Annotated in this window: 108 protein-coding genes and 2 tRNA genes (1 of these 110 running past the window's edge); 55 read left to right on the top strand and 55 right to left on the bottom strand. The window is 41.4% G+C overall.

Annotated features, from left to right (window positions below; genetic code table 11):
- Window positions 1-100 precede the first annotated feature (100 nt).
- Window positions 101-898: a hypothetical protein gene (locus M2273_RS25255; RefSeq protein WP_429400553.1), complete on the top strand. Its 798-nt coding sequence runs from the start codon at window positions 101-103 to the stop codon at window positions 896-898.
- Between the two features lie 256 nt (window positions 899-1,154).
- Entirely contained in the window at window positions 1,155-2,525 is a 1,371-nt protein-coding gene (gene rmuC / locus M2273_RS25260) for a DNA recombination protein RmuC (protein WP_429400554.1), read from the top strand.
- Window positions 2,526-2,595: 70 nt separating this feature from the next.
- On the opposite strand, the gene M2273_RS25265 is transcribed toward rmuC, so the two are convergent.
- The 4 genes from M2273_RS25265 to nadA form a co-directional block, all read right to left on the bottom strand.
- A complete protein-coding gene (locus M2273_RS25265; protein ID WP_429400555.1) occupies window positions 2,596-2,892 on the bottom strand; it encodes a GIY-YIG nuclease family protein in 297 nt (98 codons plus the stop codon).
- A 204-nt stretch (window positions 2,893-3,096) separates the two neighbouring features.
- Window positions 3,097-3,528, bottom strand: coding sequence for a hypothetical protein (locus tag M2273_RS25270; RefSeq protein WP_429400556.1), 432 nt, complete (start codon window positions 3,526-3,528; stop codon window positions 3,097-3,099).
- On the bottom strand, window positions 3,528-4,574 hold the full coding sequence (gene thiL / locus M2273_RS25275) for a thiamine-phosphate kinase (protein WP_429400557.1): 1,047 nt from the start codon (window positions 4,572-4,574) through the stop codon (window positions 3,528-3,530). The genes M2273_RS25270 and thiL overlap by 1 nt, the downstream gene beginning before the upstream one ends.
- Window positions 4,575-4,909: 335 nt before the next feature.
- Complete coding sequence (nadA, locus tag M2273_RS25280) at window positions 4,910-5,902, bottom strand: quinolinate synthase NadA (protein ID WP_429400558.1); 993 nt, start codon at window positions 5,900-5,902, stop codon at window positions 4,910-4,912.
- Window positions 5,903-6,309: 407 nt separating this feature from the next.
- On the opposite strand from nadA, the gene nadB reads away from it, so the two are divergent.
- The gene (gene nadB / locus M2273_RS25285) at window positions 6,310-7,902 is read left to right on the top strand and encodes an L-aspartate oxidase (RefSeq protein WP_429400559.1); all 1,593 of its coding nucleotides are present in this window, start codon (window positions 6,310-6,312) and stop codon (window positions 7,900-7,902) included.
- Window positions 7,903-8,103: 201 nt separating this feature from the next.
- Here the strand turns inward: nadB and M2273_RS25290 are convergent.
- Window positions 8,104-8,176: transfer RNA gene (locus M2273_RS25290), tRNA-Gly, on the bottom strand.
- Between the two features lie 76 nt (window positions 8,177-8,252).
- On the opposite strand from M2273_RS25290, the gene M2273_RS25295 reads away from it, so the two are divergent.
- Window positions 8,253-8,765, top strand: coding sequence for a gamma carbonic anhydrase family protein (locus tag M2273_RS25295; RefSeq protein WP_429400560.1), 513 nt, complete (start codon window positions 8,253-8,255; stop codon window positions 8,763-8,765).
- On the opposite strand, the gene M2273_RS25300 is transcribed toward M2273_RS25295, so the two are convergent.
- From M2273_RS25300 to M2273_RS25320, 5 genes are all read right to left on the bottom strand, one after another.
- Entirely contained in the window at window positions 8,755-10,407 is a 1,653-nt protein-coding gene (locus M2273_RS25300; protein ID WP_429400561.1) for an Ig-like domain-containing protein, read from the bottom strand. The genes M2273_RS25295 and M2273_RS25300 overlap by 11 nt on opposite strands.
- Before the next feature lie 115 nt (window positions 10,408-10,522).
- Window positions 10,523-12,385 (bottom strand): tRNA uridine-5-carboxymethylaminomethyl(34) synthesis enzyme MnmG, encoded by a 1,863-nt coding sequence (mnmG, locus tag M2273_RS25305; RefSeq protein ID WP_429400562.1) that lies wholly within the window; start codon window positions 12,383-12,385, stop codon window positions 10,523-10,525.
- 233 nt (window positions 12,386-12,618) lie between these two features.
- Entirely contained in the window at window positions 12,619-12,864 is a 246-nt protein-coding gene (locus M2273_RS25310) for a CBU_0592 family membrane protein (RefSeq protein WP_429400563.1), read from the bottom strand.
- Between the two features lies 1 nt (window position 12,865).
- Window positions 12,866-14,731 carry an ABC-F family ATP-binding cassette domain-containing protein gene (locus M2273_RS25315; protein WP_429400564.1) on the bottom strand — a complete coding sequence of 622 codons (1,866 nt, stop codon included), beginning with the start codon at window positions 14,729-14,731 and terminating at the stop codon, window positions 12,866-12,868.
- A complete protein-coding gene (locus M2273_RS25320; RefSeq protein ID WP_429400565.1) occupies window positions 14,728-15,384 on the bottom strand; it encodes an oxidoreductase in 657 nt (218 codons plus the stop codon). Before M2273_RS25320 ends, M2273_RS25315 begins: the two co-directional genes overlap by 4 nt.
- 84 nt (window positions 15,385-15,468) lie before the next feature.
- Between M2273_RS25320 and M2273_RS25325 the strand changes: the two genes are divergently transcribed.
- From M2273_RS25325 to M2273_RS25340, 4 genes are all read left to right on the top strand, one after another.
- Window positions 15,469-16,179 carry a pirin family protein gene (locus M2273_RS25325; RefSeq protein ID WP_429400566.1) on the top strand — a complete coding sequence of 237 codons (711 nt, stop codon included), beginning with the start codon at window positions 15,469-15,471 and terminating at the stop codon, window positions 16,177-16,179.
- A 92-nt stretch (window positions 16,180-16,271) separates the two neighbouring features.
- A complete protein-coding gene (locus M2273_RS25330) occupies window positions 16,272-17,048 on the top strand; it encodes an MlaE family ABC transporter permease (RefSeq protein WP_429400567.1) in 777 nt (258 codons plus the stop codon).
- A 1-nt stretch (window position 17,049) separates the two neighbouring features.
- The gene (locus M2273_RS25335) at window positions 17,050-17,841 is read left to right on the top strand and encodes an ABC transporter ATP-binding protein (RefSeq protein ID WP_429400568.1); all 792 of its coding nucleotides are present in this window, start codon (window positions 17,050-17,052) and stop codon (window positions 17,839-17,841) included.
- Window positions 17,838-18,686: an MlaD family protein gene (locus tag M2273_RS25340; RefSeq protein ID WP_429400569.1), complete on the top strand. Its 849-nt coding sequence runs from the start codon at window positions 17,838-17,840 to the stop codon at window positions 18,684-18,686. Before M2273_RS25335 ends, M2273_RS25340 begins: the two co-directional genes overlap by 4 nt.
- Before the next feature lie 241 nt (window positions 18,687-18,927).
- Here M2273_RS25340 and M2273_RS25345 read toward each other — a convergent pair whose 3' ends face one another.
- The 4 genes from M2273_RS25345 to M2273_RS25360 are packed head-to-tail and all read right to left on the bottom strand — an operon-like array spanning window position 18,928 to window position 23,669.
- Window positions 18,928-19,443: a glutathione peroxidase gene (locus M2273_RS25345; RefSeq protein WP_429400570.1), complete on the bottom strand. Its 516-nt coding sequence runs from the start codon at window positions 19,441-19,443 to the stop codon at window positions 18,928-18,930.
- 47 nt (window positions 19,444-19,490) lie between these two features.
- Window positions 19,491-19,916, bottom strand: coding sequence for an rRNA maturation RNase YbeY (gene ybeY / locus M2273_RS25350; RefSeq protein ID WP_429400571.1), 426 nt, complete (start codon window positions 19,914-19,916; stop codon window positions 19,491-19,493).
- Window positions 19,916-20,350, bottom strand: coding sequence for an ATP-binding protein (locus M2273_RS25355; protein WP_429400572.1), 435 nt, complete (start codon window positions 20,348-20,350; stop codon window positions 19,916-19,918). Before M2273_RS25355 ends, ybeY begins: the two co-directional genes overlap by 1 nt.
- Window positions 20,340-23,669 carry a DUF4175 family protein gene (locus M2273_RS25360; protein ID WP_429400573.1) on the bottom strand — a complete coding sequence of 1,110 codons (3,330 nt, stop codon included), beginning with the start codon at window positions 23,667-23,669 and terminating at the stop codon, window positions 20,340-20,342. The genes M2273_RS25355 and M2273_RS25360 overlap by 11 nt, the downstream gene beginning before the upstream one ends.
- A 991-nt stretch (window positions 23,670-24,660) precedes the next feature.
- Between M2273_RS25360 and M2273_RS25365 the strand changes: the two genes are divergently transcribed.
- The 9 genes from M2273_RS25365 (at window position 24,661) to M2273_RS25405 (ending at window position 31,754) form a co-directional block, all read left to right on the top strand.
- Window positions 24,661-25,467, top strand: coding sequence for an ankyrin repeat domain-containing protein (locus M2273_RS25365; protein ID WP_429400574.1), 807 nt, complete (start codon window positions 24,661-24,663; stop codon window positions 25,465-25,467).
- Window positions 25,468-25,588: 121 nt separating this feature from the next.
- Entirely contained in the window at window positions 25,589-26,056 is a 468-nt protein-coding gene (locus tag M2273_RS25370) for a hypothetical protein (protein WP_429400575.1), read from the top strand.
- 412 nt (window positions 26,057-26,468) lie between these two features.
- Window positions 26,469-26,542, top strand: a tRNA-Pro gene (locus M2273_RS25375).
- A gap of 222 nt (window positions 26,543-26,764) precedes the next feature.
- A complete protein-coding gene (locus M2273_RS25380; RefSeq protein ID WP_429400576.1) occupies window positions 26,765-27,313 on the top strand; it encodes a TetR/AcrR family transcriptional regulator in 549 nt (182 codons plus the stop codon).
- 155 nt (window positions 27,314-27,468) lie between these two features.
- Window positions 27,469-28,326 (top strand): alpha/beta fold hydrolase, encoded by an 858-nt coding sequence (locus M2273_RS25385; protein ID WP_429400577.1) that lies wholly within the window; start codon window positions 27,469-27,471, stop codon window positions 28,324-28,326.
- A gap of 73 nt (window positions 28,327-28,399) precedes the next feature.
- A complete protein-coding gene (locus tag M2273_RS25390; RefSeq protein ID WP_429400578.1) occupies window positions 28,400-29,269 on the top strand; it encodes an alpha/beta fold hydrolase in 870 nt (289 codons plus the stop codon).
- Window positions 29,270-29,310: 41 nt separating this feature from the next.
- On the top strand, window positions 29,311-30,081 hold the full coding sequence (locus tag M2273_RS25395; protein ID WP_429400579.1) for an SDR family oxidoreductase: 771 nt from the start codon (window positions 29,311-29,313) through the stop codon (window positions 30,079-30,081).
- Between the two features lie 302 nt (window positions 30,082-30,383).
- Window positions 30,384-31,256, top strand: coding sequence for a helix-turn-helix domain-containing protein (locus M2273_RS25400; protein ID WP_429400580.1), 873 nt, complete (start codon window positions 30,384-30,386; stop codon window positions 31,254-31,256).
- 81 nt (window positions 31,257-31,337) lie between these two features.
- The gene (locus M2273_RS25405) at window positions 31,338-31,754 is read left to right on the top strand and encodes a DUF1348 family protein (RefSeq protein ID WP_429400581.1); all 417 of its coding nucleotides are present in this window, start codon (window positions 31,338-31,340) and stop codon (window positions 31,752-31,754) included.
- 147 nt (window positions 31,755-31,901) lie between these two features.
- On the opposite strand, the gene M2273_RS25410 is transcribed toward M2273_RS25405, so the two are convergent.
- Window positions 31,902-32,081, bottom strand: a complete 180-nt coding sequence (locus M2273_RS25410; RefSeq protein WP_429400582.1) for a hypothetical protein — start codon at window positions 32,079-32,081, stop codon at window positions 31,902-31,904.
- A gap of 20 nt (window positions 32,082-32,101) precedes the next feature.
- Between M2273_RS25410 and M2273_RS25415 the strand changes: the two genes are divergently transcribed.
- From M2273_RS25415 to M2273_RS25425, 3 genes are all read left to right on the top strand, one after another.
- Window positions 32,102-33,073, top strand: a complete 972-nt coding sequence (locus M2273_RS25415) for an aldo/keto reductase (RefSeq protein ID WP_429400583.1) — start codon at window positions 32,102-32,104, stop codon at window positions 33,071-33,073.
- Between the two features lie 101 nt (window positions 33,074-33,174).
- On the top strand, window positions 33,175-33,927 hold the full coding sequence (locus M2273_RS25420) for a helix-turn-helix domain-containing protein (RefSeq protein WP_429400584.1): 753 nt from the start codon (window positions 33,175-33,177) through the stop codon (window positions 33,925-33,927).
- 129 nt (window positions 33,928-34,056) lie between these two features.
- Window positions 34,057-35,457, top strand: coding sequence for a hypothetical protein (locus M2273_RS25425; protein ID WP_429400585.1), 1,401 nt, complete (start codon window positions 34,057-34,059; stop codon window positions 35,455-35,457).
- Window positions 35,458-35,480: 23 nt separating this feature from the next.
- Here the strand turns inward: M2273_RS25425 and M2273_RS25430 are convergent, their stop codons facing one another.
- A complete protein-coding gene (locus tag M2273_RS25430) occupies window positions 35,481-35,798 on the bottom strand; it encodes an ArsR/SmtB family transcription factor (RefSeq protein WP_429400586.1) in 318 nt (105 codons plus the stop codon).
- Window positions 35,799-36,012: 214 nt separating this feature from the next.
- Here M2273_RS25430 and M2273_RS25435 point away from each other — a divergent pair, with 214 nt between their 5' ends.
- The 3 genes from M2273_RS25435 (at window position 36,013) to M2273_RS25445 (ending at window position 41,046) form a co-directional block, all read left to right on the top strand.
- Window positions 36,013-38,784 (top strand): TonB-dependent receptor domain-containing protein, encoded by a 2,772-nt coding sequence (locus M2273_RS25435; protein ID WP_429400587.1) that lies wholly within the window; start codon window positions 36,013-36,015, stop codon window positions 38,782-38,784.
- Window positions 38,785-38,852: 68 nt separating this feature from the next.
- Entirely contained in the window at window positions 38,853-40,286 is a 1,434-nt protein-coding gene (locus tag M2273_RS25440) for a hypothetical protein (protein WP_429400588.1), read from the top strand.
- A gap of 82 nt (window positions 40,287-40,368) precedes the next feature.
- Window positions 40,369-41,046 (top strand): helix-turn-helix domain-containing protein, encoded by a 678-nt coding sequence (locus tag M2273_RS25445; protein ID WP_429400589.1) that lies wholly within the window; start codon window positions 40,369-40,371, stop codon window positions 41,044-41,046.
- A gap of 23 nt (window positions 41,047-41,069) precedes the next feature.
- Here M2273_RS25445 and M2273_RS25450 read toward each other — a convergent pair whose 3' ends face one another.
- The 5 genes from M2273_RS25450 to M2273_RS25470 form a co-directional block, all read right to left on the bottom strand.
- Window positions 41,070-42,053 carry an NAD-dependent epimerase/dehydratase family protein gene (locus M2273_RS25450; RefSeq protein ID WP_429400590.1) on the bottom strand — a complete coding sequence of 328 codons (984 nt, stop codon included), beginning with the start codon at window positions 42,051-42,053 and terminating at the stop codon, window positions 41,070-41,072.
- Between the two features lie 245 nt (window positions 42,054-42,298).
- A complete protein-coding gene (locus M2273_RS25455; protein WP_429400591.1) occupies window positions 42,299-42,529 on the bottom strand; it encodes a hypothetical protein in 231 nt (76 codons plus the stop codon).
- A gap of 74 nt (window positions 42,530-42,603) precedes the next feature.
- Window positions 42,604-43,014, bottom strand: a complete 411-nt coding sequence (locus M2273_RS25460; protein ID WP_429400592.1) for a response regulator — start codon at window positions 43,012-43,014, stop codon at window positions 42,604-42,606.
- A gap of 164 nt (window positions 43,015-43,178) precedes the next feature.
- Entirely contained in the window at window positions 43,179-43,808 is a 630-nt protein-coding gene (locus tag M2273_RS25465; protein ID WP_429400593.1) for an NAD(P)H-dependent oxidoreductase, read from the bottom strand.
- Between the two features lie 106 nt (window positions 43,809-43,914).
- Entirely contained in the window at window positions 43,915-46,149 is a 2,235-nt protein-coding gene (locus M2273_RS25470; RefSeq protein ID WP_429400594.1) for a transglycosylase domain-containing protein, read from the bottom strand.
- Between the two features lie 116 nt (window positions 46,150-46,265).
- Between M2273_RS25470 and M2273_RS25475 the strand changes: the two genes are divergently transcribed.
- The 3 genes from M2273_RS25475 to M2273_RS25485 all read left to right on the top strand — a co-directional run bounded on the left by M2273_RS25475 (window position 46,266) and on the right by M2273_RS25485 (window position 48,537).
- Entirely contained in the window at window positions 46,266-47,351 is a 1,086-nt protein-coding gene (locus M2273_RS25475) for an Mrp/NBP35 family ATP-binding protein (protein WP_429400595.1), read from the top strand.
- Between the two features lie 153 nt (window positions 47,352-47,504).
- Window positions 47,505-47,783, top strand: a complete 279-nt coding sequence (locus tag M2273_RS25480) for a NifU family protein (RefSeq protein ID WP_429400596.1) — start codon at window positions 47,505-47,507, stop codon at window positions 47,781-47,783.
- Window positions 47,784-47,898: 115 nt separating this feature from the next.
- A complete protein-coding gene (locus tag M2273_RS25485) occupies window positions 47,899-48,537 on the top strand; it encodes a hypothetical protein (protein ID WP_429400597.1) in 639 nt (212 codons plus the stop codon).
- 154 nt (window positions 48,538-48,691) lie between these two features.
- On the opposite strand, the gene def is transcribed toward M2273_RS25485, so the two are convergent.
- Together def and M2273_RS25495 are read right to left on the bottom strand one after the other, a co-directional pair.
- Window positions 48,692-49,264, bottom strand: a complete 573-nt coding sequence (gene def / locus M2273_RS25490) for a peptide deformylase (RefSeq protein WP_429400598.1) — start codon at window positions 49,262-49,264, stop codon at window positions 48,692-48,694.
- A gap of 20 nt (window positions 49,265-49,284) precedes the next feature.
- Window positions 49,285-50,511: a M16 family metallopeptidase gene (locus tag M2273_RS25495; protein WP_429400792.1), complete on the bottom strand. Its 1,227-nt coding sequence runs from the start codon at window positions 50,509-50,511 to the stop codon at window positions 49,285-49,287.
- A gap of 158 nt (window positions 50,512-50,669) precedes the next feature.
- On the opposite strand from M2273_RS25495, the gene hpt reads away from it, so the two are divergent.
- Window positions 50,670-51,209: a hypoxanthine phosphoribosyltransferase gene (gene hpt / locus M2273_RS25500; RefSeq protein WP_429400599.1), complete on the top strand. Its 540-nt coding sequence runs from the start codon at window positions 50,670-50,672 to the stop codon at window positions 51,207-51,209.
- A gap of 156 nt (window positions 51,210-51,365) precedes the next feature.
- Here the strand turns inward: hpt and mfd are convergent, their stop codons facing one another.
- Window positions 51,366-54,722, bottom strand: a complete 3,357-nt coding sequence (gene mfd, locus M2273_RS25505; RefSeq protein ID WP_429400600.1) for a transcription-repair coupling factor — start codon at window positions 54,720-54,722, stop codon at window positions 51,366-51,368.
- Window positions 54,723-54,877: 155 nt separating this feature from the next.
- On the opposite strand from mfd, the gene M2273_RS25510 reads away from it, so the two are divergent.
- From M2273_RS25510 to M2273_RS25520, 3 genes are all read left to right on the top strand, one after another.
- The gene (locus M2273_RS25510) at window positions 54,878-55,285 is read left to right on the top strand and encodes a DUF4199 domain-containing protein (RefSeq protein ID WP_429400601.1); all 408 of its coding nucleotides are present in this window, start codon (window positions 54,878-54,880) and stop codon (window positions 55,283-55,285) included.
- Entirely contained in the window at window positions 55,278-55,607 is a 330-nt protein-coding gene (locus M2273_RS25515; RefSeq protein WP_429400602.1) for a DUF2752 domain-containing protein, read from the top strand. The genes M2273_RS25510 and M2273_RS25515 overlap by 8 nt, the downstream gene beginning before the upstream one ends.
- A gap of 444 nt (window positions 55,608-56,051) precedes the next feature.
- On the top strand, window positions 56,052-56,414 hold the full coding sequence (locus tag M2273_RS25520; RefSeq protein WP_429400603.1) for a TM2 domain-containing protein: 363 nt from the start codon (window positions 56,052-56,054) through the stop codon (window positions 56,412-56,414).
- A gap of 197 nt (window positions 56,415-56,611) precedes the next feature.
- On the opposite strand, the gene M2273_RS25525 is transcribed toward M2273_RS25520, so the two are convergent.
- Together M2273_RS25525 and serS are read right to left on the bottom strand one after the other, a co-directional pair.
- Window positions 56,612-58,267 carry a M28 family metallopeptidase gene (locus tag M2273_RS25525; protein WP_429400604.1) on the bottom strand — a complete coding sequence of 552 codons (1,656 nt, stop codon included), beginning with the start codon at window positions 58,265-58,267 and terminating at the stop codon, window positions 56,612-56,614.
- A gap of 376 nt (window positions 58,268-58,643) precedes the next feature.
- Window positions 58,644-59,915, bottom strand: a complete 1,272-nt coding sequence (gene serS / locus M2273_RS25530) for a serine--tRNA ligase (RefSeq protein ID WP_429400605.1) — start codon at window positions 59,913-59,915, stop codon at window positions 58,644-58,646.
- Window positions 59,916-60,065: 150 nt separating this feature from the next.
- Between serS and rsmI the strand changes: the two genes are divergently transcribed.
- Window positions 60,066-60,794, top strand: a complete 729-nt coding sequence (gene rsmI, locus M2273_RS25535; RefSeq protein ID WP_429400606.1) for a 16S rRNA (cytidine(1402)-2'-O)-methyltransferase — start codon at window positions 60,066-60,068, stop codon at window positions 60,792-60,794.
- Between the two features lie 268 nt (window positions 60,795-61,062).
- Window positions 61,063-62,685 (top strand): apolipoprotein N-acyltransferase, encoded by a 1,623-nt coding sequence (gene lnt, locus M2273_RS25540; RefSeq protein ID WP_429400607.1) that lies wholly within the window; start codon window positions 61,063-61,065, stop codon window positions 62,683-62,685.
- 279 nt (window positions 62,686-62,964) lie between these two features.
- On the opposite strand, the gene M2273_RS25545 is transcribed toward lnt, so the two are convergent.
- The 6 genes from M2273_RS25545 to M2273_RS25570 form a co-directional block, all read right to left on the bottom strand.
- Window positions 62,965-63,819 carry a BadF/BadG/BcrA/BcrD ATPase family protein gene (locus tag M2273_RS25545; protein ID WP_429400608.1) on the bottom strand — a complete coding sequence of 285 codons (855 nt, stop codon included), beginning with the start codon at window positions 63,817-63,819 and terminating at the stop codon, window positions 62,965-62,967.
- Window positions 63,816-64,196: a response regulator gene (locus tag M2273_RS25550; RefSeq protein WP_429400609.1), complete on the bottom strand. Its 381-nt coding sequence runs from the start codon at window positions 64,194-64,196 to the stop codon at window positions 63,816-63,818. The genes M2273_RS25545 and M2273_RS25550 overlap by 4 nt, the downstream gene beginning before the upstream one ends.
- Before the next feature lie 65 nt (window positions 64,197-64,261).
- Window positions 64,262-65,581 carry a TolC family protein gene (locus M2273_RS25555; RefSeq protein ID WP_429400610.1) on the bottom strand — a complete coding sequence of 440 codons (1,320 nt, stop codon included), beginning with the start codon at window positions 65,579-65,581 and terminating at the stop codon, window positions 64,262-64,264.
- A 5-nt stretch (window positions 65,582-65,586) separates the two neighbouring features.
- Window positions 65,587-68,715 carry an efflux RND transporter permease subunit gene (locus M2273_RS25560; RefSeq protein ID WP_429400611.1) on the bottom strand — a complete coding sequence of 1,043 codons (3,129 nt, stop codon included), beginning with the start codon at window positions 68,713-68,715 and terminating at the stop codon, window positions 65,587-65,589.
- A 5-nt stretch (window positions 68,716-68,720) separates the two neighbouring features.
- A complete protein-coding gene (locus M2273_RS25565) occupies window positions 68,721-69,803 on the bottom strand; it encodes an efflux RND transporter periplasmic adaptor subunit (protein ID WP_429400612.1) in 1,083 nt (360 codons plus the stop codon).
- Window positions 69,804-69,842: 39 nt separating this feature from the next.
- Window positions 69,843-70,277, bottom strand: a complete 435-nt coding sequence (locus M2273_RS25570) for a MarR family winged helix-turn-helix transcriptional regulator (protein WP_429400613.1) — start codon at window positions 70,275-70,277, stop codon at window positions 69,843-69,845.
- A gap of 168 nt (window positions 70,278-70,445) precedes the next feature.
- On the opposite strand from M2273_RS25570, the gene M2273_RS25575 reads away from it, so the two are divergent.
- Complete coding sequence (locus tag M2273_RS25575) at window positions 70,446-72,200, top strand: M61 family metallopeptidase (RefSeq protein WP_429400614.1); 1,755 nt, start codon at window positions 70,446-70,448, stop codon at window positions 72,198-72,200.
- A 79-nt stretch (window positions 72,201-72,279) separates the two neighbouring features.
- Here the strand turns inward: M2273_RS25575 and M2273_RS25580 are convergent, their stop codons facing one another.
- Window positions 72,280-73,326: a hypothetical protein gene (locus M2273_RS25580; protein ID WP_429400615.1), complete on the bottom strand. Its 1,047-nt coding sequence runs from the start codon at window positions 73,324-73,326 to the stop codon at window positions 72,280-72,282.
- A gap of 167 nt (window positions 73,327-73,493) precedes the next feature.
- Between M2273_RS25580 and M2273_RS25585 the strand changes: the two genes are divergently transcribed.
- Together M2273_RS25585 and M2273_RS25590 are read left to right on the top strand one after the other, a co-directional pair.
- The gene (locus M2273_RS25585) at window positions 73,494-74,819 is read left to right on the top strand and encodes an APC family permease (RefSeq protein ID WP_429400616.1); all 1,326 of its coding nucleotides are present in this window, start codon (window positions 73,494-73,496) and stop codon (window positions 74,817-74,819) included.
- 96 nt (window positions 74,820-74,915) lie between these two features.
- On the top strand, window positions 74,916-75,473 hold the full coding sequence (locus M2273_RS25590) for a hypothetical protein (RefSeq protein ID WP_429400617.1): 558 nt from the start codon (window positions 74,916-74,918) through the stop codon (window positions 75,471-75,473).
- Window positions 75,474-75,674: 201 nt separating this feature from the next.
- On the opposite strand, the gene M2273_RS25595 is transcribed toward M2273_RS25590, so the two are convergent.
- Complete coding sequence (locus tag M2273_RS25595) at window positions 75,675-76,088, bottom strand: hypothetical protein (protein WP_429400618.1); 414 nt, start codon at window positions 76,086-76,088, stop codon at window positions 75,675-75,677.
- 306 nt (window positions 76,089-76,394) lie between these two features.
- On the opposite strand from M2273_RS25595, the gene M2273_RS25600 reads away from it, so the two are divergent.
- Window positions 76,395-76,604 carry a hypothetical protein gene (locus M2273_RS25600; protein ID WP_429400619.1) on the top strand — a complete coding sequence of 70 codons (210 nt, stop codon included), beginning with the start codon at window positions 76,395-76,397 and terminating at the stop codon, window positions 76,602-76,604.
- 282 nt (window positions 76,605-76,886) lie between these two features.
- On the opposite strand, the gene gltX is transcribed toward M2273_RS25600, so the two are convergent.
- The gene (gltX, locus tag M2273_RS25605) at window positions 76,887-78,410 is read right to left on the bottom strand and encodes a glutamate--tRNA ligase (RefSeq protein WP_429400620.1); all 1,524 of its coding nucleotides are present in this window, start codon (window positions 78,408-78,410) and stop codon (window positions 76,887-76,889) included.
- A 221-nt stretch (window positions 78,411-78,631) separates the two neighbouring features.
- On the opposite strand from gltX, the gene M2273_RS25610 reads away from it, so the two are divergent.
- A complete protein-coding gene (locus M2273_RS25610) occupies window positions 78,632-79,846 on the top strand; it encodes a sensor histidine kinase (protein ID WP_429400621.1) in 1,215 nt (404 codons plus the stop codon).
- Window positions 79,824-80,339, top strand: coding sequence for a DinB family protein (locus tag M2273_RS25615; RefSeq protein WP_429400622.1), 516 nt, complete (start codon window positions 79,824-79,826; stop codon window positions 80,337-80,339). The genes M2273_RS25610 and M2273_RS25615 overlap by 23 nt, the downstream gene beginning before the upstream one ends.
- Window positions 80,340-80,395: 56 nt before the next feature.
- Here M2273_RS25615 and M2273_RS25620 read toward each other — a convergent pair whose 3' ends face one another.
- Window positions 80,396-80,770: a DUF6249 domain-containing protein gene (locus M2273_RS25620; protein WP_429400623.1), complete on the bottom strand. Its 375-nt coding sequence runs from the start codon at window positions 80,768-80,770 to the stop codon at window positions 80,396-80,398.
- A 242-nt stretch (window positions 80,771-81,012) separates the two neighbouring features.
- Entirely contained in the window at window positions 81,013-81,702 is a 690-nt protein-coding gene (locus tag M2273_RS25625) for an SIMPL domain-containing protein (protein WP_429400624.1), read from the bottom strand.
- Between the two features lie 339 nt (window positions 81,703-82,041).
- Between M2273_RS25625 and M2273_RS25630 the strand changes: the two genes are divergently transcribed.
- From M2273_RS25630 to M2273_RS25650, 5 genes are all read left to right on the top strand, one after another.
- Complete coding sequence (locus M2273_RS25630) at window positions 82,042-82,812, top strand: Ku protein (RefSeq protein WP_429400625.1); 771 nt, start codon at window positions 82,042-82,044, stop codon at window positions 82,810-82,812.
- Between the two features lie 309 nt (window positions 82,813-83,121).
- Complete coding sequence (locus tag M2273_RS25635; RefSeq protein ID WP_429400626.1) at window positions 83,122-83,667, top strand: ferritin-like domain-containing protein; 546 nt, start codon at window positions 83,122-83,124, stop codon at window positions 83,665-83,667.
- 211 nt (window positions 83,668-83,878) lie between these two features.
- Window positions 83,879-84,034, top strand: coding sequence for a lmo0937 family membrane protein (locus M2273_RS25640; RefSeq protein ID WP_429400627.1), 156 nt, complete (start codon window positions 83,879-83,881; stop codon window positions 84,032-84,034).
- Between the two features lie 246 nt (window positions 84,035-84,280).
- Window positions 84,281-84,862 carry an RNA polymerase sigma factor gene (locus M2273_RS25645; protein ID WP_429400628.1) on the top strand — a complete coding sequence of 194 codons (582 nt, stop codon included), beginning with the start codon at window positions 84,281-84,283 and terminating at the stop codon, window positions 84,860-84,862.
- Window positions 84,859-85,365, top strand: a complete 507-nt coding sequence (locus M2273_RS25650) for an anti-sigma factor family protein (RefSeq protein ID WP_429400629.1) — start codon at window positions 84,859-84,861, stop codon at window positions 85,363-85,365. The genes M2273_RS25645 and M2273_RS25650 overlap by 4 nt, the downstream gene beginning before the upstream one ends.
- Before the next feature lie 403 nt (window positions 85,366-85,768).
- Here M2273_RS25650 and dapF read toward each other — a convergent pair whose 3' ends face one another.
- Complete coding sequence (gene dapF, locus M2273_RS25655) at window positions 85,769-86,566, bottom strand: diaminopimelate epimerase (RefSeq protein WP_429400630.1); 798 nt, start codon at window positions 86,564-86,566, stop codon at window positions 85,769-85,771.
- Window positions 86,567-86,766: 200 nt separating this feature from the next.
- Between dapF and M2273_RS25660 the strand changes: the two genes are divergently transcribed.
- A complete protein-coding gene (locus M2273_RS25660) occupies window positions 86,767-88,305 on the top strand; it encodes a Do family serine endopeptidase (RefSeq protein ID WP_429400631.1) in 1,539 nt (512 codons plus the stop codon).
- Window positions 88,306-88,462: 157 nt separating this feature from the next.
- Here M2273_RS25660 and M2273_RS25665 read toward each other — a convergent pair whose 3' ends face one another.
- Genes M2273_RS25665 through M2273_RS25680 form a run of 4 tightly spaced genes read right to left on the bottom strand, consistent with a single transcriptional unit; the run spans window position 88,463 to window position 92,500 of the window.
- Window positions 88,463-90,163: a carboxypeptidase-like regulatory domain-containing protein gene (locus M2273_RS25665; protein WP_429400632.1), complete on the bottom strand. Its 1,701-nt coding sequence runs from the start codon at window positions 90,161-90,163 to the stop codon at window positions 88,463-88,465.
- Between the two features lie 17 nt (window positions 90,164-90,180).
- Window positions 90,181-91,161: a FecR family protein gene (locus M2273_RS25670; protein ID WP_429400633.1), complete on the bottom strand. Its 981-nt coding sequence runs from the start codon at window positions 91,159-91,161 to the stop codon at window positions 90,181-90,183.
- 4 nt (window positions 91,162-91,165) lie between these two features.
- The gene (locus M2273_RS25675; protein WP_429400634.1) at window positions 91,166-91,789 is read right to left on the bottom strand and encodes an RNA polymerase sigma-70 factor; all 624 of its coding nucleotides are present in this window, start codon (window positions 91,787-91,789) and stop codon (window positions 91,166-91,168) included.
- Window positions 91,790-91,819: 30 nt separating this feature from the next.
- Window positions 91,820-92,500 carry a DUF6134 family protein gene (locus M2273_RS25680; protein ID WP_429400635.1) on the bottom strand — a complete coding sequence of 227 codons (681 nt, stop codon included), beginning with the start codon at window positions 92,498-92,500 and terminating at the stop codon, window positions 91,820-91,822.
- A 547-nt stretch (window positions 92,501-93,047) separates the two neighbouring features.
- Here M2273_RS25680 and ypfJ point away from each other — a divergent pair.
- The 5 genes from ypfJ (at window position 93,048) to M2273_RS25705 (ending at window position 98,918) form a co-directional block, all read left to right on the top strand.
- A complete protein-coding gene (ypfJ, locus tag M2273_RS25685) occupies window positions 93,048-93,899 on the top strand; it encodes a KPN_02809 family neutral zinc metallopeptidase (RefSeq protein WP_429400636.1) in 852 nt (283 codons plus the stop codon).
- A gap of 131 nt (window positions 93,900-94,030) precedes the next feature.
- A complete protein-coding gene (locus M2273_RS25690; RefSeq protein ID WP_429400637.1) occupies window positions 94,031-94,429 on the top strand; it encodes a (deoxy)nucleoside triphosphate pyrophosphohydrolase in 399 nt (132 codons plus the stop codon).
- A complete protein-coding gene (locus M2273_RS25695) occupies window positions 94,416-97,562 on the top strand; it encodes a DUF3427 domain-containing protein (RefSeq protein WP_429400638.1) in 3,147 nt (1,048 codons plus the stop codon). The genes M2273_RS25690 and M2273_RS25695 overlap by 14 nt, the downstream gene beginning before the upstream one ends.
- A 51-nt stretch (window positions 97,563-97,613) precedes the next feature.
- Window positions 97,614-97,898 (top strand): hypothetical protein, encoded by a 285-nt coding sequence (locus M2273_RS25700; RefSeq protein ID WP_429400639.1) that lies wholly within the window; start codon window positions 97,614-97,616, stop codon window positions 97,896-97,898.
- A gap of 186 nt (window positions 97,899-98,084) precedes the next feature.
- Window positions 98,085-98,918 (top strand): N-acetylmuramoyl-L-alanine amidase, encoded by an 834-nt coding sequence (locus tag M2273_RS25705; RefSeq protein ID WP_429400640.1) that lies wholly within the window; start codon window positions 98,085-98,087, stop codon window positions 98,916-98,918.
- Between the two features lie 46 nt (window positions 98,919-98,964).
- Here M2273_RS25705 and M2273_RS25710 read toward each other — a convergent pair whose 3' ends face one another.
- The 5 genes from M2273_RS25710 to M2273_RS25730 form a co-directional block, all read right to left on the bottom strand.
- On the bottom strand, window positions 98,965-99,234 hold the full coding sequence (locus M2273_RS25710; protein ID WP_429400641.1) for a hypothetical protein: 270 nt from the start codon (window positions 99,232-99,234) through the stop codon (window positions 98,965-98,967).
- Between the two features lie 143 nt (window positions 99,235-99,377).
- A complete protein-coding gene (locus tag M2273_RS25715) occupies window positions 99,378-101,045 on the bottom strand; it encodes a glutamine--tRNA ligase/YqeY domain fusion protein (protein WP_429400642.1) in 1,668 nt (555 codons plus the stop codon).
- A 202-nt stretch (window positions 101,046-101,247) separates the two neighbouring features.
- On the bottom strand, window positions 101,248-101,532 hold the full coding sequence (locus tag M2273_RS25720) for a hypothetical protein (RefSeq protein WP_429400643.1): 285 nt from the start codon (window positions 101,530-101,532) through the stop codon (window positions 101,248-101,250).
- Between the two features lie 4 nt (window positions 101,533-101,536).
- Complete coding sequence (locus M2273_RS25725; protein ID WP_429400644.1) at window positions 101,537-102,328, bottom strand: SDR family NAD(P)-dependent oxidoreductase; 792 nt, start codon at window positions 102,326-102,328, stop codon at window positions 101,537-101,539.
- A 37-nt stretch (window positions 102,329-102,365) separates the two neighbouring features.
- Entirely contained in the window at window positions 102,366-103,352 is a 987-nt protein-coding gene (locus M2273_RS25730; RefSeq protein ID WP_429400645.1) for an NAD-dependent epimerase/dehydratase family protein, read from the bottom strand.
- A 171-nt stretch (window positions 103,353-103,523) separates the two neighbouring features.
- Here M2273_RS25730 and M2273_RS25735 point away from each other — a divergent pair, with 171 nt between their 5' ends.
- From M2273_RS25735 to M2273_RS25755, 5 genes are all read left to right on the top strand, one after another.
- Entirely contained in the window at window positions 103,524-103,880 is a 357-nt protein-coding gene (locus tag M2273_RS25735; RefSeq protein ID WP_429400646.1) for a TM2 domain-containing protein, read from the top strand.
- Window positions 103,881-103,924: 44 nt separating this feature from the next.
- On the top strand, window positions 103,925-105,022 hold the full coding sequence (locus tag M2273_RS25740) for a Nif3-like dinuclear metal center hexameric protein (protein ID WP_429400647.1): 1,098 nt from the start codon (window positions 103,925-103,927) through the stop codon (window positions 105,020-105,022).
- Window positions 105,022-105,765 (top strand): zinc ribbon domain-containing protein, encoded by a 744-nt coding sequence (locus M2273_RS25745; RefSeq protein ID WP_429400648.1) that lies wholly within the window; start codon window positions 105,022-105,024, stop codon window positions 105,763-105,765. Before M2273_RS25740 ends, M2273_RS25745 begins: the two co-directional genes overlap by 1 nt.
- Before the next feature lie 145 nt (window positions 105,766-105,910).
- Complete coding sequence (locus M2273_RS25750) at window positions 105,911-106,357, top strand: DUF1572 family protein (RefSeq protein ID WP_429400649.1); 447 nt, start codon at window positions 105,911-105,913, stop codon at window positions 106,355-106,357.
- Window positions 106,358-106,445: 88 nt separating this feature from the next.
- A complete protein-coding gene (locus M2273_RS25755; RefSeq protein WP_429400793.1) occupies window positions 106,446-106,757 on the top strand; it encodes a DUF2809 domain-containing protein in 312 nt (103 codons plus the stop codon).
- Between the two features lie 204 nt (window positions 106,758-106,961).
- Here the strand turns inward: M2273_RS25755 and M2273_RS25760 are convergent, their stop codons facing one another.
- The 5 genes from M2273_RS25760 to M2273_RS25780 form a co-directional block, all read right to left on the bottom strand.
- Window positions 106,962-108,032 (bottom strand): PA0069 family radical SAM protein, encoded by a 1,071-nt coding sequence (locus tag M2273_RS25760; protein WP_429400650.1) that lies wholly within the window; start codon window positions 108,030-108,032, stop codon window positions 106,962-106,964.
- 29 nt (window positions 108,033-108,061) lie between these two features.
- Window positions 108,062-108,706 carry a response regulator transcription factor gene (locus tag M2273_RS25765; protein ID WP_429400651.1) on the bottom strand — a complete coding sequence of 215 codons (645 nt, stop codon included), beginning with the start codon at window positions 108,704-108,706 and terminating at the stop codon, window positions 108,062-108,064.
- Window positions 108,672-109,502, bottom strand: coding sequence for a sensor histidine kinase (locus M2273_RS25770; protein ID WP_429400652.1), 831 nt, complete (start codon window positions 109,500-109,502; stop codon window positions 108,672-108,674). The genes M2273_RS25765 and M2273_RS25770 overlap by 35 nt, the downstream gene beginning before the upstream one ends.
- A gap of 63 nt (window positions 109,503-109,565) precedes the next feature.
- Window positions 109,566-110,222 carry a hypothetical protein gene (locus M2273_RS25775; protein ID WP_429400653.1) on the bottom strand — a complete coding sequence of 219 codons (657 nt, stop codon included), beginning with the start codon at window positions 110,220-110,222 and terminating at the stop codon, window positions 109,566-109,568.
- 130 nt (window positions 110,223-110,352) lie between these two features.
- Window positions 110,353-110,715 carry a hypothetical protein gene (locus tag M2273_RS25780; protein WP_429400654.1) on the bottom strand — a complete coding sequence of 121 codons (363 nt, stop codon included), beginning with the start codon at window positions 110,713-110,715 and terminating at the stop codon, window positions 110,353-110,355.
- A 227-nt stretch (window positions 110,716-110,942) separates the two neighbouring features.
- On the opposite strand from M2273_RS25780, the gene M2273_RS25785 reads away from it, so the two are divergent.
- On the top strand, window positions 110,943-112,028 hold the full coding sequence (locus M2273_RS25785) for a metallophosphoesterase (protein WP_429400655.1): 1,086 nt from the start codon (window positions 110,943-110,945) through the stop codon (window positions 112,026-112,028).
- Window positions 112,029-112,086: 58 nt separating this feature from the next.
- On the opposite strand, the gene M2273_RS25790 is transcribed toward M2273_RS25785, so the two are convergent.
- The 3 genes from M2273_RS25790 to rsfS all read right to left on the bottom strand — a co-directional run.
- Window positions 112,087-112,740, bottom strand: a complete 654-nt coding sequence (locus M2273_RS25790; protein ID WP_429400656.1) for a LutC/YkgG family protein — start codon at window positions 112,738-112,740, stop codon at window positions 112,087-112,089.
- 57 nt (window positions 112,741-112,797) lie between these two features.
- Window positions 112,798-114,897 (bottom strand): ATP-dependent zinc metalloprotease FtsH, encoded by a 2,100-nt coding sequence (gene ftsH, locus M2273_RS25795; protein ID WP_429400657.1) that lies wholly within the window; start codon window positions 114,895-114,897, stop codon window positions 112,798-112,800.
- Between the two features lie 93 nt (window positions 114,898-114,990).
- Window positions 114,991-115,343, bottom strand: partial view of a ribosome silencing factor gene (gene rsfS, locus M2273_RS25800; protein WP_429400658.1) — the 3' portion only. The gene runs 22 nt beyond the window's last position; the window shows 353 of its 375 coding nt (coding positions 23-375); its start codon lies beyond the right edge, outside the window; it ends in the stop codon at window positions 114,991-114,993.

The raw sequence follows: 115,343 nt of genomic DNA on the forward strand, positions 1-115,343 counted from the left end.
AGTGATGATGGAGCTTTGACTGCTCTTTTACACCTTACATCACTGGTCCCTTTTGCAGCGGAATGGTGGTCCCTATTCGGCGGAATATTCACATAAGGATTTGGAACTATGGATCAGGGATAAATTTAAGGACCTTGATAATATAGAATTCCAGGAAGATGTAGCAATTCTGTTAAACGATCCGAATATTGGTTTTACCGAAGCCGATCGTAAATCCCGGATCAGAAAAGCGAGGAATATTTGTATAATATATGGCATCGGTCTAATAATTCCCGCAACAGGGATTTTCTTTTTCTTTGATATGAAGATATTGGATATAATAATGCTTATTTATCCGCTTTTAGCAATTCCAATTATGCTTACAAGCAATGGGTTGATCCGGTTTTATATAAAAAAGAACAGCCCTTTTTTTACTACGTATATAACTGTTTACATTTCTTCTATAGCCTTGTTCATAAGGTCGGCGGATAGTAACCACGTCATTCGTTTTTCTCCGCTCTTGCTACCTTGTTTGACTATTGGTTTAGTATATTGTCTTTTTCTAAACCTTGCTGCACGCGGTAAGGTCGCCACTACCACGCAGCCGACCAAAATGGCATTCTTTGTATTGATTCTGGCCGGATTGATCTTCGCTGCCGGCAGCAGCAGGACACTTAATTGCACCTTTGATAATTCGGCAGAACAACAATTTCAGGCAACCATATTAAATAGAAATATCACGCATAATAAAGGCACCACTCATTATCATCTTACAATAAGCACCTGGGGGCCGCAAACAAATGTGGAGAATATAACCGTTTCAGAAAGCACTTATAATAAGCATACTGAAGGTTCGGCTATAACCGTTTATCTAAAAAAGGGATTATTAAATACTCCCTGGTATTTTGTTTCCCAGTAACTGTTGATTCCGTAATATGCCCATTTGAAAATATGCCCTTACGAGATGGAATAGCATAATGAGATTGCCACGCTGCGCTCGGAATAACATGTTGATTATTTTAAATCATCTTGTGATGTAACAGAGTGGCGTGAGAAAACGCTTTAAATCAAGGGAATCTTATCATCCTACGAATCACGGTTCAGACAAAAGTATGTACCGCAATCCTTTGAAATACTAAAAATATTATCATATTTTTGCTAATATTTTTATCAAAATGAATAATGATATTTTATTGATCGTATCGCTGGTGATCCTGATCGTATCTGTTTTTTTATTTTTAAAAAAGCCAATGGCGGTTGAACTGATATCGGCAGAAGAGTTGAAAAAGCTCCGTATCGAGCATGACCTGCTTAAAATATCCCTGGCTAAGGCCGAGGAAAAAGCTGATATTATTGCAAACGAAAAGGAAAACATCATTCAGCTTTTAAAGGACGAAAAAACGCGCCTGCTTGATGAATTATTATACGAGCGTACCCAGCTGGCCCAGGCTAATCAGTCGTTGGAAAGTTCGCGGGCTTACTATAAATCGCAGCAGGAAAAGGTACAGGAGCAAAAGATAGAGATAGAGCAGATCCGTGTACAATTTCAGCGGGAGTTCGAAAACGTGGCCGAAAAACTGCTCAAAGAAAAATCAAAGGAGTTTATTGATATAAACCGTAATAACCTGGACATGATCCTTAATCCGCTGAAAGAAAACCTGAAGGCATTTGAGGATAAGGTTGAGAAGGTTTACAACATGGAGGCAGCCGAGCGCAACACCCTGAAAGGCGTGATCACCCAGCTGATGGACCTTAATAAACAGATCAGTGACGAGGCCCAAAATTTAACCAAAGCCCTTAAAGGCGACAATAAAAAACAAGGCAACTGGGGCGAAGTGATCCTGGAGCGGGTGCTGGAACGATCAGGACTGGTGCGCGACCAGGAGTACCGCATACAAGCCGCCATGCAAACCACCGATGGCACCCGTTACCAGCCTGACGTGATCATTGACCTGCCCGATGAAAAACACCTCGTGATCGACTCCAAAGTATCCCTTATTGCGTATGAACGCCTGGTGAATGCCGATACAGAAGAAGACCGCAAGCTTTTTGCCAAGGCCCATATCGAATCGATTCGTAACCATATTGGTGGTTTGTCATCCAAAAAATATCATGATCTGTACAAGATCAATTCGCCCGATTTTGTATTGCTTTTTGTGCCGATAGAATCATCGTTCAGTATTGCTGTTCAGCTGGATGGCGAACTGTTTAATTATGCCTGGGACAAAAAAGTGGTAATTGTAAGTCCCTCCACGTTGCTGGCCACACTGCGCACCATTGCCAGCATGTGGAAACAGGAACGCCAAAACCGTAATGTATTGGAAATTGCCCGCCTCAGCGGCGATATGTATGATAAGTTTGTGGGTTTCCTGGGCGATATGGACAGCATCGGTAAGAATATAACTTATACCCAAAATGCCTATAACAGTGCAATCAATAAACTATCTGATGGTCGTGGAAATTTAACTACCACTGCCGAAAAAATTAAGAAGTTAGGTGCTAAAGCTGATAAGCAGATAGATCAGAAATTTATTGGGGATGAGTAAGGGTAAAAACTATCAGCCTTTACGTCATGCCGAATTTATTTCGGCATCCCACAGGACAGGCTATATAAAATCATAATTCCAACTCGCTTTTTAAATCTTTCATTTCAGCGTTTACGGACTTAATTAAGTTAATTTTCCAATCCTGATGCCATCTTTTCAATTGCTTTTCGCGATCTATCGCATCAGTTATCCTTTCAAAATATTCGTAGTATACAATATCATGGAGCTTATATTTTTTAACAAATGCCGACCCTTCTCCATTTATATGCTGCCAAACCCTTGTACGCAAATCGCTGGTTACACCAATGTAGAAGGTTGTACGGTAGGTGTTTGACATGATATAAACATGGCCTTGCTTATAAAGCATATTGGTTAAAGTTATTTAGCCAATATAAATAATGTTGAATACTTTGCATGTGGGATGCCGAAATAAATTCGGCATGACAGATGGGATTCGTGTCCTAAATAAATAAAGGTCATCCTGAACTTGTTTCAGGATTCCACAGAACGGGTTCTCAACTTAGCATGTGGGATGCCGAAATAAATTCGGCATGACAAAAGCGCGTTGGTGTTATTCCATTATCTCTGCCCTCTTTACACTAAACCAGGCATTAGCCGGTTTGGAAAAAAGGAATATCATGGCAATTATCTCCACAACTATTTCGGCAGCATATAATACCATGACCAGGCTGGTAAGTTTTTCCTTTTCACTGTTATTTATCAGCCGAATAATATTGGCTGTGAATAAAAGTAAATTGAATAATATCAGGACAAGCATTACTATCCTTGCCCATTTTTTTCCCTGATTAGTTGAGGATATAAAAAAGCTGATAAATAAAAAAGTAACTAAAAAAGGGACAATACCAATACCATCGAGCCAATCGGTGGTCATGGATAAAATAAAGGCTATGTATAGTAAAATAACCCCGTTAACTACCTGTTTAGGCTTATCGTTATTGTTATCCTGATTTGAGTTTAGCTTTTTGAAAAGAATATTCAGCATTACTGTTCATTTTTAAAAGCATTCCAGCCCTGTGCCTTTAAAGGGTGCGAGTTCCCTGTTTTTGTGATGAGGTTACAGCCTGCTGAGGGCTCAGTTATATGACCTATAATGGTGATATCCATTTTAAACTTGATCTTGTCGTAGTCGGCTTGTTTAACAGTAAAAAGGAGTTCATAGTCCTCGCCTCCACTCAGCGCGCAAACGGTTGGATCAAGGTTAAATTCGCGGGCCGTTTCATAGGTCATTGGATCAAGCGGAATTTTTTCTTCGTATAAATTGCAGCCTTTATCACTTTGCTTGCAAATATGCAATATCTCAGATGCCAAACCGTCTGATACATCGATCATCGCAGTAGGTTTTACATCAATACTTTTTAGCAGTTCCACAATATCACGGCGCGATTCGGGCTTTAACTGGCGCTCAACTATATAATCTTTACCTTCCAGATCGGGTTGTATTTGTGGATTTTCCAGATAGATCAGCTTTTCGCGCTCGAGCAATTGCAAACCAACATAAGCACCACCCAGATCGCCGGATACACAGATCAGGTCACCTTCGCCGGCGCCATTACGGTATACTACATCGGCTTCATCAGCATACCCGATAGAAGTTACACTGATCACCAGGCCTTGTTTTGATGAAGTAGTATCACCACCAACCAGGTCTACATTATATTTTTCGCAGGCAATATAAATGCCTTCGTATAGTTCTTCAATGGCTTCCAAAGGGAACTTACTCGACATACCTATCGATACAGTAACCTGTGATGCGGTACCGTTCATGGCATAAATATCGCTCAGATTTACCTGTATAGCTTTATAGCCCAGGTGTTTTAAAGGGGTATAGGCCAAATCAAAATGGATCCCTTCCAGCAACATATCGGTGCTCACCAAAACTTTTTTACCTGTAAAATCAAGTACAGCAGCATCATCGCCAACACCTTTTACGGTACTTTCTTGTGTTAGCTTTATATTTTTTGTCAGATGGTTTATTAAGCCAAATTCGCCTAAGTCCTCTAAATTTGTCCTATCCTGATTTTCAAACATTTTCCTTTATAAAAAATTAATTCGCAAAAATACGAAACCTAAAGTCAATTTCGGGCCGTCGCAAAAACCCGCTTGATGTCTACCGCCGAAGGCGGGAAATTTTTAGGGATTTTAGACTTCTACCGAGCTTAGTTAAAAATATTTATCGCGCTACCCAAAATGCATCATATCCGCCTTTGGCGAAAAAAATTTTTGAGATTTTAGGGTCTACTATATATAGCGAGTCATGCCGAACTTGTTTCGGCATCCCATAAGCAAGGTTTAAAACATGTTGGCAGCCTTTTCTGTGAGATGCCGAAACAAGTTTGGCATGACTTTATCCGTTTATTATTTTTTTACAATCCCAACCTTGCTGATATCTCCAGCATGCGTTCAATTGGTTTTACAGCACGTTCAATAATATGCTGTGGCACTGTTATTTCTGGCGATCCATTTTTTAAACACAGGTATAATTTTTCCAGTGTGTTACGTTTCATGTGCGGACAATCATTACAGGCACAATTATTATTTGGCGGTGCCGGGATAAACACTTTGTCAGGGTTTTCCTTTTGCATCTGGTGTAATATACCAGCCTCCGTGGCTACAATAAATTCCTTATCCGGATGGCTGCCTGCATATTTCAGGATCCCCGTTGTTGAGCCAATATAATCGGCCATTTGCAGTATCACTTCCTCACATTCAGGGTGGGCAAGCAGCTTAGCTCCGGGATGTCTTTCCTTCAGTTTGGTGATCTTTTCCCTTGAGAAAATTTCATGAACCATACAGGCTCCGTTCCATAATACCAGGTCGCGTCCTGTTTTTTTAGCTACATAAGCACCCAGGTTTTTATCCGGCCCAAATATGATCTTTTGATCTTTTGGCAAGCTCTCAACAATGGCTACGGCGTTACTTGATGTACAAACAATATCGCTTAAAGCTTTCAGTTCGGCCGTGCAGTTTACATAGGTGATCACCAGGTGATCGGGATAGTTTTCCTTAAATTTTTTAAACAAATGAGGCGGACAACTATCTGCTAATGAGCAACCTGCCTTTAAGTCGGGTAATAAAACTTTTTTGTTGGGTGATAGTATCTTGGCAGTTTCGGCCATGAAGTGTACCCCGGCGAAAACGATAATATCGGCGTCAGTTTTAGCGGCTTGTTGCGATAGCCCAAGGCTGTCGCCAATATAATCTGCAATATCCTGAATATCGGGTTCCTGGTAGTAGTGGGCCAAAATAACTGCATTTTTTTCCTTTTTAAGTTTTTCAATTTCATCAAAAAGATCCAGTGTGGGGTCGATGTATTCGTCCACAAATCCTTTCACATTTATTTCTTCGAAGGTATCCATTTCAACAATTCAATTAATAACAACTATTTTTTATATAAATAAAACTATTGTTTATTGGTGTGTTAGTTATGTGCAAAAATCGGTATAATTTTTTTGGGATAAATTAGTTTTCACTTTTTATCAACAGTTATCAACATGTTTTGATAGTATATACTATTGATTTTGTGATTCGTATGACAATCAAATTTATTTTAAGAAAGTTTTATGTTAATATTTTTCGGGTTGGTAAAATGTTAGCTATATGACTTTATCATCTCAAAAGTCGCTTAAAAATTATTCATATTAGCAGGAAAAATGGGAGTTATCAACGCTTTCACTATTTGTTAGCTATTTGTTTACATAAAATTAACACCTTTTATACCTGTTATTAACACAAGTAGTACTTTTACACAATATACACATATAATATGACCAAAACTGTTGATTTTCTGGTGGTGGGATCGGGCATAGCCGGATTGAGTTTTGCACTTAAAGCTGCAAAGCATGGTAAGGTTCTGATAGTTACAAAATCAAACGAAGACGAATCAAACACTAAGTACGCCCAGGGTGGTGTGGCGGTGGTTGTGGATAAAAAAGAAGATTCTTTTGAAAAACATATAGAAGACACGTTAATATCGGGGGATGGTCTTTGTGACCGTGAAGTTGTGGAAGCCGTTGTTAAAGAAGGCCCGGAACGGATTAATGAAATTATTGACTACGGAACCAATTTTGATAAGACCAATGAAGGTTTTTATGACCTCGCCAAAGAGGGTGGGCATTCCGAATTCAGGGTGTTGCATTATAAAGATGTAACCGGTTTAGAAATTGAACGTTCATTGTTAGAAGAGATTCATAAAAACCCGAACATTGAAATATTAACACATTATTTCGCGGTTGATCTGATCACACAACATCATTTGGGCCAGCTGGTAGGTAAATCAAGTACAGATATTACCTGTTATGGTATTTATGCTTTCAACACAGAAAGTAATGTGGTGGAGAAAATACTTTCAAAAGTTACGGTAATGGCATCGGGTGGTGCAGGGCACATATACTCCATTACTACTAATCCTACTATTGCTACCGGTGATGGTATTGCTATGGTTTACCGGGCAAAAGGTAAGGTAAGAAATATGGAATTTATACAGTTCCATCCAACCGCATTATATAACCCCGGTGAGTATCCTTCTTTTTTAATATCTGAAGCTGTGCGTGGTTTTGGTGGTATATTAAAACGTACCAGCGGCGAAGAATTTATGCAGGAATATGATCCCCGTAAATCATTAGCGCCCCGTGATATTACTGCCCGAGCTATTGATGCTGAGATAAAAAAATCGGGAGAGGATTTTGTTTACCTTGACATCAGGCACCGGAGTAAAAAGGATATTTTAAATCACTTTCCTAATATATACGCTAAATGCCTGGAGATAGGTATTGACATGACTAAGGATATGATACCTGTTGCACCAGCCTGTCATTATATGTGTGGTGGCGTTATGGTTGATCATGTAGGTCAGTCATCTATATTAAGGTTATATGCCTGCGGCGAATGTTCTTCAACTGGCTTACATGGAGCTAACAGGTTGGCTTCCAACTCTTTATTAGAAGCTTTAGTTTTTGCACATCGTATATATGAAGATGCTATAAGCAAGTTTGAAAGTTTTGTGATCCCTGAAAATATTCCGGATTGGGATGAGAAGGGCGTACAACTGTCAAATGAGGATATCCTGGTGACCCACAACGTGCGCGAAATGCAGAAACTGATGAATGACTATGTGGGTATTGTACGTTCAGATTTCAGGCTGGAAAGGGCCATGCGAAGGTTAGGTTTATTATATGAGGAAACAGAATCTTTTTATAAAAAAACAAAGCTATCCGTAAAACTTTGCGAACTGCGTAATTTGATACAAGTATCGTTTATTGTAGTAAAATCGGCCATGTTACGTAAGGAAAGCAGGGGATTACATTATACTACCGATTACCCGGTACATGCAGAAAAAGTTGAGGATACGGTATTTTAAAATGAAAAAATACATGCGTCATTGCGAGGCACGAAGCAATCTCTATGCTATACAGAGCAAATTAAAAAGTTAAATATTTTATAGTCGACCTGCCTATGTAGAGATTATTAATGTTGTGTTTGTTTTTAATTGTATTAATGAGCTCCCTGCGGTCGGTTGTCTTCGTACCTCGCAATGACGCGTGTGGAAAGATATAAAATGAGCGGAAAACGGGATTCGAACCCGCGGCCTTCAGTTTGGGAAACTGATGCTCTACCAGCTGAGCTATTTCCGCTTATTTGCATTCAAACATAATTAAAAATTCAGGTAAATCAATATATCACTCATTCAATAACTCAATAATTAAATATATGCCTGTTATACTGCCTGTTAAAGATAAAAGCCCGGTTTGGGGTGACGATTGTTTTATTGCACCCAATGCTACCATTGTAGGCGATGTAGTGATGGGGAAAAATTGTTCAGTATGGTTTAACGCGGTGATCCGTGGTGATGTACATTATATCAGGATAGGCGATAATACCAATATACAGGATGGAGCCGTGATACATGCCACTTATTTAAAAGCAGCGACCAATATTGGTAGTAATGTATCTATTGGCCATAATGCCCTGGTGCACGGCTGTACGCTGCATGATCATACACTAATAGGCATGGGTTCTATTGTGATGGATCATGCTGTAGTGAATGAGTTTGTTATTATAGCCGCCGGAGCAGTGGTATTAGAGAATACCATTTGCGAATCGGGTTATCTGTACGCAGGTATCCCCGCAAAAAAAATAAAACCATTAACCGACGAACAAAAAGCTATGCTTAAACAGCTGCCCAATAACTATATCATGTACTCGGGCTGGTTTAAGGAGTAATAGGCTCCTTGGGTACCGTTATAGCTTCTTCGGCCTCCCAGTTTGGCCTTAAAGCTATTACCTTATCACTTACCCATATATTTTCGGGTTGTCGTTTTTGGCGTACATTACCGCTATCCCACCGGCCATTCCGGTTTTCGTCGTATATAACCCTTATTAAATATTTACCCGTTAAATAATTATTATATACTACAGAGGTGGTATTTCTTATGGGATTACTTTGTAATACAACTTTTTGTTCGTTCAACAATTCAACAACATAAGCCTTTGAAGTATCGGGAGGAACAGTAACTTTTACAGTAAGACTGCTATAATTTTCAGTTTTGTCAACCTGAAATCTTTTTGATGGTAATCTTTTATTTTTATCACCATATATGGAAGTAAACGCACTTTCATTTAAAATGAGCTCATACTTACTGCCTTGCCGCCATCTGTATTTTAGTGCAAGCTTTTTAAAATTACCCGTATCTTTCTGTATGGTATAATCACTAACGGCTACAGCTATAGAGTCTTCATTTAAAGTTACACGTGAATTATCAAAATTTTCGATGGGTAAGCTCGCTGTTAATATCAAATCATTACCAGGTTTAAGTAAGTTGTTTCCATTTATATTGTATTGAAAGTTAAGCGTACGCTGAAAACTTTCTTTTTTTGCTTTTAAAAGAGAAGTTGTATCAACCGGCTTATTATTATCAAAAACAACAACCCTTACCGAGTCAAAATTCATGTTGTGTAAATAAACAGACGCTGTATCTTTTGTTTTACTAAACTCCACCTGTTTTTGCTTGTTAAGGTCTGCGGGGTAAATAATCTTCATGGAAGGATTATTCAGGGCTTTGTTGAAAATGAAAAGCATCTTACCATCTGTGTCAAATCTTTTCTCAGAAAACCTGAATTTTTCGGGAAGCTGTTTAAATAAATTTAGCTGAATATTTGTGGTATCTGATTTAAGGTGGATGGGGTTCTTCAGAAAAGCAATAAGCTCCTGGTCATTATCAAATATTTTATTGGGTGATGCTTCTTTCAATGCATATATGCGGTAGTCGTTCTCATGTAAATTGTTCAGACTAAAATTTCCGGACGAATCTGTAGTGGCATAAACGCTTGGTTTCTTTTTACCAAAAAGAGTATCCTGTTTTAACGGAAAAAGCATAACGGTTACATCCTTTTCTTTTTCCTGCGTTAGGGTATTGGTAACACTGCCGGTTATACTTAATGAATCGATGTGCGGGCCCGTCGAAAAAACGTAGGTGAAATTTTTGAGCACATTACTTTCGTTCACGTCTTGTATAGACTTGCCAAAGTTTATAACGTAGGTAGTATTTTTTTGAAGGGTGTCTTTAAATTTTATTTTAAGATCTCTTTTGTTCGAATTATATTCCGGCGCTTTTTCCATCGCCGGGCTCATGCTTATTTCCTGGTACTGGTTTGTCAGTTTTATAAACTCGTCAAATTGCAGGTCAATTTCTTTAGCAGCAAAATTACGGGTCTTGTTAGCCGGGACTGCCTTCACCAACTTGGGCGGGGTAAGGTCGCGGGGCCCTCCCTGGGGTGGTTGTTGAGCTGCGCAGCCAAAAAGCACTAAAATCGGAATTAAATGGAGTAAAAAATTGTAATAATTGACCTGTTTTTTATTTAACATGGTTTTTAGGCGATATAAGCGATTTTTATATTTTTATGAACGGTAATATTAAAAATTCAAAATAATTGATTTAAAACGATGTTTTGTAACGTATTTATTATCAATAAGTTATATATCATCTGGAGACATGTACCATTAAAACTGAAATGTCAGACGGCGAAACTCCTGAAATGCGGGATGCCTGACCTAAAGTGCGTGGTTTTATCTTCATCAATTTTTCGCGTGCTTCTTTTGAAAGTGATACCAGTGTATGATAATCGAATTCCGGGTTTATTTCGCGGTCTTCCATTTTCTTCATCCGGTCAACAATTTCCAATTCTTTTATAAAGTAACTCTCATATTTGATTTTTATTTCAGCCTGCTCAATAGTTTCTTTATCATAGGCCGATAATATTTCGGCCAGTGGTTCATCTGCTTTTTTCAGATCGTTAAAACCAATCTGCGGGCGGCTTAATAAATTAAAGAGTTTAGCATTTTGTGATAGAGGACTTGTACCCAGTTCATCAAGTAAGGCATTAACATTTGATGGATCGATAGATTTGCTTTTAGTGTAAGCAACAATATCATCCGAATTTTTAACCTTCTGTTTTACTTTTTCCAACCGTTCGTCATTGATCAAACCGAGCTCATGACCCATTGGGCTTAGCCTGATGTCAGCATTGTCCTGGCGTAATAACAGGCGGTGTTCGGCTCTGGAGGTGAACATGCGGTATGGCTCTTCGGTACCTTTTGTTACCAGGTCATCAATCAATACACCAATGTATGACTCTGATCTTTTCAGGATTAACTCATGTTTATCATTTATTTTTTGATGCGCATTTATCCCTGCAATGAAGCCTTGTGATGCTGCTTCCTCATAACCGGTAGTACCATTGATCTGTCCGGCGAAGTATAGGTTGCTGATCAATTTTGTTTCTAAAGTTAAACCAAGCTGGGTAGGTGGGAAGTAATCATACTCTATAGCATAACCCGGGCGGAACATTTTGGCGGTTTCAAACCCGGGAATTTTGGTAAGTGCTTTGTATTGTACATCCTCGGGAAGGGAGGTGGAGAAACCATTTACATAGATCTCTACGGTATTCAATCCTTCCGGTTCAACAAATATCTGGTGACGTTCGCGCTCGGCAAAACGGTTTATTTTATCCTCGATAGATGGGCAATAACGTGGACCTAATCCTTTGATACGCCCGGTAAACATAGGCGATTTTTCAAAGCCTTCTTTTAAAGTTTCATGTACATCGGTGTTGGTATAAGTGATCCAGCAGCAGCGTTGCTCTTTCATCAATTCTACATCTGTAAAAGAAAATCTACCACGTTCTTCATCACCCCATTGCTCTTCCATGAGGCTGTAATTTAGGCTGCGACCATCCACGCGGGGAGGGGTACCGGTCTTCATTCTGCCAGAGTCAAAACCTAAAGTGATTAGCTGTTCGGTTAGTCCGGTTGCTGCTTTTTCACCAGATCGGCCACCACCAAACTTCTTCTCGCCTATATGTATTACGCCATTTAAAAAAGTACCATTTGTAAGTACTACAGCGTCGGCTTCAATCTCTACACCTATAGATGTACGTACACCTGCAATGGTATTATTCTTTACTAATAAGGATGTAACGGTGTCCTGCCAGAAGTCTACATTAGGGGTTCTTTCCAGTGCCAAACGCCATTCTTCTGCAAAACGCATACGGTCGCTTTGCGCCCTTGGGCTCCACATAGCAGGTCCTTTTGAGCGATTAAGCATCCTAAATTGCAGCGAAGTTTTGTCGGTAATAATACCTGAGTATCCTCCCAATGCGTCTATCTCGCGCACTATTTGTCCTTTGGCAACACCGCCCATAGCAGGGTTACAACTCATCTGTGCAATAACCCCCATGTTCATGGTGATCAGCAATACAGACGACCCAAGGTTGGCAGCGGCAGCAGCAGCTTCACAGCCGGCATGTCCTGCACCTACAACTATTACATTATATTTCCTAAACATTTTCACCTCCATGTTCCACGTGGAACGCTATTATCTTTCTATCTAATGCGCTTAGTTAAACGCATAAATACTATTCTAATTGTACCTATGTTCCACGTGGAACATAGGAGTTTTAGCTTAAATAAAGCCATTTTAAGTGTGTAATCTTTATTCGATTTATATTCATGTTCCACGTGGAACATGAATTGTTTTCTCTTAAAATATATACAGCAGAACGTACAAAATTATTCAATCTATACTGATGTTCCACGTGGAACCCTGAATAATGATATAAATGCTACAATCCCCCATATAGCTTCTAATACCACAAAAGGGTAGAAACTGATCAAGTAGGAAGAGTAGCAGCAAGTAGCCGCACCGATAAAGTTCATAAGCTTGTAGGCCTTACTTTCAGCAGATAATTTGTTAAATAAATTTAGCAAAAAAGCTATCAAAAGAATAATTACACCTACAGAAGCAATGATATCTGATGCCTTCATATTAGGATTCTTTTAGCTCAGTTAACTCCATCCAACGGGCGCTTTTAGCATCCAGCTTTTTGTTCAAATCATCTATCTGGTTTATTATTTCATTCAACTTTGCAGGCTCAATTCCTACCACATTTAGCTGATCTGTTTTAGCTTTTATCTGATTTTCTATCTCTATGATCTCGGCTTCCGTTGTTTCCAGCTCTTTAGCTTCTTTAAAGCTAAGTTTGCTCTTTTTAACAGCAGGAGCAGCAGTTTGCACAATAGGAGTGCCCTTTTTGTTTTGCTGTTTTGCTTCTTCAAGCTCCAGACGGTATGAAGAGTAATTCCCATTATAGATCCGCACATTTCCGCCATCTTCCATAATAAAAAGTTGATCGGTTAACTTGTCCAGTAAATACCTATCGTGCGATACCATCATCAATACACCACCATAATTGGTTAAAAATTCCTCCAATACATTCAGGGTATCAATATCCAGGTCATTCGTGGGCTCATCCAGTATCAGAAAGTTAGGATTCTTCATCAGGATACTCATCAATTGTAACCGTTTCTTTTCGCCACCGCTCAATTTAGATATAAAACCATATTGTTTAGCAGGTGGAAATAAGAACAGTGTAAGCAGGGCAGAGGCCGAGATCAGTTTGCCATCGGCCATAGTGATAAACTCCGCTACGTTTTTTACAATATCAATTACACGTTCATCTTCCTTAAAAGTAATACCCGACTGGTGAAAATAGCCAATCACGGTAGTTTCACCTTTATCAATAACGCCTTTATCTGGTTGTAGGCCTCCGGTGATCAGGTTAAGCAGGGTTGATTTACCACTTCCGTTTTTACCGGCTAAGCCAATGCGGTCGCCTTTTTTAAATACATAGCTAAAGTTATTGATGAATGTGCGGTCATTGAAACCCTTATAAAGATGGTTCATCTCCATGATCTTATTTCCCTGGCGCGCAGTTTTTACGCTCAGTTCTACTTTTTCACGAATACCACCGCTTTTGGTCTTTTCTTCCAGGTCATAAAACGCGTCAATGCGTGCTTTTGACTTGGTACCCCGGGCTTGTGGCTGGCGGCGCATCCATTCCAGCTCTTTGCGCAGCAGGTTGCTGTTTTTTTGAAACGACGCCTCGTCGGCTGCATCACGCTCGGCTTTCTTCTCCAGATAATAACCATAGCTACCATTATAGGGTACTATCTTACCGCGGTCAATCTCCAATATCTCATTACAAACGTTATCCAGGAAATACCTGTCGTGCGTAACCATCAGTATGGTCTTGTTGCCGTCGGTCAGTAATTTTTCCAGCCACTCAATGGTATCAATGTCAAGGTGGTTGGTAGGCTCATCTAAAATATAAATATCAGGGTCTTCAATAAGCAGCTTAGCCAGGGCCAAACGTTTCTTTTGCCCACCCGATAGGGTATTGATCTTTTGGTTCAGGTGGTGGATGTCTAACCGGCCTAAGATGGTTTTGATCTTATACTCGTATTCCCATGCATCTACATCGCTCATCTCCTCCATCACTTTTTCAATGGCTTTGGCATTGTCGGGCTCGTTCTCTAAAAGTTCCTCATACTTACGTATCAGTTGCTGCTGTACATCATCGGCATGAAAAATATAATCGCTGATGGTTACGGCATTTTTAAAGTGGGGATCCTGTTCCAGGTAACCCATGTTGAGGTCGCGACTTTGAACCACCTTGCCTTCAGTAGGTTTTAGGTGGCCGGCTAATAATTTTAATAAGGTAGATTTACCCGCTCCATTAACGCCAACCAATGCAACCCTGCGGCCACGGTTGATGCCGATGGTAATGTTTTTAAAAAGCCAGTTGTCATGAAATTGATGGCCAAGATTCTCGGCAGAAATGTAAGTGCTCACGATAGTTGTTTTATTTTATCAGACTCATATATAAATAAGGCTGTATCATTTTTTATTGATTGTGTATACATGGCAGCAGCCACCGTTGCCGCCGGTATGCTCCTGTATTTTTTTAACCCTCCAAAAAGCAAAGGATCTATTATTTTAAATAACACGATGATTAATTTTTCGGTTATCCGTTTTTCCTGCCTGTCGCCTGTTAACAACGACGGACGATAAATATGCAGCGCCGGAAAGCCCACTTGCTGCAGATCGGCCTCTGTTTCGCCCTTCGTTTTAGTATAAAAAGCAGACGAAGTGGTGTTAGCACCTATCGACGAAACAAGATGATACTGTTTAACACCGTTTTTATGCGCTAATTGCCCCAGGCGCAAGGGATAATCATGGTCAATTTGACGGTAAACAGCCAAATCGGGCGTTTTACTTTTGGTTGTCCCCAGGCAACAAAAAATAGCATGACCGGTTAACTGGTCTGCATACGTTTCCTGCCGGGTAAAATCCACAACCAACTGAGTCAATTTAGGATGCTTTGTTGATAATTCTTTTCTAACCAGAATTAAAACTTCATCATAAAAAGGTTGTTGGAGTAAAATTTCCAGTAATTTACTGCCAATTAGTCCGCTTGAACCTGCAATAATAGCTTTATTTGCCATTGTGCGCTTCTTTTTTGCAAAAGTACGCATAAATAAATTGTGGAATAAAAATTGTATGTTTAAACATATAAATAGGAGAACATCATGAAATCAATATTTTATCCCGAAAACGAACGTGGAAAAAATGATATCGGCTGGTTAAAAGCAAACTTTTCATTCAGCTTTGCATCATATTATGACCCTAATAAGGTAAATTTTGGTGTATTAAGGGTATTAAACGATGATACTATAGCGGGAGGCAAGGGTTTTGGTACTCACCCGCATGATAATATGGAGATCATTACCATACCGCTTGAGGGTGGTTTGGAACATAAAGACAGCATGGGCAATACCGGGGTGATCAATGCCGGCGAAGTGCAGGTCATGTCGGCCGGTACAGGTGTTTACCACTCAGAGTATAATGCTTCGGCTACTAAAGACGCTAAAACACTGCAAATATGGCTTTTCCCTAAAGAAAGGAACATACAGCCACGGTATGATCAAAAGAGCTTTAAAGACGTTTTAAAGCTGAACCAGCTTACTACTTTGATATCGCCTGTAAAAAGCAATGATACTTTATGGCTTAATCAGGACGCCACCTTTAGCATGGGCGATTTTGAAGCTGGACAGCAGGTAAACTACGATATAAAGACCTCTGGAAATGGTGCTTATGTATTTGTTATTGAAGGCTCTGTTAAAATAAACAGTACGGTTTTAAACAAAAGAGATGCTATGGGTGTTTATGATACAAGTTCATTTATAATTGAACCCGAAGTACTTTCCCGTTTCCTGATCATTGATATACCAATGTCATAAACCTGCAAACCGAAACCTAAAGGTTAATTTTTCTTGAACTGCAAAATAAACAGGTAAAACAAAGTTTTACCTGACAATTAGTTGTGTAACTTATGGCAGAACAAGCAATTACCGGATGGAGGAGGTGGATGGAAGGCATTGGGGAACAATGCATTTTCTTTACCAGGTTTTTCAGAAATATATTTGCCGGCGGTTTTGAATGGTCGGAATTTGTGCGGCAATGTTATGAAATAGGCTATCGTTCCATGATGCTGGTGGGTATAACCTCCTTCATCATGGGACTGGTTTTAATTGTACAGCTCAGGCCATCCCTGGTAGATCTTGGCGCCGCCAGTATGCTGCCCAAAACACTTGCTGTATCCTTTATCCGCGAAATAGGACCTGTTATTACTGCCATTATATGCGCCGGCAAAATATCCTCGGGCATAGGGGCCGAACTGGGCAGTATGAAGGTTACCGAGCAGATAGATGCCATGGAGGTATCAGGAGCCAACCCGCTGCAATATCTTGTTGTTACGCGTATTTTGGCAACCAGTATCATGGTACCCCTTTTGGCCATTATTGGCGACGTTATAGGGCTGTTTGGTGGCTTCCTGGCCCTAAATATTACAGATAACATCAGCCTTCCTCTTTATTTTAATAAATGTATTGCCTCCCTTGATTATTCAGACTTTTTACCGGCTGTGGTTAAAACCGTGTTCTTTGGCTTCGCGATAGGTTTTGTGGGCTGCTATAAAGGATATCACTCCAATAAAGGGACTGAAAGCGTGGGGATAGCTGCCAATTCGGCTGTGGTAACCGCATCCCTGTGGATATTTGTTATTGATGCCATAGCCGTTCAGATCACCAGTTTGTTATTTTATAAATAAGATGAAGGCAACAGACGAAAATATCGATACTAAAAATCCGGCTTCAACTAAAAAGGATGAGGTGGTGATACATGCCAAAGGGGTAAAGAAGGGCTTTATTGATAAAGATGTGCTGAAGAGTATCACCTTCGACCTGAAAAGGGGGGAGAACATGGTGGTTATGGGCAAATCGGGCTCTGGTAAATCAGTAACTATACAGTGTATAGTAGGGATGCTTAAGCCAGATGGTGGCGCATTGACCGTTTTAGGTGAAAATGTAGCCGAAATGAATGATGACGAGTTGAAACAATTGCGGATGAAAATCGGCTTTTTGTTTCAGAGCGGGGCTTTGTATGATTCCATGACCGTACGGGAGAACCTGGAATTTCCATTAACCAGGGTGCTGATGCTTAAAGATCAGCAGGATATAGATAAACGCGTGGAAGAGGTTCTGGATGGCGTTGGCCTGCTTGATTCCATAGATAAATTACCTTCAGATCTATCTGGCGGGATGCGTAAAAGGGTGGGGCTTGCCCGCACCCTCATCGTAAAGCCCGAGATTATGCTTTATGATGAGCCAACTACTGGCCTTGACCCTATCACATCCAGGGAAATCAGCGAACTGATACTCCACATGCAAAAAAAATACAAAACATCATCTGTGATCATAACCCACGATATGGAATGTGCCCGGATAACGGCCGATCGCATTGTAATAATAGATGATGGAGAATTTATAGCCGAAGGTTCCTATAAAGAGCTGCAAAAATCGGATAACAAAATTGTAAAATCATTTTTTAGCGAAACGATATGAAAACCACATCATCACAAAAAATAAAAATTGGCCTGTTTACCTTTGCGGGCTTAGCAGTATTGGTGCTGGGTATATTTTTTATAGGCAATAAAAAAGGGTTGTTTAACTCCACTTTTAACCTGTACGGCACGTTTAATAATGTAAGCGGTTTACAGGTAGGCAATAACGTGCGCTTTGCCGGTATTAACGTAGGTGTAGTACAATCCATCAACATCGTGACAGACAGTTCGGTAAGGGTTGACCTGACGCTGAACAACAATGTGCGGAAATTCATCAAAACCGATGCAAAACTAAGCATAGGCAGCGATGGACTGATGGGTGATAAGCTGGTGGTAATTGCCCCCGGCGGTATAAAAAGCCATGACGAGGTACAGCCCGGAGGCCGGCTGGGATCCATTAACCCGGTTGATGTAGATAAGATAATAACCAAACTTACCCGCGTTGCCGATAATGCTGAAATATTAACCACTGATTTGTCGCAGATTGTAGGTAAGATAAATGGCGGAAAAGGAACCATTGGACGTTTATTGAATGATGATAAGATGGTGAGAGACCTGGAGGGTACTGTAAGACAAGCCCAAACCACCATGAAAAACGTTCACCGGACTACCAATACCCTAAATGAGGACCTTACAGCCGCGCAGCATAACTTTCTGCTAAGAGGTTTCTTTAACAAAAAGAAAAAAGCTGCCAAAGCCAAACAGGATTCCATTAAAAAGGTACAGGAGCAAGTACAGAAAGGGAAGGAAAAGGCTGCCAAAGCCAAACAGGATTCTATTAAAAAGGTACAGGAACAAGCACAGAAAGACAAGGAAAAGGCAGCGAAGAATAAAGGGGGTAATTAATTGTGTCATTGGGGGGCCTGTCATGCTGAGCTTGTCGAAGCATCGCGCGTAGGGGCCGGCCCTTACCATGCTAATGACGGTAAAAGCTCGTCCTGCATCAACTAAATACAACTATATAGAATACTATACACAAAAACGATACATTAGAACTAAAAAGCAGGCATGGGCTGCGAAATGAAATGAACAAAAAAAGCCCCTCGATATTATCGGGAGGCTTTTTTTGTTTTATAACGAATACCCCTTAGTTAAGGTATTTGGTGATATCCTCTGATAGCGGGGTAGTTTGTGACCTGAAACGATGTATTAATTTACCATTTTCATCAATCAGGAATTTTTCAAAGTTCCATTTAATTTCGCCCGTAAAATCAGGGTTTTCAGCTGTAGTTAAGTATTGGAATAACGGATCAATGTCAAGTCCCTTTACGCTAACCTTGCCGCTCATTGGAAAGGTAACTGAAAAATTTTCCTTACAAAAAGTTTTAATGTCCTGGTTGGTACCTGGTTCCTGACCGCCAAAGTTGTTGGCCGGGAAACCTACAACCACTAATTTACCTTTATACTGCTCAGATAGCTTTTCGAGGTCAGCGTATTGTTTGGTAAAGCCGCATTTAGAGGCTGTATTAACAATAAGCACTTTTTTACCCTTGTATTTGGCCAGGGAAAAGTCTTTACCATCAATGCTTTTCAGCTTAAATTCGTACACCGATGATGGTGCGGAAATAAAAAGGAATGCTAATATTAACGTAAGTAATTTCATTTTTTTATAATTGATCGTGAAACAAATTTCTTAAGTAAAATTAACTATTAAAAAATTCTTTTAGCCAAATACTCATCTTCTTTTTGTGTCATTTTCTTCTTTGTAACAACACTTTTATCTGTATAGCCTAAAAGGTGTAAAGCGCCGTGGATAATTACGCGATGCAATTCATCAGTTTCGGTGATATTAAATTTTACGGCATTTTCGCGAACGCGTTCAATTGATATAAAAATATCCCCCAGGATCTCGCCCTCAACCTCCGAATTATCAAAAGTAATGATATCGGTAAGGGTATCATGATCAAGGTATTGCTGATTAAGTGGCAGGAGGTATGCATCAGAGCAAAAAACGTAAGTAAGTTCTTTTAATTTAAAACCCTCGGCGGTAATGGTATCTTTGATCCATTGTCGCACAAGGGCCTTGTTTTTTAACTTATAGCTGATGTCTTCTTCAAAAAACTGGATAGCCGGCATTATATTTTAAAGTGTAGTTCAATAGTATTGCCTGATGTATTAAAAATACATTGATCGGCCAGGTGTTTTATAATAAAAACTCCCCGCCCGGTTAAATTCTCCAGATTTTCGGGTGCGGTAGGGTCGGCCAGGTTGGCATAATCAAAGCCGGTACCTTCATCGGTAATGGTCCATATGATGCGTTTGAGCTCAACCTCGGCATTAATGATCACCTTTTTTGTTTCATCGTGTTTATTGCCATGTATAATAGCATTTATAACGGCCTCGTTCAAACAGGTCATCATATTAGCGAAAGTATCTTCGGCAACGTGATATTTATCCGCAATTTCTTCAATCAGCAATTCAAGTCGCGCTATACTTTCCGTTTTTGACGGTAGTTGTAACGTAAATAACTCGCTGGTATGAACATTGGCCTGCTCCATTTTATTTAGCATTAAGTTGATCAAAGTAAGATTTAATTTTTTGTTTATAATACAAATTAAGTGCCGGAGATACTGTTTTTATCTGCTCTGTTTGTTTATTTCTTTGCTGCTGGTATCCCTGCAATGCCTTTATATATCCCGGAGGTATGTCTTTGCCGGTATGGCTTTCTCTTTGCTGATCCTGCTCGCGTTCCTGTTCTGCTTTTTCAGCCTCCAATAACCGGCTTTGAATTTGTTGTTGCCTCTTTAGCGCTTCATCCGTTATCTTCCTGTTTACGAGATCATGCTCAGTTTGTTCCATTTCTTTCGAAATTTTATCCAAATTCCCTAACCCACCTTTTCCATCCTTGTTTTCATCGCGGTTTATTTGCTCAAGCGCTTGTCTTATCATTTGCTGCTGACGGGCCATTTTAGCCAGTTGCTCGCTCATGTTTCCCTGGTTTCCCTGCTGGGTTTTACCCTGATTTCCTTGCTGTTGCATTTGATCGCGCGCCTTCTGCATATTTTGATTGAGCTGTTGCTGCATTTTAGCGAGCTGCGATACCGATTGCGGTTTACCCTTGCCAGCTTTGCCCTTATTCATCATTTTTTGCAATTGTTCCAAAGCTTCGCTCAGCATCAGGGCAAGGTTGTTCATGGATGTCATGGCGTATTGCTGGTGGCGGTTGGCTTCGGCTGTACGACGGTCGCCCAGGTTTTCAAGAGCCTGGTCAATGTGCGAGTTGATGCTGCTGATTTCCTTGTTTACGGTTGATTGTATTTGTGGTATGCGCCTGCTGATGGCATAAAGACTATCCTCGGCGGTTTTTAAATTATCTTTAATATCCTTTTGGTTTTGTGACAGCGTAATATAAGAAGGATCTGTTGGGTTGGTGCTTTTTAAGGTTTGCATCACCTTTTCCTGACTAAATGAACTATTTACCAGGCTTTTTAACAGCTCACGCAGTTGCTGGGCATCAATGGCATTTTCCTTGCTTTCGCCCTCTTCATTATTTTGCTGCAATTTGCCAGCCAGCTGCTGCATTTGTTTGGCTGCCTGTTTTTGCGATTTTGATGCGCCGCTTTTATTGTTTTTTTGCAGTTCGCCTGCGCTTTGATCCATTTGCTGATCAATGCTTTGGGTTTCCTTTTCGGGGTTTTCAAAATCCGATTTATGCTCGGCCTGCTCGTTTGTTTTTTGCAGGTCTTCCAGTCCCTTTTTAATATCCTGAAAATCCTTTTTCAGGTTTTCCTGCTCCTGTTGTAATGATTTTTGATCGGCACCCTGCTGCTGGGTTTTGTCTGATAGTTTTTGTTCCTTATCGGCCAGCTTGTTAAGCTGATCAACGCTTTGGTTTAGCTTTTGATCAAATTCCAGCTTTTTATACAGCTCCAGCATACGGTCCAGCTCTTTTTTTAACGATTTGTTATCCATTTGCATTTTTGATAACTCATCGCGAGTGGAGTCTTTTTGTTGCTGATCTAAAAGTTTTTGCAGGTTTTGTAGCAGTTCTTTTGTTTTTTGATCAAGTACATTGTTAAAAAGGTCCTCAATTTGCTTTTGCTTGGCTAACAATTCCTCGTTTTGCTGTTGGTTTTCCTGGCGGTTATACAGGTTTTTCTTGTTATCGTCTTTTATTTCCTTTACCAGATCTTCCAGGTCGCGGCGTTTTTGAAGCAGATCCTCTACCTGTTTTTTTTCATCAAAGGAAAGTGTGTTTTTATTTAGCAGGAGTTGGTTTAGCTTTTGCGAATCGTGCTCTACCTGGCCAGCCAGTTTAATTGCCGATTGCATTTTTTGCTTTATGGCCTGTGTGCCGGCGTTTAACTGCTCATTTGTAGCCTTCGTATCGGGCACGTTGAGGGTACGCTCAGGACTGCGGGCTTTTTTGGGTCCGTTTACTCCGTCGTTATCAGCAACTTCAAAAAAATAAGTTATCCGGGCGCCTGGATCAATACCCAGCTCTTTCAAATTCCAGAAATAAAAGAAATCCGACTGCGTTTGGTTCATGACAGCATCAATACGCTTTATGAACGTTTTTTGCCCCCCCTTATTGCCGGGAGACTGTACGCTGTAATGGAAATTTAGTGACGAAAACCCGTGATCGTCCTGAATTTTGCCATTGAAATACAGGGCTTTCATACTTACCGAATCGGATTTTTCCTGTACCATAATAGCAGGGGGCTCATCGGCAATTACGTTTATGTGGTAAGCCGCCGAATCGCTATGATTCACCAGCGGGTTTATTGGACTGAGCTTGTAAACGGTGTTTTTGTAAATCTTTTCACTATGCTCAAACAAATCGGTACCATGTGGTTTGGCCGGCTGCGCCACACCATTCATATAAAATTGCAGGCCCGATGCGTATTGTGTGTGTAATTGCCAGTTCACCAGGGTACCTGTTGGTATAATAAGGTCGCCGGCATTAACAAGTTTTTCGGATTTTTTATGGAGATAAGCCGGATAGGTAAGCTCCACATCAAAATGCAGCAGAGCAGGCTTCTGATTAACCTTAATTTCAAACTGAGCCGAAGCAAAGCCATTGCCCAACAGCCTGAACCGTGTATTTTGCTGCAGATTGGTGAACAGGTAGTGAAAACGGCTGATGTTTTCTTTATCGAGCTTAAATGTATTATTGGCGGTTTCAATATAAACGTCGGCGGGTAATCTGTCACCATCCAGTTTCAGATTAAGCTGCAGGTCATCGCCCTGTACAACCGAAAGGCTTTTATTGAGGATATTAAACTTAAACGGAGCTATCGGCACAAAATATTCATTATGCCTGATGAGCCTTTTGGTGCTTTCGGTTAATATAGATGGCGCGGCAAAAGCAAGTATTACGATTACGGCTACCGGGGCCAGCACCCATTTTAAATATTTAGTGTTTTCGCGAATATTGATGGCCGATGGAAAACTAACAGGCTTAAGCGCCTCTATCTTTTGATCAATACTGGCTTCAATAAGGGCGCGGTGTTTTTCGTCCTGGGCGGCCAACTTTTTAAGCTGCAGGGTATTGAGCAGCTTATCATTAACATCATGAAAATGTTTGCCTATAATTTCGGCAGCTTCGTCATGGGTTAATGAGCGGCCCAGCTTAAACCAGGCCAGTAATGATGGTAAAATAAGCCAGCATACAAGGCCAATATTAAGCAGGATGAAAAAATAAAACAGGATGGTGCGAAAAACGATATTGAAATTGCCAAAATATTCGCTCAGGGTAATTGCTACATAGGCTGTAAACAGGCCGGCACCTAAAAATATAAGTCCGCGCAGAAAATTATTGAAATAGTATTTCCTGATGAAGATGTTGATCTTCCCGATTAATACGTCATAATTTTCAGAAGAATTCATATTTCAGTGCTAAAATACTCAATAGAATTTAAACGATAAAACGGGGCAATTTATACAATACGGTGATTAAGTTAATAATGGAGTGTATAATAACCAACATGAACAATACTTAAAGGGCACAATTTGAGCGATAAATTTATTTAAATGAGATCATAACAATCACTTTCTATCGATAAATACATGCCATTTATCGACACCTTTATGTTTTTAAATAATGATAAAGTATGTTAGCCCGGCAGATCGGGGCATTAGCCCTGGTTGTGTGATAAGGTTTAGGTTAAGCCTCCGAACTGCGAGAGTAAGGGGGCTTTTTATGAAAGAGTGTATTAAATAATTTTATATATAAATATGTTAATGAATGTATTAACAATATTAGCTACGTTAATATGTAGCTGTTTAATTTGTCTGCTTGCGGTTCGGTTTCTGCCAAATAAGGGCAGGAGGGATGAATCCTGAGCAATTAGAAGGTGGGGCGTGAAGCCCTTTTCGACAAAAGAGGGGCGATAAGGAAATTTAATTTATAACTCAACTTCGTATCAGTTACAATTAGCACCAACATGAGTTTTATTATTGTGTTTGGGGCTATCTTACGCTCACGGTGGTTTTTTTTGATAGTGGCGTTACTGTTTTTCAGCATGTTGAAGCATATTAAAAAGCGCTATTATCCAAATTGGAAATTTCCGGATTGTATAAGCATTGGATATGCTGAATATTTGTATAAAAGTATATTAAAAGAGATATCCAATAATTAGATGTTCCTGTTATCTTTATCATAGTGTGATATAAATAGTATATTATTTTGTGTACTAAAAAATAATTTAAACAGCTTTATTGGGTTCAAATTACGCTATTCCATTAGAAACAGCGGAATGCGAAGGTTAGGTAGCATCAATGGCCCTACTTTAAGTTAAACTCTCAGATGTGATCTTTTCCCATTTTCTATATATCGAGTCACGGGTAAGTTAGGTACTGATGCCTTTAAAAAGTAACTATGTGTTTTAGAAAAGTCTTTATATCTATTTTTCTGCTGGTATTTATGATTGCAAGTTGTACCGACCGGGATAAAACCGTTGACAAAAGTAAGCTGCTTGGTTATGATTATCGGCTTTATCAGGACTCACCTGCATGGGAATTAGCTAAGGCTGTTGAAGATCAGGATGTCGTAAAAATTAGGCAGGAAGTCAGTAGGAATAAATCACTGCTAAATTATCAGGAACCCCGATTTGGAATAGGGCTGTTACAAATGGCAATCCGAACCGAAAAATACAGATCGGTAGAAATATTAGTTCAGTTAGGTGCAGACCCTAATTTGCAAGATAGCTATGAAGGATTATCGCCTTTAATGCAGGCTGCATTTATCGGGGATGGGATACTTCAGGTAGGACGGGATACCCGGTATTTGGAATTATTATTAAAATACGGCGGCGATCCGAACCTTGAGTCACATGGGGGAGCCCGGGCTGAAGGTATCGACGGAAACACTCCCCTTTCTATAGCCTGTCTGCAAGGGTCTGTATCTTATGTACAGATATTGGTTAAAGCCGGCGCCAACATCAATCATAAAAGACACAATACGTACGATGCTCTTTATAATGCGCTTATCCATAAGTATCCGGATATTGTATTGTATCTTCTTAATCATGGCGCTATTTATAAACAACCATTATCAATAGATTATGATAATCATAAGGAATATATAACCGACTTAATGGCTGACTGGGATTTTGAAAAAGGGTCCGATAGATATAAGAGTCAGCAAAAGATAGTTGCGTTTTTACAGCGTTCTCATTCAAAATGAAAGACATTTATTCCGTTCCTCCTTGCACTTGATTGATACAATCGTGCTCACACCCCTATAAAAGAGAAAATCTTTGTTTTGTTGGATGAGTGCACAGAGCTATCTTAGGCGAACGAAACCTATGGAAATTAAGCCCATCTCAATTGAACAACAGGAGCAACTTAGTAAGATTGCAACCTCACAAGATTGGACGCCATGTCAAGTTACATTAAGTAGTGGTGTTACATTGGACAATGTATACTTAGCAAATCACGATGAATATTTAAGATCATGGGGCAGAATCAACAAAGAGATGTTAGTACCTATAGAAGAAGTAATTAGTATAGAAGAAAGCCCTAATGCTCTTCCTGTTTCACTTTCAAAGAAGCTTTACGATGCGGGGGAATCAGGTATGGGGTATTGTGTGTTTAAGATAGTATATGATACTGGTGCTACCTTTGATGTTGTTACAGGTAACGCGGTTGACTTTGTACCATCACCAGAAGGTCTAACTATAAGAAATATAGTTGATGTGCTACCTCATGAAGGCTCTAGGCAAGCTTATTTAAACGGCTTAGATTATAAGTGGTGCTTGTTTAAAGGCTTATGACATTGTGACAAAGTGAGGAATGAATTACTCAGCAAAATTACGCTTATAGCTGATGTAGCGAGGCAAGGAACTATTGCATAAACACAAGCTTATACACTGCCACACATTTATTCCGTTTCTCCTTGCACTTGATTGCTATAAACGTGGAGTGTCATCGTAATTCACTAAATCAAACATTATGAAACTTAGATTAAACCTCGCAGTGTTCCTTAGAAAATAAAATGTTCACTTGCACTTACAGGCGGACTTATTATATTTGCCTCTCAAACATTTGTACCCTTTGTTATGCTACTATGTTTGAGAGAGCGTTCTAAACAACCACTAATTAACAGATCATTAGCCTTGCTTATGACTTGCAAGTGCATAGATTACAGTTAGTTAAAAGTGTAGATGGTATCTTACACCAACCATTCGGGATGTAGCGTAGCCCGGTATCGCGCCAGCATGGGGTGCTGGAGGTCGTGGGTTCGAATCCCGCCATCCCGACTTGAAAATAAAGGTTTTAGGATTTTTTCTGAAGCCTTTTTTTGTGCACTTAGTAAAAGCCTGATAAAACTTCCAGCACCTTTTCCAGCAGCATTAGCCACTGAAACCGATGAAAAAGCATGTGGAAAACCTATTTTTAGCCCGAACTACAATGGTCTAACAAGATTTAAGAATTATAAAAAACAGACTTGTCTGTTTGACAAGCTTATTTTATCTTTGATCATGCGCAATGAGAGAAAGAATTCGATACGACAAACCATTATTGATACGGCGTCACGTTTATTTTACGAACAGGGATATGGCAATACCGGTATTAACCAGATCATTGAAGAATCGGGTGTTGTAAAATCTTCCCTGTATTCTGCTTTCCGGACCAAGGAAGAGATATTAATGACTTATTTAGAAACGGCCGGTGCAGCCACCGACGAAGCGTTAAAAACCGCAGCCGGCAAACATACTAAAGCCAAAGATAAAGTGTTGGGCGTTTTTGATTACCTTATTGAACTGGTACAGCGAAAAGATTATTATGGGTGTAATTTTTTAAATATTATCTCTGAAGTACCAAAAGATGCTGAAGTAGTAAGGCGTCAAATAAAAAAGCAAAAGGATGGTGTACGCCGGCTTTTTGCCGAGATCCTAAGACCAATTCAAAAAGAGGAACTGGCAGATGAAATTTACGTGTTGTTTGAAGGAGCGCTGATTGGCAATAAAGTGCACAATGACACCTGGCCGGTAATTTCTGCCCGTGAAGTAGTCCATAAATTATTATAAACAGCCGCCATATTTATTAAAACATGTTTAAATACAAAAAAGAAGAGAAAAGTTAGAATAATTTGAAAACAGACTTGTCTGTTTTCAAATTGATTTTATACCTTTGAATTATAAAAGGAGTCAACCTATAGATAAGAGAAATTAAAAACCATAAAATGAAAACACAAGCAATTAGTTATGGAAAGGTTAATGTGGATGGCATTAACATCTTTTACAGAGAGGCTGGGGATAAAGCCAAACAACAGATCATCTTACTTAATGGTGTGCCAAATGCTTCGGGCGCATTTCAGGAACTGATGAATGACCTGAAAGATGATTATTATTTGATAGCGCCCGATTTTCCGGGATTTGGCAACAGCGATATCCCCGACAAAACAGACTATGAATACACCTTTCAGAACATCGCTTTGACGATAGAGCAATTCATGGAAAAGATGGAGCTGAAACAGCCAAACGTATATGCACTTGGATATGGCGGCCCAATTACTTTTCGCATCGCAACCCGCAGGCCAGGCATTTTTAATAATTACATTCTGCAAAACTCCAATGCTTATGAAGAGGGATTAGGCCCGGCGATGCAAGAGGCAGTCCCCTTCCTTGAAAATCGGAACAAGGAAACCACGAAACTGGTAAAACCTCTGCTGACATTAGACGGTATCAAACTTTTCTTTTTGAACGGTGCAAAAGATCCCGGCAAAATTAATCCAGATCACTATATCAGTGCGCTGCATTACCTGAACCGCCCCGGTCAGGAAGACATACAATTGGACTTGCTGTACAATTATGCATCTAATATCGCTGAATATCCAAATTGGCAAAAGTGGCTCAAAGAAACACAGCCGCATTTATTGTTGGTTTGGGGTAAAAATGATATTTTTTTCCCGGTGTCTGCAGCCGAAGCGATCAAAAGGGATGTCCCTTCAGCGGAACTCCATGTTTATGATACCAGCCACCTGGCATTAGAAGAACACCATACCGATATCGCTAAAAACATCAAATCCTTTTTAGGATAAAAAAATTTAAAATAACAAAAACAGAGTGGTCTGTTTTTGTCACAAATTATATACTAAACTAAATATAACAATCATGAAAACTACAAAAGTAAATTATCGCAATACTAAGGTAAATGACTTGAATATCTTTTACCGCGAAGCAGGGCCGAAAGACGCGCCACTGGTATTATTGCTGCATGGTTATCCAACTTCGTCGCATATGTTCAGAAACCTGATCCCGATACTAAGTGAGCAATACCATGTCATCGCACCTGACCTGCCCGGTTTTGGTTATTCTGATAAACCGGATCACCAGGGTTTTGCGTATACCTTTGATAACCTGACCGAACATATCCAGGGGTTTATCGATCAGCTGGGGCTAAAAAGATTTGCGATCTACGTATTTGATTACGGTGCGCCGGTAGGTTATCGTATTGCTGTTGCCAACCCAGAAAAAATAACCGGTATTATCACACAAAACGGCAACGCTTATCTGGAAGGCTTAAGCGAGAACTGGAGCCCAATTCAGAAGTATTGGGCCGAACCAACAGAGGAGAACCGCAACGCTTTAAAAATGATGGTGGAGGAAGGCACTACAAAATGGCAATATTTTGCCGGGGTAACTGATGAAACTTTGATAGCTCCTGAATCCTATACTCTTGATCAACATTTTCTTGATCAGCCGGGCAACGTAGAAATACAGCTTGATCTTTTTAAAGATTATGCCAGCAATGTGGCATTATATCCGGTGTTCCAGCGATACTTTCGCGACAAGCAGCCTGCGTTGCTTGCTGCCTGGGGCGATAAAGACCCATTCTTTCTTCCACCGGGCGCTGAAGCATTTAAACGGGATATTCCGGGCGCTACGGTGAAATTTTTTGACACCGGCCATTTTGCACTGGAAACCCATGTAGATGAGATTGGGGCAGAAATACTTCACTTTTTAGAGAGGCTGCCAAAGTAAACAGCACAAATTGTTAATAATTGATAAGTAAAAAATCTGTTATGGAAACAAAAGTTGCGATAGTAACCGGCGCAAGCGCCGGGATTGGCCGGGCGACCGCCATCAGGCTGGCAAAAGACTTTTCGGGACTGGTACTGGTAGCCAGGAGGGAAGAAGAACTGGAAGGAACCGCTGCAAATGTTAAAGCCGCCGGGGCGGAGCCGCTGATCATCACGGCAGATCTAAGACAGGTAGCAGCGGTGGATAAGGTGATCAACGAAACCATCGAAAAATTTGGCCGGATTGATGCGCTGGTCAATATAGCCGGGGCTGTGCCGCAAATTCACCTGTTTGAAATGACGGATGAACAATGGAACGATGGCGCCGAAATGAAGCTCCATGGCGCGCGCCGGCTAACGATTAAAGCCTGGCCTTACTTAAAAGCCTCGAAAGGATCGGTGATCCTGACATCAGGCAATTCTGCTGAAGACCCTAAACCCGGGTTTGCGGCAGTAGCTACTATCAACGCAGCGATTGTTGCGCTGGCAAAAGCATTTGCTGAACAGGGTATCATCGATGGCGTGCAGGTGAACAGCGTTTTACCCGGCCCGGTAATGAGCAATCGCCGTATTGGGTTTTTGACGAAATGGTCGGCAGCCAATCATATGACGATGGAGGAAGCGAAATCTAAATTTCTGATAGAATCACATATCGAACGTTATGGAGAGCCTGAAGAAATTGCAGAATTAATGGCATTTTTAGTATCGCCTGTCGCAAAGTGGATGACCGGTACAGCTCTCAGAATGGATGGTGGCGAGGTGAAGGGTATTTAGGCCGCTAATATTTATACTTAAAAAAAGGTCTATGCAGGGTTGTTTTTTTGGCCTTTTTATAACGGTCTTAGGTATTGACTTTGTGCCATTATGCGAGCCTGTACGATGGAGAAAGTTTCTCTAAATCAAAAACGGCTTCAGGTTATTTCCTGAAGCCGTTTTTGATAAAATATGTTCACTAATAAAAACTATTAAATTATGCGAGCAGACAGTAAATTCGGCCTGTGGCTGGTGCTCTTACCAGGCTTGTATTACTTCAGGTTTCCCTAACTTTGCTTGCTTCTAATTTTAATAAATTTATCATGAACGATAATGTATTTGAACTTATTAACCCTCAAAGTAAATCCTTAGCGATTAAAGTTCACTCATTTGAAAGTGATGAATACTTTAGTGACCTTAATAAATACAATTACTTTTCAGTGATTTTAGTGTTAGCCGGTACCGGCAGTATTGTTGCAGATATTTCAGAGTACACTTTTAATAAAAATAGTCTCATTTGCTTTTCTCTTTATCAACCGTTTAAGATCAGATCCGAAGGCAAATTTAAAGGGCTTATGATAAATTTTCATCCTGAATTTTTCTGTCTGCATAAACACCGGAACGAAGTTTCCTGTAATGGCGTACTGTTTAATAATATTTATGAATCACCTGTCATCGATTTAACGCCTGATGAAACACAGCTATTGTTAACGACAATGGTAGCCCTTAGATCTGAAATGCAACGGCCTGGCATCTCCCAACTTGAGTTATTGTTATCGTACCTGAAAATATTGCTCATCAATGCCTCCAGGATTAAAATTGGATGGCGAAACCAGGAAGAGCCCCCAACGGGAAAAAAGCCGGATATGTTAAATAGCTTAAAAGATGCTATCGAAAAGCATTTTAAATCCCTTCATAGTCCAGGTGATTACGCCGCATTGCTAAATATTTCAACAGCAGCTTTAAACCGGGTAAGTAAAGTACATTTTAACAAGACACTTTCAAACCTGATAGCAGACAGAATTATTATTGAAGCTAAACGCCAATTATATCTCACTTCCAAACCCATCAAGTTGATTGCTTATGAGCTGGGTTTTAATGATGAATTTTATTTCAGTCGTTTTTTTAAAAGTCATGTAGCTATATCTCCCCAGTTTTTCAGGGATACAGTTGGATTTGACCGGGCAAATGCATAATTGGGCTTAGCAAAGCAATTGTCCATGTCAAAGTCTGATTTGTCCATGTTATCAAGATCAGCAGATAATGAACTTTGTGCTATGAAAACAGAAAAAAGATTCCCGCTACCCCCATGGGATATGGAGACAGCTGCAGAAAAACTTCAGCTTTTAGAAAATGACTGGAATTCACAAAACCCTGAAAAAGTAATTGCAAATTACTCAGAAGATGCTGAAGTCCGTTTCGGAACAGAATTTTTGAATGGTCGTGAAGAGATCAAACACTTCCTGATTCGCAAATGGCAACAAAATTTAGGATTTAAGATAAAACTGGATCTTTGGGGAGCGCTTAAGGGCCGTATGGCCGTAAGATCTGAATATGAATGGCATGATACCACTGGCCAATCGTACAGAAGTTATGGCGTTCAGGTTTTTCAGTTTGACGACAATGGTTATATAAAAATGCATTTTGCAAGCTTTAATGACACCCCTATTGCCGAAACCGACCGTAAATTGTAATTAACCAGGCAAAAGAGAACGTAAAATCTAAAGATAATTCTTTCAGCCAGTGGCCGGTGTTTTCACCGTGATGGGAAGCAGTTCGGGGCGATGTTGGGCACCCCTTATGCATTTCCGGTTTAGCTAATATTATCAATTTGTTAAGGCTTACCGCCAGAACTGCATTTCTTTATAAAGGTAGGGCAGGTGAAAACCCTGCGGGAGATTTTTACGGCATTGTTTCCGGCCATCGCGCTTAAGTGAGGACAGAAAGGTGAGCCATACAGACAAGTAAATTGAGCCGTAAAAGAAATCGGCCATTGGATATAAAGCTGATCTTTGTATCATTAATAAGTAAAAGATCAGCTATGAAAAATATAACAAAAATAAACCTCGGCAAAAATGGTCCACTCGTGTCTAAACTCGGATTAGGCTGCATGCGTATGTCGTCTGTTTGGGGAGGCCCGGTGAATGACGAGGGTGAAAGTATAGCTACCATTCAGTCAGCTTTAGACAACGGAATCAATTTCCTGAATACAGGAGACTTTTATGGCGCTGGCCACAACGAACTGCTGGTAGGCAAAGCCATCAAGGGCAGAAGGGATGACGCCTTCATCAGTGTTAAATTTGGCGCTATCTTTTATAACGGTCAATGGTTGGGTTTGGACCTTCGCCCAATAGCCATCAAGAATTTCATCAACTATTCTTTGGTACGTTTGGGTATAGATACTATAGATCTTTATCAGCCATGCAGACTTGATAACAGCATTCCGGTGGAAGATGTGATAGGAGCTGTCGCTGATCTGATCAAAGAAGGAAAGGTGCGTTACCTCGGCGTTTCGGAAATAACGGCAGATCAACTGCGCAAAGCCAATAGCATACACCCTGTGACGGCATTGGAAATAGGCTATTCATTAGCCGACCGCCAGATAGAAAGCGACCTTCTGCCTGCGGCTAAAGAGTTGGGTGTAGGAGTTGTAGCTTTTGCCAATACAGCCGAAGGGCTGCTTACCGGTGAAATGAAAGCCCCCCTTGATGACAATGACTATCATAATCACTTTTCGCGTTTTCAAGGAGAGAATCTGATTAAGAATCTGGAAAAAGTAGAAGTATTGAAAGCAATGGCAAAGGAAAAAGGATACACCCCGACACAACTGGCGATTGCCTGGGTAAATGCTCAGGGCGATCATATCATGCCATTGGTTAGCATGAGCCGCAGATCGAGGTTGCCGGAAAACATACAAGCCATGAATATCGAATTCACTCCGGAAGACATGAATGCCCTTAACACGCAATTTTCGCTGGGTTCAATACTTGGCGGTACATACCTGCAACGATAAATGGGTGGGGCTGCAAGGCCCGGCCTATTTTATATCTTTACCTAATGATTAATCCAACTGAAATAATCCCGGGAGTAATCTTTTACTCTTTTTTCTCGGCCATGAGAAAAGAGAAGGTAGGGTTTTTTGAGCACAGTACATTAGTATTACAGGTTTCGGGTCATTTTACTTTGGAGACTGCCAGTCAAAGGATTTCGATGAAAGGGGGCGAGATGTTGCTGATACGGAAAAATCAACTGGGAGAAATTACTAAGACCCCGCTGGACGGGGAGGATTACCAAACCATTATCATTTGCCTGAAAGACGACCTGCTCAGAAAGTTCGCCCTGGAGGAACAAATAGAAACTGGGCAAAAATACACAGGGTTACCCAACATTCTTATTCCCGGAAACGATTTTCTACGTGGCTTTTTCCAATCCGTGATACCCTATGTCCATAATCCGGAAGAAAAGGTAACGAAGGACCTGGGCATGTTAAAGGTAAAAGAAGCGGTGCAATTACTGCTGCATGCTATGCCCGAGCTCAAGGATTTCCTGTTTGATTTTTCCGAGCCGTATAAAATGGACTTAGAAAAATTCATGCTCAGTAATTTTCATTTTAACGTTCCTGTTGAAAAATTTGCGCAACTCACCGGGAGAAGCCTTGCGGGATTCAAGCGCGACTTTCAAAAAACATTTGAGATGTCGCCCCGGCAGTGGCTACAGGTAAAACGGCTCACGGAGGCCCGCCATCTCATAGAAAAAAAGAACAGGAAGCCATCTGAAATCTACCTCGACCTGGGATTTGAAAGCCTTTCTCATTTCTCGCATTCATTTAAAAAAAAGTTCGGAAAGGCGCCTACTGAGCGCTTATAATAGGACAGCATTGCAGACGATGTGGAGCCATTGACCATCCGATTCCGGAATCACTGTCAAATCATTCCGATATACATTGACATACCCTATCTTAAAGGAGCAGCAGCAGGCGTAGTTATCGGTACAACTTTGGAAGACATCGTTTCTGACGGAGTAGGGATTGCTGGAGATTGTGGGTTCGGATCCAGACATAGTGATGCCAATCATGAGGCCCCTTCAAGGCAATTTGAAAAAGGAGCCTGTTTTTACGGCAAATTAACTTGGGAGGTAAATAAATCATTTATAGTAACAGCAGGTATTTATTCGTATATTTATTATACCGATTATTTATCCATGTGCAGGCCTGTTAAATTATATTTTGTTATTGTGCTGATGCTGACCGTAACTAATTTATACGGACAGGACAGCACGAAACGGTTTTGCTTTGAATTTTATGAAGGAACATTTAATGCAGAGGCCGATACATCTGTCATTATAAACACACCGTTAGAGCTTTCGGCTGCAGCTGTCAATGCATCTTATGCCAGGTTAAATGCAGGGAAATATCAAACATTGGTTAACGCGCTTTTAACTTATAAGGAAAAGCACCAGTTGAATGATTGGCTCTACTACCAGCTTATCCGTAAAACGGCCCAACAAATATCTCCGAAGGAAAAAAACTATGGTAATTATACTTTGTATAAATGGTTTTTGCTTTCTAAATCGGGTTACGACGCTCGGCTGGCTATAACAGCGGACAAGATCATATTTTATGTATACAGCAGTGAGGATATCTCAGATATTCCATTTTTTATGATAGATGGCAAAAAATACATGTGCCTGAACATTCACGATTATCCCAAAGCCAATTTGAACCAGGACCCGCCTGTTCCGGTAAATGTTAGCATCCCTGAAGGAAAAAAAGCATTTTCATACAAAGTGACAAGGATGCCTGATTTTATTCCTGATAACTATTTTGAAAAGGACCTGCAATTTACTTATCGCCGCAAAGTTTATTACTTTAAAATAAAGCTTAATGCCGATGTAGAGCGGATTTTTGCAAATTACCCCGGGGTTGATTTTGAATCGTATTTTAATATTCCGTTAAGTAAGGAAACATATAGTTCTCTTATACCATTGCTCAGAAAAAACACACAGGGAATGAGTAAAACAAAAGGGGTTGACTACCTGATGCGCTTTACCCGTTACGCTTTTTTATATGAGGATGATCATGCGAATTTTGGGAAAGAAAAAAGGTTGTCGCCCGAAGAAACCTTATTTTCTAAATACAGTGATTGCGATGACAGGGCTGCTCTGTTTTTTTATCTGGTAAAAGAAATTTACAACTTACCAATGATAGCCTTATTGTACCCTACGCATATCAGTATGGCCGTTCAGTTTGATAAACCTGTTGGCAATACTGTTATTTACAAAGGCAAAGCCTACTCATTTTGTGAACCAACTCCACAACAGAAAGATCTTGGTATCGGGCAGATTTCGGCAACATTGAAAAAAGTGCCCTATCAGGTTGTTTATCAGTACAACCCTTAAATGAGGGGAGGAGCAGTAAGAGTTTAGTTTCTACTCATTGCTGCAATCAGGAGGTCAAGCTCACCGGTATATTTATTCCAGCTATTCCAGTTAACATCATATAACGACTTCTTTCCGTCGATGGTAACGGTAATAAGCCCAGATTCCATCAACTCCTTTAAATGATGAGAAACCGTTGGTTGGGCTAAAGGCAGTACGTCTACAATTTCGCCGCAGGTAAACTGTTTGCGCAAAGCAAGAATACGGAGTATAGCAATTCTGGCAGGATGCGAAAGCGCTTTTGCCACCATTGATATATGTTGATCTGTTGAGGCAAATTCCCCCTTTTTATGATTAGCCATGTTTAGAGAATGCACAAAGATAAAGCCCTTGAGTATAATTTAATCACCAATTAATAGCTCTTCATAATTTCTTCATGAAATCTTCATTTTCCCTAAAGTTAATTTCATGTTACTTATAGTCAAATCTAACATCTAAGATATTCGATTTGATAATCTTTTGTTAACATGGATTTAATGATGCCGGGGTAATTTTGACCCGTCATTAAAAATTATTATGTTGAAAATAAAACACTTACTCTTTATAGCTTTTCCTTTCCTGTTAATTAACTCAACGCTTTTTGCACAAAGTAGCGGAAAGATTGCAGGTAAGATCATTGACCAAAAAACCAGCGAAACACTGATTGGAGCAACAGTTGGCGTACAAGGAACAGCCCAGGGTGCTGCCACCAATGTTGACGGACGGTATGTTTTAAATAACCTGCAGCCCGGTAGGTATACTATAATTGTAAAGTATATCGGCTACCAAAGTAAATCAGTTTCTGATATTGAAGTAAAAGGCGGCGCAGTTACCAATCTTGATGTTGTTTTACAAGAAGCGGCCTCTACAGCACTTAAAGAAGTAGTGGTAAAAGCAACTTATCGCCAGGCATCTGTAGCCTCATTATACGCAATTCAAAAAAACAGCGTATCCATATCTGACGGTATATCTTCCGAGCTGATCAAAAAGTCACCAGACAGAAGCACAAGTGATGTTTTAAAAAGGGTAAGCGGTACTACCATTCAGGATAATAAATTTGTGGTGGTACGCGGTCTTAGCGACCGCTATAACAGCGCCTCACTTGATGGTACGCCATTGCCCAGTACAGAGCCTAACCGTAAAGCGTTTTCATTTGATATTGTTCCGGCCAACCTGATCGAGAATATCGTTATCAGCAAAACGGCAACTCCCGACATCGCTGCCGATTTTGCAGGAGGTAATATACAAGTACTTACTAAAGATATACCTGATCAAAACTTCGTTAGCATCGGAGCCGGTTACAGTTATAACTCGCAAAGTACCTTTAAAAACTTCCAAAGCGGCTACCGCAATACAAGCGATTATTTTGGTTTTGATGGTGGTGCAAGGGAGCTGGTTGATAATTTCCCAACCACAAAACAGGTAATTGGTCCGCCAAGGTTAACCAACCAGCAAAATATACAATCTATCAACTCGCTTAACAATGATTTTAACATCTATAACAAAAAAGCGTTTTTAGGGCAAAGCTATCAGTTTACCCTGGGTAACGTACAGGAAATAGGCGAAAACAAAAACCGTTTCGGTACTACCATAGCTTTAACTTACCGTAATGCCGAAACCACAATCCCTGATTTGATCAGGCAATATAATAACTTTGATTTTACAGAAAATCAATACAAGTTTTCTACAAATGTTGGAGCGCTGGCAAATTTTGCATACAGCTTTGGTAATAACAAAATAACCCTCAAGAATCTTTACAATCGTACTTTCGACGATATTTTCACCTATCGTACCGGCACAAACAATTCAAACGGTGCCAATGATAATAGGTTTTACGCGTATGATTTAACGCAAAAAGCGTTGTTTAAAACCACATTGGATGGTGATCATAAGCTTGGAGCGTCAAATGCAAAAATAGACTGGAGCCTGGGCTACAGCAATATTTTAAATAGCCAGCCCGATCAAAGAAAAATAAACTACGTACAGCCAAATGCCGGCAGTGCTTATGTGGCAAGCATAACCAATTTAGGAAAAGAAAATGCCCGTTTCTTTTCAGATTTGAATGAGAATATCTATTCAGGTAAAGTTGATTTCAAGTTGCCTGTTAAGTTATTTAATCAAACCAGCAATTTCAAGGTCGGCATTGCTTCTCAATATCGTAAACGTGATTTTAATGCCCGTTTTCTGGGAGTAATAATAAAAGATGGTACAAGTGATATCAGGGAAAGGCCGATACAAACACTTTTCGGGCCAAATGCAATTAACTCAGGAGCATTTGAGCTTGATGAAATATCTGCCCCTAATGATAATTACAATGCACACAGCTACACCAATGCGGGTTATGTGATGCTTGATAATAAGCTAAGTGATAAATTGAGAGTAGTTTATGGTGTAAGGGTTGAAAAATTTGATCTGAAATTAAACACCCTCGATCCCGATCAGCAACAACCACAGGCCGAATTAAATAATACCGATTTCCTGCCATCAGTAAACATTACTTATAGCTTAACAACCAAAGCAAATTTAAGGGCATCGTACTATCGCACCCTGGCACGTCCGGAGTTTAGGGAACTTGCACCCTTTTCTTATTATGATTATGAGCTGTTAGCTACTCAGGAAGGTAATTCCAATTTACAAAGAACAGCTATTGACAACGCCGACTTAAGATATGAGTTTTATCCTTCTGCTGGTCAAATATTCTCCGTATCAGTTTTCTATAAGAAGTTTTATAACGCCATTGAGCCGAGTATTGATGACGTAAACTCATCAACTACTATAAGCTATTTCAATGCAAAATCGGCCTACGTTTATGGTGCCGAAATGGAAGCCCGTAAAACGCTTGATTTTATTAATGACGAGGGGTTTTTTAAAAACAGTACACTTTATGCCAACCTGGCTCTAACCAAATCACGTGTCCAAAATCCGGCTAACCCTAACCTGCTTGAACCCACCAGGCCGTTGGTAGGGCAATCACCTTATGTTATTAATGCCGGTTTTCAGCATAATGCCTTTAACAACACCTTATCACTTAATATTCTGTACAACCGTTTAGGGAAACGAATTTTTTATGCCGGAGGGTCAAATTTCCCGAGCGTGTATGAAGCTCCAAGAAATGTACTTGATTTCCAGATAGGCTACAAAGTACTCAAAAACAAAGGAGAGATTAAGTTAAACGGTAACGATCTGTTTAATCAGAACTATAATTTTTACTACGATAAAGATAAAAACCCTAAAGGCGGTACCGGTAATACCTTCAAAAAATTCAAGCCGGGATCTACCTATGCCCTAACCTTCAGTTACAATTTTTAATACAAGCAATAAAGGAATCTCACAACTAAATTAACAATACAGATTTAATCGAACCCAAAAAGAAAATCATGAAAAAACAAGGATTATTTTTAGCGCTTGTTGTAGCTCTTTTCTCAGCTGCATGTAGCAAAAAATCGGCGACTATTGACCCGCCGGTTACAGATACTACTAAAACAAGCAACACTGTTACAGTAACCGGTGATATTGCAACTGCTACCACCTGGAAAGCCGATAAAATTTATTTAATAAAAGGCTTTGTTTACGTAACTAACGGAGCAACATTAACCATTGAGCCAGGAACCCTGATAAAAGGAGATAAAGCAAGTAAAGGTACTTTGACAATTACCCGCGGTTCAAAAATCATGGCAGAGGGTACTGCTGCCAAGCCAATTGTATTTACATCGGCATTTGAATCAGGTGCAAGAACAAATGGAGATTGGGGTGGTATCATCCTGTTAGGAAAAGCCCCGGTTAACCAGGGTGATAATGTAGGTATTGAAGGTGGTTTGGACGCTAAAGGCAATGCTGCTAAATACATTCAGTATGGCGGTACAGAGGCTAATGACAACTCAGGTACTTTAAAATATGTACGTATTGAGTATGCAGGTATCCCTTTCTCTCCCGATAACGAAATTAATGGTCTTACCTTTGGTGGTGTTGGTAAAGGAACAACTATTGACTATGTACAAGTTTACCGTTCTGGTGACGATGCTTTTGAGTGGTTTGGCGGTACAGTACAATGTAAGCACCTTATTGCCATGGGTAGCCTTGATGATGACTTTGATACCGACTTTGGTTTCTCTGGTAAAGTTCAGTTTGGCATAAGCCAGCGCTTTAAAAGCCTTGCAGATAATTCAGGTTCAAACAGTTTTGAATCAGATAACGATAATAATGGCTCTGATAAAACACCTCAAACTTCAGCTGTTTTCTCAAACATGACCTTATTAGGCCCAATAACAAAAGTTGGTGAAGCTACCGTTAACGCCAACTATCAGCACGGTGCTCAAATTCGTCGTAACTCTGCTATAAGCATTTTAAACTCTGTATTTTCAGGCTATGTAGATGGTGTTTATATTGACGATTCAAAAGTAACTACCCCGGCTTCAACCTCTACCAATTACACCGCTGGTCGTTTAGTTTTCACAAATAATATCATTTTAGGAACCAAAACCAACGAGGTTAAAGGTGAAAACAAAACTTTATTTGAAGCTAAATTAAAAACTGATAATGTTTTTAACCCTGCTTTATTTGCTGATGCGGTTATCACTGATCCATTTAAGTTCTCATCTGATTTTGCAAGCCCGGGCACACCTAACTTTACAGTTAAAGCCGGATCAATCGCTGCTGCCGGTGCTTTATTCACTGATGCCAAGGTGACCGATGCTTTCTTTGAAAAAGTTACATACAAAGGTGCTGTTGGTACAACCGACTGGACAACCGGTTGGGCTAATTTTGACCCTCAAACAATGCCTTATACTACTCCTGGTGCAGTAACCAAGTAATATAAAAAACATATCAAAGGCTGCCTCAATAAATTTGAGGTAGCCTTTTTTTATAGAAATAATTGAAACGCATGGAGAACATATGAAATTAACGAACCTTAATTTCAACGATAATGAATTATCACAATTTGCCAGGGCCCTGGCATTGCCGGTAAGGGTTTTTATTGTTAGAACGATTATTGAAAATGGGTTCTCGATCAATAGGGATGCGCTCTATACTACAAGTTTCAATATGGAGACTATTAATAAGCACGTTTCAGAATTAAGGTCCCTGGGCCTTATAAAAGCCAATGGCGCAAAAGGTAACATCACCTACAGTATTGAGCAAAACTGGTTTGAACAAATGTCTATCAGGTTTTCAAGCCTGTTTGAAAGTATAAACCGGTTCAACCCCAACTCGGTTGACGCTGATGCTCCTGTTGATATCCCTACTTTTGTTTCAAAAAAAGAAGAAAAAGATAAGCTGCCAAACTTCGGCGCGTATATTAAAAGGCAACGCCTTGAGCTAAATATTTCACAAGAAGACCTGGCAAAAAAGATCAAGATAGATCGTGCTCAGCTCAGTCGCATAGAGTGTGGCAAAAACCAATTAAACGCTGATAAATTAAAAGCGCTCTCTCAGGCATTGTATTTGAATACCGATGTTTTGACCAAAGAATATTATAGCTATAAGCTTGCGGAACTGATAGAGGAAAGCGGCTATAAAGAAATGATATTAAATAGTGCCAAAGAAAAACTTAATAATTTATTTTCATTATAAATCGTTACCGTGTCGCCCGCTCTTTATTCAACAGGATAGGGCCCGTGCTCAAATAAGGCATCATGATACCCCTTGCTGCCGACTTCGCGTGCTAAGGGACTTCTGAAATCTCTGCCTGTACGAATGCATTCAAGTACGTACGGGAAATCATATTTTGGTTGCCATTCCAACTCTTCCAGAGCCCGGCTGTTTACATAAACACGATCAATACCCGGGAACATGTTCCATTGCTGTTTGGCAAAAAGGCTGTCATAATCAGGGAATAGGCGCCGTACCACTTCTGGGGCATTCATGCGGAGCATGCTTAGGTCATCATGAGTAAACGGGGTTGTAGCCGATATAATATAACGACCAAATCCAATATGCTGCGCTTTTTCAACTGCCTGCAAATGGGCGCTAACCACATCTTCCATATCAACCCGGCGATAAAGTAATTCATTTGCCTGCACGTTGGCCGAACTGTACTTTCCTCTTATGGCGGCATCATCATCAGCCTCGGGAAAGAACCGTGATGTGCGCAAAACTATTGCAGACAAGTGCTGTTTCCGGGCAAAAAGCTCGCATAAATTTTCGGCAGCAACTTTGGTTATGCCATATATATTCCTGGGAATAGGCGTTACGCTCTCCGTTATCCATGCCGCGGGTTCATCTTCGGCGGGAGTAAGCGCCGACCCGAACGTGCTTGTAGTGCTGGTGTAAATAAAAGATCTTACGCCTGCTGCCGCAGCCTCCTCGAGCAATGCCAGCGTACCGCTGATGTTGGTGTCAATAAAATCCTGGTAAGTGTGGGTTGCCATATGTGGTTTGTGCAAAGTGGCTGTATGAATAACTGCCTGCACGCCAATCATGCACTGTTTAATAAAACCTCTGTCGGTTACTGGCCCTACAAAATTGGTAAAAGGCGACGGTTTGATATCCACCCCTTGCGCCTGCCTCCCCTGGGTGCGTAAGCTCCGCATAATGGCTTCGCCAAGGTGCCCTGCGCTCCCTGTTACAAGAATGCTCATGATCGCCTCCCGGTTAAAAACTTATAACCAAGGGTTGGGCTAATCAGTAAGGTTTCCGGATGTAATACCGGCTTTTTTAATGTTTTAGGTAATGAAATTGCAGGCATGATACAAAAATATCATGTTTGGTTGTCAAAATCAATAAAATTGGGGTTAAAACCTGCTAAGTATTATGCTTAGGGGTTCAGCGAGTGGCGAACGGAGAAACCAGATAAATGAACGGAAAAGGGAGCAGACAATGTACCTTACATCCTGAACCGTAAAGAAACAGAGCGCCCCAGCGCCTGGGCAAATTCCGGATCGATCAATGGCCCTTCGCCCATTTGTACCCATGCGCCACGTATATCTTTTTGTAGGGTTATTTTTTCGCCGTTCAGTAATATCTCAAGCTCGCAGGTAGTCTTGTTAATAGGTGTTGTGTTGATCTGGTAAACGTGGTCAGTTTCGTTATAAGTTATGCGTAGTGGCAGTCCCATCTTTTTCTCCTCGGGGGTAAATATACAACTGTTGCTAATAAATCAAGCATTTAAAAAAAAACGAAACAAATTATTTAGGCCGCTAACTGTAATTTTACCTTTTCAATCAGGTTATTCATATCAAAAGGCTTGTGCAGCACATCATCAGGAGCTCCCTTTTTTCGTAAGGATTCATCATTCTCATCACCTTCTGAACAAATAATTACCGGGAGATTTTTTGTTTCCTTGTTTAGCTTCAGCAGGCGGCATACATCCCGGCCATCAATTCCGGGTAAAAGTGTGTCAAGTATAATCAGATCGGGGTGGTTTAAGCGGATGTTATTAAATATATGATCGGGCCGGGTCAGTGAAATTACCTCATAGCCGTTGCTCGTCAATATATATGACATAACTTCTATCATTAATTCACTGTGGTCTACAATTAATATTTTCTTTGCCATGATCTTCCCATCTGTCCGGTTCAGATAATGCAAAGGGCATGCCATTGATTAACTTGCGGTTATGTGAGTGGATAAACCGAAATATGTACAGAAAGGCAGTCGGTTAAAAACAATTGGGCCAACCGGACACGGAGAAAAGCCAATAACCCAATCAACTATCCCTAACAACAACATTATCAAAATGTGTCCGGTCAAACCCAATTATTAATTTATACGTGAATAAAAAGTTCTTCTTTTGGTCTGCGTACTTTGATCATTTTGCTGTAAACATCATCTTCGGCACGGAAACCAACTGCAGCTATTACAGATGTGGTTAAGCCCTTTTCTTTGAGCCCAAGTATTTCATCAAATTTTTGTGGGTCAAAACCCTCCATTGGTCCGGCATCAATGCCAAAGTCGGCAGCGGCACTTAACAATACACCCAGGGCAATGTAAGCCTGTTTGTGTGACCATGCCAGTTTTTGCTCATCGGTACGGCCGCTTAAGGTACCTAAAACCATTTGCTCATAACCTTCCAGGCTTTCACGCTCAACACTGCGGGTTGAGGCAACAAGATCAATGAATTTTTTCCCGAAGTCTTCATCGAGGTTAGTTAAGGAGGCGAAAACAAATAACGCGGCAGAATCTGTGATTTGCGGTTGGTTATAACCCGCAGCCCTTAATTTTTCTCTTGTTTCGGCATCCTGAACAACAATAACTTTAAATGATTGCAATCCCAATGAGGTAGGGGCAAGCTGTACAGCGCTTAAAAGGCCATCTAACTGTTCGGCAGTTATCTTTTTAGTAGTATCGAATTTTTTAATGGCAGCGCGCCATTGTAATTTTTCTATGAGTGACATGATGATTTCTTTTTTGTTTAAACAAAATTAGATGTTTAAACACACACCGTTGTCACCTGCGTGTAAATTAGATGTTTAAACATCTAATTTACACCTGTATCGCAAGTTATAAGTTGGCCTTTTCTTTCAGCTCATCTTCTTTATCATTTTGCTCTTTTTTCAGACGCCGTTTTTCCTGCCGTATTTCCTTTTTAGTTTTTCCTGTAGTATCAACATTATCTATCCTGACTTTATACTCTTGTTTAAGCGCCTCAATTTGCTCTTTTAGTATTTCCTTGGCTGTTTTTTGCTTCTCTTCCTCTTTTTTAGCGGTAGAATCTTTTTTGCCAAAAAGGCGCTGAAAAAAGTTTGGTTTCTTTACAGGATCCTCAAGTACGGGTAAAATTTCGGTGTCGTCACTTTGTTTCATCAGGCTATCGGCAGTAGCGGTGTCAACAGGAGCAATGGTCCGGCGCAAGCCCTCTCTTAAACGGACGGTATAAAACCCGTAAGCACTGGTGTCGCGCTGTGTAAGCCCCTTGCCAGCCATTAATCTGCCAATTAGGTTAAAGTAGCCATGCAAACCCGGCCTAAGCGTGCCATCGGGCTGAAAAGCGTACAGACCGCCTTTGGGATACGGAACAATGCTGGCCAGGTAAATACTCTCGCCCAGGGTAAGCTCTGAGGGCGATTTGCCAAAGTAATAATGCGATGCCTCTGATATACCATATATACCGCGACCCCATTCAATAATATTCAGGTAAACCTCCAGCATCCGGTTTTTAGTCATGATGCGGTTGTTTTCGATTATCCAAACAATCAGAATCTCCTCAATTTTACGGGCAAGTGTTTTTTCCCGGCTCAAAAAAGCATTTTTAACCAATTGCATAGATATACCGCTGCCGCCGCGCTTAAATTTTTTAGTCTTAAAGTCTGTAACTAACGATTTGCGAAATGCTTCTTCCACAAAGCCGTGATTAGTGTAAAAGGAAGGGTCTTCGGCCGTCATTACGGCGTTACGCAGGCTTGGCGCAATCTGTTCAAGCGGCGTAAATTCCGGGTTTTCCGGACCAATCAAATGAGGCGACATCGGTTTGCCTCTTTCATAGGGTGTATGTACAAATGGGCTGTTTAGTTTAGTAAGGTCGGTTTTGCCATATTTCACCACCCTGAAATTATCCTTGCTAAGCCGTGAGTCAAACTGCAGATCGTCGGGCTTGCTGGCATCCATATAAAAATTAAGGGCATAGTTTAATTTACCGGAAACCTGTATACCATCAAGTGCATCAAACATCCCCGAAGGGAAAGAATCAAAAATATCAGTAGCATTTAACCAGCCGGTAGTAATTTTAAGCTCATAAATTTTAACCGGGTTCAGGGTGTACTTGATAAAAGGCTTTGCTGTAAGTTTTTTAATATGTATAAGCGATGAACTGTCAAGAGAGATGTAATTACTACCCACAAATAAGTTAGCATCAATGGAAGCGTTAGGAAACACAATATCGCCGGAGGATATGGCCGGATGATTGATCAATAAATTATGCACCGCCCATGAACCATAAATTCTTGTTTCGCCGCCACTATGCTCCACTTTTGTTAATTTGGTGCTGATGGTATCAAAATTCAGTCTAAGCTTTAGCTTTTTTTCGATTATAGGCAACTCTACTTTTTTACCATCGGCGTAAAGCTTTACGTCGATATCTTTATCAGACGGGTGCATTTTACCGGCAACATGCCAAATGGAAGCACCATTATCCACATCAATAGTTGATGTTAGATCACCATCTTTTATCAGCGCGGTTTTGGTCAATAAATTTATCCGGCTGCTATCGCCCTTAAAATTTATGGTGAAATTATTAAGATGCAGGTTATCCGGGATTTTGTAAAGTAACTCATTTATTAGGTTACCGGCCAGCTCAGACAGGTCAACCTTTGGACGCGTGACGGTGGTATCTTTTTTCTTTTTAAAAAGAAAATCAAAATTCTTAACCCCCTTAATATTGGTGAGTTTAATAAATCCATCCTGTAAAACAACATCGGCCAGTTTAATATCGCCAATTACAAGAGGTAACAGCTTAACACTTACTACCAGATTTTTGATGTTAAGCAAGCTGTCGCGCTGCTCGGGCACTATGGTTATATCAGAAAATGATACAGTGCTCATACCTGTAAAATGGGCCGACCCTATTTTTACATCTAAATTATAATCCCTTTTTGCTTTTGCTTTAGCTTTGTCAATAGCTTTTTGAAGCAGGGCCTCACGTTTTGAATAGGCTATATAACCGCCGATTAAAAATATAAGTAACAACGGTATCAGTATAAATGCGGCTATGCGTATGTATTTAGGATTAAGGCGCTTCATATGTAAATTTTTCCAAAACTAAACTAAATCTTATCCCCTGCAAACGGTTGTTTCTGCAAATTGTTTCTTTAACAAACACAAATCAACGGCCTGTTTTCATAAATTTGCCATATATTATGATAATTACCAAAGAACAAGTTTTACAAGCGCTGGGCAATGTTGAGGAACCCGATCTGAAAAAGGACCTGGTTACCCTTAACATGATACAGGACATACATATAGATGGCAACAACGTTAGTTTTTCAGTCATACTAACCACACCGGCCTGTCCGCTAAAAGCAATGATAGAAAACGCGTGCCGTAATGCCATCAGCTATTTTATAAGTAAGGAGGCCGTGGTGAGTATTAATATGACATCTAGGGTTACTTCGCAAAAAAACACCGGGGTGCCCGGCGTTAAAAATATTATAGCGGTTGCATCGGGCAAGGGGGGCGTTGGCAAATCAACCGTGGCGGTAAACCTGGCACTGGGTTTAGCCAAAGCCGGTGCTAAAGTAGGTTTAATTGATGCCGATATTTACGGCCCATCGATACCTATTATGTTTGGTTTGGAGGGGGTGCGCCCGCAGGCCAGTCAGGTTGATGGCAAAACCCGTATAGAGCCGATAGAGAAATACGGTATTAAGTTATTATCCATAGGTTTCTTTACTGACCCTAACCAGCCGGTGCCATGGCGCGGGCCAATGGTATCAACCGCGGTAAAACAATTGTTTAATGATGCCGACTGGGGCGAACTGGATTACCTGGTAATTGACCTGCCACCCGGAACGGGCGATATACACATTACTGTTACGCAAACTTTCCCGGTAACGGGGGCGGTAATTGTAACCACACCACAAAACGTGGCCCTTGCCGACGCTAAAAAGGGGATAGGCATGTTTTTAATGCCGGCTATTAATGTGCCGATACTGGGTGTGGTTGAAAACATGTCGTACTTTACACCGGCCGAGCTGCCCGAAAACAAATATTATATTTTTGGTAAAGGCGGCGGGCAAAAACTGGCCATGCAACTTGATGTACCATTTTTGGGTGAAATTCCGTTAGTAAAAAGTATAAGCGACTCTGGCGATGCCGGTAAGCCTACTATACTGGAAGAGGACGGCGTAATGACCCAGGCGTTTTTAGAGATGGCCCGCCGCGTAGCGCAGCAGGTTGCTATTTCAAATGCAAAGGCGCTGGGTAATGAGGCTATTGTGAATTAGAGATAACGTTAAGAAACAAGAAATAAGAATCAGGAGATAAGACCTTTAGAACAATAATATTTATGAGGATAGTGTAATGGCCAGAGGCAAATTATTCGAATTAAAATATTGTAAATAATTAAGTAACTTTACTTCTGTTATAAATTAGTAAAAATGAGTTTATTAAGTCAGGTAGAAGCAGCTTTAGATACCATCCGTCCGTATTTGGAAGCTGATGGCGGGAATGTTTCGGTTGAGGAAATCACCCCTGAAGGTGTAGTTAAATTAAAGCTATTGGGTTCATGCGGGTCATGCCCCATGAGCATCATGACACTTAAAGCCGGTATTGAAGAGGCTATTAAGAAAGCGGTTCCTGAAATTACCGCTATTGAGGCTATTAATTTAACGGATATTGACGACCCCAACGCGGTACTTCCTGAAAATTTAAGGTAGTGTTAAGTATTGTTAAAAACCGGGTATATTTACGGTATTAACGTACTTTTGATTAAAGTTTTGAAACTTTTTCCACCTATAACGGGTAGTGTATTCAGGAAAGAGTGATTGGTATATGAAATATTTAATTGCCATTTTATTTTTATTTGCAACAATTGGTGCCTTTGCGCAAAACCACGAAGAAAGGCCGATTGTACAATTTACTGGTATTGTACATAATGCCGATAGCAGCAATGTTATAGTGCCCTACGTAACCATTACCAATACGTCTGTACGTAACACGATTAGTTTATCAAACTATAAGGGCTATTTTTCTTTTGTTGCGCATGAACAGGATACCCTGCGATTCACCTGTGTGGGTTATGGCCCGGTAACTGTAGTAATACCAGCAAATGTGCCTAATAAAAGTTATACGCTGCAGGTATCGCTTAAAGCACAAATTATAAACCTGCCAACCTTCCATGTATTCCCATGGGCTACTACGGATGAGTTTAAAAAAGACTTTTTGGCTATAAAGCTGGCCGATGACGATCTGGATATTGCCCGGAAAAATGTAAGCCGCACATCAATGGTGGCCTTATCGAACGTATTACCGAGGGATGCACAGGAAATACAATCAGCCAATGCACAAGGCATGCACACCAGTATCCTGAATTCGCATTCATTAACACCCAACCCACTGCTTAATCCGCTGGCCTGGGGTAGTTTAATAAAGCAAATAACCGAATCAGATAATAAGAGCAGTAATAATTAGTCTTAAGTCTAAGGTCCTCAGTTCTAAGTAGGAAATACTATTAAAAAGATAGTCCTAAGTCGAAAACTGTAAGTCTAAGAAGGGTATTTAAACGGCTACTTAAGGCTAAAGACTTTGAACTTAGGACTCAAAAAAGGGAACCCAGTACTTAAATCTACCGTCCTTTTTTAACAGCGGGGAACTTCATTTTATAGTCTACGTCAACCATCCCTTTTGAAATATCGTTCAGCTTTTTCTCAATAAGGCGCTTGCGCAGAGGGCTAAGTTTATCAGTGAACAACTTGCCTTCAATATGATCATACTCATGCTGTATAACACGTGCCGCTAAACCATTAAAGGTTGCTTCATGATGTTTCCAGTTTTCATCATAGTAGGATAACTTTACAACCGGTTTGCGGTATACATCTTCTCTTATATCCGGAATGCTCAGGCAGCCTTCGTTAAATCCCCACTCTTCGCCGGTTTCCTCTAAAACAGTAGCATTTATAAATACCTTTTTAAAGTCCTTAAGATCGGGCTCCTCATCACTAAAAACAGTGGCATCAACTACAAACAAACGCATGGACATGCCCACCTGAGGAGCAGCTAATCCTACGCCGCGCGCGGCATACATGGTTTCGAACATGTTTTCAACCAGCTCTTTTATATGCGGGTATTCTTCAGGTTCAATTGCTGTTGCTTTTTTCCTTAAAACAGGGTCTCCGTAGGCGATGATAGGGTATTTCATTATGCAAAAATACAGGATTATTATTTAGGCTCAAAAACCAATGTAATCAACTTGTCAATATCAAATATTTCATTGCTTATTTCAAGCATTTGTTCGGCGGTTACGGCGTTTATCTTTGCAAAAACATCTTCCAGCGTATCAATATGGTTAAAATCGAGCAAACTTTTAGCCATTGATATGATCAGGCTCATCCGGTTTTCTTCGGCAAGGGCTATCTGGCCAATAAATTTTTCTTTGGCCTGGTGCAGTTGCAGGGTGCCCAGTTTTTGTTCGCGCAGTTTTTTAAGCTCCTTATGCACCAGTCGGGCCGCCTTGTCGGCTTTCTCGGTATCGGTTCCGAAATAAATAGAAAAAATACCCGTATCTGTGAGTGCCGTGTAGTTCGATTCGATGGTATAGGCAATGCCGTGCTTTTCGCGAATCTCCAGGTTAAGGCGACTGCTCATACCCATACCGCCCAACAGGTTATTTAACAACAACAGGCCATTTTTGTATTTGTGCGATGATGAATAGGCCTGGTTGCCAATAATACAATGCGTTTGTGATATGGTTTTTTTAACAAGATGGATACCGCTTAAGTTGGCCTGTGGTACGATCCTGTTTTTTTGAGGTTGATTTACAGCAACGGCGCCAAAATACTTTTCGGCTAACCTGATGACCTTCTTAAAGTCATAATTGCCATGAACAGCAAATATCATTTCTGATGTGCTGTAATTGGCCTTAATAAAAGCCCTTACATCATCGCCATTCATTTTGGCAACGGTATCGGGTGTTCCTAAAATGTTTTTACCGATAGGATGATCGGCAAAAAGCAGTTCCTCAAAATCATCCTGTATGGCCTCTTCGGGCTGGTCAAGGTATGAGGCTATCTCGTCCAGTATTACGCCCTTTTCTTTTTCCTGCTCATCTTCCGGAAATGTGGAGTGGAACATGATATCCTCAAACAGGTCCATAGAACGCTCCAGGTGTTGGTTAAGCAATGACGCGTGTATGCAGGTATATTCTTTGGTAGTATAGGCATTAAGATCGGCGCCAACCAGTTCAAGCCGGTTTAAAATTTGGGTGGTGCTACGCTTCTCGGTTTCCTTAAATAGTAGGTGTTCAATAAAATGAGCAAGACCCTCCTGTTGCGCGCCTTCATCGCGCGAGCCGGCGTTTACAATAAAGCAGCAGTGTGTTATGGCAAATGGTGCATGTTTATACAATATCCTGATGCCATTGGGTAAGGTGTAAGCCTGGTAATCGATCATGAGCAGCAAAGATAACGTTATATACGTTACAATTATTTTCGCGTTATTGTAAGTGATTTATACTATTTTCGAAAAAAAAACAAAATGAACACACAGGTTAACTAATATGCATATTAGTTAAATACCCCCAAAACAATAAAGTAGCCCCATCTCCTATGAAAATTAAAATTTCCGACCTTGAATTTGAGCCCCTTATCAATGAAAAATTAATAATAGAACGTACCAAAGCCATTGGCCAACAGTTAAATACCGATTATCAGCATAGTATACCCATATTTATTGGCGTGTTGAATGGCAGCTTTTTGTTCATCGCCGACCTGATTAAACAAATTGATATCCCCTGCGAAATTGCTTTTACCAAGCTGGCTTCCTATTATGGAGGTACAACAAGCAAACTTAAAATACGTGATGATATCGACTTGATCATGGATATAAAAGACCGTGACGTGGTGATCATTGAGGATATTGTAGATACCGGCAATACCTTGCATTACCTGATAGATAAACTAAAACAACGCAATCCGACATCTATAACAGCATGTTCCCTGTTGCTTAAACCTGCCGCGTTGCTTACTCAAATTGAAGAGCTTAAATATGTAGGCTTTGAAATTGAGAATGAATTTGTAGTAGGCTATGGCCTTGATTACCAGGAAATGGGTAGGAATTTGAGGGATATTTATAAAAAGGTAATTTGATAATTCGGAACTGAGATGTTCGATTTCTGATTTGAGCCGTTATGAAGTCATCCCGAATTTATTTCGGGATCTCATATGCTAAGCATCTCACATGCATATTAATTACCTTGCATGTGGGATGCTGAAACAAGTTCAGCATGACAATTCTTTAAGCCCCTAATCAACCCCTACCATTCCTGCTATCTCATTTAAAAACAATACCGCCTGGTCAATGCTATTAACGCCTTCAATGCTTAGGCGCAGGGTGTTTTTAACCTCCTTTAAATTGGTGCGGCGCATGTTTGATTGTACAAAGGTAAGTACGTTGCGGAACGCATCCGATTCAAAATATGGCGACTGCTGGTTGCTGATAAAATAACCGCGCAACACATTCTTTTTAAGCGAGATTTTCTCGAACCCAATAGTCTTGCCCAGCCATTGCAGGCGCATGGTGTTCAACAGATCATTTACTTGTGGTGGTATGGCCCCGAAACGGTCATGCAGTTGTTGCTGAAACGCGGATAGCTCTACCTCGTTTTCCAGTTTGGAAAGCTCCGTGTACAGGTTATATCGTTCAGCTATATTAGTTACATATTCATCCGGGATCAGGATTTCCAGATCGGTATCAATTTGGGTAAAGGAAATAAACGGCCGAGGTTTATCATCGGGGAACACGCCTTTAAATTCATCTTCTTTCAGTTCCTGTATAGCTTCGTCCAATATCTTGTGGTACATGTCAAAACCAATTTCGGCAATAAAGCCGCTTTGCTCGGCGCCAAGCAGGTTGCCGCTGCCGCGGATGTCCAGATCGCGCATGGCCACATTGAAGCCGCTGCCCAGGTCGCTGAACTCTTCAATGGCGCTCAGGCGCTTGCGGGCCTCGCTGGTGAGTGTTGACAACGGCGGACTTAACAGGTAACAATAGGCTTTTTTATTGCTTCGCCCAACACGTCCGCGCATCTGGTGCAGATCGCTCAGGCCAAACATATGGGCGTAATTAATGATGATGGTATTGGCATTAGGAATATCCAAACCGGCCTCAATAATAGTAGTGGCCACCAATACATCATACTCGTGGTTCACAAATTTGAGCATTACATCTTCAAGCGCGTCGCCTTCCAGTTGCCCGTGTGCTATGCCTATACGTGCTTTGGGTACCAGCTTATGGATCATGCCGCCCAATTGCGGTAAATCGGCTACGCGGTTATGAATAAAGAAAACCTGACCGTCACGCTCTATCTCAAACTCAACGGCACTTTTTATCAGGGTATCATTAAACACATGCAGCTCGGTAACTACCGGTTGCCTGTTTGGTGGTGGTGTTGATATAATGGAAAGGTCGCGTGCGCCCATGAGCGAAAAATGCAGGGTACGCGGAATTGGGGTAGCGGTTAAGGTAAGCGTATCCACATTGGCGCGCATTTGCTTAAGCTTCTCTTTGGTTGATACGCCAAACTTTTGCTCCTCGTCAATGATCATCAGCCCCAGGTCTTTAAACTTTACATCTTTGCTTACCAGACGATGGGTGCCTATAATGATATCTACCTTGCCTTCCTTCAGTTTCTCGAGGGTATCCTTGATCTGCCTGCTCGATTTAAAGCGGTTCACATAATCAATATTGGCAGGGAAGCCTTTGAGCCTGTCGGTAAATGTTTTGTAGTGCTGGGCGGCTAAAATAGTGGTTGGTACCAGTATGGCCACCTGTTTGCTATCGGCCACAGCTTTAAATGCCGCGCGCACGGCCACTTCGGTTTTACCAAAGCCTACGTCGCCGCAAATCAGCCTATCCATAGGGTGGGGCGATTCCATGTCCCTTTTAAAGTCGGCGGTAGCTTTTTCCTGATCGGGAGTATCCTCGTAAAGGAACGATGCCTCCAGCTCAGTTTGCAGATAGCTATCGGGCGAAAAGGCATTTCCCAATTGTGCCTTACGCAAAGCGTAAAGTTTGATCAGGTCGCGGGCGATGTCCTTAACTTTTTTTTTTGTGGTTTTCTTGAGTCGTTCCCAGGTATCAGTACCCAGCTTGTTCATTTTGGGTACGGTACCCTCTTTGCCGCTGTATTTTGATATACGGTTAAGCGAGTTAATGTTTACATACAACAGGTCGTTATCCGCATAAATAAGGCGGATCATTTCCTGCTGTTTGCCGTTAACCTCCACTTTCTCCAGGCCGGCATATTTGCCTATCCCGTGATCAATATGGGTTACGTAATCGCCGGTCTTAAGATCGCGCAGCTCTTTAAGGGTGATGGCCTGCGAACGCTGATAGCCTTTTTTAAGCTTGTATTTATAATAGCGGTCAAATATCTGGTGATCGGTATAGCAGGCCAGTTTTTGTTCATGGTCCACAAAACCTTCCCGTATCGAAACGCTTATCGGGGTAAATTTTACCGTTTTGTCAAGGTCATCCAGTATAGCATATAAACGCTCTACCTGCCGGGCCGAATCGGTGAGTATAAAATTCTCGACATGAACAGCCTCGTTACTTTTAAAATTGTGGATAAGCAGCGTGAAATCTTTATTAAAAGATGGTTGCGGCCGCATATCAAAATTTATAGTGGCATTTGGCTGGTAAAAAAACTGTTTGCCAAACTCCACCACCGGGAAATCATGTAACTGGTCGGCTATCAGTTTTTCGTCAGTAAAGCCAAATTTTGGATCTATCCACTCCGGGTTTTGCGCTTTTTCGTCGGCAGACAAGGCCTTCCACAAGTTTACCGCTTTCTTAAAGCCGGATTGGATAATATCCAGTGTAAACTGTACATCTTTTATCCACACCTGTGTGCCGGCATCTACATATTCCAATAAGGAGATATTGCTCTCGGTTAAAAATTTAGATTGTACATTGGGTACAATGGTGATGCTTTTAACCTGCTCAACAGATAGCTGGCTTTCAATTTCAAACGTGCGGATAGATTCAATAAAATCGCCAAAAAATTCTACCCGGTAGGGCAGGTTATGCGAGAACGAAAATATATCAACTATACCGCCACGGATAGAGAACTGGCCAGGCTCATACACAAAGTCAACCCGGTCAAAATCATACTCAATTAAAAACTCATTGATAAAATCAAGACTAAGCTTATTACCAACGGCAATTTCAAGGGTGTTTTTTTCGAGCGAGGCCCGGTCTATCACCTTTTCGGCCAGGGCCTCGGGATAGGTTACTATCAGTTGCCCAAACGCTGACGAATGGTTAAGCTCGTTCAGTACCTCGGCACGGGCCAGCACATTGCTGCTATCGGGCTGGGTAAATTCAAATGGCTTGCGGTATGATGATGGGAAAAGGAGCACTTCTTTACCGGTAAGGTTTTCCAGATCTGCCTGGAAATAACCGGCTTCTTCACGCTCGGGCAGCACAAATATCATGTGCTTATGCTGCAAAAAATACAATGCTACCGCCATGGCCGAATCACTTGACCCGACTAAACCACGAAGCTGTATTCTTGGATTTTTGGAAGCATTAAGCGCGGTTGCCAACGCCTTGATCCTTTCATCAGCTTTATATCTGTCTAAAATATCACGGATGTTCAAAACTGAGGCAAATGTACATAAAAAAGACTTTTTAAATAAGCTAAGATAAATAGTAAACAATTATGCAAACAATATGTGGGTATAATCACTTTTTAATGGTAAATTCATATATATCATTTAAGCCAACCTATTACTTTAACCAAATTTTATAATTTATGAAGAATGCAATTTTATCGGGTATTTTTATCGGAGTTTTAAGCATATTATGGATGTTTGTCATGCACCAATATGGCATAACACCACAGAAAGATACCGTTGCCACAGCAGAATACTTTTCGTTTTTGATACCCGCCATTGGACTATTGTTAGGTATCAGAAGTTACCGCGCCAATGATTGCAAAGGACAAATGGGTTTTTTAGAAGCATTAGTACAAAGCTTTAAAATATTATTGGTTGGTGGTATTATTGCGGGCTTTGCTGGTGTACTTTATATCAGCTATGTATCTGCTGGCGAAAATCTGATGGCCTTTTCAGGAAGATTATTCGGAGCCCTGCTGGTAGGTGTGCTATTGGCTTTCGGCGTTTCGCTGTTGTATCACAATAAATCAAATAAGGTTGATTAAAAAGCTCTTTTCAAAATATTTTGAACTCGTTTTCTGGATAGCGGCAATGTTGTGCCTGGCCTTTACAAGCCCGGTGGCCGAATCGCACTTTACCTTGTGCCCTTTAAAGCTGATGGGGATTAAATGGTGCCCCGGTTGTGGGCTGGGGCATTCTATTATTTATTTGTTTCATGGCGATATCCGCAATTCTTTCCAGGCCCACTGGCTGGGTATCCCGGCTGTGATTGTTATTTTTCACCGCATATATGTTTTGGGGAAAGACAGGTTGGGCTATGGGCCGCGGTTTGAAAATGGCAGCAATCACTCAGCTCTTGAAAAATAAAATACTTCAATGTCATGCTGAACGCAGTGAAGCATCTATTGTACAATATGCAAAGCTCAGCAATAGAGCCTTCTTTCCTACCCATGCCGTATTCGATTTTCAAGGTGTAAAGGCCTGCCAGTCCGAGCATGTCGAAGACTCGCGCGGAAGGGCCTTTGCCCGCTATGCTTCGACAGGCTCAGCATGACAGCCCTTTTGGCAATGTTATTTCCTCTTCAGAGTCTCCGGATTTTATCACTCAGGATGACAAATTGTAGTTGATGATAAGAAAATCAGGAGAATCCTTTAATCCGATAAATCCCGGTTCAGACAAAATCTTTTCACCGCCAAAACCCACCCACTCACCGACTTGTTTTTGCTGCTAACCAGTTTTGCATTGGTGTTTTTTACCCGCCGCAGTACCTTTATATCATAAAACAAACGATAACCTTAAGCTTTACTAAAATGAACACTTACCAAAATCCATATATGATGTTCGACGGAATGACACCCGAAGAATTTACTTTTTTACAACAAGCCACAGCCTCCTTAACTGAAACCCAGCAACGGTACTTTCTGAATATTTACGGGGGTAAAAGAAAAAATCCGCAGGATATTATGCTGGTTACTTTGATAGGATTTTTGGGTGTATCGGGCATACAGCGCTTCATGACCGATCAGATAGGTATGGGCCTGCTTTACTTTTTTACTGCCGGCTTTTGTTTTATAGGTACCATTATCGACCTGATAAACTATAAAGACATAGCTACAGAGTATAATAAAAAAATGGCTTTCGAAAGCTTCAACATTGCTAAAATGAGCAACTAAAGATCCCTTTTAAGGGGGGTAATAGTTTCACTATATATCCAAAAAAATCCACCTTCTGTTACGGGGTGGATTTTTTAGTTTTAAGGAATTTGTCTGGACCTGGATTAAACAGATTTATCTGATTAAAGGATTTTACTTCAGATTGGAAGAAATCATGGGAATCCCTTAATCCCCAAAATCCGGGTTCAGACATTTCCCTATTTCCCCATCGATTTATCCCTTACTGCTTTAAATTCAGAACCGGGTTTCCAGCCGGGGAAAGTTGTTTCATTACTTAGTTTGGTGCCTATCCGGTAAAGTATATCGGCTATTTGGGCCATGCCGGTGGCGTCCATGTCATCACTGTAATTATCAGCCGGCTGGTGGTAGCGCTGCTCATTGTATTCTTTTTGCTTATCCTCGCCATAAGTTGGACCTTGTGTTTTGCTATTACTGCCGTTATTAATGTCGAGCGCGGGTACACCCAATTTGGCAAAGTTAAAATGATCAGACCGGTAATAACTACCCGATCCGGGATGACGGTCGCCTACAATAGTGAGACCATCCTGCTTAGCTATATCGCTTACATAATCTTCCAGCTCATTTTGTCCCTTGCCGGTAATGGCAATATCTTTGGTTTCGCCATAATTGCCCAGGGCATCCATGTTCAGATCGGCTATGGTTTTGTTAAGCGGATATATGGGGTGGGTAGCATAATATTCAGAACCAAGTAAACCCTGCTCTTCGGCAGTTACTGCCAAAAACACAATAGAGCGTTTAGGTTTTTCTTTTGCCTTCTGAAATGCTTTTGCCACACTGATGATAGCCGCAACGCCACTGGCATTATCAACCGCACCGTTGTAAATACTGTCGCCTTTGGCATCGGCTTTCCCTATACCCAGGTGGTCCCAGTGAGCGGTGTACAGCACATATTCCCCTGGTTGTGAACTGCCTTTTATAATTCCTATTACGTTGTGCGATGTGGAATATTTTAACTTATTATTTAAGGTTAAGGATACATCCATATTCAAGGGGATGGCCTTAAAATCTTTTTTACGGGCAATGGCACGGATATCGCCTGTGATGCCTGCAGCGGCCAATAGTTTTTGGGCGGCATCCTCGGTTATCCATCCCTCAACTTTACAGCGCGACAGGTGTTTATCCTTTTGCTGCAGGTAAAGCTTGGCACCGCTAAAGCTGTTGGTCACCACACTCCAGCCGTAGCTGGCCGGTTCGGTTTGGTGCACAATGATCACTCCTGCGGCACCCTGACGGGCAGCTTCTTCGTATTTGTAGGTCCAGCGGCCATAATAGGTCATGGTATCACCTTTAAAAAAGGTTGGATCGCCGTTTTTAAAACCCGGATCATTTACCAGTACAATTACAGTTTTGCCCTTTACATCAAGACCGGCATAATCATTCCAATGATATTCGGGTGCAACAACGCCATAACCCGCAAAAACAAGCGGCGATTTTTTGAGATCCACAGTAGGAAGTTCCTGGCGAGTGGAGGTTACAAAATCTGTTAATGCATGTAAGGTCATGGGTGATTTGCCACCGGTGATCTCCATCGTTTCGGACGGTGTGCTGGTGATCTCAACCATGGGCACATCCTGAAAATAGGCGCCGTTGTTGCCAGGTTCCAATCCGGCTTTTTTAAATTCGGAGGCGATGTAGGCAGTGGCTTTTGTTTCGCCGGCAGTAAAGGGTTTGCGGCCCATCAAAGAGTCATTGGCCAGCACTGCGATATGCGATTTTATTTCATCGGCTGATATGGCCTTTGCAGCCTCCTGGTCGGTGTTTTTATTTTGACTGCAACCAGTTAATAAGGCAAAACCAGACAATGCCAGCAAGTAGTTGTATTTATTAATCATATATGCGATGTGTTTATTCCAAATGTAATTAAAGGAAACGCTTGCTGCAAGAGTGGGAGTGTAACAAAAGCTGTAAGCTTTTAATATGTTTACCACGGGCTGAAAGCCCGCGGTAGCGGAGAGGGGGCTTCTATGCAGTCGCTCGGCTCCAGCCGAGTGACTGCTATTTTCCGGCGTCCCGCCGCAGTTATTTCTTATCAACCTCGCAGGCCGGAGGCCTGGTAATAATGGTCACTCGGCTCCAGCCGAGCGACTGCAGAGATGATAAGAGGTTTGTGAAGACACAAACCTCGGCATAAAAATTCTTTGCTATCGCTCAGAATGACAATTGAATAAAACACCACGCATATAACTCCCCCTTTAGGGGGCCGGGGGGCTAATCAATCCACTCAAACTTGGTATAAGGCACCAGTACTTCAGGTATTTTAATCCCCTTTTCGGTCTGGTTGTTTTCAAGTAAGGTAGCTACAATACGCGGCAGGGCCAGGGCGCTGCCGTTTAGGGTGTGGGCCAGTTGGGTTTTACCTTCGGCGTTGCGGAAACGTAATTTTAAGCGGTTGCTCTGGAATGTCTCGAAGTTTGATACGGATGATACCTCCAGCCAGCGTTGTTGTGCCGCGCTCCAGGTTTCCATATCATAGGTTAAGGCAGAGCCAAAACCCATGTCGCCGCCGCAAAGACGCAGTACGCGATAAGGTAAGCCTAAGTTTTGCAGCAAGCCTTGCACATGGGCGCTCATTTGCTCCAATATTTCGTATGATTTATCAGGGTGTGCCACCTGTACAATCTCCACTTTATCAAACTGATGTAAGCGGTTCAGGCCGCGTACATGGGCGCCGTAAGAACCAGCCTCGCGGCGGAAACATGGTGTATGCCCGCAATGTTGTACCGGCAATTCATCAGCTTTTAATATCACATCGCGAAACATGTTGGTGATAGGCACCTCGGCGGTTGGTATCAGGTATAAATTATCAAGTCCAACAAAGTACATTTGCCCCTCTTTATCTGGCAATTGTGATGTTCCAAAGCCAGATGCTTCGTTTACCATTAAGGGAACGCTTACTTCGCTGTAACCCGCTTTTTCGGCCTCGTCAATAAAGTAATTGATGAGTGCACGTTGTAGTTTGGCGCCTTTATTTTTATAAACAGGGAAACCGGCACCGGTTATTTTAACACCCAGTTCAAAATCAATCAGGTTATATTTTGCGGCAAGCTCCCAGTGGGGCAGGGCAGTGGCAGGCAGTTCGGGTTTTGCACCGTTTTCAAGCACCACTTCGTTTTCCTCAGGTGTTAAGCCTTTAGGTACTGAGCTATGTGGCAGGTTGGGCAGCAATACCAGTTTTTGGTACAGTTCTTCTTCGGTAAAAGCTAACTGTTCGCCAAGTTTTTTGATATCTTCTTTCCAGGTACCGGTTTTTGATTTGATAACTTCGGCTTCATCCTTTTTACCGGCGCGCATCAGATCGCCAATTTGTTTGGCGGCTGCATTGGCCTCGGCCGAAATGTTATCCATGCTGGTTTGAGTTTGACGGCGTTTATCGTCTAATTGAAGAATTTCATCAACCAGTCCGGTCTGTTTAAAATTTTTTACAGCCAAACGTTCCAAAACCTGTTCCCTGTTATCACGGATATAACTAACTTGCAGCATTATTTTATTTTTTCGACAAAGATATAACGAGTTGGCAGTTTAGAGTAGTGAGTTATGAGTTTTTTGTAAATAGTGCTAATTATATAGGCGTATTTACACTAAACTTTTGCAGTTACTACCCACAACTCATAACTCACAACCCGAAACTGAATGCCCGGTAAACTTTACTTAGTTCCCACCCCAATAGGCAACCTGGAGGATATCACCCTCAGAGCCATCCGTGTTTTAAAGGAAGCCGATCTGATACTGGCCGAGGATACGCGCACATCTGCTCCCTTGCTGAAACATTTCGACATCCATCAAAAGGTGTTTTCGCACCATCAGCATAATGAGCACCAATCGTCAAACGAGATCGTAAAATTTTTACTGGAAGGAAAAAATATCGCGCTGATATCAGATGCCGGTACGCCAGCCATATCTGATCCCGGTTTTTACCTGGTGCGCGAGGCTTTAAAATTTAATATCGCGGTGGAATGCCTGCCTGGTGCAACGGCCTTTGTACCGGCACTGGTGAACTCAGGTTTCCCTACCGATAAGTTTTGCTTTGAAGGGTTTTTGCCGTTGAAAAAAGGCCGCCAAACCCGCTACAAGTTTTTGGCTGAAGAGGAGCGTACTATTATACTATATGAATCGCCGCACCGTTTACTGAAAACGCTCGACGAAATGGCTACCTATTTTGGCGCCGACAGGCAACTTTCCGTTTCACGCGAGCTCACCAAAATGTTTGAGGAAACCGTTAGGGGTACGGTGGCCGAAGTAAAGTTGTATTTTGAAACACACCCGGTAAAAGGTGAGTTTGTGATTTGTGTGGCGGGAGCATCGCCAAAAACAACAAAGGAGAAATACAGAGAAGAAAGAGAAGAAGAGGATTCTGAATAAAAAGAGGGCCTGTTATCCTGAGCCTGTCGAAGGAAGTGCGGAGAGGCCGCCCACCATGCTTCGACAGGCTCAGCATGACAGCTTGGATAAATGAACAAAAAGAAATAAAACATGTCATTGCGAGGAACGAAGCATCTCACAGGACAGGTAGCAGACTTGCATGATGAGATTGCCACGCTGCGTTCGCAATGACATATAGCATAATAATAAAAGAGGACAAACAAGGCTCTCTCCTTTGATGGGGCTGAGTGGGCTCAATATCTAACAAATGAAAAAAAACCTTCCTTTAGCCATACTTTCCGGTTTATTGCTGTGGATAGCATGGCCGCCTACGCCTTATACTACTTTCCTGCTGTTTATTGGTTTTGTGCCGATGCTGTTGGCCATGGAAAACATTATTCAGTCTGCATCCCCCAAAAAAGGGAAGCAGGTATTTAATGTGACCTTTATTGGTTTTTTTATCTGGAACACAGCCTCTATTTACTGGGTGTATAACGCGCTGAAGCAAGTTGGTAATCTGATAGCCATCCCCATTACACTGATCCCTTACGCATTAGGGCCATTGCTGATGGCTACGGCTTGCTGGTTATATTACAGGTTGAGGTTAGTAACTAATCGCGGCTGGGGGCTGGCTGGGTTGGTTTGTTTGTGGATAGGCTATGAATACCTGCACCAAAGCTGGGACCTGAACTTTCCCTGGATGACCCTGGGCAACGGATTTGCGGTAACCCATCAGTGGGTGCAATGGTACGAGTACACCGGCGTTTATGGTGGTACTATTTGGGTATGGGGATTAAATATCCTGGCGTTTTTAATATATGTTGGTCTGCGCGAAGCGCAATTAAAAACGGAAAGATTAAAGTTGATCACGGCGTTTGCCCTGTTATTGCTGCTGCCGCTTGGTTTTTCGTTATTCACTTATTATAATTATACCGAGCAAAAAAATCCATCTAACATCGTGGCGGTTCAGCCCAATATTGATCCTTATGAAAAGGAGGGGAGCATACCGGTGAACCTGCAGCTGGATATCATGATCCACCTGTCGCGGAGTGTGGCCCAGCCCAATACCGAGTTTTTTTTATGGCCCGAAACCGCCATTCCGGATTATATGAACGAGGACGGTATCAACAACAATATTTACTTTAAACAGGCGCAATATTTTTTAGGTAAATACAAAAACAGCACACTGATAACCGGCGGAGAAACTTACCGCTTCTATAATTCACGGGCTACCCCAACGGCCAGTCCAACACAACAACCTGGTATGTTTGCGGATAGTTTTAGCTCGGCATTGGCTATTGAAAACAGTGGCAATGTGCAGATCTACCACAAATCGCGACTGGTACCGGGCGCCGAATCCTTGCCTTTTGGCAATACTTTATCGTTCCTGAAGCCGGTATTTGAACATTTGGGTGGTGCTACCGGCGCATATGGCAGTCAGGCGGATGCGGATGTATTTTATTCGCAAAGCGGAATTGGTGCCGACCCTGTTATTTGTTTTGAATCTATCTGGGGCGAGTATGTGGCCCGCTCGGTACGTAAGGGCGCGCAGTTCATAGCCATTATTACCAACGATGGCTGGTGGGAAAATACCTCGGGCAAAGACCAGCATTTAGATTATGCCAAGCTGCGGGCCATTGAAACCCGTCGTTGGGTGGCAAGGTCGGCCAATACCGGGATCTCTGCTTTTATAAACCAGCGCGGCGATGTGGTACAAAAAACCAAATGGTGGACAAAAACAGCCATTAAGCAGGATATTAACCTTAACTCCGAACTTACCTTTTACGTGGAGCATGGCGATTACCTGCCCAAAGCAGGCAGCTTTATCGCGGTTTTATTGATTGTTTTTATTATAGTGAAAGGGCGATTTAGGAAAAGGGTGGTTGCGTGATTTTTGTCTGAACCGGGATTCACCTGATTAAAGGATTAACAGGATTTTTCTTTAATATTCAACTTGTCATACTGAACGTTTGAAGATCTATTATGCGATTTGCATATTCGATAACAGATCTTCGTTCATACCCATGACGTGCTTGTTTTCATCAACAGTAAACCCCATAAGCCTTTGCCCGTTATGCTTCGACAGGCTCAGCATGACAGTCTCTTTAGCAACGTCATTTCTCCTTCAGAGTCCTCGGATTTGATTACACAGGATGACAAATTTATAATGCTACAACCCGTTCCGTTTCAAAATGAACGCCATTAGGTCATTGATGGGTTGTTTGATGATCTTGCCGGTTTTTACGCCCTGTTGTTGGCAAAGTGCGGTAAGCTCGTTGGCAAAGAAGTACGCAATGGAGCCCACAAAATGGCATTTATACCGATGGTACTCCGGGTATGATTTAATATTGCTTTCAATAAATTCCAGCAAGCCTTTTTCCAATAGTGCCTGTCCGTAAGGAGTTGCCTTTATTTCGCTTACAAATTTAGAAAATGAGGCCAGATAGGTATTGGCATTGGGCTTTTGATAAACATTCTTGATCACGATCTCTTTGTTAAGCCCATAAGCTTCATCAAACTTTTGGCTGATATCGACAGGCATATTGCCGTATAAAAAATCGGTGATCATGGCCTTGCCAAACCAGGTGCCAGAGCCTTCATCTCCTAAAACAAAACCCAAACCATGCTGCCCATCGTGTATGCTCTCGCCGTCAAAAAAAGAAATATTTGAACCGGTTCCCATTACACAGCAAATGCCTTTTTCATACCCGCAGGTAGCGTAGGCGCAGCCCAAAAGGTCACTGTCAACACTTATAAAGGCTTTACTGAATAACTGGCTTATGGCATTCGAAACTATCTCATGCCTGTCTGGACTGGAGCAGCCAGCGCCAAAAAAATATATCTCAGTAACCTCATTGGCATGTGCTACCATATCAGGCACTTGCTCCTGTATTATTTTTGCAATTTCCTTTTCGGTTAAAAAGTATGGGTTTAATCCGGCGGTTTTAAATGATATAGACTCCTGCGGTGAGGTACTAAGCAGCCAGTCTGTTTTTGAAGATCCGCTATCGGCAACTAAGATCATGGACAAATTTCTTCAAGCGCTTTAAGGGTTAATGGCTTATGTATGAACTGGGTAATATATTTATTCCCTAATGATTGCTTCATATCCATAGGATCGAGGGATGAAGAAAGCATAAATATTTTTGTATCGTTTTTATCAATTAAAAGCGCATCATATTCCCGCAAAAACTCAAATCCGTTCATCACGGGCATACGGATATCCAAAAATATAACATCAGGTTTTATACTACCTTCCCTAAGCGACTCAATAGCCTCAGCAGGCGATTGCCTGACAATGATCTGCTCGGCAAAATGGCTGCTTTCCAAAATCCTGCGCGTAATAAAGTTGTCGATGTAATTATCATCGATCAACAGGCAGGTTTTGTAGGGATTTAACATTATTTCAAAAGTAGCTTTTTAAAACAATTTAAAAAACATACACTATAAATAAATACTTATTCGTCTTAATTAATACTGATGCTGTTAGTAATTTGCTTTAAAGTTACTTCGGCAAGCTTTGACTGGTATTGGGCTGCAAAAAACTTTGACTGGGCATCCAGGTAATTACGCTGAGCTTCCCTTATTTCTAAAGGGGTAATATTACCCAGTTTATATTTTTCTAATGATATATCAAGATTCTTTTTAGCGATGACCACATTGGCCTGCCCCAGCTTTATCAAATCGAGCCCGGATAAATAGCTTACAAAAAAATTACTGATCTGTGCTTCAATATTCAGTTTGGTCTGTTTAGCATCAATAGTGGCATTATCGATCTGTATTTTCGCGTTTTTTTCGCGCCGGTTCTGGTTAAAGCCGTCAAAAATATTAATGGTTGCTGTTAAGCCGTAATTTAAGCCGTGTGTGTTTTGTGACAACGTGAAGCCGGCCGGTGTTTTATTATTGCTAAAAGTATAGCCGGATGTTACGGCAACCTGGGGGTAGCGGGTTGAGCGTACTTGTTTTAAACTAATTTCGGCCAGGCGTTTATTTATTTGTGCCGACAAAATTGCCGGGTTTTGCAGTTGGGCGCTATTAATAACATCGGCTAATATTAATTTCTCATCAATCACGATAGTATCGGCCACAGAAAAATCTGTTTGCAGATCGCGGATCAATAACTGGTTAAGCTGAATTTTTACCGCTTTAAACAGCTGATATTGTGTAACCAGGTTGGCGGTATCCGTGTTCAGGTTTACCTGCGCGTTTAAAACATCCAATTTTGAAGCCCTGCCCACCTGAAATTTATCATTGGCATAATGTAGCTGGGTGCGTGAAATATCAATAGCTCCCTTCAACGCTTTTATTTGCTCGGTTTGACTGATCAGATCATAATAAGTAGTAATTACATTGGCAATTGTACTTTGAATGGTGTCCTTTAACCGTATAGCTCCTAAAGTATCCTGGGTTTTTAACTGATCATAATTGGCAAACATATTAAAGCCGTCAAAAACTGTCCAGTTAAGATTTACGCCGTAATTTATGTTTGAGTTTTTGGCATTATTGATGTTATTAACGGTGCCATCATTACGGGTTTGTTTGGTGGTTTGCCTGCTGTTGGTTGATGCAAAATTGCCGTTAACCTGTGGTAGTACGCCTGCATTACCCAGGGTTACATTATTTGATGCAATGGCCGAGTTATTTTGCGACAGCTTTATATTATAGTTGTTTTTCAGGGCTATCTCTACCGCGTCTTTCAGGGTAAGCATGGGCGCATCCTGTGCCCATGCTTTTACACTGAGAGCTATACTGCAAAAAATAAAGAAAGCTATTTTTTTAGTGATCATATTGCTTAAAGGTTTTCAATCAGTATTGGTGTTTTTTCTTCCTGTTTCTCGACATCCTCTGGTTCATGGTCAGGATCGCGACGGGTTTTTGAAGCAAATATCACATACATCAACGGAATAATATAAAGCGTTAACACCAGCGAAAACAGCATACCGCCCATAATTACAATACCTAATGATACGCGGCTTTTTGCACCGGCTCCCAATGCAAACGCAATTGGAACAGAACCAAGCACCACGGCTAAACTGGTCATTAAAATGGGACGCAAACGGGCTGTAGCGGCCTCAACGGCGGCTTCATATTTTGCTATGCCATGTTCCATGCGCTGGTTGGCAAACTCTACAATGAGGATACCATTTTTGGTTACCAGCCCCACAAGGGTTATGATACCAATCTCGCTGAAAATATTAAGCGTTTGGTTAAACAGCCAAAGCGATAAAAACGCGCCCGAAATAGCCAGCGGTACGGTAAGCATCACTATAAAAGGGTCCATAAAGCTTTCAAATTGTGCTGCCAGTACCAGGTATATCAGCAACAAAGCAAAACCAAAGGCAAACAAAATATTTGATGAACCTTCGGCATAATCACGTGATGGACCGCTTAGTGCCGTGCTGAATGTTTCGTCGAGCATACTGGCCGCAATCCGGTCCATTTCTTTAATACCATCGCCCACGGTACGGCCTGGGGCTAAACCCGCCTGTATAGTTGCCGATTTATAACGGTTAAAGTGGTATATAGCCGGCGGCGTAGCGCCTTCAGAAACTTTTACCACATTATCCAGCTGTACCAGGCCGCCCTTAGTACTGCGTACATAAACCGACTTCAAATCCAGCGGCTGATCGCGGTTGGCCCGGTCAACCTGGGCTATTACCTGGTACTGTTTTCCGTTTATCAGGAAATAATCCAACCGGCCGGCGCTATAATACAACTGCAGGGTTTGGGCTATATCATCAACAGATACACCCAGGTCACGGGCGCGGTCACGGTCTGTTATTACCCTTAGCTCGGGTTTGGTAAACTTAAGGTTCACATCCGTGCCTTGAAAAACAGGACTTCTGGAAACCTCGGCAAAAAACTTGGGCAATACCGCCCTTATTTTTTCAAAGTCCTGGTTTTGAATTACGTACTGAACCGGCAACGAGGTTCGTGAACCGCTACCGCCGCCACTTATGGTTTGTTCCTGTACTACAATGGCACGGGCATCAGGCATCCGGCTTAATTTTTTATTCATCCAGTCGGCAATTTGTTGCTGTGAGCGGTTACGTTGATCAGGTGGAACCAAACCAATACGGCCAAAACCGGAGTTGGCAGCCCCGCCACCGCCAAATGAAGGCGATACGATCTCGAGGTTCACGTTTGCCTCAGGTATGGAATCATCAACTATGCCGGCCACCTTGTCCATGTATTTGGTCATGTACTCGTAGGTGGCACCCTCTGAGCCCGTAACGCTGTACCTTAACAAGCTGCGGTCATCTAACGGAGCCAGCTCAGATGGGATAACGTTTACCAATACGCCAATGATGATCAGGGAAACAGCCAGTATAACAAACGACACCCATTTTACCTTCATAAACTTAACCAGCGTTTGTGTATACGAATTGGTCATGTTTACAAAGAAGGGTTCGGTACGTTCATAAAACTTTGATTTCTTGTTGCTTTTGCGAATCAGTTTTACGTTAAGCATTGGTGTTAATGACAATGATACAAATGCCGATATCAACACCGCCCCGGCTACCACTACCGCAAACTCCCGGAACAAACGGCCCGTAAAGCCCTGTAAAAATACAATGGGTAAAAACACAGCCGCCAGTGTAACCGATGTGGATACTACCGCGAAAAAGATCTCGGCCGATCCCTCAAAGGCTGCTTTGCGGATAGCCATACCCGCTTCTACTTTTTTATAGATATTTTCCGTTACCACAATACCATCATCAACCACCAGTCCCGTTGCCAGCACAATACCCAGCAGGGTTAATATGTTGATGGAGAACCCGAAAACATACATGATAAAAAAGGCCCCTATCAATGAAACCGGGATATCAATTAACGGGCGGAAAGCGATAAGCCAATCACGGAAGAAGAGGTAGATAATAATTACCACCAGTACAAATGAAATAATAAGCGTTTCTTGTACTTCGGAGATAGACTGGTTAATGAAGCGGGTATTATCCAACGCTACCTTAACAGTAATATCTGGCGGCAGGTCTTTTTTAATCTGGTCAAGCCGTTTATAAAAATCTTTGGCAATTTGGACATAGTTGGCGCCGGGCTGTGGAACAATGGCCAGACCCACCATGGGTACGCCCGATTCTTTGAATATGGTTTCTTCATTGGCCGATCCTAAAACCGCATAACCAATATCGCTCAGGTGTATTACCCGGCTGCTATCTGCACGTATAATAAGGTTGTTAAAGTCTTTTTCGGTTGATAGCTTACCAAGCGCCCTGATGGTTACCTCGGTATTGTTACCTGAAATTTTACCGGCAGGCAGCTCTACGTTTTCTCTTGCCAGGGCGGCTCCTATATCGGTAGCGGTAAGGCCCAGTGCCGATAGTTTGTTTGGATCGATCCATAAACGCATAGCATACTGACGTTGCCCTTGTACATTGATGGTACTTACCCCTGGTATAGTTTGCAGGCCCTCCTGTAATACATTTTCGGCATAATCATCCAGCTGGTTAATGTTACGGGTGTTACTGCTAACGGTTAAGGTAATAATGTTATCGGCGCTGGCATCGGCTTTGGTTACTACTGGCGGGGCGTTAATATCTTGCGGTAACTGGCGTTGTGCCTGTGATACCTTGTCGCGTACGTCATTGGCAGCAGTTTCAAGGTCGGCATCAAGATCAAACTCAACAGTAATGTTACTGGAACCAACCGAGCTTGTTGACGATATGTTGCGGATACCCGGTACACCATTGATTGATTTTTCGAGCGGCTCGGTAATTTGCGATTCAATTACATCGGCATTGGCGCCAGAGTAACTGGTTGATACCGAAATGATAGGCGGATCAACCGATGGGAAATCCCGCACCCCTAAAAATTTATAGCCGATGATGCCAAACACAACAATAGCTACTGACATTACTGTTGCCAGTACCGGCCTTTTTATACTAACTGAGGATAAACTCATGGTGTTTACTTAATTACTTTAACAATTTTTAAAGGAACTTTTGGTCGCATTTGTATAAGGCCTGATACCACCACGCTATCACCCGGTTTTAATCCACTGATGATCTGTATTTTGGTATCTGTACGCATATCGGTTTTTACCGCTTTGGTTGCAGCAACACCGTTATGATAAATATAAACAATGCTGCTTTTTAAATCGGGTATAACCGCTTCAGTTGGTAATAAAATTGTTTTTGGTATTTGATCAAGTGTTAAATTAATCTTGGCAAAGCTGCCCGCGGTAAGCAGGCCTTTTGGGTTTGGTGCTTTTGCACGCACGGTAATTGTACGCGAATTAACATCAATTGATGGCTCAATGGCATAAACGGTGGCGTTAAAATTTTCCCTTGAGCTTTCGGTATTGAACCTGATCTTACTACCCGGGCCAATGATGGATAAATACCTTTCAGGAACCGAAAAAGTAACCTTCGCCGGGTCGATATTTACCAGTTGCGCGATAGGTGATTGTGGCGATAGGTAACTACCCGGGCTCACATTCCTTAACCCGATGGTGCCCGAAAACGGTGCCCGGATCTCGGTGCGCGATATCTGGGCTTTTATTACATCGGCCTGTGCCTTTAATGAGTTTAACGAGGTTAATGAGGTATCATATTCCTGCTGGCTTATAGCTTCTTTTTGCAGTAATATTTTATTGCGGTATTCATTTTGTTTGGCCAGTGTTTCCTGATATTTAACCTGCTGCAGGGACGCTTCCAGGTCCTGGTTATATACCTTGACCAGCAATTGCCCTTTTTGCACCTTGCCGCCTTCGTTAAAATATATACCTGTAATATTGCCTGCGGTTTGGCTCACCAGGCTTACCTTTTCGTTAGCATCAATTGATCCGGTTACATCAATAATATTGTTTACGGCGGTATCCTTTACAATCAGAATGTTCACAGCTACAGGGCCGCTTTTACGCTTGCCGCCTTTACCGCCGGCAGCCATAGCCGCAGCAGACTCTTTGGCGCTTTGGCTAAAGAACTTGTTGTAAATTAAATAAGCAACCAGCAATGCCAGCGCAGTGTAAATGATATACCTTGTTCTCATATTGAATCAATCATTTTTTGTGATATAGTTTATAGCTGATTAGGGTGTTGTGAATGGCTGTATGTTGCTTTGCATACGCAACAAAACACTTTCAAATGTTTTCATATCTGCCGCAGATATGCCTTCTGTAATATTGGTATTGATATTTTTAAAGGTCTCCACAATATGCGGTACGGCTTGCTTTGCTTTGTCAGTAACTTTCAACAATTGTTCACGGCGGTCGTTCGGGTTATTTTCGCGGTAAACAAATCCTTTGGCGGTAAGCAGGTTAATAATGCTTACCATAGCCGATTTATCTTTACCCAGTATTTCTGCCAGTGCTTTTTGTGATAGCTGCCCATCATGATAACAAATAAGTGACAATATATAGTGATACCGGTTTACATCCAGGTGCGCTGTATGTTTAGCCAGTACACTTTGGTATAGTTTACCAAGACGTATCAACTTCCTTGAAATAGGTTCTATCAATTGCATTTTATAATGATACAAACATAAGCAGTACCCTGTAAAAATAGTTGCATGTATCAACCATTTTACAAGTGTCAAAGCGGGGTCATAACTTTTTTGAAGCTATAATTTTTTTAAATTGCGGCCATGAATCCAAATAAACTTATCATTACTTTTTCTTTAATGTTACTTTTTATGAATCTATCTGTCAGTAAAGCGCAAAGTACTGCTACCATATCTTACACTGTTTCTTTCCCCGAAGCTCAGGCGCATTATGCTGATATCGAAATGCATATTTCAGACTTAAAACAAAACATATTAGACCTTAAAATGCCGGTTTGGACACCGGGCTCGTACCTGATAAGAGAATTTGCAAAAAATATTGAATCGTTTAGCGTAGATGCGGGTGGAAAATCGTTGGCATCGCCCAAGATCAACAAAAATACCTGGCGCATTGCCTCCAAAGGCATATCGGCTCTAACTATTAAATACCGTGTTTATGCTAATGAAATTTCGGTACGCACCAGCTATATTGATGCATCGCACGGCTTCCTGTCGTCATCGGGTATCTTTATTTATCCGGCCAATATGCTGCACCAGCCTTCAACCATCCATATAAAACCTTATAAGGATTGGTCCAGGGTTTCAACCAGTCTGGAAATGGTTAACGGCGATTCTTTCACACGCGTTTCTCCCAATTATGATATCCTGTTCGATTCGCCTATTGAGGTGGGTAACCAGGATGTTTTTGGCTTTGATGCATCGGGTGTAAAATATGAGATATGTATGTATGGCGGCGGTAATTATGATAAGGAACGCCTTAAAGCAGATGTGCACAAAATTGTGGAACAGGAAGCGGCCATTTATGGCGAAAACCCGAACAAGCATTATGTTTTTATTGTACATAACCACTTAAGGGGCGGCGGCGGCCTGGAGCACCTGAGCTCAACCGTTTTAGGCGCCTCGCGCGATGCTTACGGAACCGAAAAAGGGTACCAAAACTTTTTGGGCCTGGTGGCACATGAACACTTCCATTTATGGAATGTAAAACGTTTACGCCCCATAGTTTTAGGTCCGTTTAATTATGATACCGAAAACTACACTACTAATCTTTGGATAGCCGAAGGTTTTACGGAATATTACCAGGGGATAGTGGTGCGCCGTACCAACCTGTATCCACCCGAAAACTACCTGGATGTACTGGTTAGCGAATTTAACATACTGGAAAACCTGCCGGGAAAAAACGTGCAAACCGTAGCCGAATCGAGCTTTGATGCGTGGATAAAGGCATACCGGCCAAATGAAAACTCCAACAATGCTACCATATCATACTACAACAAGGGCGCGATTATAGCAATGATGCTCGATCTGGAGATCATTAACAACACCAAAGGCGTTCATTCTTTGGATGATGTGATGAAATACATGTACGCAGAGTATTATAAAACCAAAAAACGCGGCTACACCGATACTGAATTTAAAAAAGCTTGTGAAAAGTTTGCAGGTAAAAAGCTGGATGATTTTTATAAAAATTACATCAATGGCCTTACCCCGGTTGACTATAATAAATACCTGGGCTATGCCGGTTATAAAATAACCGATGAACTTGCCGATAACAGTGACCCGGCCCTGGGTTTAACAACCGTAACCAATGGCAATAAAAAAATTATTGTTACTACCGTTATGCGCGGTACCGCCGCTTACATTGATGGCATTAATGTTGGCGATGAACTTACAGCGATTGATGATAACCCCATTACGGATGCCGCCACCATGTTGAACGGCAAAAAGCCGGGCGATAAAGTTAACGTAACCCTTATACGCGATGGGTTGACAATTACTTTGCCGGTTACCTTACTGAAAAACGCACGGGTAAAATATAAAATTGTACCTGTTGATAGCACCACCCCACAGCAATTGCTTGTGCAGAAGAAGTGGTTGAGTTTGTAACTGGAATAAAAATAAAAAAAAGGGGCTGTTTATAATCATAAACAGCCCCTTTCTGTATAAATATTATTTATGCTGATAATTACCTTAAATAGAGTTTCCGGATACTGGAGTTGTCGCTAAAGTAAATTGTACTTTCGTCTTTTGATAACGCCAGACTCTGGGCATAAACACCTGCTTGTGACCCAATTCCATCAATGCCATAAGGATATCTATTATTTGGCCCTACAAGAAATTGAAGTTTTCCGTTAACTATACTTTTTATTGCCCCCTGGTCGGCGATATATAAAACCCGGCTATCTTTTGAAGCTACTATGCTGGTAATGCCATTAAATTTCAAGTCTTTATAAATTTCGGTAAATAACCCGGATGGAGTGTACTTGTATATATGTTTACCGTCCATAGCCAAATATTTTATTCCGTTATATGCGCAATAAAGGGTCTGAATGTGATACGATGTAAAAGGGTTTGGCAAATATTTTAATGAGTCGACAGGAACATAGTATGGATTTGTTCCAATATTTCCGGCATTATCCGGCAAAAATTTGCGGAAGCTGGCATTGGTGCTCATCCAAAGAACATCACTATAGGGATCATGTTCCAGAGAGGTAATCCCGTAGTATTCGCCATCGCCGCTTGTTAAAATTGATGGTGTCGACAGTGCCCCTCCCGGTTTCAGGATCCAAATAATATGGCTTCCATCTGTTATTATATTAATGGTTCCGTCTTTTGATACCCTTACGAGTTTAGGAAACAACAAACTTCTGCCATCGCTTGCATTAGGGACAGGTACTGTTGACACCACATTGTCCGGTGTTATTTTGCGGATCTTGTTATTATAACTATCGGCCACATAGAGTGTCCCATCGTCTGTTAAATCAATTCCTACGGGATAATTGAACCGGGCCGAACTACCCGAGCCGTCAGCATTTCCAAATAAATTTACACGCCCGGCAAAGGTAACCACCGTTAAGGAGGTATGAGCTATTGCTGCGGCTGTTATACTCGTTACACCCAATTTATCTGAGTCAGCAACTGGTGAAGGAGCTTCTGTGTTTTTTTTACAGGCAGCGATAAATAAAATAATACTAATGCTAAGCAGTAGGATAGGTTTACTATTTGTTTTCATATTGGTTAAAGTTTAATATGAAGTTAAATATTAACACCTTCAATTAATTAACTATGGCTGGGTTGTATATTATTCTGTATAAATATGTGATATTAAATATTATGGCCTGTTTTAAATAAAAACACATTACTTTAATAAATACCGCATAAATTATATTTTTATAGCTTATGCCATCAGCAACCGCGTTAAGAAAGATCAGGCCCATACAGCTTATTGCTGTTATTTTCTTTACAGTTTCAGGAGGTCCTTATGGGCTGGAGCCATTATTAAGCTATGCCGGCGATCATGGCGCGTTGGTGTTGCTGTTATTAACACCCCTGCTTTGGGATGTGCCCGCCATATTTACCGTGTTGGAGCTAAACAGTATGATGCCCATAACCGGTGGTTATTATAAATGGGTGAAATACGCTTTGGGTACCCGCTGGGGTTTTTACGAGGGTTGGTGGACCTGGCTTTATACCTTTGTTGATCTGGCTATTTATCCGGTTCTGTTTGTACAATATGCCTCGTTTTTCTTCCCGGTTTTGCTGCAATACCAGGTGCCGGTTTGTTTGCTCATTATTTGGGCGTCGGCAGGGTTAAATATATTGGGTATTGTGCCCGTAGGTAAGGTGTCGTTGTTTTTAAGCGCGGCTGTGTTGGCGCCTGTTATTATATTGATTGTTTTGGCCATTCATCATCATGGTGGTAACTTATCTATACCTGCGCCTTCGTTAAAAGGTATAACTTTTCCCTCCTTCGGGATGGCGCTCTATACGGTAATGTGGAATTGCCTGGGCTGGGACAACATCACTACCTATGCCGAAGAGGTTGAAAAACCGGTGCGGTCATACCTGGTATCCATGATCATTGCTTTTATACTGGTTATGGTGGTTTATTTCTTTGTGGTTTGGATAGCGCAACAGTCGGGCATTAATCATGATACCTTAACCAACGATGGTTTCCCGGCGCTGGGTGTACTTATTGGCGGCCGTTGGCTGGGGATAGTAATTGCAGCGGGAGGAATGGCCAGCACCCTGGGTATTTATGCAGCAGTATTGCTGTCGGTATCGCGGGTGCCACAGGTAATGGCCGAGGATAATTTACTACCTGCCGGATTAAACAAGCTGCACCGCCGTTTCAAAACGCCATATATATCTATTATCATCTGTTCGCTGGTAGTTAGTTTAATGATATTATGGACCTTTGCCGACCTGCTGATTATTGATGTAACGGTTTACGGTGCAGGGCTATCTTTAGAGTATATTTCGCTCATAAAACTCCGCCAAAATGAACCGGATAAAGTACGGCCATTCCGTATCCCTTTAAGCACCACAGCACTTTGCCTGGTATTGCTATTTCCTTTTATTGTTTACGCGGTTGCCCTTGGCGGTGCGCTTTCATCCACGCCCGAAGCGCTGAAAGCAACCGTATTTGCCATAACCGCGCTGTTAAGTGCCGAAGTTGCCTGGCGCATCATTTTAATAAGCCGGCCGCATTTAAAAAAGGGATAAGGTTTCCTCTAAAAATATATTGGAATAGTCTCTCCGGAAGAATCCTATTTATGAAAATATTTGTAAAATTCGTATTTTTCACTTTTAACCTGTCACTTGAAAAATTCAAAACAAAAATATCCTTCTTGCACTACTGGATATAGAAAGCTATTTACTCCTATTCTTTTGAGTTTATTTGTTCTTTTATCGTCTTGTAATAAAGCTTTGCCAGCTGGATTTTGGGCAAACTTTCATAAGGATTTAATTATAAAAGATATCAATGACCAAGGGCCAAATGGCGGCCATAGAGCTTTATTTTGGAAGGCAAAAAAACAAAATACATTTACTTCGAAAGAGATTCTGTCATTCGCATTAAATAACGGTTGGAAATTCAAAGGCACATTGTCAATTAAAAGTGAGGACTTAAAAAGGTGGAATTATTATGGCAGTCCAATTTTCCCGTTTTCAAACAATGGTTTTACTTCTTCACCATCAAATAATTCGTCATATAGTGACTTCCCTCGATTAATAAATTCGGATCTAACAGTTTTTAAGTTTGATACTGATTGGGTCACAATAGACCCAGGTACAGATAATTCAATCACTGAAAATGGATTTATTCTGCTAAATAAAAGTGGCACAGCAATGAGTATTTATCACTTGTGGGGAGAGTAATCAAAAACACTACTTGCCCAAAAATAAGTTTCCTCTGCGTTCTCATGGAACAAGCCTGGGTGCTATCTACAGTTTTGGCAGCTTAGGTTTCAGACTTTTTTTTCTATTACCTTTTCCGTCCTTTTAGTGTTTTTTCAATTGGTATTGGTTTAGGGCCATAAGCCGGCCGCATTTAAAAAAGTGATAAGGTTTAGGTTGGTTTTAATGCGATACTCTTGCCAGCAGATTTATGATTGGGGCATCAAAAATGCTTGAAAAAACACCTGTGGCAGTTTTATTGTCGGCAGATTTTTTAAGATCTTCCGGGTAAAATATATAATCAACCCCAAGCGCTTTTAACAGGCTATCGGTTTTTGTGTGTGATGTGTTTTTGTAGCAGCAAATTTTTATTTTACTGTAAGCGGGGTTAGTACCTATACGGCGTAGTATTTTTTCAATATCCTTAATCAGGTGATCATAGTCAAATATGACCAGGTTGGGTTTAAGTTCATGTATAGCTGGGAAAATACTGCCCGTTGTGGAAATGTGCCTGAAAAGTTTATTATTCGGCAGTAACTCAACCGAAAACGTATCGGGAGCAACCAATAACACATTCTTAGATCGGACGCTGATCATAACCAGTTAATTAAGGGGACTTAAAAGTAAATCATAAATATCATTCGGTCAAAATATTATCGCCAATTGTAATAATATTGATACACAACTCTACCGTTATAGGTTCAAATAATTGCTTGACAATCAGTTATTTTCCACTCTAAACAATAAATTAATTTAAAGTAAAAACAAAAATATTATAATTGGCTATATCTCATCCACCCACGCTGCCTAATCTGCATTAATACGAGGGGAGAATTACGTTTGTTTCGATATTATAAAATAATAAAAGCTATCTTGGTTTTATTAACCTAAACTTAAAATCACATGGGTGCTCCAGAATTTGTCCTTATGCTTTTGCCTGTTATTTATATAGTTGGCTTTGTTGCATTAATATTTATTATCCGGCTTACTTTTAGTATCCCTGCATTTTTGCGTTATCAAAAAGCGCAAACACAATTATTATCTGAAATTGCTATGGAAAAAGGTGTAGCAACCAGTAGGGTAAATGAAATTTTGAGTGGAATAAAAAAGTAGAGTTATCAAATTGTTTTGTCATCCTGAGGAACGAAGGATCTATTCCACAACATACATAGTCTCTTAACAGATCCTTCGCTATCGTTACCCATGACGTATTTGTTTTTAGTTCCCCTCTTGAGAGGGGCGCGCGTAGGAATCGAGGGTGGCAGGGGTGTGTTTATATGTACGATGAAAAGGACACACCCCTCCACCCCTCTCAAGAGGGGAATCGCACAGGCCTCCGCTTCCTGCCTTATTTAACCTTTAGATACCTCTGATATCTCAGGATAACAAAAAATATTAAGAAGTGAAGCTTTCCAAAGCTTTCACAATCCTGCTGATGGTTTCTGATTTTCTCAGCAACGCGGCTATATCAAATACATGCGGACCAAATTTACCGCCAACCAGCATAATGCGGAAGGGCAGCATCACATCGCCAACCTTCAGGCCCTTTTCTTCGGCAAGAGCCTTAAATTGTGCTTCGAGTTCATGGGCATCCAATGCCGCTTCGCCGTTATTTAACAAAGCGGTAAGCGCGTTAAAGAAATCAGTTTTGGCATCGGTCCATTTTGGTTTAACCGCATTCAGATCATACTCCCTGGGTTGTTCAAAAAAGTAACCGGCCTGCTGATAAAAATCGGCCAATAAAACACAGCGGTCTTTTATCAGGTTAATAACCGTTGAAAGATAATCCTCATCGGTAATAACAATGCCTTTATCTTCCAAAACAGCTTTAACTTTCGGTTTCAGGTTTTCAGCATCAAGTCTTTTTATCCACTCGGCATTGAACCATTTGGCTTTTTCAAAATCAAATTTGGCCCCGGCTTTGCTTACCCGCTCAATAGAGAATTTTTGGATCAATTCATCCAGCGTAAATATTTCCTGGTCGGTGCCATCGTTCCAGCCCAGGGTGGCCAGCAAGTTTAAAAATGCCTCGGGCAAAAAGCCCAGCTCGCGAAAACCAGGCGTAAGCTCGCCAGTTTTAGCGTCGAACCAGGTCATGGCATATACCGGGAAACCAAGGCGTGCACCATCGCGCTTGCTTAGCTTGCCGTGCCCATCGGGTTTTAATATCAAAGGTAAATGCGCCCATTGCGGCATATCGGCTTTCCAGCCCAGGTAATCCCAAAGCAGCAAATGCACGGGGGCCGATGGCAGCCATTCCTCGCCCCTGAAAGCATGCGAAATTTTCATCAGGTAGTCATCAACCACAACAGCTAAATGGTAAGTAGGCATACCATCGGCCTTAAGCAGCACCTTATCATCAACCTGGTTGGTTTCAAAACTCACGTACCCGCGAATCATATCATTAAAGCTGATGGTTTCATCGGCTGGTATTTTTATGCGGATCACATGCGGCGTACCGGCGTCAAGAAGCGCATCAACCTCATGCTGTGGTAATGAGAGTGAATTGCGCAGGCTATCGCGATAGGCCTGGCCGTATTGAAAATTAGGGATCTCCTTGCGGTTTTTATCCAATTCTTCGGCAGTATCAAAAGCATAGTATGCATGTCCCTGCATTACCAGCCTTTCGGCATACTCGCGGTATATGGCCTTGCGTTCGCTTTGGCGGTAAGGTGCAAATGGTCCACCAGCAGCCGGACTTTCGTCGGGATGAAGGCCGCACCATTTTAAACAATCTAAAATATATTCTTCGGCGCCTTCCACGTAACGGGTTTGGTCGGTGTCCTCAATTCTCAAAACAAAATCGCCGTTATGTTTTTTGGCGAATAAATAGTTAAACAATACGGTGCGTACGCCGCCCAGGTGCAAACCACCGGTAGGACTTGGTGCAAAACGAACTCTTACTTTTTTATCGGTCATGATGGGGGCAAAGATAAACTTAAAATGGATGTGCAGATACGCGGATTGTAAATGTGCAAATGATATGATAAATCTGCTGATTTCAGATGTGCAGGTGTGCGGATTTCAGATGTGCGGATGAAAAAGACATTCAATCAATAATCTGCACATCTGAAATTTGCACATCTGCACATCAGCATACACATTTGAAATAATTTTACGTTATTTGGGGCTTGGCCAGTATGAACCCATATCAACAGAAAAAACGCTGGAAATACTTTCTGCTCGCCTTCGCGACAGTTATAGCCAGTGGTTCGCTATTTTATACCAGTTACCTGGTTAAAAACATTGCCCGCTCCGAGCGTACGCGCGCGCAGGTATGGGCATTGAGCATGAAACAGGTATTAAATTCAGACGATAACGACTTTTTAAATTATGTTTTTGCTGTACGTGACAGCCTCACCGTGCCCGCCATTGTTACGGATGCTGAAGGCGAAATTGTTGTACAGCGCGGGTTGGATACTACCAAAACCAATATAAAGCTGGAAGCCGAAGGGAATAAGAATAAAAGGTATGATCCGGACTATTTTAAGTCAGAACTGGATTACATGAAAAAACAACATGAGCCTATTAGATTAATGGTATTGGGTACACAATGGCTTGTTTATTATAAAGATTCGCCCCTGCTTACCCAATTAAGGTTGTTTCCCTATATCCAGTTATCGGTTATTGCTATATTTTTGCTGATGGCGTATACGGCCTTTAGCTCGTCCCGTAAATCTGAGCAGGACCAGGTTTGGGTTGGGTTGGCTAAGGAAACGGCTCATCAGTTGGGTACGCCCATATCATCGTTAATGGCGTGGATTGAGCTGATGAAGGAGAAGTTTAATGCTGAAGATGATGTGCTGGTGGCCGAAATGGAGAATGATGTAAAGCGACTGGAAATTGTAGCCGACCGTTTTTCGAAAATTGGATCAAAACCGGTTTTGGAAGAACATCCCGTTTACGAAGTGGTAAAAGACTTTGTAGACTATTTTAAAGTACGTGTAAGTAAAAACATCGGCTTTGAAATGAGCGGTAATCCGCATCTTAAAGCCGGGCTTAATATTCCTCTGTTTGATTGGGTACTCGAAAACCTGCTCAAAAACGCGGTTAACGCTATTGACGGTAAGGGTAATATTCATATAGAAATAGGCGGCAACAAAGTAAAGAACCAGGTATTTATTGATGTAACTGATACCGGCAAAGGTATACAGCGCTCCAAGTTCGATACCGTTTTTCAGCCGGGATATACTACCCGCAAACGTGGCTGGGGCCTGGGTTTATCATTAACCAAACGTATGATAGAAAATTACCATAACGGGCAGATATTTGTAAAAGATTCAGAAATAGGTAAAGGAACAACATTTAGGATAGTTTTAAAAAACACACGCAATGATAAGCAAACCAAACCCTGATGAATATTCGCCATTTGCGGCCGGGTATGTTAACCTGGTTCCTGATAATAATGTAATTGAACTGTTAGAGCAGTCAATGGGATCGAGCTATAAGTTATTCAGTAATCTTACTGATGAGCAGGCCTCCTATACCTATGCCCCGGGTAAATGGACCGTTAAGCAAGCCCTTGGCCACATGATTGATACTGAACGTACATTTGCTTATCGCGCCCTGGTTTTTTCGCGAAACTCCATTGAGCTGCCCGGCTTTGATCAGGATATATATGTAAACAATACTGATTTTAACAGCCAGAACATCCAGGATCTTGCTGCCGAGTTTAAGGCTACGAGACAGTCAAATTTATATATGATCAAGGCTTTTACCGCCGAACAGTTGCTACGTTCAGGCATTGCCAGCAACCATTTGTTTTCGGTTAGGGCATTTGTTTATATGTTGGCAGGGCATGAGCTGCACCACTTAAACACTTTTAAGGGGCAATACGGAATTTCTTAGTAAAAAAAATGCCCCGGTTTTAACCGGGGCATTTTGCTTTTGACATGTTATAATATTTACTTTGTTAAAGTTTGGTCTTCCTTATCCAATACTTCCCTTTTTTCTATGCGGTAAGATAGGTACAAGCCTAAGCCGCCGAATATGGCAATAAGAGAAATGAAAAGGAAAGCTACATCGTCACCCAGGTCATTAAACGCGGTATGGTTTAAAATAAAGGCTAAAAACAATCCAATACCTGATCCTATAAGTAACAGCCCCCATTTTAAATTTTGATAAGGTGCTGACTGAGGTTTGTAGGTCCGGGGGTCCATTCCCCTTTCAATCATTGCCAGTTTTTCGCGTTTGTTCAAGTAAACGATCCCGAAGATCATTATAAAAAAGCTGAGGGGGATTATTATTCCTGCCAATACCCCTAATTCACCTGCGCCCATAATATTTAATGTTTAAATAGTTAATAAATTTTTCTTTTCTAAAAATCACCAATGTGGTGTATTTGTAAACTATGACCACACTGTTTTAAAACAGGTTACACCCTTTTGTAAAAAAAAGATTGAGCCCCCCAGCCCCCTAAAGGGGGAGCTCTTTAATTGGCATTAATCCAACAAAAAACGCCATGCTTACAAAGCATGACGTTCAAGTAATTTAAAAACTCCCCCTTTAGGGGGCCGGGGGGCTACTTTATTTCAAATACAGCCTGTATCTGGAAACTCAGTTTTATCTTTTTAAAGTCGATGTCTGATTCGGCCGGACCAGATGCATCGGCGGCTGCCGATTTAAACATCATCATGGTGCGTGGCTGCGGAAAGCTGCTGTTGTCGCTTTCAGTAATATTAAGTGCCGAACCCAGCTTGTCGCCCAATCCGTTCACCAGGAATGTGGCTTTATCGCGGGCGGATAGTAAGGCTTTTAATTTGAGGTCGTTTTTCAGATCGTTGATCTTTGAATAATCGTAGCTATCAATATTGGTTGACTGTATACCTTTAGGGTCAACCTTAGCCAGTATCTGGTTAAACTTGTTCAGGTCACGTACCTTAATAAGGTATTGTTTGCTGGCTAAAAAATCTGGTGCTTTTTTCTTTTGATAAGTATTGTTCCAGGCCGATACATTATTCATTGTAAAATCGTCTTTGGCAATACCCGCCTCTTTTACGCCTTTTTCAAGCTGGCTTTCCAATACATCAATAGTAACGCGTTTTTTACCGTCCATGTATTCCTGTAACGAGATAGACACATTTATAATATCGGGGGTAACTTCTTGTTCGGCAATGCCGGTAACTTCAATTTTGCGGCGCAGATCAACCGTTTGTGCAAAAGCGCCATAAGTAAACATAAGTGATACGGCAAGGATAAGTAACTTTTTCATGTGATAAATTGTTTTTTAAATGGATGAAGCAAGCAGGAGCAATGTTTTGTTTTTTAAGGCTGCTCATGCCGGTTTCATGTGATAGATTGTTTTATAAATATTAAATATGGTATGTGACTATGATAACGTGCTTAGGGTTTAATATGTAACAGGGCTGATGATTTATTTGTTTATATCATGACAGTTTAGCTTATATAAAGCTACAGTTTGTTTTGGGTTAAAATAAAGTCCGCTCCTTTGGAGAGGATTATTACATGAAGGCTTCGCCGTTTAGGTGAGGTTATATAAAACCGTTTAACCCCCCGGTGGTTATACTTAAGCATTTTAACTACCTGCGTTATGAGATCTATCTGGAAAGGTTCAATTGGTTTTGGCCTGGTGAGTATACCGGTAAAACTGTATTCGGCGGTACAAACCAGTTCGCTTGATTTTGATATGTTGGATGGTCGGGATCATGCCCGTATACGCTACCAGCGGGTAAATGAGCATACCCATAAAGAAGTACCATACGATAAAATTGTAAAAGGATACAAACTGAATGATGATTATGTGATAGTGGAGGATCAGGACTTTGAAGATGCCGCTCCCGAAAAAAGCAAAGTGATCGAGATCGAAAACTTTGTAAACATTACCGAGGTAAATCCCATGTTTTACGAAACATCGTACTATACTGAGCCCGATACCAAGAATAATAAAGCCTATGCGCTGTTGCTAAAAGCGTTGCAGCAATCAAAAAAAGCCGGCCTTGCCCGCTTTGTACTGCGCAGCACCGAGAGTTTGTGTATTGTACATCCAGTTAAAAATGTGCTGGTTGTAACCCGCATACGTTTTGGCCAACAGATACGGGACACCGATGAATTAAACATAGCCGATGATGTTACGGTAAGTAAAAAAGAGCTGGATGTAGGCCTGGCCCTGATAGATCAGTATGCATCAAAGTTTGATGTATCAAAGTTTAAGGATGAGTATAATGATGAGCTGTTAAAGATCATTAAAGCCAAATCAAAAGGTAAGCGGGCAACGGTTAAAAAGTTAAAGCCGCATAAAGCCACAAGTGATGATTTGTATGATCAGCTGATGAGCAGCCTGAAAGCCAGAAAAGGGGCGTAGGGGGATTGTAAATTCTAATATCTAAAACCTAAACCCTAAATTCTAAGGAAAAAAAGGATTCGCGTTAGAATTTATGTTTATAGCTCAACATTCCAGCATTTATGTTTTAGAGTTTATGTTTTAGAATTTTAAATACTTAACATTTTTCCATTTTACCATACAAAATTAATCTTTATTGCTACACTATTTTGCTGTTTAAGAATGTGTATATTTATTTACTTGCTTAGTAATTAATATTATTGATAAACAGGCAAATACGGCATTGCCTTTGCTTCTTTATTGATAGAAAAAGTAAAAAAAAATCCTGCCATGATAACCACAAAAATAAAAGCGCCAGAACCAACAGGGCTTGGTCTGGAATGGGCATTAAATGAGCTATTTATTGACGAATTAAGGGACATTTATTGGGCCGAAAAACACCTGATCAGGGCATTGCCCAAAATGGCAAAAGCGGCAACATCTGATGAGTTGAGGTTGGCAATTGAAAATCACCTTATCGAAACGGAAAACCATGTTACCCGCTTAGAGTCGGCCTTTGAATCAATAGGCGAAAAAGTAGCGGCTGTAAAATGTGAAGCTATGGCCGATTTAATTAAAGAAAGTGATGAGATTATTGCTGAAACAGAAAAGGGCAGCTTTACCCGTGATGCAGGAATTATATCGGCAGTTCAAAAAATAGAACACTATGAAATTGCATCATATGGTACATTAAAAACACTGGCCGACGTATTGGGCTATGCCGAGGCTGCCGCACTGCTTGACACCACACTACAGGCAGAAAAAAATGCCGACAGCTTATTAACCCTAATTGCCAAAAGGGGTATCTACCAGGCATCAAGATTAGGGGAAAAGTAATTAAAATTGAAGGCCTGTTCCGTGCATGAGGCACCAGGCAGTCATCCGCTTATGTATTTATGTAAGCGGATGACTATCAGCTTGCTAAATTCATTGCAATAGCACGTTTTATCCCGTATGTCGGTTCATTTCCAACTTTTTTTTAAAACATTTTTAAGCATATGGGTATTATATAAGTATCTATGAAATCGTTAACTAAAGCTAAATTACTATGAACTCACTACTGTATATAATTGCAGTTATCCTGCTGATAGGCTGGGCAATTGGCGTGTTTTTTACATCTGTAGGCAGTTTGATCCATGTACTGCTGGTTATAGCAATAATTGCGCTGCTATTAGGGATCATTAGGCGACCAACGGCTATTTAAAGCTGATTAAATAATAAATGAAATGCCCCCGGGAGAACCGGGGGCATTTTTGTTTGTAAGGCAACTGTAATAGCAGCAGCTTAATATTAAAATATTAAAATGCCGGTTTAATTACATCGTTCAATTAAGCTAATGCAATCAAAAACACCCCTTCAGAGGCCTGGGAGCTTTCCGCTTTTATTTTATTAAATTTACATAACCAATGTAACCTAAGTTAAAACCACGGCGTCAGAGAGGTTGTAACAGATGCAGAGCAAGCTTTCAGATATCGAACTTATAGAACAAACCCTGGCAGGTAACCAGTCGGCCTATGCTGATCTGATTAAACGGCACCAGCGTTTTGTATTTACCCTGGCCATGCGTTTTGCGAAAGGGCGGGAGGATGCTGAAGAGATTGCCCAGGATTGTTTTATAAAAGCGTACCGCTCGCTGGCTTCGTTCCAGGGGCAGTCAAAATTTAGTACATGGCTGTATAGTATAGTTTATACTACAGCAATGACATTTTTAAGAAAAAAACGCGTAGCAACCGATTCGATAGACGACGAAAACACCTATATACAGGTTGAAAACCATGAATCGGGCTATGATACGCATAATGTAGAAAATAAATCAAGATCGTTTTACCTTAACCAGGCTATTGAACAACTGCTGCCCGATGATGCTACCATTATTACCCTGTTTTATAAAGGCGAGCAATCATTAGAAGAAATTGGCCAGGCATTGGGTATGGAGGCTAATACGGTTAAGGTTAAACTATTTAGGGCACGCCAGCGTTTAAAAGAAAAGCTGGAGCGCAATTTAAAGCAAGAGGTGAAAGAACTGATATGAACACGATTGAAGAAAAACTCTGGAACTATATTGATGGAACCTGCACTCCGGCTGAGCAGGATGCCATTGCCAGGCTTATTGAGCAGGATGAGGTGTATGCCAAAAAGTATCAGGAACTGCTGGCGCTTAACCAGGAGTTTGCAACTATGGAACTTGATGAGCCGCCTATGGCCTTTACTTATAATGTAATGGAAGCCATACGCACCGAAAATGCCATGAAGCCCCTTAAGGCGGCTATTGATAAGCGTATCATTTTGGGCATATCTGTTTTCTTTGCGTTCACTATACTGGCCTTGTTGGTGTTTGCATTTGCCAACACAGATATTTCAGGCATTAATGTTAGTGTTACTGATATTAAGCTGCCGGCCAGCGTTAAACTGCCCAGTACCAATAGCCTTTTAAGCGGACCATTTTTAAAATGGTTTTTAATATTTGATGTAATACTTGCTTTGTTTTTAACAGATTCCTATTTGCGCAGAAAGAAAACCGCAAAGCAAATATAAGTTTTGTACACAGGTGTATGCCAAAACCGACAATTGCCTGTACAATTTTGTCAATCGTTGGTTTTTTATATAATTTAAGGGTCAGTTTTATGCGCTTTTCCTATATCAGTAATGATATGGGCCATAAATTCAACACGATAAGAAATTTTGGTATAGTAATTGTATTAACATACATGAACTGGTAAACTTACCGGTTTAATTGTGATAAGGTTTAGGTTGAAAGTCCCCCGGAGCAAGTCTGGGGGGCTTTTATTTTTTTAGGCCCAATATATCATGTGTTGTCATCCTGAACTTGTTCAGGATCTCTCAGGAACAGTTTAACTGCTATTGAATAACCTTACATGTGGGATGCCGAAATAAATTCGGCATGACAGGTGGGGGTTAATGGCAAAAAGCTCTCCCTTCAGGGGGTTGGGGGGCTGTCCACCTCGCCGCTAAACACCTGCACAGCCGGACCTTCTAAAAAAATATCGGTGAATACTTTGCCATCGTAATTAAAGCGGATGTTGAGGTTGCCTCCTAAAACTTTAATGGGGGTAGTGATATGCCCGGTTTGTTGTTTATGGCTGGCCATAGCAAGAGCAACGGCAGTAACACCGGTTCCGCAGGCAAAGGTTTCATCTTCTACGCCGCGTTCAAAGGTGCGTACAAAATAGCCATCATCGGTTGGTTCAACAAAATTTACGTTAATACCCTTTTCGCGGTAGGTTGCATTGTTGCGAATAGCTTTACCCTCCTGATATACGTTGCGGTGTTCCAGGTCATCTACCTGCTTTACATAATGGGGCGATCCCGTATTGAGCACATAAGCATCCTTATCGGTATTAATTTGGGCTACATCAATCATTTGCAGGCTCACCCAATCGCCACTATCGGTAATTTTGGCATGGTGCGGGCCATCAACCGCCAAAAATTCAGTATCGGTTTTAATGATTCCTAAAAACTTAGCGAAGGCTACAATGCACCTGCCGCCATTGCCGCACATGCTACTGGGTTGTCCGTCGGCATTGTAATAAACCATCTCAAAATCAAACCCCTCTTTATTTTGCAGAAACATCATCCCGTCGCCGCCTATACCAAAACGACGGTCGCACAGGGACGAAATAAGCATAGGATTGGTATGATCTATCTTATTTTCGCGGTTATCAACCAGTATAAAATCATTGCCGGCGCCCTGGTATTTATAAAATCGTATCTTCACAATAATGTCATTTAATATCAGCTACTTAGCGTTAACCTAACCCTGGATAACAACCATCGTAACAGCGTAAATTTAATTTAACAAATTTTAACAAAAAATGTAATAACTTATCGTTGATATTATCGTCTATATGGTATTAAATTTGAGTTGTTAAATTATATAAGCATAATTATAAACGTAATAAAGAAAGGCAAATATAAATGAAAAAGATAGGTTTAACACTATTAACCGCTTTTGTAGGAGGTGCACTGGCTTTGGGTGCATATAAGGTAATTGAAAGTAAATATGCCGATAATATGAGCTTTGAAGAAAAGCAAAAGGTTTATTTTACCAGTAATAAAACTGCTCCTGTTGTATCGTCAACCGGGTCGCTTGATTTTACAGAAGCAGCAGCGGCGGTAACCCCCGCAGTCGTGCACATTCGTACAAGTTACAGCAGCAAGTCGGGTGGTAGCGGACAGGACCAGTTAGAGCAAATGTTTGGCGATATGTTTGGCCAGCGTATGCCTCAGCGTGGACCACAGCAGGCATCTGGCTCCGGCGTCATTATTTCGACCGATGGCTATATTGTAACCAATAATCACGTGGTTGATAAAGCCGATAAAATTACAGTAGCTACCAATGATCACCGTACCTTTGATGCTAAGGTGATCGGTACCGATCCAAGCACCGACCTGGCGCTGATCAAGGTTAGCGCTACAAACTTGCCTATAGTAAAATTAGGTAACTCTGACGAGGTTCGTGTAGGAGAATGGGTGTTGGCGGTTGGTAATCCTTTTAATTTAAATTCAACCGTAACCGCGGGTATTGTAAGTGCCAAAGGCCGTAATATTGGTATTATTGGCAGCAATGATAGCGAGGACGATAACCCGTTTGGCCGTACCCGTAGCCAGCAATCAACACCAAAGCTAAACAAGGCCATTGAATCATTTATTCAAACCGATGCAGCCATTAACCCAGGTAACAGTGGTGGCGCCCTGGTAAACACCAAAGGTGAACTGGTTGGTATTAACGCGGCAATAGCATCGCACACTGGGTCATACGAGGGTTATGGCTTTGCTATACCCGTTAACCTGGCCAAAAAAGTATTGAACGATATTAAAAAGTATGGTACTGTAAAACGTGGCTTTGTTGGTGTAAGCTTTACCGAGCTAAACCCTGATGTTGCACAACAATTGGGTATCAACAATTCAAACGGTTTATATGTGAATGACCTTGTAGCTGGCGGTGGCGCTCAGCAGGCCGGTATTCAAAAAGGTGATATCATTGAAAAAGTTGAGGGTGTACCTGTATATGAATCATCAGATCTGCAGGAACGCGTGGGCCGCTTACAGCCTGGCGATAAAATAAACATGACCGTATTGCGTGATGGTAAGGAGAAAAACTTTGAAGTAACGCTTAAGGCAGATGCCGCTCCATCAACCCGTACCGCGGCTGTTTCAAAATCGGCCGAGGAACTGTTTAACAGGCTGGGTGCAAGCTTCTCGCCGTTAACCCCGGCCGAAAAAGCTAAGTTCCATGTGAGCTCAGGCGTTAAGGTAACCCAGGTTCGTCCGGGCCGCGTGTTTGATAACTTTGAGATCCCGGTAGGTTCTGTGATCACCAGTATCAATAAATCGCCAATTAATAACGTGGCCGATATTGATAAAGCTATCACCAACCTGCGCAACGGTAACCTGGTAATCTCTGGCTACTATCCAGATGGAACAAACTTTAATAATATGTTCCAGGTGCAATAAGCAAATTTTATAATAAAGTGATTGATAAGAAAAACCCGGCCATATGGCCGGGTTTTTTGTTTGGCCTGAGGGGGAATCTAAAAATAAATATGAAAGAGGGCCTTATACGTGAGATGCTGAAACAAGTTCAGCATGACATATTGGAGGAATTATCAAATCAAAAGAAACTAATCCCTACACTCCACCCAACCCAGCCGCTCCAGGCCTTGGAGTCATTAATAAAACTGTGATGCAGATCCCGAACATAAGCATAACCATTAACCTGACTGCGCTGATCTGAATAAAAAATGTTTAACGACGGACCTGCATTTATGGAGAAATTTTTTCCAAACTTATAAGTTAACCCGGCATCAATTCGGCTCAATTGATTGGTCCTTGTCCAGTTGCCCTGGTAAATATATTGCTGAGTTAATTCGGGATTAAGAGCAAGGCGCTTACCCAGGCCCAGTTCCCTGCCAAAACCAAAGCCAAAGCCATACAGTTTGCTGTTATCATTAAACCGCATACCTCCCCGCCAAATGGTGTAAAAGTTTTTACTACCCGTTTTAAGGGCCACGTTGGCATCCAGGGTTTCATTGGCAGATAGGGCCAGCTTATGATACCCATAACGTACAATGTTTATTAAGCCTATGCTATAGCCCGACGAAGTATCGGCAAAGTTTACAAGGCCCAGTTGTACACCGCGCAGGTTGCGGGCATAATTAAAAAGCCCGGCCAATTGTATGCCGCTAAACTTTTGACCGGCTATATTGCCCAATGCCCCCAGCTGTATGCCCCTAACCGCACCGCGGGTATGGTTGTACAAGCCGGATAGCTGTATGCCATTAAGGTCGCGTTTTACGCTGTTGTGCAAAAGGGATAGCTGTATACCCCTAACGCTGCCCAGCACATTGTTGTACAGGCCGCCCAACTGTATTCCGTTAACATTGCCGCCCACCACGTTGAATATTCCTGCTATTTGAACAGCACCTACATCGCCTTTATCAAGGTTAAAAATAAGACCGAGCTCAAAGCCATCAACCCCGGCATTATAACCGCCTACGGCGTTTAACGAAACTGTGTTAACCACCTGCCCGCTAAATTCGGCATGGGTGCTTACCCCTGGTATGGCCGATGCCTGGAACGGGGCCTGCGCGATGAGGCCATGCAGGTTGGCTGCTTGTATTTGTTGTTTGGTTGATATGAAAAGTCGCCCTAATGAAGTGTTCTCAATACCGTCACTGTCGCCGCTGATCACATAATCTATCAGGCTTTTGGATTTACCGGTGTTGGGGTTTACGGTTACCCCGGCCAAAAAGGTAATGGTGGTATCTTTATAAAACTCCTTGCTGATGGTTAAAGTAACCGGCTGACCATTGTTTTTAAGATGGAGCTCAAAATGCCCGTCTTTATCGGTGAGGGTTGATTGCAGCAGAACGCGGTCATATACACTGGCGTTCTCCAGTCTTTTGCCGCTTTGCTCATCGGTCACAAAACCGCTGATGCTGTATTCATCATCTTCGGCAGCGGCCTTTTCGGTGGTTAATGATAGCTGTAGCGGGGCATAGCGCAGGATTACGAAGTTGTGCGTTTCTTTATACTCAAAACGGTTCATGAGCATATGGTCAAGCACTTCCTTAATGGTCCAGTTGTCGGCATTAACCGTTACCAGGCTATCGGTTTTTACAATGTTGCTGTTGTACGAGAAAGTGAAATTGCCTTTTTGTTCAATGGTTTTTAGCACCGTTCCCAGGCGCATATTGTTTACGTGCACCGATATGTTTTTGGCCAGAATAGATTCAGTAGCGGCCGCCCGGCAAATTACAGGAAGCGCTATAAGCATCATAGCCGAAAGAATATAACCGCGTAAACAACCCATTGTTATGGTAGATAGTTTTATTTAAGAATGATCTGTCGGTTTTTATGAACCACTGTGATCTTAAACGTTTCGGAAATGACCCCCAATATTTCATCAAGCGACTGGCCCCGGAAAGTAGTGGTAATAGGCAAACGCTCCAATGATTTATTGGCTATAATGATATGCGCCCCAAATATCTCGTTAAGGGCCTGTACTACCTCGGGCAATGGCGTTTTATCGCAAACCAATTGCCGGGTTATATAATAGTTATACAGCTTGTTATTACTGGTTTCCTTTAGTAGACCCTTTGTTTTGGTAATGGTTACGCGCTCGCCGGGGTTAAGGTCAACGCTGTTTTGTTTTTTGCTCACTTTTACAATACCAGTTTCTACAATCACCTCGGTTTTGCCGTTCCGGCTCTTTATATTGAATGACGTTCCAATCACCTTAACCGTTACATCATTCACTTTAATTATAAAAGGTTTTGTTTTATTGGGCGTAACTTTAAAAAAGGCCTCGCCCCGCAAGCTCACCGGACGAATATTGCCGGAAAACTTGCCCGGATAAATGATGGTTGAACGGGTGTTCAATGTAATAACCGATCCATCGGGCAGGGTTTGGGTATGTACCTTGTTCTTGCTATCAATCCTCACAAACGAAACCGAGCCGTTATCATAAGTGTGGTTAAAGGTTAACCAAAGCACTGTGCATATTAAAATTACCGATGCTGCCAAACCTATCCACTGGGAGCGGTTTAATTTTTTGATAACAGCTTTGCGCGGTACCGCCGGAGCGTTTTTAATTCGGTTTTGCAGGCGAATAAAAGCATCATCTTTATCCACATTTCTTTCAGTTACCGGGCTTTGGTCCCATATCAGCTTAAAATCATTAAAAAGCTTACGGTTGGTTTCACTGGCAGCAATCCATCCCTCAACCAGTAAAACTTCGGCGGGCGTAGCTTCGCCTGCCAGGTATTTTACCAGCACATCATCATCTATATTTATATTGGCATTACTCATAATGCTACCATTTCATTAATAAAAGTAAAATAATCGGTAAAAATTCCGCCAGTTTCTGGCGCATCACCCGCAGGGCCTTGCCCATCTGGTTCTCTACCGTTTTTATAGAAAGTCCCATGTGGTCGGCAATTTGCTGGTATTTAAGCTGCTCAAACCGGCTTAGCTGAAAAATAGTGCGGCATTGCTGCGGCAGCTCGCTCATAGCAGTATCAATACGTTGCTGGAGCTCGGCGGTCAGCACTTTTTTTGATGCCTGTTCTTCCTCGTCCTGCTGCAATTGCCCGGCATAATATACCCCGAAGGATGCCTTTACCTTTTGATGTTTTAAATAGTTAAGGCTTTCGTTATGCACGGCACGGTACAGATAGGCTTTAAGCGACCCATCGGTCTTTAGCTGTTCACGCTTTTCCCAGATGCGGCAAAATACGTTTTGAACAATCTCTTCGGCCATTTCATCATCCTTTAAAAAAGTATAGGCATAGGCATGCAGGCTTTTAAAATGCGCTTTAAATAACCATTCAAATGCCTTTTCGCCGCCTTGTTTTAATAAACTGATGACCGTACTATCGCTATATTCCACTTTAAACGGGTGAAAGTTTGCGCTAAAGATAGCTTGTTTGGCGGTCATATTCATGAAGGGAGCGTGAAAAGCAACAGGTTAGGCCAGCTGAATTTGAATGGTATAAAACGAATGGTGGATATCAACCTTGCTGCAAACCCCATTGGTGTACGAGTAATAATTGTAATTACCATCGGGCAGATCAATGCGGTACACGTGCGGCGAAACTTGTTTTACCTGCAAAAACTGCTGAAAATTGTCGGAGTAAACCTGCGCGTTATCATCAGGCTCCTGGCAATATAACAACATCAGATTTTGGCTGATATGCTTTTGATTCAGCTGCCCGCTTTTACCTTCGGCCAAGGTTTGATAGCAATCGCCGCAGGCTTTGGTTTGGCGGTTGGCCTTTTCTTTGCCGTTAACGTTGCGGCAAACCCGCGAGCTGATGAGTTTGCCATTTTGAAAAAGCGACTCTTCATGAATATCAACCTTAATGCTCATGATAAAACGCATTTTTACTTCGGATGTCATTTTAAGATACAGGTCATCGCCCGTGCGTTTCTGGTACAGATCCATTCGGCCAACCACTTTGCCGCTGTGCAAAACATTGTATTTAACCATCTGTTCCTGCGCCATCAACCCTGATGAAAAGCAAAGCAATGCCAGCAGGGTGGCCACTTTTTTTAACGGGTTAATAAAAGTTAATGCGGAAATGTTTTTGTCCCTTAAGGCCGGGGCCAGGTATTTTTTAAAGAGCCAGATTAATAATGCGGGTATCATGGTGGTAAAATTTTTAATAGCGTAAACAACTGTATGATTCTTATATACAGCTATTACAACATATTAAAGCTTTACCCCTATGTGATTTCATAATAATTACTAAGGTAGAAAAATAATCTACTAAATTAGTAGATTTTATTTAAAAAAGTTGCCTCACCCAACCCTCTCCAGGGGGCAGGGCTTTGAATAAAAGATTGGGTTTTCAATTCCCTCCCCACAGGAGGGGTGCAGGTGGTTGCGTGCAATGGCAGGGAGGGGTATTCGTGATGTATGTCGCATAAACCCCTCCCTACACCCTCCCGTCGGGAGGGAATCGCACAGGCCACTTTAAAATTTAATTCTGTCTTTTCATAGGCTATTCCCCTCTTGAGAGGGGTGGAGGGGTGTGTACTTTTCATCGCACGTATAAACACACCCCTGCCACCCGCGATTCCTACGCGCCCCCTCTCAAGAGGGGAACTAAAATCGATTACGTGATGGATAGCATGGAGAAGGACAAAACAATCGCCCGGGCAATTATGTTTAATAAACAATTAATTACATCAACATGCAATGGTTTGGGAGGCGCGAAAGCGATAATGTAGAGGATAACCGGGGAGGCGGCGGAGGCCGCTTTGCGCTGGGCGGAGGTATTGTGGGCATTATTGCGCTGGCTATTTATTATTTTACGGGGATTGATCCCTCGCAACTGCTTAACCAGGTAAGCGACAGCAGCCGGGTGCAAACTGAGCAGCGGGCCAATGAGCCGGGTGCCCCCGAAGATAAACCGAAGCAATTTGTACGCGTGGTACTGGCCGATACCGAGGATATATGGAACAAGCTTTTTAATGAAATGGGCAAAACCTACCAGAAACCCAAACTGGTGCTTTTTACCGATTATATCCAATCTGGTTGTGGTAACGCCAGCTCGGCCACGGGGCCGTTCTATTGTCCGGGGGATGAGAAGGTGTATATTGATCTTTCTTTTTATGACGAACTGCAGAACCGTTTTGGCGCCGCCGGCGATTTTGCCCAGGCCTATGTGATTGCGCATGAGGTTGGTCACCATGTGCAAAAGCTGTTGGGTGTCTCGGCCAAAATGGACGAAGCCCGCAGCCGCCTCAGTAAAAGGCAATACAATAAGTTATCTGTTAAACTGGAACTACAGGCCGATTTTTATGCCGGCGTATGGGCGCACTATGAACAAAGCATTAAAAAAGTGATTGAACCCGGCGACATTGAAGAAGCCCTGAACGCGGCCAATGCCATTGGCGACGACCGCCTGCAAAAACAAACCAGCGGCCACGTTGAACCCGATAGCTTTACCCACGGCACCAGCGCCCAGCGCATGTACTGGTTTAAAAAAGGCTACGAAACCGGGGACGTTAAGCAAGGTGATACTTTTGCCAATGCGAGGTAGGGGGGATGTATCGTAATTGGAACGGAGTAATTGCGAACTGTGTATATCCTACCGCTGCCGCAAGCGTTTCGCTTGTGGTAGCGTGGGATAATAATTGAGTCACTTTAATCTTAAAATATTATTTTAGGGTTGTGATAAAAGTTACATGTGCCCTTATAATTAACAATGAAGAGCGAATACTGGCTGCCCAGCGTAGTAACAATATGAATTTGCCCTTAAAATGGGAGTTTCCTGGAGGAAAAATTGAAGCCAATGAAACGCCCGAAGCTTGTTTAATTAGAGAAATTAAAGAGGAACTTAATATTGAAATTCAAATTATAAAAGCATTGCCGCCAAATACTCACTCATACCCCAATATTACCATAAAACTTATGCCTTTTATATGTGGTCATGTAAAAGGTGATATTATATTAAAAGAACATGCTGATTTTAAATGGTTGCATAAAAATGAATTGTTAGCTTTGGATTGGGCTGATGCCGATATTCCAATTGTTAAATATTACTTAAACCTTATAAATGCCAGTATTTGAATTGGGGCTCTATGAGCAGCTTATCAATAAACTTATAGCTAACAAGTTAGATCTATTAAACAGAGATGCTTTTTTTATTAAAAGTACCCAGTTAGATAAAGAGGAAGCCTCAAGATATTTAAGTCTTTATTTGGCTGAAACTATAAAATATGCCTTGAATGAAATAAAGGATGATGATAAAACGATTAAACAAATTGAGCTATCTAACAAGATCATTCAGCTATTAATAAATGAACTACCAGGCATCAATCTTTCAGACAATTTAATTGATAATGAAGGTAAAATATTAGATGCTATATTTTCTAAATTAGACTCTCCATTTGCTGATTTTAACAATCGAATTAAGGAAATTACTCCCTATACCCGATTAAGCCAAAGCGAGCTTTTCACAGGAAATAATGTGGGAATTTCACTTGAGAGTGAAATAAAAAAAGAAATCCGTTCATCAGATGAGATTTGTTGGTTGGTGTCATTTATTAAGTTTTCTGGTATTCGAATATTTGAAAATGAACTAATAGAGTTTACAAATAGCGGCAAAAAACTACGTATTATTACTACGTCTTATATGGGCGCTACTGACATAAAAGCCGTCGAATTTCTCTCAAGTTTAAAAAACACAGACATTAAAGTTTCCTATAATGTTGAACATGAACGATTACATGCCAAAGCATATTTGTTTTTAAGAAATACAGGTTTTAATACTGGATATATTGGTTCTTCAAATATGTCGAGATCGGCATTAACAAATGGTTTAGAGTGGAATTTAAAGGTGACCTCCAAAGAAATCAATCATATTATTGAGAAGTTTAAAAAGACATTTGAAACTTACTGGGTAGACAAAGACTTTGAAAAATATGAATTTGGAAAAGATAAATTACGACTTACCAATGCGTTAAAGCAACAGAGGTCCTATGACAAGACAATTATAACCAGTTTTTTTGATTTAAAACCATTTCCAAGTCAAGAAGAGATTTTAGAGAAATTACAGTCTGAAAGGATTATACATAACCGATATAAAAATCTTGTTGTAGCTGCAACAGGTACTGGCAAAACGGTCATATCCTCTTTTGACTACAGGGATTTCAAAAACAACAATCCGCGCGCCCGACTTTTATTTGTAGCACATAGAAAGGAAATACTTGAACAAGCTCAACGAACTTTTCAGCACGTATTAAAAAATGCAAACTTTGGTGAACTTTGGGTAGACGGTCAGGAACCAGATAATTATGAATTTGTATTTGCTTCTGTTCAAACCTTGGCGAATCAGAGAAATAGAATGTCGCTTTCACCAAGCTTTTATGATTTTATAATTATTGATGAAGTTCATCATATAGCAGCATCAAGCTATCGGCCTATTCTTGCACAATTTAACCCTAAAGTTTTACTTGGTTTAACGGCAACACCCGAAAGGAGCGACGGTGAAGACATCTTAAAAGATTTTAGTGGTGTAATTGCGGCCGAAATTAGATTACCAGAAGCACTCAATAGAAAACTATTATCTCCTTTTCAATATTTTGCATTATCTGATAGTGTTGACTTATCAAAACTATCATGGAAAAATGGAAGGTATGAGATTAATGAATTAACGAAATTGTATACTGAGGATGATAGACGAGTTAGTGATATTTTAAGTAACTGCGATAAATATCTAACAAATGTACATGATGTAAGGGCATTAGGATTTTGCGTAAGCATGGATCATGCGCGGTATATGGCCGAGAAGTTTACTTTGGCTGGATTAAAAGCAGATTACTTAACAAGTGACAACTCGAATAGTCGTTCAGAAATAAGGGAAAAATTACACAATAAAGAAATTAACTACCTTTTTGTAAGAGACATTTTTAACGAGGGGGTTGATATTCCAGAAATAGATACCGTATTATTTCTTAGGCCAACTGAAAGCTTAACCATATTTCTGCAACAACTTGGTCGTGGGCTTCGTCTCGCTCCAAACAAAGACTGTTTAACCGTTTTAGATTTTGTAGGCAATGCTCGTCCTGAATATGATTTTGAACATAAGTTTAGAGCATTAGTTGGCAAAACGCAGACCTCAATAATTAAAGAAATTGAAGATGAATTTCCCCATCTACCTTTAGGATGTTCTATCGTTTTAGAAAAAAAAGCAAAAGAAGTAATCCTTAAAAATATTAAGGCCGCAATTGGATTTAATAGAAGGCAACTGATTGTTAAAATTCAGAACTTCAAGCATCAAACAACCCTATCATTAACTTTAAAAAACTTTATTGAGTTTCAACATATTGAATCTCAATTGATTTATAAAAAAGATAACTGGAGGAGACTTTGTGTTGAGGCTGGGGTAATAGAAAATTTTGTAGAGCCAAATGAGGCTGAAATTACAGGATGTATAAAACGGCTGTTAGGGTGTAACTCAATAAGCTATCTTAAGTTTTTAAGAGATTTAATTGAAGGTGGTTTCAATACAAGCTCATTAAGCGACGAACAGAACCAGATGCTTTTAATGTTCCACTATGATGTTTGGCAAAAGGCTGGTCCGCAATTAGGGTTTATGTCACTAAAAGATAGCATCAATCAGATTTCAAAAAATCCGGTAATGGTATCTGAATTACTGGAGGTGATGAATTACTTAATTTCTAAAGTTGACTTCATCGAAAAAGACATCGATCTAAATTTCTCTTTGCCACTAAAGGTTCACAGCCGATATAATAGAAGTGAAATATTGGTTGCAACCAGACTTCATAAATTTGATAAAGCATCTTCAAATAGGGAAGGGGTGGCAGCTAATAAAGATCTAAATATTGAGTCACTGTTCATAACACTTAAAAAATCAGAGAAGGAATATTCGCCATCTACTTTATATGATGATTATGCTATCAATGAGTATTTATTTCATTGGCAATCACAAAATGCAACAACTCCAGAATCAGCCAAAGGGTTATCGTACATAAACCATAACAAACAAGATAAAAGAATTTTACTTTTTGTACGTGAGCAAAATGATGATGAATTTGGTTTTACCATACCCTATGTTTTTTTGGGTGATGCAAACTATATTAAATCGAGTGGGTCAAAACCCATGAATATTGAATGGCAATTGAATGAACCGATGCCTGCATATATATGGAAAGAAAGTGGAAAACTTGCGATAGGATAATCTTCACTTATATCCGATTGCCAATCCACCACCATCCACCTAAATTGCCTCATGGCAAACATCCAATTCAACTACCTGTACCGCGATGGCGGTAATTATAAAAAGTACAACTCTGTTATTCTCCCTAATCCATCCAACATTAGCTTAATAGAACTATCTAAACTCATTCATTCAAAACTTATTGATGAAACATGGTTTTATATTGATCAATGGAACCTGCCAGACTTAAGACCGGAAACATTCGACCCTGATAATGACCCTGCCTGGCATGAATTTGAAAGCATTGTTCATACAGATGAAAGTGTAAATTTTCGTATAATCTGGAGCAATTTGTAGCATTTTAATAGCGTTCATGTCGTTCAGTATTTTTCAAACTAAATTTCACTCCAAAAGCACAAATAGCTGATTATCAGCCAAAACATGGTGTTCATGAGCGTTCATGGGTGTACATATGAACACCCCGGTATAGGCTTTTTACTTAGTGTATTATTTGCTTACTTTAGCAACACGTATATTATCCTAATGAAAAACAACTATTACATACTACTTTTAATATCCGTTGTTGCCGCTTTTAGTTCCTGCTCTCCTAAGGGGCCATACGCCTTAACCAACAAAGTGTACAAACACCAAACCGATTCGGTGGTGAAAGTTATTAAACAGGCGCAACCCGCCATGCTGGTAGATAGCGCCGGTGCCGCCGTGCCAAGTGAATGGGTGGGTACAGTGAACTTTAACCTGCGCAAGCCTAATTATGTGATCATCCACTTTACCGCGCAGGATTCTATACAGCAAACGCTTAAAACGTTCACCCTGGTAAGGCCGCAGGTGAGCGCCCATTACGTGGTAGCAAAAGATGGCAAGGTGTTCCACATGCTGAACGATTATCTGCGGGCCTGGCACGCGGGCATCAGCAAATGGGGCAGCATCAGCGATATGAACAGCTGCTCCATAGGTATCGAGATTGATAATAACGGCAATGAGCCTTTTAATGAGGCACAGGTGAAAAGTCTGCTGGCGCTGCTCGCGCAGCTTAAAAAGGTGTATAATATACCCACAGCCAATTTTATAGGTCACCAGGATATTGCCCCCCTCCGCAAACCTGATCCCGGACCATTCTTCCCCTGGAAACTGCTGGCCCAAAAAGGTTTTGGCTACTGGAGCGACGAACTGCTGGAGCTTCCACCCGATAATTTCGACTATGCCACGGCCCTAAAACTAATCGGCTACGATACCAGTAACCTGCCTGCCGCCATAACAGCCTTCAAACGCCACTTCGTACAAACCGACGACACCCCAACCATGACCCAATTGGATCTGAATATTTTGTATAATGTGTACAGGAAGTATACCCCCTGACCCCCTGAAGGGGGAACTTCCTTGATTTGCTGGGTTAACCTGATATTTACCGGGATGGGAGAGGTTTCTTTGATCCAAAAGGGACATATCCCTGGTCCATCAGGTACAGTTTACCATCCTTAAAATAATAAAAACGATAACTGCTGTCGGCATAAGCCTCTTTATAAACGGTACGATAGTTGGATAACTCAACCTGTTGTGCAATAATCCTATGCTCTTTTTGAAATTGTTGCTCGTTCATGCCAACAAATACTTGTGGAATTTTACAGCTAATAAATACGATCATTAGCAATAAGGGTAGGAATAGTTTTTTCATATTATTATGATGGGTAAATAAGCAAATAGTTTAAGCCCCCTAACCCCTGAAGGGGGAACTATTTGATTTGCTTGCAATAAAAATAAAAAGCCCGATTCTTAGTAGAATCGGGCTTTAAAATATGCTCATCAAAAACTCCCCCTTCAGGGGGCTGGGGGGCTCTTCCACCCGTCTTTCAGCGTCACCGTTCTATTAAACACCAACTTATCTTCGGTTGAATATTTATCAAGTGTGAAATATCCTTTACGCATAAACTGAACCGGTTTGCCAGGAGTGGCATTGATCAGGTCGGGTTCAATGTAGGCGGTTGGCAGTACATGCAGGCTGTTTGGGTTCAGGTAATCTTTAAAATCACCATCTTCGTTTGATGGATCTTCCACCTGAAACAGGCGGTCATATAGTCTTACCTCGGCAGTTTTAGCGTGCGGTACGCTTACCCAGTGAATAGTACCTTTTACATTGATTCCGCTGGTATCGTGGCCTGATTTTGACTCGGGCAGATAGGTACAGTGGATCTCGGTTACATTGCCATCAGCATCTTTCACAAAATCATCGCAGCGGATGATATAGGCGCTTTTTAAACGCACCATCAGCCCAACACCCAGGCGGAAAAACTTCTTCGGCGGAACTTCCATAAAATCCTCACGCTCTATCCATAGTTCGCGACTAAAAGGAATATCCCTGCCGCCATCGCCGCCTTCAACCTCGGGGTTGTTTTCGCCGTGCATGGTTTCGGTTTCGCCTTCGGGATAGTTGGTCAGGATACATTTGATCGGATCGAGCACAGCCATACGGCGCCAGGCGGTCTTGTTCAGATCCTCGCGGATACAAAACTCCAGCAAGCCAACATCAATCATGTTTTCGCGTTTGGCTACGCCGATGCGTTCGCAAAACTCACGGATAGAGGCAGGCGTATAACCACGGCGGCGCAAACCACTAATGGTTGGCATCCGCGGATCGTCCCAACTTTCTACATGACCTTCATCAACCAATTGCAACAGCTTGCGCTTGCTCATTACGGTGTAGTTCAGGTTCAGGCGTGCAAATTCATATTGTTTGGATGGGAAGATACCCAGCTCCTCAATAAACCAATCATATAAAGGTCTGTGCGGAATAAACTCCAGCGTACAAACGGAATGAGTGATCTCCTCAATAGCATCTGATTGACCGTGGGCAAAATCATACATCGGGTAAATGCACCAGGCATCGCCGGTACGGTGATGGTGGGCGTGTTTAATGCGGTACATCAAAGGGTCGCGCAGGTGCATGTTTGGTGATGCCAGGTCGACCTTGGCACGCAATACTTTGGCGCCATCAGGATATTTACCGGCTTTCATATCGGCAAACAACTGCAGGTTTTCTTCTACCGAGCGGCTGCGGTATTGGTTAGGGGTGCCAGGTTCGGTAGGCGTACCCTTTTGCGCGGCTATTTCCTCGGCTGAGCTATCGTCAACATAAGCCAGTCCTTTTTTGATCAGGGCAACGGCAAATTCATATATCTTATCGAAATAATCGGAAGCGTATAATTCTTTTTCCCATTCAAAGCCAAGCCATTTAACATCCTCTTTTATGCTGTCAACATATTCAATGTCTTCTTTAACGGGGTTGGTATCGTCAAAACGGAGGTTGGTTTTGCCGTTATATTTTTGTGCCAGTCCAAAGTTTAAGCAAATGGATTTGGCATGTCCAATGTGCAGGTATCCATTAGGCTCGGGCGGGAAACGGGTTAATACCCTACCACCGTTTTTACCGGCAGCTATATCTTCTTCAACAATTTCCTCTAAAAAGTTCAGTGATCTTTCTTCGCTCATAAATAAAGTAGCAATAACAACTGCAAAAGTAACAAAAAAATTTGCCCCCTAAGATAGCCTCAGCTAAATCCTCTCCTTTGGAGAGGATTTAAAAAAAGAAATGAAATACAAGGTCATATCAATCCCCATATTATGAGGAAGAATAGGTTAAAAAACTCGTAAAGCATAGTCCTCTCCTTTGGAGAGGATTAGGTGAGGCGCTTCAAGGCGCGGGCGGAATATCGCCTTCTTTGATAATGTTATGGTTGATCAGAATGTGCATCAGCAGGTCTACAGAGGTATTGCGGTCAATATCCAAACATAGGTTTAACCGTCGGCCAATTTTTACCTGGCAAATATTGTAGTGGAATTCCAGTATCAGTCCGCTCAGGCTGCCGGAGTTAATAACGATGGTTTCATCGTCCACCACCTCGCAGGTATTGCTGGTGCGGTTAAAGTAGCTGCACAGGTTTTTAATAAGGCGGTATATGGGTAATGACAGGATCATAAATTCAAGACTCTAAAATAGTGTTTAATCTTCGTTTGATGATAATATCTTTTACATAAGCAGGCAGCAAACTGTTTAATAAAACCAGCAACCTGTTCACCATGCCGGGGATGATCTCTTTTTTGCCTTTCATCAGCCCGTCAATGGCGATACGGGCAACCTGCTCAGGTTCAAGTATAGTGGCTTTTGATATCCCTTTCAAACTATTGTTCATCACCAGTAATTCGGGTTTGGTATTGATACCACCCGGACTAAGCAAACTGAGCTTTACATTTGATCCGTACAATTCCAGCTGCAGGCATTTGGTAAAATAGCGAATGAAAGATTTGGTAGCGCCATATACCTGCTTTTTAGGCACTACAAATAAACCGCCCAGGCTGCCCACGTTTAAAATGTATGAGGTAACGGATGCGTCGGCCTGGGCCAGGAACAGCCGGGTGAGTATTACCGGGGTAATTACATTCAACTCTATCTGCATTTTATAAAAAGCAATATTTTTATCCTCAAACCACGACCAATTACCCAATCCCGCATTGTTGATCAGCAGGTGCGCTGTAATGCACCGCTCTTGTAAATAGCTAAAAATTTCGGGATAACTTTCGGTGCGTGTCAGATCAATTTCGACGAAGTTAACCTTAACCGAAAAGTTTTTGCGGATGAACGAGGCCAGCTCGGGCAAACCTGATCCGGGCAGCGCAACCAGCACCAGGTTGATATTTCTGCCTGCCAGCTCAATGGCGAATGATTTTCCCAGTCCCTCGCTGGCTCCTGTTACAATGGCGGTTAATTGCTGCATAAATGTGTTTTATAAAAATGTCCTTGATCTTTTGTCCTTACTCTTTTATCCCCTTAATATAATCAACGGTTTTGTGTAAACCCTCGGCAAATGGGGTTATGTTATAACCCAAATAGGTTACAGCCTTATTGCTGCAATATTTTTGGTCGTATTTAAGACGCTCAGCAAATTCGGGTAAAAATACCGGGGGCAAACCAGTGAGCCGGGTTTTTAGCCATTGCAAGCGGCTGTACAATTTAATAGCTTTCAGTGGTATCCTGATCAAGCCCAGTTGTTTGCCTGATACCTGCTGCAGGGTTTTAAAAAAATCATTGAAGCTAATGTCGTGGCCGCCTAAAATGTAACGCTCGCCAGAGATACCCTTGTCCATAGCTGCAATATGCCCCGCAACAACATCATCTAAAAAGGCATAGTTGGCTACCTGCTGGCCGCTACCTGGTAGAATGCGCCATTTGCCGCTTAAATAGCCTGATATCATTTTACCTACGGTATTGCTATCCGTTACCGGCCCCTGGCCATACACCCGCGATGGATTTACGGTTACCACCTGCATACCCTGCTTTATAAAATTTTGCACCTCCAGTTCGGCCAGGTATTTGGTGCGCTCATAGGCAATCGGGAAGCCGGTTACGCGCGGGTCAGTTTCAGTCATGGGGTGTTTTATAGTTGGTCCCCATACGCCACAGGTGGAGGTATATACCACCTTTTTTACACCGGTAAGGCCCGCTGTTTCTAACACAATATGAGTACCGTTAACATTGGTTTCGTGGTAATCGTCGGGGTTGCGACACCACATTTTGGCTATAGCAGCAGTATGGTAAACCTGGCTGCAACCCTGCATGGCCCTTGCCAGGCTTTGCTTGTACAGGATATTGCCCAACACGGGTTCAATATTTTTATGTTTTATTAAGTAAGGATGATCGGTATTGCGGCATAAGGCCTTTACGTCATAGCCGGCTGTGGCCAGCGCCAAAGTAAGCTGTCTGCCAATAAAACCTGTTGCTCCGGTAACTAATACTTTCATACAGGTATTACAACCTATTATGTACTTACCCCTATGGGTTATAAATATATTTTTAATATTGATTTCGCTGATGGATGTTTAGGTAAATTGCCCTATTGTACCTATAGTTTTATATGATAAAATAATTAAATTTGGAAACAGCATTTATATATAAACCTTAAAAACATATACATGAACCAGGATCCTTATATGAGTTTTTCCGATATGACTCCCGAAGAAATGGGGTTTTTACAGCAGGCCACTGCGGAACTTAATGAAAACCAAAAAAAATATTTTTATACGGTTTACAGCAGTAAACGGAAAAATTCACAGGAGATACTGATTTTTACTTTGTTGGGTTTTATTGGTTTTGCTGGCATTCAGCGTTTTGTTTTAGGGCAGATAGGTATGGGCATTCTTTATTTTTTTACCGCAGGGCTTTGTTTTGTTGGAACTATTATGGATCTGGTTAAAAATAAATCGCTCACTTTGGAGTATAATAAGAATATGGCTTATGATAGTCACCGGATGGCCTTGATGAGCAACTAAATTAAAAACATGCTCCGGCCAATGCTTTATACTCATATTTATTCATGAAATTAGCTGTACTTACTGCATACCTTGAAAGCCTTGCACCGCTGGTGTACCAGGAAGATTATGATAACGCCGGGCTTATTGTTGGCAATCCCGAGCAGGAAGTTACCCAGGCGCTGCTATCACTTGATTGTACCGAAGCCGTGGTTGATGAAGCCATTGCCACAGGTTGTCAGGTGATCATATCACACCACCCCATAGTTTTTAAAGGGCTTAAAAAGTTTAATAGCAAAACCTATGTAGAAAGGGTAGTGGAGAAAGCTATTCGCAATCGCATAGCTATTTATGCCATACATACCAATCTTGATAACATCATGGGCGGGGTAAACCAACGTATTTGCGATACACTGGGATTAAAAAACTGCCGCATATTGGTACCCAAACATAATCTGTTAAAAAAACTGGTAACTTTTGTGCCAGGAAGTCATGCCGACGAAGTGCGCGATGCTTTATTTGCAGCAGGCGCTGGCAATATTGGCAACTATAGCGAAACCAGTTTTAACACCGAGGGCGCCGGCACTTTTAAAGGCAACGATGCAACCAACCCTTATGTGGGCGAGCCGGGAACGCGTCACCGGGAAAATGAGGTACGAATAGAAACCGTTTACCCAGCCAATCTGGAGAGCAAGATATTGATGGCGCTGGTGTTGGCCCATCCTTATGAAGAGGTAGCTTATGACCTGTTTAATTTAACCAATCAGCACCAGCAGGTTGGCGCTGGTATGATAGGTGAGCTGGAGGTTCCACAGAATGAGGAAGCATTTTTATTCCAGGTGAAGGATAAAATGCGCACCCACGTGATCAGGCATACGGCTTTAACCGGTAAACACGTTAAAAAAGTAGCCGTTTGCGGTGGTGCAGGAGGCTTTTTATTAAAACATGCCATAGCGGCAGGAGCCGATGTTTTTATCACTGCTGATTACAAGTATCACGAGTTTTTTGATGCCGAAGGAAAGATAGTGATCGCGGATATCGGACACTTTGAGAGTGAACAATTTACGGCGCAATTATTGTATGAAATAATTAGAAAAAAATTCACTACCTTTGCCGTCCGTTTAACAGAAGTAAATACAAACCCCGTCAAATATTTTATTTAATGGAACAAACCGTAGAACAGAAGCTTAAAGCTTTATACGAACTACAAACCATCCACACCAAAATTGATAGGATTCGCCAGGTAAGGGGCGAACTGCCAATGGAAGTTGCCGATCTGGAAGATGATGTTGCAGGTCTTGAAACCCGCATCCAAAAGATCAAAGCTGAGCTGGATGATGTAGAGGATGAAATAGTAACCCGCAAAAACCTGATCAAAGAAGCTCAGGCTAATATCAAAAAATACGAAGCGCAACTTAACGAAGTTAAGAACAACCGTGAGTATGATGCCATATCAAAAGAAATTGAGATACAGGGATTAGATATACAGGTAAGCGAGAAAAAAATAAGAGAGTATGGTTTTGAGATCACTTCAAAAACCCAGATCTACGAAAAAGCCCTTGCCGATCTTGATGCACGCAAAAGCGATCTTGATGCCAAAAAAGATGAGTTAGGCACTATTACTGCCGAAACTGAAAAGGAAGAGAACGAACTTACCTCACAGGCAGAAAAAGCAACCGGAAACATTGAAGAACGTTTGTTAACCGCTTACACCCGTTTACGTCAGAATGCGAAAAACGGATTAGCTGTGGTAACCATTCAGCGTGATTCATGTTCAGGATGTTTTAACCAGATCCCGCCTCAGCGCCAGTCTGATATCCGTCAACGTAAAAAGATCATCGTTTGCGAACATTGCGGACGTATCCTTGTTGACGAGCAAATGGCTCTGGAAGCAGAAGAAGCATAATTCAAAAATTTTTGAACAGACTTATCTGATATTAGATAATAAAGATAAAAAAGGCGCCCATCGGCGCCTTTTTTATTACCCCGTTTTTTATTTGTGAACAATAATAATTGATGATACATTTAGCGTGGAATTTACAACTGCAGCTATGATGGTAGAAGTATTAAAAAAAATGTTTTTGAGAGATCTGGGTAAGCTTAAAACCGAGATTGAACTATACAGGGATGAGCAGAAGATATGGTACGTTGAAAAGCAGATCACCAATACGGCGGGTAATCTTTGCCTGCATCTGCTCGGAAGCCTGAACAACTTTATCGGCGCTGAGCTGGCCGGAACAGGGTATGTAAGAGACCGCGACCTTGAATTTTCATCCGGCATGGTACCAAGGGCGCAATTGCTGAAAAGTATTGATGAAACTATATTAATGATAACTTCGGCTTTTGATAACATAACCGATGCGCGGTTAGCAGAAGATTTTCCGAAGCCGGTATTTAACGAAACGGTGACTAACGCGTTTTTGGTAATGCACATGACTGTCCACCTTAACTATCACCTGGGGCAAATCAATTATCACCGGCGTTTACTGGATAATTAATTAGTAAATAACGGGATCAAGATCTACGTACTTCATTCTCATTATTGCTACCATTATCACGGGTTTACTTTCCCGGCATTTTGCCTTTATACCATTATTTATAGGTGATATTCTTTGGGCGCTGATGGTTTACTTTATCATGCGCTTCCTGTTTGTAACACGCCCGGTTAAATTTATTGTTTTAGCAAGCCTGCTGTTTTGTTATGGCATTGAGTTTAGTCAGTTGTACAAATCTCCCTGGATAAATGATCTGCGGCATACGTTGTTCGGTCGCCTGGTTTTAGGTGAGGGGTTTTTATGGAGCGATCTGTTGTGTTATACGGTTGGGGTGGGGATAGGTATTTGGGTAGATAAGGGTTTAAGTAATAGATTATTCGCCCGATCAAGCGTCCACGCTTGATTAAGGTTCTTAGGTAAGTGTCCACGCTTGCACTTGTGGTTTTTTAGGATAAGCGAGGACGCTTACTTTTATATAAGTTCAAGCGAAGGATGCTTGAACTGGTGGAGAAGATAAGGGTTTAAGTAAAAGATTAAAACGGTAAAACTCTTAGTGATATACTAACAAATCATCAGCGAAATCATCGCAATCAAAAACATCAACGGTCTAAAACATACTCGTCTGTTTCCCTTTCTTTGGCACAAACAAGGTATAATCATATTCAGGCATCACCCGGCCGGCTAAAAAGCGGTTACAGGCCATCCGGAACATCTGGTGAATGGATTCGGCTACTTTGCCCTCGCCGCTCATGCGGCGGCCAAAATCGCTATCGTTCAGCTTGCCGTCATGGCATGACCGTATCATGTTCAGTACTTTCTCGGCGCGGTCAGGAAATGCCTTGTATATCCAGTCGCTAAATATCTCGGCAATGCTGCCATTAAGCCGCACAATGGTAAAGCCGGCGGATAACGCGCCCCTGTCTGCAGCGGCCTTGATAATGTTAGGCACCTCATTACTGTTTAATCCCGGAATAATGGGGGCTGCCATTACCCTCACCGGTATACCCTTTTCTGATAGTTTCTGCACCACAGCGAGCCTTCCGGTAGCAGTTACGGTGCGCGGCTCCAGTTTTTGGCGCAGCTGCTCGTTTAATGAGGTGATAGATACATTCACATGTATCAGGTTCATGGCGGCCAGCTCTGTAAGGATATCCATGTCGCGCAGGATCACGTTATTTTTGGTGATGATGCTTACCGGGTTCCTGTACTTTAAAAATACCTGGAGCAAATCACGGGTAATTTTTAACCGGCGCTCAATAGGTTGGTAGCAATCAGTATTACCCGATAGCATGATGCATACCGGCTGGTAGTTCTTTTTGTTAAAATATTGTTCCAGCAATTCGGGAGCATTGCGTTTGATGATGATCTTGCGTTCAAAATCAAGCCCGGCGCTAAAGCCATAATATTCATGACTGTTACGTGCGTAGCAATAAATACAGCCATGCTCGCAACCCTGATAAGGGTTTATGGAGTACATATGGCTCAGGTCCGGACTGTTTGATTCGCTTACTATCTTTTTGGGTGTTTCCTCAAAAAGCTGCGTAGCAGTATTCTCCAGCAGTGGCTCATCCAAACCTTCAATGTGCTCGGCTACGTATTTGTTTTTTAAAAATTTGTTATGGGTATTTAACTGCGCCCCCCGGCCTTTAAAAAAGTCGGGATTATCTTCCTGTACCATTTAACAAATTTGCTAATATTTTTAGCAAATCACAAATCAATCAGCTTGTTTTTTATGCTGTATAAAACCAACCCTACGCGGCTCTTTATTTGTAGCTTTTCAAAAAGCTGGTCGCGGTAACTATCAACAGTACGCACGCTGATGCACATGGTATCGGCAATTTCTTTGTAGGTAAGTTCGGTTCCGGTTAGGCGTAAAAACTCAATTTCGCGGGGGTTTAGTTTTACGGCCGATGTTTTATCATTGTTAAAGTTGTTGAGCAAATGATGCGTAACAAAATCGGGATAATACAGGTCGCCATCGGCAACTTTCAGCAAGGCAGCTTCAAACTCGTGGGGTTCGGCATCCTTAAGCAGGTAACCCTTAACGCCCATTTTAACCATGGCAAGTACCTTTTCGGCATCCTCAAACATAGATAAGATAATGGTACGGATAGAGGGTTGGAATTTTTTGAGCCATTGTGCTGTTGATATACCATCCATTACCGGCATATTAATATCAAGCAAAACAATATCAGGAACAAGCCCCGAAGTTATTTTATCAACTAATTCTTTACCATGTGCTGCTTCAAACAGTATATTGTAGCGGTTAAAACTCCCCACCAGTGAGGCAATGCCGCTTCTGAAAAGGCGGTGATCATCAACCAGGGCTATTTGAATAGGTTCCGTTAGCATAAGTTTCTTGTACGAGGGGGTTGAGCGATAGCTTAATGTTACATCCGTTTCCTGGTGCGCTGTTTATAACTGCCTCTGCACCAATTAACGCTGCTCTGTTTATTATGTTGCGTAAGCCCGACCCACTTTTATCATTGAGCAATTCGGGTTGGAAACCAACGCCATCATCTTCGATGGTCAAATTAAACATTTGCTCTTTATAATACAAACTGATTTTGAAGTTGGCAGCCTGGGCATGCTTCAGTGCATTATTTAAAGCCTCCTGGAATATCCTGAATAAAACCAGTTCACGCTGTTCGCCAAGAGGATATATAACACCCTCAACCAATAGCAGCAGGTTAATAATGCCGCTTCTGTTAATGCGGTCGGCTTCCATTTCCAATGTTTTAACGAGGCCAATGGCGCTGATATGTTCAAAGCTAAGGCTTTTTGACAGGTTACGCAAATCACTGATTGACTGAGCTATAAGCTCGCGATTGTCATTGATCTTTGTTTTTTCATTTCCATCAAGATTTTTACCCAATATGCCCAGGTTTAGTTTTACAAATGATAAAACTTGAGTTACGTTATCATGAAGTTCGCGACTTACGTAATTAAGTGTTTCTTCCTGTATTTCCATCCTGGTTTTAAGCAGCTCCTGTTGAAAAGACGATTTCAGTTGCTCCTTTTCAAACAGGTTTTTATTTTGTTTACGCTGATAAACCAATAAAAAACTGACAATAAACACACCCAGGAGCATCAGTATGGCCGTACCGGCAATTATCAATAAAATAAGCTCTTCATCCTTAAATAACATACTTGAATACACTGGCGGTTTAAAAAACTATTATATTAATTAAAAATTCAATTTTGCAATGTTTTATGCATTATTAACGGACTTTGCCTGTTTATATTGATATATAAAAGCAGTGGACAATAAGGAATACAAAATAAGGCAGGCTATATTGGGTATTACATGGGCTAATATATAAAAATGATAATTCTGTTTATAAACCATATAGCTAAAGGCAATATGGTAAAATATAAAAGCGAGTGCATAAAATAATATTCCAGCTGTAGCCCAAAAAGGTGGATAACGTATAATATCTAAACTTTCATCAACATTGTTAATTAAATTGAAATAGTATAAGCATACTAATATGGTAAGCAGGCAATATTGAAATACCATAGCGATGGTATTCATCATGAAAAAGCCCTGAATAAAAAGCATATCTATAAAAGAAAATACCACTATTATGCAAAGGGCTATATCGATTTTTTTTCGGTATTCTTTTCTTTTATCAAGCGAGGCTAAAAAGCGTGAATATATAATGATTTCAATGATCGATTCGAGATTATTACACCAGGCATTTGTATGGTGCCACAGGAGCCAGTTTTTAATATTGGCAAATTCATAAATCACCACAAATGCCAGGAAAGGTAGAAATACTTTGAAATTGCGATCAAGTTTCTTATATGTGTATAAACACACACTAAACGCCAAAAACTCAAAATAAAAGTATATATAGTCCAGCATTTAAATCAATTAGGTAAATGCTAAAATAAATATTTTAATTAAAGCATTTACCTTTGGTATTATTTTGCGTGGTAAAATTTTAAAAGGGTGCTTATACCAGATTTTGACGTGCGGTTACGCTATAAGTAACTTAGCATATAGGAGGGCATGCTTTTCCCTGGTTAAAAGGACCCATAGGATCATCTTCGGTCTCCAGCAACGCGCTCCCTTTTTCCAGAGCATCAGTATGTTCGGTGTCATTTTCAACAGTTCCAATGAGTATAGCTGTTGTTTGGTTGGGGTAATGCTGATTTTCATGATCGTATGCCGCCAAATGTATTCTCACGCCGGTTGCATGTTCTGGCAGATTATTAACAAATGCTTTTAATTTGTCGAGAGATATCCAGATAGACTGGGTGTCATTGATGCTGTGCGTTTTGTCAATAAGTGTTTTTCTGGTGGTATTGTAGTGTTCCACCATTTTTTTCGCAATAGTTAAATCAATCTTTTCCATTTTATTATAGGGTTTTATGCGTACCAAGCTACTAATTCCTGAATAAAATATCAGTTGAATTTTATAGTTTATATAATTTATTAACAGGAGTTAAATAGCTTGAACTTTTGGTTAATCAAATAAATAAGACCAAACAGCAGAACTGCTTATTATTTAATAGTTTAGGTATTATATAATTTTTTATATAGTTTAATAACACAATTTTTTACATCACCCGTTAACAGTCCATGCGCCGTTTTTTGCAAAAATTATTAATCCCTTCTGTAGCTAAACTGGCCGATAAACTATCGTCAAGGCCTGATAAAAAACGGGTGAACAGCGCATTAAACAAGTTATACAACAATATACTTGCCAAACCAGGTAAAAGAGGAGTGGTAATTCCATTTGATATAGCGAATAACAGGTTCATCATTTTCTCAGATCAGCACAAGGGTGCCCGCGATGACATGGATATATTTGCCATGGCCGAGGATAATTACCTGACAGCCCTTGATCATTATGAGCAGCAAAATTTTTTTTACATCAACCTGGGCGATAGTGAAGAGTTATGGGAAAACCTTTTTATAACTGTGAAAAGGCATAATAAAGCGACCTTTGAAAGTGAGGGGAAATTTCTGAACCGAAATGCTTTCCTTAAAATATTTGGGAATCATGATCTTTATTGGGACAACGACCCGCTGGCGGCGATAGGGTTAAAGCAAATTTATGGGCAGCAGGTAAAAGTTTATGAAGGAGCCATATTACAAACTAAGGTGGGTAATAAACCCCTTAATATTTACCTTACACATGGGCACCAGGGCGATCTGCAGTGTGATGGAAACTGGTTTAGTAAATGGTTTGTATCTGATATATGGGCACCTTTTCAGGCTTATTTAAAGATCAATATCAATACCCCAGCAAATAATGATCAACTGAAAACAGATCATAACCGTATTATGTATGAGTGGAGCGCGGAACGCAAAGGCATTTTGCTCATTACCGGACATACACACCAGCCGGTTTTTAGATCATTGACCCACCTCGAAAAACTATATGACCAACTGGCCAGGGCGAAAGAAACAAGTGACGCCAGTGTTGTGGCCGATATACAACAGCAAATAACCCTAAGGCATATTAAAGGTGATGTAATACCTGATTTTAGCGCCTATCGCCCAACTTACTTTAATAGTGGGTGCTGCTGTTTTGACGATGGCGACATAACAGGTATTGAAATAGCCGACGGCTTTATCAGGCTGATCAAGTGGGAGTATAATGAACAAAAAAGAAGTGAGCGCCAGGTGCTGGATGAATGTAGGTTGGATGAGCTGATATGAGGAGGTTTAAGTTACAAGCTTAATGCTCCAATATTGGATTAACCTTGGACTAAAGACTTTAGACTTCAGACTTAGAATCGTCCAATAAAAACACGAAAAGCTCTTTTGGGCCGTGCGCGCCAAGTACCAGTGTCTTTTCAATATCGGCAGTACGGCTTGGTCCGGTAACATTGCTGATCATAGAGGGCAGCCGTGTGCCATATTTATTTTTTATCAGTTTAAAGCCGTCTTTTAGATCAAGCACCATTTGCGATGTGTAGGCCAGCACAATATGTACCGGGGGGTAAATACTTAAGCGCCTGCCTGCCATGTTGCCGTTTGATAGCAAAATGCTGCCATTGCGGGCTATTAATGCTTCGCAAAAAGTAAAACCAACCTCAGCTTGTTCAAAATCCTTGTCGGTTTCGTAAAAGGGATATTCAAAACGGGTTAATACTTCCTGCAGACCGGGTTCCCAGCAATATATTTTATGCCAGCTGCGTTCTTCGGCAAGTGTAAGCAGGGTTTCAATGAATTGGATCTCGTCTTCGCAAAAAATAAACTGCCCGTTAACGGCAGTAAATTGTTCGGCAAAAATTACTTCGGGAATTTCTTCATCAGCTGCATAGTACGGCAGGTCTTCCAGTTGGGGATATGGGTTGTCCCTTTTCTCTAAAAGCGCTTTACGTATCTTTTTAAGCAGTTTTTCTTTTGATGTGGTTATATCCCTCATGGTTAAAAAAGAAAAAGCCACCAGCGCTTAACTGATGGCTTTAGTATTATTAATTTATTAGGCTTTTGAATCTTGCCCGTCAACCCTTGAAAGTTCAGGATTGGTTATGTTTTCGGGTATGGCATTATTATCAACCTCAGGGTTTAAAGCAGCCTCACCGTTCACAAATTTATCATATGTGGTACGTTCGTCAAAAGGGCGCTTGCCTAATATCTCTTCCAGGTCAGACTGGAACAATACTTCCTTCTCCAACAACTTTTGAGCTATTTTTTCTAAGCCTTCGCGTTTTTCGTTCAGCAATACCTTAGTTTTCTGATAAACGTCATCAACCAGTTTGCGTACTTCGTTGTCAATCATTTCGGCGGTAGTATCAGAATAAGGTTTGTTAAACTGGTACTCGCCCTGCGGATCGTAGAACGAAACATTACCCACATTGCCGTTCATACCATAAATTTTGGTCATGGCATAAGCAAGTTTGGTAATACGTTCCAGATCGCTCAATGCGCCGGTTGATATTTTACCAAAAACAATGTCTTCGGCAACCCGGCCACCCATTGATACGCTCATTTCATCAAGCAATTGCTCGGTTGTATATAAAAACTGCTCTTTTGGCAGATATTGGGCGTAACCCAATGCCGCAACACCACGTGGAACAATAGATACTTTTACCAATGGATCTGCATGTTCCAGGAACCAGCCTGCAATAGCGTGACCAGCTTCGTGATAAGCAACAATGCGTTTTTCTTCGGGCGATATGATCTTGTTTTTCTTTTCCAAGCCGCCAATAACACGGTCAATGGCATCCTGGAAATCGGTCATATCAACCGATTCTTTATTTTTACGGGCGGCTATCAAAGCAGCCTCGTTACAAACGTTAGCTATTTCGGCACCTGCAAAACCCGGTGTTTGTGCCGATAATTTTTTAGCATCAACACCATCAGATAGTTTGATAGGTTTTAAGTGAACTTTAAATATTTGCTCACGGCCTATCAAATCGGGTTTATCAATAGATACTTGCCTGTCAAAACGGCCCGGGCGCAATAATGCGGAATCCAATACGTCTGGACGGTTAGTAGCTGCAAGTATGATAATGCCTGAGTCGGTACCAAAACCATCCATCTCAACCAGTAACTGGTTCAGTGTGTTTTCGCGCTCATCATTACCGCCAACTATATTGTTTTTACCACGTGCACGGCCAATGGCATCAATTTCATCAATAAATATAATACAAGGCGCCTTGTCTTTTGCCTGGCGGAACAGGTCACGAACACGTGACGCACCCACACCCACAAACATTTCAACAAAGTCAGATCCTGACAAGGAGAAGAATGGCACCTGTGCTTCGCCGGCAACAGCTTTGGCCAGTAAGGTTTTACCGGTACCCGGCGAGCCTACCAGCAATGCACCCTTTGGTATCTTACCACCCAGGTTGGTGTATTTTTTAGGATTTTTAAGGAAATCAACAATCTCCATTACCTCCTGCTTGGCTTCTTCAAGGCCTGCCACATCGTTAAACGTTACTGATACCTGGGCTTCTTTATCAAACAGGGTAGCTTTTGATTTACCTATGTTAAAGATCTGACCACCCGGGCCACCACCAGAACCGCCAGACATGCGGCGCATGATAAATATCCAAACACCGGCAAACAGGATCACCATAATTACACCTTGTACAAGCCAGTTTGATAAAAAGCTTTCATGACCCTGTTCATACTGGATAGGGATTTTCTCGCTATCGGGCATATCCTTTTCGGCATTCATGATTGATTGCTTCAGGCTTTCGTATGATGCATCAGTAAATGTGTATTGAGGGCCGTTGTTTGCAGTGTTAAATAAACGCTGCTCCTTACTGGCATTTGCATATTGAGGTTTTTTTAAACTGTCTTTTTTAATATAAACCTCGGCAACTACCAGATCCCCACTTTTATAAGCAACCAGTTTTTCAACATCGTGCTGTTTTAACATAGCCTCAAAATCCTGGAAGTTAATGTTTTTGCCCGAGCCACCGCTTAAAAGGGTAGGTACCAGTAAAAACGCTAAAATAACAATACCGTAAAGCCACATAATATTAAATTTAGGTGGTTTCGGAGGTGTTTTTTTATTAAGTATCTTCCTGATAGGTTTCGGACTTTCTGATTTATTATCTTTATCTTTCATTTCTTTGTTACGAGCTCAAACTTACAATCAATAATTTAAAATTTACAAGGTTTAGTACCATGACTCTGCCCGCAGGGCTTTTGTGACGAATGTTTAAGCACTTTTATAATATTTAATTTCGGCATCTCCCCACAAATCCTCTACGCCATAAAATTCACGTTTATCGGTTCTGAACACGTGAATCACAACATCCACATAATCAAGTAGTATCCATTCGCCATATTCCAAACCTTCCTTGCGCCAGGGATCCTGTTGCGTTGCTTTGAAAATCTCATCTTCAATACTATTAGCGATAGCTTTAACCTGGGTAGTTGAATCGGCATGACAGATCACAAAATAATCTGATACCGAACTGAATATATTACGAAGGTCTAACCTTACAATATCGTTCCCCTTTTTTTCCTGTATGCCGTGTATGGCAAGTTCAGAAATATAGGTTGACTGAT

The organism is Mucilaginibacter lappiensis (assembly GCF_050433765.1).
Classification (GTDB): domain Bacteria; phylum Bacteroidota; class Bacteroidia; order Sphingobacteriales; family Sphingobacteriaceae; genus Mucilaginibacter; species Mucilaginibacter lappiensis_A.

Excerpts from the sequence above, each read along its gene's own strand:
- M2273_RS25545 (WP_429400608.1), bottom strand. The coding sequence starts at position 63,819 with ATGATCTTAGTTGCCGATAGCGGATCTTCAAAAACAGACTGGCTGCTT.
- M2273_RS25430 (WP_429400586.1), bottom strand. The coding sequence starts at position 35,798 with ATGGCTAATCATAAAAAGGGGGAATTTGCCTCAACAGATCAACATATA.
- M2273_RS25765 (WP_429400651.1), bottom strand. The coding sequence starts at position 108,706 with ATGCTAACGGAACCTATTCAAATAGCCCTGGTTGATGATCACCGCCTT.
- M2273_RS25760 (WP_429400650.1), bottom strand. The coding sequence starts at position 108,032 with ATGGTACAGGAAGATAATCCCGACTTTTTTAAAGGCCGGGGGGCGCAG.
- M2273_RS25380 (WP_429400576.1), top strand. The coding sequence starts at position 26,765 with ATGCGCAATGAGAGAAAGAATTCGATACGACAAACCATTATTGATACG.
- M2273_RS25395 (WP_429400579.1), top strand. The coding sequence starts at position 29,311 with ATGGAAACAAAAGTTGCGATAGTAACCGGCGCAAGCGCCGGGATTGGC.
- M2273_RS25440 (WP_429400588.1), top strand. The coding sequence starts at position 38,853 with ATGAAAAAACAAGGATTATTTTTAGCGCTTGTTGTAGCTCTTTTCTCA.
- M2273_RS25610 (WP_429400621.1), top strand. The coding sequence starts at position 78,632 with ATGAACCCATATCAACAGAAAAAACGCTGGAAATACTTTCTGCTCGCC.
- nadA (WP_429400558.1), bottom strand. The coding sequence starts at position 5,902 with ATGGATACCTTCGAAGAAATAAATGTGAAAGGATTTGTGGACGAATAC.
- M2273_RS25630 (WP_429400625.1), top strand. The coding sequence starts at position 82,042 with ATGAGATCTATCTGGAAAGGTTCAATTGGTTTTGGCCTGGTGAGTATA.
- M2273_RS25475 (WP_429400595.1), top strand. The coding sequence starts at position 46,266 with ATGATAATTACCAAAGAACAAGTTTTACAAGCGCTGGGCAATGTTGAG.
- M2273_RS25360 (WP_429400573.1), bottom strand. The coding sequence starts at position 23,669 with ATGAATTCTTCTGAAAATTATGACGTATTAATCGGGAAGATCAACATC.
- M2273_RS25550 (WP_429400609.1), bottom strand. The coding sequence starts at position 64,196 with ATGTTAAATCCCTACAAAACCTGCCTGTTGATCGATGATAATTACATC.
- M2273_RS25745 (WP_429400648.1), top strand. The coding sequence starts at position 105,022 with ATGGAACAAACCGTAGAACAGAAGCTTAAAGCTTTATACGAACTACAA.
- lnt (WP_429400607.1), top strand. The coding sequence starts at position 61,063 with ATGAAAAAAAACCTTCCTTTAGCCATACTTTCCGGTTTATTGCTGTGG.
- M2273_RS25710 (WP_429400641.1), bottom strand. The coding sequence starts at position 99,234 with ATGAAAAAACTATTCCTACCCTTATTGCTAATGATCGTATTTATTAGC.
- M2273_RS25750 (WP_429400649.1), top strand. The coding sequence starts at position 105,911 with ATGATGGTAGAAGTATTAAAAAAAATGTTTTTGAGAGATCTGGGTAAG.
- M2273_RS25365 (WP_429400574.1), top strand. The coding sequence starts at position 24,661 with ATGTGTTTTAGAAAAGTCTTTATATCTATTTTTCTGCTGGTATTTATG.
- M2273_RS25555 (WP_429400610.1), bottom strand. The coding sequence starts at position 65,581 with ATGATCACTAAAAAAATAGCTTTCTTTATTTTTTGCAGTATAGCTCTC.
- M2273_RS25785 (WP_429400655.1), top strand. The coding sequence starts at position 110,943 with ATGCGCCGTTTTTTGCAAAAATTATTAATCCCTTCTGTAGCTAAACTG.
- M2273_RS25560 (WP_429400611.1), bottom strand. The coding sequence starts at position 68,715 with ATGAGTTTATCCTCAGTTAGTATAAAAAGGCCGGTACTGGCAACAGTA.
- M2273_RS25625 (WP_429400624.1), bottom strand. The coding sequence starts at position 81,702 with ATGAAAAAGTTACTTATCCTTGCCGTATCACTTATGTTTACTTATGGC.
- M2273_RS25320 (WP_429400565.1), bottom strand. The coding sequence starts at position 15,384 with ATGGCAAATAAAGCTATTATTGCAGGTTCAAGCGGACTAATTGGCAGT.
- M2273_RS25390 (WP_429400578.1), top strand. The coding sequence starts at position 28,400 with ATGAAAACTACAAAAGTAAATTATCGCAATACTAAGGTAAATGACTTG.
- M2273_RS25645 (WP_429400628.1), top strand. The coding sequence starts at position 84,281 with ATGCAGAGCAAGCTTTCAGATATCGAACTTATAGAACAAACCCTGGCA.
- M2273_RS25325 (WP_429400566.1), top strand. The coding sequence starts at position 15,469 with ATGAAATCAATATTTTATCCCGAAAACGAACGTGGAAAAAATGATATC.
- M2273_RS25735 (WP_429400646.1), top strand. The coding sequence starts at position 103,524 with ATGAACCAGGATCCTTATATGAGTTTTTCCGATATGACTCCCGAAGAA.
- M2273_RS25455 (WP_429400591.1), bottom strand. The coding sequence starts at position 42,529 with ATGGGACTGCCACTACGCATAACTTATAACGAAACTGACCACGTTTAC.
- M2273_RS25345 (WP_429400570.1), bottom strand. The coding sequence starts at position 19,443 with ATGAAATTACTTACGTTAATATTAGCATTCCTTTTTATTTCCGCACCA.
- M2273_RS25270 (WP_429400556.1), bottom strand. The coding sequence starts at position 3,528 with ATGCTGAATATTCTTTTCAAAAAGCTAAACTCAAATCAGGATAACAAT.
- ftsH (WP_429400657.1), bottom strand. The coding sequence starts at position 114,897 with ATGAAAGATAAAGATAATAAATCAGAAAGTCCGAAACCTATCAGGAAG.
- M2273_RS25300 (WP_429400561.1), bottom strand. The coding sequence starts at position 10,407 with ATGTTAAATAAAAAACAGGTCAATTATTACAATTTTTTACTCCATTTA.
- mnmG (WP_429400562.1), bottom strand. The coding sequence starts at position 12,385 with ATGTTTAGGAAATATAATGTAATAGTTGTAGGTGCAGGACATGCCGGC.
- M2273_RS25670 (WP_429400633.1), bottom strand. The coding sequence starts at position 91,161 with ATGAGTAATGCCAATATAAATATAGATGATGATGTGCTGGTAAAATAC.
- M2273_RS25485 (WP_429400597.1), top strand. The coding sequence starts at position 47,899 with ATGAAATATTTAATTGCCATTTTATTTTTATTTGCAACAATTGGTGCC.
- M2273_RS25730 (WP_429400645.1), bottom strand. The coding sequence starts at position 103,352 with ATGAAAGTATTAGTTACCGGAGCAACAGGTTTTATTGGCAGACAGCTT.
- M2273_RS25460 (WP_429400592.1), bottom strand. The coding sequence starts at position 43,014 with ATGGCATGCCCTTTGCATTATCTGAACCGGACAGATGGGAAGATCATG.
- M2273_RS25385 (WP_429400577.1), top strand. The coding sequence starts at position 27,469 with ATGAAAACACAAGCAATTAGTTATGGAAAGGTTAATGTGGATGGCATT.
- M2273_RS25525 (WP_429400604.1), bottom strand. The coding sequence starts at position 58,267 with ATGATTAATAAATACAACTACTTGCTGGCATTGTCTGGTTTTGCCTTA.
- M2273_RS25265 (WP_429400555.1), bottom strand. The coding sequence starts at position 2,892 with ATGCTTTATAAGCAAGGCCATGTTTATATCATGTCAAACACCTACCGT.
- M2273_RS25335 (WP_429400568.1), top strand. The coding sequence starts at position 17,050 with ATGAAGGCAACAGACGAAAATATCGATACTAAAAATCCGGCTTCAACT.
- M2273_RS25340 (WP_429400569.1), top strand. The coding sequence starts at position 17,838 with ATGAAAACCACATCATCACAAAAAATAAAAATTGGCCTGTTTACCTTT.
- M2273_RS25715 (WP_429400642.1), bottom strand. The coding sequence starts at position 101,045 with ATGAGCGAAGAAAGATCACTGAACTTTTTAGAGGAAATTGTTGAAGAA.
- M2273_RS25465 (WP_429400593.1), bottom strand. The coding sequence starts at position 43,808 with ATGTCACTCATAGAAAAATTACAATGGCGCGCTGCCATTAAAAAATTC.
- thiL (WP_429400557.1), bottom strand. The coding sequence starts at position 4,574 with ATGTTTGAAAATCAGGATAGGACAAATTTAGAGGACTTAGGCGAATTT.
- hpt (WP_429400599.1), top strand. The coding sequence starts at position 50,670 with ATGAAAATTAAAATTTCCGACCTTGAATTTGAGCCCCTTATCAATGAA.
- M2273_RS25660 (WP_429400631.1), top strand. The coding sequence starts at position 86,767 with ATGAAAAAGATAGGTTTAACACTATTAACCGCTTTTGTAGGAGGTGCA.
- M2273_RS25725 (WP_429400644.1), bottom strand. The coding sequence starts at position 102,328 with ATGCAGCAATTAACCGCCATTGTAACAGGAGCCAGCGAGGGACTGGGA.
- M2273_RS25420 (WP_429400584.1), top strand. The coding sequence starts at position 33,175 with ATGAGAAAAGAGAAGGTAGGGTTTTTTGAGCACAGTACATTAGTATTA.
- ypfJ (WP_429400636.1), top strand. The coding sequence starts at position 93,048 with ATGCAATGGTTTGGGAGGCGCGAAAGCGATAATGTAGAGGATAACCGG.
- M2273_RS25640 (WP_429400627.1), top strand. The coding sequence starts at position 83,879 with ATGAACTCACTACTGTATATAATTGCAGTTATCCTGCTGATAGGCTGG.
- M2273_RS25770 (WP_429400652.1), bottom strand. The coding sequence starts at position 109,502 with ATGTTATTTAAGGATGAAGAGCTTATTTTATTGATAATTGCCGGTACG.
- M2273_RS25680 (WP_429400635.1), bottom strand. The coding sequence starts at position 92,500 with ATGATACCCGCATTATTAATCTGGCTCTTTAAAAAATACCTGGCCCCG.
- M2273_RS25695 (WP_429400638.1), top strand. The coding sequence starts at position 94,416 with ATGCCAGTATTTGAATTGGGGCTCTATGAGCAGCTTATCAATAAACTT.
- M2273_RS25790 (WP_429400656.1), bottom strand. The coding sequence starts at position 112,740 with ATGAGGGATATAACCACATCAAAAGAAAAACTGCTTAAAAAGATACGT.
- M2273_RS25780 (WP_429400654.1), bottom strand. The coding sequence starts at position 110,715 with ATGGAAAAGATTGATTTAACTATTGCGAAAAAAATGGTGGAACACTAC.
- M2273_RS25295 (WP_429400560.1), top strand. The coding sequence starts at position 8,253 with ATGCCTGTTATACTGCCTGTTAAAGATAAAAGCCCGGTTTGGGGTGAC.
- M2273_RS25480 (WP_429400596.1), top strand. The coding sequence starts at position 47,505 with ATGAGTTTATTAAGTCAGGTAGAAGCAGCTTTAGATACCATCCGTCCG.
- M2273_RS25635 (WP_429400626.1), top strand. The coding sequence starts at position 83,122 with ATGATAACCACAAAAATAAAAGCGCCAGAACCAACAGGGCTTGGTCTG.
- M2273_RS25580 (WP_429400615.1), bottom strand. The coding sequence starts at position 73,326 with ATGAAAACAAATAGTAAACCTATCCTACTGCTTAGCATTAGTATTATT.
- rsmI (WP_429400606.1), top strand. The coding sequence starts at position 60,066 with ATGCCCGGTAAACTTTACTTAGTTCCCACCCCAATAGGCAACCTGGAG.
- M2273_RS25665 (WP_429400632.1), bottom strand. The coding sequence starts at position 90,163 with ATGGGTTGTTTACGCGGTTATATTCTTTCGGCTATGATGCTTATAGCG.
- ybeY (WP_429400571.1), bottom strand. The coding sequence starts at position 19,916 with ATGCCGGCTATCCAGTTTTTTGAAGAAGACATCAGCTATAAGTTAAAA.
- M2273_RS25575 (WP_429400614.1), top strand. The coding sequence starts at position 70,446 with ATGAATCTATCTGTCAGTAAAGCGCAAAGTACTGCTACCATATCTTAC.
- M2273_RS25675 (WP_429400634.1), bottom strand. The coding sequence starts at position 91,789 with ATGACCGCCAAACAAGCTATCTTTAGCGCAAACTTTCACCCGTTTAAA.
- M2273_RS25445 (WP_429400589.1), top strand. The coding sequence starts at position 40,369 with ATGAAATTAACGAACCTTAATTTCAACGATAATGAATTATCACAATTT.
- M2273_RS25620 (WP_429400623.1), bottom strand. The coding sequence starts at position 80,770 with ATGGGCGCAGGTGAATTAGGGGTATTGGCAGGAATAATAATCCCCCTC.
- M2273_RS25510 (WP_429400601.1), top strand. The coding sequence starts at position 54,878 with ATGAAGAATGCAATTTTATCGGGTATTTTTATCGGAGTTTTAAGCATA.
- M2273_RS25720 (WP_429400643.1), bottom strand. The coding sequence starts at position 101,532 with ATGATCCTGTCATTACCCATATACCGCCTTATTAAAAACCTGTGCAGC.
- M2273_RS25370 (WP_429400575.1), top strand. The coding sequence starts at position 25,589 with ATGGAAATTAAGCCCATCTCAATTGAACAACAGGAGCAACTTAGTAAG.
- M2273_RS25355 (WP_429400572.1), bottom strand. The coding sequence starts at position 20,350 with ATGCTAAATAAAATGGAGCAGGCCAATGTTCATACCAGCGAGTTATTT.
- M2273_RS25705 (WP_429400640.1), top strand. The coding sequence starts at position 98,085 with ATGAAAAACAACTATTACATACTACTTTTAATATCCGTTGTTGCCGCT.
- M2273_RS25615 (WP_429400622.1), top strand. The coding sequence starts at position 79,824 with ATGATAAGCAAACCAAACCCTGATGAATATTCGCCATTTGCGGCCGGG.
- M2273_RS25450 (WP_429400590.1), bottom strand. The coding sequence starts at position 42,053 with ATGAGCATTCTTGTAACAGGGAGCGCAGGGCACCTTGGCGAAGCCATT.
- rmuC (WP_429400554.1), top strand. The coding sequence starts at position 1,155 with ATGAATAATGATATTTTATTGATCGTATCGCTGGTGATCCTGATCGTA.
- M2273_RS25410 (WP_429400582.1), bottom strand. The coding sequence starts at position 32,081 with ATGATACAAAGATCAGCTTTATATCCAATGGCCGATTTCTTTTACGGC.
- M2273_RS25520 (WP_429400603.1), top strand. The coding sequence starts at position 56,052 with ATGAACACTTACCAAAATCCATATATGATGTTCGACGGAATGACACCC.
- gltX (WP_429400620.1), bottom strand. The coding sequence starts at position 78,410 with ATGACCGATAAAAAAGTAAGAGTTCGTTTTGCACCAAGTCCTACCGGT.
- M2273_RS25740 (WP_429400647.1), top strand. The coding sequence starts at position 103,925 with ATGAAATTAGCTGTACTTACTGCATACCTTGAAAGCCTTGCACCGCTG.
- M2273_RS25470 (WP_429400594.1), bottom strand. The coding sequence starts at position 46,149 with ATGAAGCGCCTTAATCCTAAATACATACGCATAGCCGCATTTATACTG.
- M2273_RS25400 (WP_429400580.1), top strand. The coding sequence starts at position 30,384 with ATGAACGATAATGTATTTGAACTTATTAACCCTCAAAGTAAATCCTTA.
- M2273_RS25700 (WP_429400639.1), top strand. The coding sequence starts at position 97,614 with ATGGCAAACATCCAATTCAACTACCTGTACCGCGATGGCGGTAATTAT.
- M2273_RS25600 (WP_429400619.1), top strand. The coding sequence starts at position 76,395 with ATGGGTGCTCCAGAATTTGTCCTTATGCTTTTGCCTGTTATTTATATA.
- M2273_RS25405 (WP_429400581.1), top strand. The coding sequence starts at position 31,338 with ATGAAAACAGAAAAAAGATTCCCGCTACCCCCATGGGATATGGAGACA.
- M2273_RS25330 (WP_429400567.1), top strand. The coding sequence starts at position 16,272 with ATGGCAGAACAAGCAATTACCGGATGGAGGAGGTGGATGGAAGGCATT.
- M2273_RS25650 (WP_429400629.1), top strand. The coding sequence starts at position 84,859 with ATGAACACGATTGAAGAAAAACTCTGGAACTATATTGATGGAACCTGC.
- M2273_RS25565 (WP_429400612.1), bottom strand. The coding sequence starts at position 69,803 with ATGAGAACAAGGTATATCATTTACACTGCGCTGGCATTGCTGGTTGCT.
- M2273_RS25570 (WP_429400613.1), bottom strand. The coding sequence starts at position 70,277 with ATGCAATTGATAGAACCTATTTCAAGGAAGTTGATACGTCTTGGTAAA.
- serS (WP_429400605.1), bottom strand. The coding sequence starts at position 59,915 with ATGCTGCAAGTTAGTTATATCCGTGATAACAGGGAACAGGTTTTGGAA.
- M2273_RS25585 (WP_429400616.1), top strand. The coding sequence starts at position 73,494 with ATGCCATCAGCAACCGCGTTAAGAAAGATCAGGCCCATACAGCTTATT.
- M2273_RS25310 (WP_429400563.1), bottom strand. The coding sequence starts at position 12,864 with ATGAAGGCATCAGATATCATTGCTTCTGTAGGTGTAATTATTCTTTTG.
- M2273_RS25775 (WP_429400653.1), bottom strand. The coding sequence starts at position 110,222 with ATGCTGGACTATATATACTTTTATTTTGAGTTTTTGGCGTTTAGTGTG.
- M2273_RS25435 (WP_429400587.1), top strand. The coding sequence starts at position 36,013 with ATGTTGAAAATAAAACACTTACTCTTTATAGCTTTTCCTTTCCTGTTA.
- def (WP_429400598.1), bottom strand. The coding sequence starts at position 49,264 with ATGAAATACCCTATCATCGCCTACGGAGACCCTGTTTTAAGGAAAAAA.
- M2273_RS25415 (WP_429400583.1), top strand. The coding sequence starts at position 32,102 with ATGAAAAATATAACAAAAATAAACCTCGGCAAAAATGGTCCACTCGTG.
- M2273_RS25595 (WP_429400618.1), bottom strand. The coding sequence starts at position 76,088 with ATGATCAGCGTCCGATCTAAGAATGTGTTATTGGTTGCTCCCGATACG.
- nadB (WP_429400559.1), top strand. The coding sequence starts at position 6,310 with ATGACCAAAACTGTTGATTTTCTGGTGGTGGGATCGGGCATAGCCGGA.